Source organism: Streptomyces sp. NPDC002566, assembly GCF_042889585.1.
Taxonomy (GTDB): Bacteria; Actinomycetota; Actinomycetes; order Streptomycetales; family Streptomycetaceae; genus Streptomyces.
The window spans coordinates 57672-171815 of the sequence record NZ_JBIARD010000010.1 but is presented as its reverse complement, the minus strand read 5'-3'; the positions used below and the strand labels follow the sequence as shown (position 1 = coordinate 171815).

The window sequence follows — 114144 nt, the reverse complement described above, 5'->3', positions numbered from 1 at the left end:
GCTGGCCTCCACGGACCCCGCCGCGTACGTCCGCGCCCTCGCGAGCGCCGGCGAGGCGGCCGAACTCACCGCGGCGGGCGGCCTCGGCGGCTTCGCCTGGCTGCTCCAGCCGGTCGGGATCGCCGACCCGCTCGCCCCGTCCCGCTGACGCGCACGCCGGAGCGCTCGCCCCCGCCGCCGAGAGGGCCCGATTACTTGTCGATGTCCCCGACCACGAAGAACATCGAGCCCAGGATCGCCACCATGTCCGCGACCAGCGTGCCCGGCAGCAGCTCGGTCAGCGCCTGGATGTTGTTGTACGAGGCCGAGCGCAGCTTCAGCCGGTACGGGGTCTTCTCGCCCTTGCTGACGAGGTAGTAGCCGTTGACCCCGAGGGGGTTCTCGGTCCACGCGTACGTGTGTCCCTCGGGCGCCTTGAGGACCTTGGGGAGCCGCTGGTTGACCGGGCCGGGCGGCAGCTCGGCGAGGCGGTCCAGACAGGCGTCCGCGAGGTCCAGCGCGACGTGCGTCTGCTCCAGGAGGCACTCGAAGCGGGCCAGGCAGTCGCCCTCCGTCCGGGTCACCGCCCTCAGCGTGTCCTGGAGCTCCCCGTAGGCCAGGTAGGGCTCGTCGCGGCGCAGGTCGAAGTCGACGCCGGACGCGCGCGCGATGGGCCCGCTCACGCCGTACGCGTGCACGGCCCGTGAGGAGAGGACGCCCACGCCGCGCGTGCGGCCCCGGAAGATCTCGTTGCCGAGGACGAGGTCGTCGAAGACGTCCATGCGGGAGCGGACGGCGGCGACGGCCCCCCGCGCGCGGGAGGCCCACCCCGCCGGCAGGTCCTCCTTGAGGCCGCCGACCCGGTTGAACATGTAGTGCATGCGCCCGCCGGAGACCTCCTCCATCACGTTCTGGAGGACCTCGCGCTCGCGGAAGGCGTAGAAGACCGGCGTGATGCCGCCGAGCTCCAGGGGATAGGAGCCGAGGAACATCAGGTGGTTGAGCACCCGGTTCAGCTCCGCGAGGAGCGTGCGCGTCCACACCGCGCGCGGGGGCACCTCCATGCCGAGCATGCGCTCCACCGCGAGGACCACGCCCAGCTCGTTGGAGAACGCCGACAGCCAGTCGTGGCGGTTGGCCAGCATCACGATCTGGCGGTAGTCACGCGCCTCGAACAGCTTCTCCGCGCCCCGGTGCATGTAGCCGATCACCGGCTCCGCGTGCATGATGCGCTCGCCGTCCAGCACGAGCCGCAGCCGCAGGACGCCGTGCGTGGAGGGATGCTGCGGGCCGATGTTGAGCACCATGTCGGTGCTCTCCGCGGCGCCGCCGATCCCGACCGTGGTCTCCGTCGTAGGAGTCATGGCCCCAGTCTCCCCTACGTACGCTGGCCGCATGGAGACGGGGAGCCCGGCGGGCCCGGGGGGCGTGGAGACGGTGGGAGGCGGCGCGGCGTGGACCGGGCTGCCGCCCGGACTGCTGCGGATGCGGCGGCTGTTGCTGGTGGTGTGGCTGGGGCTCGCGGCGGCCGGCGTCGGGGTGCTGCTCGGTCTGCTCGCCGGGCCCGCCTGGGCGGCGTTCGCGCTGCTGCCCCTGGCGGGCATCGGCTGGGGGTGGGTCATGCTCGGCCGCAACTGGCGCTCCTGGCGCTACGCCGAGCGCGCCGACGACCTGCTGATCAGCCGGGGCGTGCTGTGGCGCGAGGAGACGGTCGTGCCGTACGGGCGGATGCAGCTCGTCGAGGTGACCTCCGGTCCCGTGGAGCGGTACTTCGGGCTGGCCGGCGTCCAGTTGCACACGGCGGCCGCCGCGACGGACGCGAGGATCCCGGGGCTGGACCCGGCCGAGGCGGAACGGCTGCGTGACCGGCTCACCCAGCTCGGCGAGGCCCGATCGGCGGGACTGTGACGGCCCCGGGCGTCGACGACGGCGTGACCGCCGCCACGCGGGCGCGGACCGTCGTCGAGCGCCGACTGCACCCCGTGACGCCGTTCCGGCGCGCGTGGGCGCCCATCGCGGTGGTCGCCGGCTGGGCGCTGCACGACCCGAACCAGGCCCAGCGGCAGCTGACGCGGCTCACCACGACGACCCTGCTGATCGCACTCGCCGTCGTCGTCCCCGCGGCTGCCCTCTACGGCTTCCTGAGCTGGTGGTTCACCCACTTCGCGGTGACGGACAGCGAACTGCGCATACGGACCGGCCTGGTGTTCCGGCGCACGGCGCACATCCGGCTGGAACGCATCCAGGCCGTCGACGTCACCCGGCCGCTGCTCGCGCGGATCGCCGGCGTCGCCAAACTGCGGCTCGACGTGGTCGGCGCCGACAAGAAGGACGAACTCGCCTTCCTCGGCGAGGACGAGGCGAGCGCGCTGCGGGCCGAACTGCTCGCGCGTGCGGCCGGCTTCGCCCCCGAGACGGCGCACGAGGTCGGCGAGGCCCCGGCGCGCGAGCTGTTGCGCGTGCCCGCGCGCGAGCTGGCGATCGCGCTGGCGCTGACCGGCGCGACCTGGGGCGCGCTGATCGCCGCGCTCGTGGTGCTGCCGGTGCTGTGGCTCGTCACCGAGAGCGTGTGGACGGTGCTGGCGACGGGTGTGCCGCTGCTCGGCGCGGCGGGCGCGCGCAGCGTGGGGCGGTTCGTCGCGGAGTTCGACTGGAGCGTCGGCGATTCACCGGACGGGCTGCGGATCGACCACGGTCTGCTGGACCGCGCGCACGAGACGGTGCCGCCCGGGCGGGTGCAGACGGTCCGGATCGTCGAGCCGCTGCTGTGGCGGCGCAGGGGGTGGGTGCGCGTCGAGCTGGACGTGGCCGGCTCGACCAACTCCGTGCTCGTCCCGGTCGCCCCGCGCGAGGCCGCGGAGGCCGTCATCGCGCGCGTGCTGCCCGGCGTCGCCGTCCCCGACGCCGCCGCCCTGGCACGGCCGCCCCGCCGGGCCGGACGGTGCGTCCCGGTGTGGTGGCGGGGCTACGGGACGGCGGTCACCGACACGGTCTTCACCTCCCGGCACGGGCTGCTGCGCCGGAGTCTGGCGCTCGTCCCGCACGCCAAGGTGCAGAGCGTGCGGCTCACGCAAGGGCCCTGGCAGCGGCTGTGGCACGTCGCCGACGTGCGGGTGGACTCGGGGGCCGGAACGACCGTCACGGCGCGTCTGCGGGACGCGCGGGAGGCCGCGGAGCTGCTGCGCGGCCAGGCCGAACGGTCCTGGACCGGACGCCGTGACGCCCGGCCCGACCGGTGGATGGCCTAGCAGCTGTCGCGCAAGGGTTGTTCAGGAGACGGCGCTGCGCAGGCGGTGCAGGTCGATCTGCTCGGTCTCGTCGTGCGCGGTCAGGTCGATCACCTGGCCGACGCGGCGCGAGTCGTCGTCGGCCGGCTTGAACTCCGCCTCGGTCTCCGCCTTGTGCAGCGCGAGCGCCTCCTGGCCGACGACGTCGGCGAGGTCCTCGTTCTGCACGGCCTCCAGGGCGTCGGACGCCGCCGACTCCTTCGTGCCGAAGAAGTCGAACCCGCCCTCGGCCGTGGGCCGGCGCACCGGCTGCGACTCGGGAGCGACGGCCACGGCGGTCGGCACCGTGAAGTGCCCGCCGGGGCGCCGCGCGGGAACGACTGCGTGAGGCGCTTCCGGGGTGTCCGTGGCGTCCGTGCCGTCTGTTCCGTCTGCCGAGTTCGCGTCTGTGGCCTGCGTCCGCTCGGCGGCCTCTTCCGGCGCGGCTGCGGCCGTCGTCTGTGCCGGGGCCTCGTTCTCTTCGGCTTCCAGGGGAGGGGCGGCCGCGCGCGTGTGCTCGTCGACCGCCTCGGGCTTCCCCTCCGCCTCGTCCTCCCGCGCGGCCTCCTTGTCGCCGCCGGCCTTGGAGAAGGCGACCGAAGCGGGCTTGGCGTCGGCGGGTTCGGTGGTGCTGGTGGTGTCGGTGGGCTCGGTCTTGGTGGCCTCGGCCTGCTTGCCGGGCTTGGCCGGCCCGACGGGCTCGGCCGGCTCGGCGGACTTCACCGGCTCGGACACCGCAGGCTGAACCGGCTCGGGCTTCGCCGACTCCGCGCGCTCGGGCCGGTCGGCGTCGAAGCGGGCGAGCGCGCTCAGCGCACGCAGGAACAGCTTGGAGCCGTCGGCGGAGAAGACCGCGGGAGCCTCGGACTCGCCCTCACCGGGCGCCCCGGAAGCGGATACGCCGGCCTTCGAAGCCCCAGCCGCCGAAGCCCCGTCGACCGCAGTCCCGTCGACCGATCCGCCGGCGAGCGCGGCCTCGTCGACCGAGACGTCCTCGACAGCGGCCTCGTCGGCCGAAGTCCCCTCGGTCCCCGCACCCTCGGCCGTCTCCGCAGCCCTCGCGGGCGGCAGGGCGTTCGACGGTGGCGCGGCCTCTATCTCCAGCAGGCGGCGGCCCTCCAGGGCGGTCGCCCGCTCCGTCTCGGCGGTGGCGTAGCGGCGCAGCAGCGCCGCGTGCTCGTTGCGCAGGCCGGCGAGTTCGGCGCGCTTGGCGCGCAGCCGCTGCTCCAGCTTGATCCGCAGCTCGCGCGACTCGTCGAGGTCGCTCTCCAACTCGGCGACACGCTCCTCGAAGCGCCACTCGTCGCCCGCACGCGCGCGCGTGAGGTCGGCGACCTGCTTGCCGGCCTGGATGTCCCAACGGCGCATGACGATCGCGCCGATGACCGCCGTCGCCGCGGCGGCGGCGGCCAGACCTCGGAGCGCGAAGGGCTCCGTGAACACCCAGGGACCGAGGGCGCAGACGATGGAGACGCCTGCGATCGCCGACGGAGGAAGCAGCCTGTGCAAGGGCGGTGAATGGCGGTGACGTCCACGTGGCATGGCCAGAAACTTACCGCGCGTAGAGGATTGTTGGCGCCCCGCCCCGTAAAAACCCAGCCGTTCCGAAGTCTTCACAGCGCATCGGCATTCAGCGCTGTCACGGAATTCGACGAACAAACAAGATCGTTTCCGTTGGGCGGCCGCCGCGGCCCCGGTGTCACGGGCTGCTCAGCCGTCCGCTGACCCACTCCAGGGTCGCCGGGATCTCCCTCCGCCAGGTGTTGAAGTTGTGTCCGCCGCTTTCGAGGATGATCGACGAGATCCTCGTCTTCTTCGTCGCCTTCACCATGTCGATGAACTTCATCGTGGGCTTGTAGTCGGATTCCCCGACCTTGCTGCTGGTGACGAGCAGCGAAGTGTCCGGCGCGGGCCGGTGCTTGATGTACCAGCGCAGGTCGGCCTCGGCGCGGCGGGTCTTGTCGCCGTGGAAGAGGTCGCCGGTCGTCGGGTCGGACGGCGCGGTGAAGTACGGCGACAGGCCGGCGCCCGCCGCGAAGACGTCGGGATGGTGCATCGCCAGCTTCAGGGCGCAGTAACCGCCCGTGGAGTTGCCTATGACGCCCCATCTGCTGCCGGGCTTCTTGTTCACCCGGTAGTGCGCCGCCACCGCCTCCGGCAGGTCCTTGGCGAAGAACGACTCGGTCTGCGGCCCGCCCGGGATGTCCACGCACTCGGTGTCCCTCGGCGGCGCCACCGTCGGCCGCAGCATCACCAGGATCGTCGGCTCCATACGGCCGGCCTTGGCGAGCTCCCGCGCGGTGCGCGGGTACTCCAGCTTGTCGACGAGCGCCTTGGCCGTGCCGGGGTAGCCCGTGAGGACGACGGCCGCGGGGAACGTACGCGTGCGCTGCTGCGGGTCGAAGTACTCCGGGGGCAGGTACACGAACGCGGGCGAGTTGATGCCCGTCGTCCGGCCCGCCACGGTGACCTGCTGGATCTGCCCGCTCGTGCTCGTCTGCCCCCCGCCCGCCAGGCGGCGCGTGTCGACGACGCGCAGCGGTCCCGTCGGACGGCCGTCCTCCGCGTGGTCGACGACGACGCCCTGGTCGTTCTCCTGCCCGAACAGGTCGGCCCAGCTGGCGTAGAAGCCGAACGCCTGGTTGGCGGCGAGGCCCACCGCCGCGAAGAGCGCCACCTGCGTGGCGAGCAGCAGACCGACGCGCCCGGTGACGGCCCGCCAGCCGCGCCCGGCCAGCCGCGGCCACTGCCACACCGTGCCGGTGAACAGCAGTAGAGCGGCGCCGGCCGTCGTCCACAGCGTTGCGTTGCTCGTGAGACCCATGAGGTGTTCCTGCCTGCGCTCTCCGCCGGGGTTCCCGTCCGCCTCCGCTCCTGCGCGAGGGCTTTTCCCGGACTTTCCTTGGCCTTTTCGGCGGCTTTGACGAGGCGAGTGAACCTCTCTCCCCGAGACACCGTCCTAGAGGGCGCAAAGTCGCCGGATGCCCGATCGGGCCCGGGTCTCCATGTCTCTCGCGGAACTACGGGATGCGATGTCTGTCAGGGAAGATGAGGAAATGTCGGGCGGGGTTCCGAGCAGGGTTCGCCGGCTGATCCGGGGCCCCCGCCCCGAGGCCGTGCCCGTCCTCGTCAGCAGGGCGTGCGCCCTCGTGGGTCTGCTGGACGTCGCCGCGGGCGTGTTCCCCCGGTTCCGGCACAGCAGGATGCACACCATCGCCGAGGTCCTGCCCGGCTCCTTCGGTCCGTTCGCGGCCGCCATGTCGCTCAGCGCGGGCGTCCTGCTGCTGCTGCTCGCGCACGGTCTCAAGCGCGGCAAGCGGCGCGCGTGGCGTGCGGCCGTCGTGCTCCTCCCCGCGGGCGCCGTCGCGCAGTTCACCTACCGGCACTCCGTCATCGGCGTGCTGATCTCCCTGGCGCTGCTGATACCGCTGCTCGTCCACCGCGACCAGTTCGCCGCGCTGCCCGACCCGCGCAGCCGCTGGCGCGCGCTCGCCAACTTCGTCCTCATGGGCGCAGGTTCGCTCATGCTGGGCATGGTCATCGTCAGCGCCCACCCCGGCCGTCTGATCGGCGACCCGAGCCTGGCCGACCGCATCACCCACGTGCTGTACGGCCTGTTCGGCTTCGAAGGCCCCGTCGACTACCAGGGCAACACCTCCTGGACGGTCGCCTTCTCCCTGGGCGCCCTCGGCTGGATCACCGCGGTCACCACCATCTACCTCGCCTTCCGGCCCGAGCACCCGGCGGCCCGCCTCACCGAGGAGGACGAGTCCCGGCTGCGCAGCCTGCTGGCCAAGCACGGCAGCCGCGACTCCCTCGGCCACTTCGCGCTGCGCCGCGACAAGGCCGTCGTGTTCTCCCCCAGCGGCAAGGCGGCCGTGACCTACCGCGTCGTCTCCGGCGTGATGCTCGCCAGCGGCGACCCCATCGGCGACGTCGAGGCCTGGCCCGGCGCCATCGAGCGCTTCATGGACGAGGCCAAGGCCCACTCATGGACCCCCGCCGTCATGGGCTGCTCGGAGACGGGCGGAGAGGTGTGGACCCGCGAGACCGGACTCGACGCCCTGGAGCTGGGCGACGAGGCGGTGGTGGACGTGGCGGATTTCTCGCTCGCCGGCCGCGCGATGCGCAACGTGCGCCAGATGGTCAAGCGCATCGAGCGCGCCGGTTACGAGACCCGGGTCCGTCGTGTCCGTGACCTCGGCGAAGCCGAACTGGAGCGCATCCGGCGCGCCGCCGAGGACTGGCGTGGCACCGACACCGAGCGCGGCTTCTCCATGGCCCTCGGCCGGATCGGCGACCCCTCCGACGGCGACTGCCTCATCGCCACCGCCCACAAGGCCGACGCCGAGCCGGGCGAGTACGGCGACCTGAAGGCGATCCTGCACTTCGTGCCCTGGGGCACGGACGGCGCCTCCCTCGACCTGATGCGCCGCGACCGCTCGGCCGACCCGGGCATGAACGAACTGCTGATCGTCGCCGCCCTCCAGGCCGCGCCGAAGTTCGCCATCGCGCGCGTGTCCCTCAACTTCGCCATGTTCCGCTCGGCGCTGGCACGCGGCGAGAAGATCGGCGCGGGCCCGGTGCTGCGCGCCTGGCGGGGACTGCTGGTGTTCCTCTCGCGCTGGTTCCAGATCGAGTCGCTGTACAAGTTCAACGCGAAGTTCCAGCCGCGCTGGGAGCCCCGCTTCGTGGTCTACCGGGCCTCCGCCGACCTGCCCCGCATCGGCTTCGCCGCCATGCAGGCCGAGGGCTTCGTCACCCTGGCCCTCCCCCTGCCGCGCTTCCTGCGCCGCCGCACCGCCACCCCGCGCGCGTGCGCGCACGTCGTGGCGGCGGACCGGGTGCGCGAACGGGACATGCGGGCCGCCTAGCCGCCCTGCCGCCCAGGACCCGGCCCGGCCCGGCCGGAGCGCCCCACCCGGGGCCTCCGACCGGGCCGCGCACCGTCCCGGCGCCCCGCTGGGCCTACGCTGAACGTATGAGCAAGCAGAGCGGACGCGGGCACGTCGACGGCCTTCCCGAGTGGGACCGCTGCGCGGTCATGGGCGTCGTCAACGTGACCCCCGACTCCTTCTCCGACGGCGGCCGCTTCTTCGACACGACGACCGCCGTCAAGCACGGCCTCCACCTGGTCGCCGAGGGCGCCGACCTCGTCGACGTGGGCGGCGAGTCCACCCGCCCCGGAGCGGCCCGTGTGGACGAGGCGGAGGAGCTGCGCCGTGTCGTCCCCGTAGTCCGCGGGCTCGCCTCCGAGGGAGTCGTCGTCTCCGTCGACACCATGCGCGCCTCCGTCGCCGCCCGGGCCCTCGCCGCCGGCGCCGCCCTGGTCAACGACGTCAGCGGCGGACTGGCCGACCCCGAGATGATCCCGGTCGTCGCCGACGCGGGCGCCCCCTTCGTCGTCATGCACTGGCGCGGCTTCCTGGAGGGCGGCAACGTCCGCGGCGTCTACGAGGACGTCGTCCGCGAAGTCGTCGACGAACTGCACGCGCGCGTGGACGCAGTCGTCGCCGGCGGCGTCTCCCCCGACCGCGTCGTCATCGACCCCGGCCTCGGCTTCTCCAAGGAGGCCGACCACGATCTGTCGCTGCTGGCCTGCCTGGACCGTCTGCACGCCTTCGGCCGCCCTCTGCTCGTCGCCGCCTCCCGCAAGCGCTTCCTCGGCCGTGTGCTGGCCGGCCCGCAGGGCGCTCCGCCCCCCGCCCGCGAACGCGACGCCGCGACCGCCGCCGTCTCCGCTCTCGCGGCGCACGCGGGCGCGTGGGCGGTCCGCGTGCACGAGGTACGCGCGACCGCGGACGCCGTACGGGTCGCGCGCGCCGTGGAGGGAGCGCGCACCGTGGAGGGAGCGCGCACGCACCACCGCGCGACCGGCCAGGACACCCCCCGCGACGGCGCAGAGGGAGCCCTGTGAGCGCCCCGCACACGGACGTCGAGCAGGTCGAGGCCGCCAACACCGCCTTCTACGAGGCGCTGGAGCGCGGCGATTTCGAGTCGGTGTCCTCGTTCTGGCTCACGCCCGCCGACCTCGGCGTCGACGAGGAGTACCACGACCCGGCGGACACCGGCGTGGTCTCCTGCGTGCACCCCGGCTGGCCCGTGCTCACCGGACGCGGCGAGGTGCTCCGGTCGTACGCGCTGATCATGGCGAACACCGACTACATCCAGTTCTTCCTCACCGACGTGCATGTGTCCGTGACCGGCGACACCGCCCTGGTGACCTGCACCGAGAACATCCTCAGCGGCGGTCCCGCACCGGAGGAGGGCGAGGAGCTGGGGCCGCTCGTGGGCCAGTTGGTGGTCGCCACGAACGTCTTCCGCCGCACGTCCGACGGCTGGAAGCTGTGGTCGCACCACGCCTCCCCGGTGCTGGCCGAAGCCGACGACGACGAGGGCCCGGACAACGGCGAGAACGACGAGGACGGCGAGAGCGGCAACGGCGGCGGCGAGACCCTCGCTTGAGCCGGCGGGCGGGCCTCCGCGACGCCGGCCGGGACGCCGAAGGGACCAAGAAGTGGTTGGAATCACGAACTCGCGGGTAGGGGCGGCTATCAGCCCGTGAGCCACCGGCCTCCCCAGGGGAAACGCCCGGTGAACCTCTGACGTCCGGTCCGGTGCCGAGGGTGCCCATGGCCCGGCGATGTCAGTGCTCGCGGGTAGATTCGTCCGAGGCCGGTGTGACGCCCGCACACGGACGAACCGGCCGTCACCGACGATTGCAGGAGGATTCGCGTGGATCGTGTCGCGCTGCGCGGCCTGAAGGCCCGCGGGTACCACGGCGTGTTCCCCAGGGAACGCGAAGAGGGCCAGACCTTCATCGTGGACCTCGCCCTCGGCCTGGACACCCGTCCGGCCGCGGCCGACGACGACCTGGCGAAGACCGTGCACTACGGCATCGTGGCGGAGGAAGTCGTCGCCGTCGTCGAGGGTGATCCCGTCGACCTCGTCGAGACGCTCGCCGAGCGCATCGCCCAGGCCTGCCTGAAGCACGAAGGGGTCCAGGAGGTCGAGGTCTGCGTCCACAAGCCGGACGCGCCGATCACGGTCCCCTTCGACGACGTGACCGTCACCATCACCCGGAGCCGAGCATGACCGCGTCCTTCACCGAGGGTCACAGCGACCCGACCGTACAGCCGGTACCGGCCTCCGTCGTCGAGAAGGTCGACGCCGCCGACACCACGCTCCACAACCCGAAACGGGCCGTCGTCGCCATCGGCTCCAACCTCGGCAACCGCCTGGAGACCCTCCAGGGCGCCATCGACGCCCTGGAGGACACCCCGGGCGTGCGGGTGAAGGCCGTCTCCCCCGTGTACGAGACGGAGCCGTGGGGCGTCGAGCCCGGCAGCCAGCCGGCCTACTTCAACGCCGTCGTCGTCCTGAAGACGACCCTGCCCCCGTCCTCGCTGCTGGAGCGGGCGCACGCGGTCGAGGAGGCCTTCCACCGCGTGCGCGACGAGCGCTGGGGCGCGCGCACGCTGGACGTCGACATCGTCGCGTACGCCGACGTCGTCTCCGACGACCCGCACCTGACGCTCCCGCACCCCCGCGCCCACGAACGGGCCTTCGTCCTCGCGCCGTGGCACGACGTGGACCCCGAGGCCCGCGTCCCCGGCCGGGGCGCGGTCGCCGACCTGCTCGACGCGGTCACCCGCGAGGGTGTGGAAGCGCGGGCGGACCTGGAACTCAGGCTGCCCGAGTAGTCGTTAAGGTCGACGAGGGCCGCGACGACCACAGCCCCTGGCATCCGGGGGAACCGAAGGGACACCGTGAGAGAGCTGCGCATCAGGACGCTGGTCGGCGTCTTCCTCGTCGCCGGCGTCCTGTCCTGGGCGGGCGCCCGCCTGTGGAACTCGCTCGGGACGCTCCCCAGCGTCCCGCTGGCGGCGCCCATCGCGCTCGCCGTGATCGCCGCGATCCTGCTGGCCACGGCCCTCTCCCTGCGCGCCCGCCTCAAGGCGCAGCGCGAGCGCCGCCCCGAGGCCAAGGGCGTCGACCCCCTGATGGCGGCGCGCGCCGTCGTCTTCGGCCACGCCAGCGCGCTGGTGGCCGCCCTCGTCGCCGGCATGTACGGCGGCACCGGCGTCTTCCTGCTGGAGTCGCTGGACATGCCCGCCCGCCGCGACCAGGCGGTCTACGCCGCCTTCTCCGTCGTGGCCGGCATCGCCGTCATAGCGGCGGCCATCTTCCTGGAACGGGTCTGCAAGCTCCCCGAGGACGACGACGACAACACGGGAGCCGCCTCCACGGCGTGACGGCCGCCAAGGCCGCCGTGGCCGCCGCGGGGCGCGTCGGCGTCAGCGCGCCATGATCAGGCTCATCGCCTCGTTACGGGTCGCGGGATCGCGCAGCTGACCGCGGACCGCCGACGTTATGGTCTTCGCCCCGGGCTTGCGCACCCCCCGCATCGACATGCACATGTGCTCGCACTCCATGACGACGATCACTCCCCGGGGCTCCAGGATCTCCATCAGGGAGTCGGCGACTTGCGTGGTGAGCCGTTCCTGCACCTGCGGACGCCGGGCGTAGACGTCCACGAGCCGGGCCAGCTTCGAGAGCCCGGTGATCTTGCCTTCGGCGGACGGGATGTAGCCGACATGGGCGAACCCGACGAAGGGGACCAGATGATGCTCACAGCTGCTCAGGACCTCGATGTCCTTCACGAGCACCATCTCGTCGTGCCCCAGGTCGAACGTGGTCGTCAGCACGTCCTCCGGCCGCTGCCACAGCCCCGCGAAGATCTCCTGGTAAGCCCGCGCGACCCGGGCCGGCGTCTCACGCAGGCCCTCCCGGTCCGGATCCTCGCCGACTGCGAGCAGCAGTTCTCGTACGGCGTTCTCGGCGCGCTTCGCGTCGAACGCGCCGATCGGGCCCTCGCCGGCCAGCGTCACGGGGTCGGTCATCTGCTGTCTCGTTCCTGTGCGGGTCGCGCGCGTGGGTCACGCGCCTGAGCTGCGGGCATGCGGAAACGCCGCGCCCCCCAAGGCTAGAACCTCGGGGGGCGCGGCATCCATTCCGGGCGGAGCGTCAGTTTTCGGGACGCTCCTCAGGGGCCGGCTCGGCCACCGTGGCCGGATCCGACGCGGTGGACTTGGCGGTGCTGATCGCCGGCGACGCGCCGTTCGCGCCGTTCGTCAGTGCGAGCTCCTTGGGGGAGAGCACCGGCGGACGGGTGGACGGCGTGCGCCGCGAGGAGCCCGTCCAGGCGGGCCGCGGCGGGCGCTTGACGATGGGGGCGAAGATCTCGGCGATCTCCTCCTTGCCCAGCGTCTCCCGCTCCAGCAGCTGGAGCACGAGGTTGTCGAGGACGTCGCGGTTCTCGACCAGGATCTCCCAGGCCTCGTTGTGCGCGTTCTCGATGAGCTTCTTGACTTCCTCGTCCACCAGCGCGGCGACCTCTTCCGAGTAGTCGCGCTGGTGAGCCATCTCACGGCCGAGGAAGGGCTCGGTGTTGTCGCCGCCGAACTTGATGGCGCCGAGCCGCTCCGTCATGCCGTACTGGGTGACCATCGCGCGGGCCGTGGCAGTGGCCTTCTCGATGTCGTTCGCGGCGCCCGTGGTCGGGTCGTGGAAGACCAGTTCCTCGGCCGCCCGGCCGCCCAGCATGTAGGCGAGCTGGTCGAGCATCTCGTTGCGGGTGGTCGAGTACTTGTCCTCGTCCGGGAGCACCATCGTGTAACCGAGGGCGCGGCCCCGGGACAGGATCGTGATCTTGTGGACGGGGTCGGAGTTGGGGGAAGCCGCCGCGACCAGGGCGTGTCCGCCCTCGTGGTACGCGGTGATCTTCTTCTCCTTGTCCGACATGATCCGGGTCCGCTTCTGCGGGCCCGCCACGACGCGGTCGATGGCCTCGTCCAGCATCTGGTTGTCGATCAGCTTCTTGTCGCTGCGCGCCGTGAGGAGCGCGGCTTCGTTCAGCACGTTCGACAGGTCGGCGCCCGTGAAGCCGGGCGTGCGGCGGGCGACGGCCGACAGGTCGACGTCGGGCGCGACCGGCTTGCCCTTCTGGTGGACCTTGAGGATCTCCAGACGGCCCTGCATGTCCGGGCGGTCGACCGCGATCTGACGGTCGAAACGGCCGGGGCGCAGGAGGGCCGGGTCGAGGATGTCGGGCCGGTTCGTCGCGGCGATGAGGATCACGCCGCCCTTGACGTCGAAGCCGTCCATCTCGACGAGCAGCTGGTTCAGCGTCTGCTCGCGCTCGTCGTGACCGCCGCCGAGGCCGGCGCCGCGGTGGCGGCCGACCGCGTCGATCTCATCGACGAAGACGATCGCCGGGGCGTTCGCCTTGGCCTGCTCGAAGAGGTCGCGCACCCGGGAGGCGCCGACGCCGACGAACATCTCGACGAAGTCGGAGCCGGAGATCGAGTAGAAGGGGACGCCCGCCTCGCCGGCGACGGCGCGCGCGAGCAGGGTCTTGCCGGTGCCGGGAGGCCCGTAGAGCAGAACGCCCTTGGGGATCTTGGCGCCGACGGCCTGGAACTTCGCAGGCTCCTGCAGGAACTCCTTGATCTCGTGCAGTTCCTCGACGGCCTCGTCCGAACCGGCGACGTCGGAGAACGTCGTCTTCGGAGTGTCCTTGGTGATGAGCTTGGCCTTGGACTTGCCGAAGTTCATGACCCGGGAGCCGCCGCCCTGCATCTGATTCATCAGGAACAGGAACACGACGACGATGAGGACGAAGGGGAGCAGCGTGAGCAGGATGCCCACGATCGGGTTCTGCTTGGACGGCGACACTGTGTAGCCGTCCGGGATCTGCTTGTCCTGGTACTTGGTCTGCAGCGTGTTGGCGATGGTCACGCCCTGGTCGCCGATGTAGCTGGCCTGGACCTTGGAGCTGCCCTCGACCTTCTCGCCGTCCTTGAGGGTGATCTTGACGATCTGATCGTCACCGGTGGTCAGCTTGGCCGACTCGACCTTGTTGTCGTTGATCGCTGCCACGACCTGGCCGGTGTCCACCGTCTTGTAGCCGCCGGACGAGCCGACGACCTGCATCAACACGACCACGGCAAGGACGGCCAGCACGATCCACATGACCGGCCCACGGAAGTATCGCTTCACGTCCATCCATACGGAGCGGAGCCGCCCCGTCCCTCCTGCCATAGTGAGTTTGATAAGACAGTTCTTCTGACGGTACCCCAGCATTGTCGCGCGAAGCCGCACTGGAAGGTCGGCGTACCCGTCTGCAAGCCTCAACGGTGCTGGACCCGCTGGGGTTCCCGGTCGTGCCGCGGGGCTTGGGCCGTCTGGTCACCGCACCCCGCCCGTACGGCTCAACCGCCGTAGACGTGGGGCGCGAGCGTACCGACGAACGGGAGGTTGCGGTACTTCTCGGCGTAGTCGAGGCCGTAGCCGACGACGAACTCGTTGGGGATGTCGAAGCCGACCCACTCGACGTCGATGGCGACCTTCGCGGCCTCGGGCTTGCGCAGCAGCGTGCACACCTTGAGGGAGGCGGGCTCGCGCGAGCCGAGGTTGGACAGCAGCCAGGACAGGGTCAGGCCGGAGTCGATGATGTCCTCGACGATCAGGACGTGCCGGCCCTTGATGTCGGTGTCGAGGTCCTTGAGGATCCGCACCACACCGGAGGACTGGGTGCCCGCGCCGTAGGAGGACACGGCCATCCAGTCCATGGTGACGGGGGTGGACAGCGCCCGGGCGAGGTCGGCCATGACCATCACCGCGCCCTTGAGGACGCCGACGATGAGCAGGTCCTTGCCCGCGTACTCCGCGTCGATCTTCGCCGCCAGCTCGGCGAGCTTGGCGTCGATCTCTTCCTTGGTGATGAGCACCTTCTTGAGGTCGGCACCCATGTCTTTCGCGTCCACCCGCATCACTTTCGGTCGTCCCACCGGCCGGCCGCCCCTCCACGCGGTGCCGGAGGGGTCCGGATTCAGCCTTGCCGAATCACCAGTCTGCCACCCTGACGCTGGGCCACGACTTTGCCGGGGAGATTGATGGCGCCCTGCCCGCGCCAGCCGGTGATCAGCCGGTCGATCTCCTCGATGTGCCGGGCGAAGAGCGAGCCGGCCGGCGCGCCCGCGTCGATGGCGGCGCGGCGCAGGATGCGCCGTCGTACGGCGGGCGGCAGGGCGTAGAGCTTGGCGCACTCCAGCAGGCCCGTCGCGTCCCGTACGGAGGTCTCGGCCTGGCCGGCCCACGCGTCGAGGGCGTCGGCGTCGTCGCGGGAGAGCTGGGCCGTCCGGGCGAGGGCTTCGACGACGCCCTTGCCGAGGGCCTTCTCCAGCGCGGGCAGGCCCTCGTGGCGCAGCCGGGAGCGGGTGTAGGCCGGGTCGGTGTTGTGCGGGTCGTCCCAGACCGGCAGGGACTGGGCCATGCAGGCCTTGCGGGCGGTCTGCCGGTCCAGGGCGAGGAAGGGGCGCCGGTAGCGGCCGCCGGCCCCCGAGACCGCGGCCATCCCGGACAGGGAGCGGATGCCGGAGCCGCGGGCGAGGCCGAGGAGGACGGTCTCCGCCTGGTCGTCGCGGGTGTGGCCGAGCAGGACCGCGGTGGCGCCGTGGCGTTCGGCGACGGCGTCCAGGGCGGCGTAGCGTGCGTCGCGGGCGGCCGCCTCGGGGCCGCCCTGCCGGCCGACGGTGACGGCCATGGCCTCGACGGGATCGAGGCCGAGTTCGCGAAGCCGCAGGACGACTTCGTCGGCGCGCTGGTCGGAGCCGGCCTGCAGACCGTGGTCGACGGTGACGCCGCCGGCACGGATGCCGAGCTTGGGTGCTTCGAAGGCGAGGGCGGACGCGAGCGCCATGGAGTCGGCGCCGCCGGAGCACGCGACGAGCACGAGCGGCGGGTGCGGGCGCTCGTGCGGTGGGGCGTCGGAGCCGCGAGGGGCCTCGGCGGGGGCCGGGGCTCCGGGGGCGCCGGTGTGGTCGTTGAGGATGTCGTGGAGGACGCGGCGGACCGCCAGGCGTATCGCCGCGACCGCTGGATGGGGACCCATGTCCGGTTCCCTTCAATGAAGTTGTCGGGGGTGAGCCCGAGTCCGGTCACGCAGAGTGTGTAGATGGTGACAGAATCGGGCCGCTCCCCGAGCATTGCACGCCTGCGAGAGGCTCACGGTCCCTCGGACGGGTGATTGCGAGGGCGTTCGCCTGCCGTTCGGCGTTCTCACGTCACGCCGGGTCGGCCTTGCGGTGCACCCGGGCGACCCAGTCCGCCGGTTTGGCGATCTCGGCCTTGGTGGGGAGCGTGTTGGGTGAGGTCCACACCCGGTTGAAGCCGTCCATGCCGACCTGGTCGACGACGGCCCGCACGAAGCGTTCGCCGTCCTTGTACTGCCGGAGCTTGGCGTCCAGGCCGAGGAGCTTGCGCAGGGCCATGTCCAGGCGGGAGGCGCCCTTGGCGCGGCGCTGCTGGAACTTCTCGCGGATCTCGGAGACGGTCGGCACGACGTCCGGTCCGACGCCGTCCATGACGAAGTCGGCGTGGCCCTCCAGCAGGGACATCACGGCGGTGAGGCGGGCGAGGATCTCGCGCTGGGCCGGGCTCTGGACGAGTTCGACGAGGGAGTGCCCGCCGTCGTCCTCCTCGCCCTCGGGGCGGCCGCCGGCGAGGGACTGGGCGGCCTCACGGACGCGTTCCAGGAAGGTCATGGGGTCGACGTCGGTCTCCGCCAGGAACGCCTGGATCTCGCCCTCGAGGTGGTCGCGCAGCCAGGGCACCGCGGAGAACTGGGTGCGGTGGGTCTCCTCGTGCAGGCACACCCAGAGGCGGAAGTCGTGCGGGTCGACGTCGAGTTCGCGCTCGACGTGCACGATGTTCGGCGCGACGAGGAGGAGCCGGCCCGCGCCGTTGCCGCCGGGGAGTTCACGGGCGGCGGGCGCGAAGGTCTCGTACTGGCCGAGGACGCGGGAGGCCAGGAACGACAGCAGCATGCCCAGTTCCACGCCGGTGACCTTGCCGCCGACGGCGCTGAGGACGGTGCCGCCGGCGCCGCCGCCGCGGCGTTCCTGCATCTTCTCCAGGAGGGGCTTGAGGATCTCGCGGAAGCCGGCGACGTTCGCCCGGATCCAGCCGGGGCGGTCGACGACGAGGACGGGGGTGTCGTGGGTCTCCTCGGTGCCCAGACCGGTGAAGCCGCGGACGTGTCCCTCCGAGGCCTTCGCGTGCCGGCGCAACTCGGCGACGACGGCCCGGGCCTCGTCCCGGCTCACGTCGGGCCCCGGCCGCACGAGCCGCGTCGCGGTCGCCACCGCGAGATCCCAGTCGACCATCCCGGAAGAGGCACCACCGATGCTCGTCATGTGTCAACCGTACGTGAGGCCCGCGACCTCGGGCAGAGCGCGAAGCCCCCTCGGCGGTCCCGGCGTGCTGTGATCCGGGCGGCGGCCCGGCGGGCGGTCGTCGCGAGCCCGCCCGAGCCGATCGGTCCGTCTCAGGTGCAGCCGCACGTCGCCAGGGCTGTCGCCGCACGGTCCAGGGCCGACTGGGCCGCCGCGGGGTCCGTCGTCTGCGAGGTGAGGACGGCGAAGGCCAGCAGGCGGCCGTTCTTGTCGACGGCCGTGCCGGCGAGGGTGTTGACGCCGGTGAGGGTGCCGGTCTTGGCGCGGACGATGCCGGCCGCGCCGTCGGCGTAGCGGGCGCTGAGGGTGCCGGTGAAGCCGGCGACGGGCAGGCCGGTCAGGGCCGGGCGGAGGTCGGGGCGTGCGGGGTCGCCGGCCTTGGCGAGGAGCGCGGTGAGGAGGTTCGCCGTGAGGCGGTCGCCGCGGTCGAGGCCGCTGCCGTCCCTGAACACGGCGCCTGACAGGGGCACTCCCAGTCCCTCGAGCTGCTTCTGGACGGCCTTTCCGGCGCCGGCGAAGTCGGGGCGGACGCCGGTCGCCACGGCGGTCTGGCGGGCGAGGGCTTCGGCGATGTCGTTGTCGCTGTTGGTCAGCATGCGTTCGACGAGGGCGGACAGGGGCGGCGAGGACACCGAGGCGAGGGTCACCGCGCGCGCGGTCGCCTTGGACGGGCCAGGGGACGTGGTGCCGATGCCGCGGGCGCGCAGGTCCTCGGCGAACGTGCGGGCGGCTTCGGCCGCGGGGTCGGGGACGCGGACCGCCGGGCCGCTCGTGGAGCCGTCGGTGCGCCCCTCGTCGACCGTGAGTGCGGTGACGCGGGCGAGGTTGTCGTTGACCCCGATGGGGTGAACTTCGGAGCCGGCGTACAGGGTGGTGTCGTAGGAGAGCGTCGCGCGGGTGATGCCACGTTTCTTCAGGGCGGCGGCGGTCGCGTCGGCGAGGGTCGTCAGGTCGGCCCAGCCCTCGGCGTTGCGGCGGCCGGCGAGGGTGGGATCGCCGCCGCCGACGAGGACCACCTCGCCGGTGCCGGGTTCGAGGGCGACGCGGGTGGTGAGGCGGTGGTCGGCGCCCATCGCGGAGAGCGCGGCGACCGCGGTGGCGATCTTCGTGGTGGAGGCCGGCGTGAACGGCCGGTCGGCGCCCGCGCCGTACAGCCGCCGCCCGGAGGCGACGTCGACGACGGCCGCCGCGCGGCTCGCGCCGAGCGCGGGGTCGGCCAGGAGCGGGTCCAGTACGCGCGCGAGGGCCGCGGAGGAGCCGGGTGCGGACCTGACGGGGGTCTGGCCGCCGCCGAGACCGGTGAGGACGGACGCGGCGCTCGGGGCGGGCCGCGGGGTGCCCGACGTTCCGGACGCATCGGATCCACCGGACGCCCGGGACGCATCGCCCCTGCGGCCGTGATCTGCGCCACCCGTCCGTTCGAGTGCGGCGGCCCGGTCCCGCTCGGCCGTACGCTGACCCGTGGAGTCCCAGGGGCCGGCGGCCGTCACCACGCCGGCGGCCAGGGCCAGCCCGGCGGTCGCCGCACCCGCGGAGTACTGCCAGGCCCGGCCGGCCTTCGGCCTCGTGATCCGCGCGAGCTGCGGTTTCGCCGCCTGTGCGAGCCGTACGACCTGCGGCTTCGCGGCAGCCGCTGCGCGTGCGAGACGCGGTCGTACGACCTCTGCGGCCTGTGCCAGACGCGGTCGTACGGCGTCCACGGCCCGCACCACGTGCGGTCTCGCGGCGCGCCACGGCCTCAGCTCGGGCACGATCACCAGCCCCTTTCGCGATCACACACCTGCGTGAGGGACACTTAACCACCAGAACTATGTGCTGATCATGGAGGAGCCACCGGTGGAGTTCGACGTCACGATCGAGATCCCGAAGGGTTCGCGGAACAAGTACGAGGTGGACCACGAGACCGGTCGGATCCGCCTGGACCGTCGACTCTTCACCTCGACCGCCTACCCGACCGACTACGGATTCGTCGAGAACACCCTCGGCGAGGACGGCGACCCGCTGGACGCGCTCGTCATCCTGGACGAGCCGACCTTCCCGGGCTGCCTCATCCGCTGCCGCGCCATCGGCATGTTCCGGATGACGGACGAGGCCGGCGGCGACGACAAGCTGCTGTGCGTCCCGGCGACCGACCCGCGCGTGGAGCACCTGCGTGACATCCACCACGTGTCGGAGTTCGACCGCCTGGAGATCCAGCACTTCTTCGAGGTCTACAAGGACCTGGAGCCGGGCAAGTCCGTCGAGGGCGCCGACTGGGTCGGCCGCACCGACGCCGAGGCCGAGATCGAGCGGTCGTACAAGCGATTCAAGGACCAGGGCGGTCACTGACCTCCCCCTGGGCCTGACGACGCCCTGAGCGCGAGGTCCCGCCGGACGGGACCCGGGGGCCGCACACGTGCGTGTGCGGCCCTTTCGTTTGCGCGTTTGCGACCCGCACGCATACGTGTGCGTCATCCGCGCATACTGAGGCCTACGGGATGTGTCGTTCAGGGAGCGTTGCTCAGTGTCGGAGGCGGAGGACCGCAAGCCGCAGTCGGACGAGGCGAGGAGCGCGTTCGACTCCGAGATCACTTCGGAGTTCGCGATCCCCCGGGGACTGGCCGTCTCCCGGGCGGGGGGCGAGTCGGAGACCACGTCGGAGTTCTCCGTGCCGCAGGGGCTGGACACCCCGCAGCCGGTCGCCGGCGAACCCGAGGGGTCGGCGTTCAGCCCCCCGAGAACGTACAGCTCCCGGCAGGCCCCGGCCGCGTTCACGCCCGCCGAGGGCTTTCCGGTGGTCAGCCTCACCAAGGACGTGCCCTGGCAGGACCGGATGCGCACGATGCTGCGCATGCCGGTGGCCGAGCGGCCCGCGCCGGAGCGGGCGCCCAAGACGGAGGAGGACGAGGGCCCGGCCGTCCCGCGCGTCCTCGACCTGACGCTGCGTATCGGGGAGCTGCTGCTGGCGGGCGGTGAGGGCGCCGAGGACGTGGAGGCCGCGATGTTCGCGGTGTGCCGCTCCTACGGGCTCGACCGCTGCGAGCCGAACGTCACCTTCACGCTCCTGTCGATCTCCTACCAGCCGTCGCTGGTGGAGGACCCGGTGACGGCCTCACGGACCGTGCGGCGCCGCGGCACCGACTACACGCGCCTGGCGGCCGTCTTCCAGCTCGTCGACGACCTCAGCGACCCCGAGACGCAGATCTCCCTGGAGGAGGCCTACCGCCGCCTCGCGGAGATACGGCGCAACCGGCACCCCTACCCCACCTGGGTGCTGACCTCGGCGAGCGGACTGCTCGCGGGCGCGGCCTCGGTGCTGGTCGGCGGCGACCTGATCGTGTTCGTGGCGGCGGCGCTCGGCGCGATGCTCGGCGACCGGCTGGCCTGGCTGTGCGCGGGGCGCGGGCTGCCGGAGTTCTACCAGTTCCTGGTCGCCGCGATGCCGCCCGCCGCGATCGGGGCCGCGCTGACGCTGACGCACGTCGACGTGGAGGCCTCCGCGGTCATCACCGGTGGACTGTTCGCGCTGCTGCCCGGGCGGGCGCTGGTGGCGGGCGTGCAGGACGGTCTGACCGGCTTCTACATCACCGCCGCCGCACGACTGCTGGAGGTCATGTACTTCTTCGTCGGCATCGTGCTCGGCGTGCTGGTGGTGCTGTACGTGGGCGTGCAGCTCGGCGCGCACCTCAACCCCGACGCCGCCCTGGGCATCAGCAAGCGTCCGCTGTGGTGTATCGCCGCGTCGATGCTGCTGTCGCTGACCTTCGCGGTGCTGCTCCAGCAGGAGCGGGCCACCGTGCTCGCCGTGACGCTGAACGGCGGCGTGGCCTGGTCGGTGTACGGCGCGATGCACTACGCCGGCGACATCTCCCCCGTCGCGTCCACGGCGGTCGCGGCCGGGGTGGTGGGCCTGTTCGGGCAGCTGCTGGCGCGGTACCGGTTCGCTTCGGCGCTGCCGTACACGACGGCGGCGATCGGTCCGCTGCTGCCCGGTTCGGCCACGTACTTCGGGCTGCTGGCGTTCGCTCAGAACAAGGTGGACGCCGGGCTGGTGTCCCTGACGAAGGCCGCGGCGCTGGCCATGGCCATCGCCATCGGGGTGAACCTGGGGTCGGAGATCTCGCGGATGTTCCTGCGGATCGGGTCGGCGGAGAAGCGGCGGGCCGCCAAGCGGACGCGAGGCTTCTGAGCCGGGGGCGCAGCCTTCCTGGAGGGCCGCGCCCCTCAGGGCGCGGACTCAGTAGCCGCCGTTGTACGGGTACTGGCCGTTCTGGTTCTGCGGGTTCTGGGTGTTCTGGGGGGCGCCGTAGGTCTGCTGCTGCGGCTGCCAGTCCTGCTGGGGGTACTGCTGCCCGCCGCCGTAGTAGTCGTCCTGCTGGTTGCCCGGCCGGCCGTACGGCTCGTTCTGGTCGATGCGGCGGAGCTGGGTGGTCGCGTCGTCCATGACGGGGGCCGCGGCCTGCTGCGGGGCGTGGGCCGGCTGCTGGGCCGCCGCGCGCTTCTTCTTGGACCGCTCCCGGAGGAACTCGATGATGATCGGGACGACGGAGACGAGCACGATGAGGATCAGGATCGCCTCGACGTTCGTCTTGATGAACTTGATCTGGCCGAGCCAGTACCCGGCGAGGGTGACGCCCGTGCCCCAGGCGACGCCGCCGATGACGTTGTAGGAGAGGAACGTGCGGTACTTCATGCTGCCGGCGCCGGCCACGATGGGCGCGAAGGTGCGCACGATCGGCACGAAGCGGGCGAGGACGATCGCCTTCGGGCCGTACTTCTCCATGAACTCGTGCGCCTTCTCCAGGTTCTCCTGTTTGAAGAGCTTCGAGTTCGGGCGGTTGAAGAGCTTGGGCCCCAGGAACTTGCCGATCATGTAACCCACTTGGTCACCGACGACCGCCGCGAGCACGATGAGCGTGCAGACCAGCCACAGGGGCTGGGAGATGTACTGGCCCTCGGCCACGAAGAGGCCCGCCGTGAACAGCAGGGAGTCACCGGGGAGGAAGGCGAACAGGCCGGACTCCGCGAAGACGATCAGCAGGATGCCGGGCAGGCTGAAGGTCTCGATCAGATAGTCCGGGCTGAGCCACTCGGGGCCTAGCGCAAGCGTGGTCACGGGGATGTGGCTCCTGCTGTGGGGTACGGGCTGGGGGCTACGGGCCGGGCTGGCTGCCCAAACGTACAACGCAACCGGCCCCGCCCAGGTTCCAAGGCGTTCCCAGGATGCACTGTGCCTCCGCTTGGGCAAACCTGTGGACATGGGCATCGAGGACTACGGCGGCGGCCAGGGGCCCCAGCCGGACGTACTGGTCGTCACCACCAACGACGTACCCGGGCACCGGGTCGAGCAGGTCATCGGCGAGGTCTTCGGGCTGACGGTGCGCTCGCGGCACCTGGGCAGCCAGATCGGCGCCGGCCTGAAGTCGATGATCGGCGGCGAGCTGAAGGGCCTCACCAAGACGCTCGTGGAGACCCGCAACCAGGCCATGGAGCGGCTCGTCGAGCAGGCACGCGTGCGTGGCGCCAACGCGGTGCTGGCGTTCCGCTTCGACGTGACGGAGGCCGCGGACGTGGGCACCGAGGTGTGCGCTTACGGGACGGCGGTGGTCGTGGCCCGGGAGTGACCCCGGGCCCCACCGGTGCGCGGCGCCTGTCGTGCGGTTCCTCGGAAGGACCCGTTACGCGCGTGTGTGCCGGGCCGCGTTGGCGTCGATCGCCTCCTTCAGGTGCTCGGCGAGCCCCGGGCGCATGGAGTCGTAGAACGCCTTGAAGCGCTCGTCCGCGACGTACATCTCGCCCAGGCCCCGGTGCATGTCGTACGGGCACTCGTAGAACCAGCCGCAGATGTGCTGCCGGTGCTCCTCGGCCATGTCCATGGCCGCCTCACCGGCTGGGGGCTCCCCGGCGGCCATCAGGGCGCCGTAGCGCTCGCCCCAGTCGGCCACCTCGGCCTGCATGCGCTTCCAGTCGTCCTTGGTGTAACGGGCGGCCCGGCGCTGCGACTCGGCGTAGGCCTCGGTGCCGCCCCAGCGCTGTTCGGCCTCCTCGGCGTACTGCTCGGGGTCCTTGTCCCCGAACACCTCGAACTTCTCCTCCGGCGTCAGGTCGATGCCCATCGTGCGTGCCTCCATGGCGTGTTGGACGGCCGCCGCCATCTTCCGCAGCTTCTCGATCCGGGCGGTCAGCAGCTCGTGCTGGCGGCGCAGGTGCGCCCGCGGGTCCGCGGCCGGGTCGTCGAGCAGGGCGGCGACCTCGTCGAGCGGGAAACCGAGCTCGCGGTAGAACAGGATCTGCTGCAGCCGGTCGAGGTCGGCGTCGCTGTAGCGCCGGTGGCCCGCGTGGCTGCGCTCGCTCGGGGTGAGCAGGCCGATGCCGTCGTAGTGGTGCAGCGTGCGCACCGTGACTCCGGCGAAGCCGGCCACCTGTCCCACGGAGTAACTCACGTCGTCCGCTCTCTGCTAGGGCGTGTTTCGAAAGTAGCGTCGTCCGCCCGAAGGGCGGGCCCGGCGGCGTCTGGTGCGTGCGATCGCAAGGCGGAGGGTCGTCCCGATACTGGATGTATCGGGGCGATCCCGACAACGCGGCGAGCGTGCGTGCCAGACGCCGCCGGGCAGGCGGGACTTTCGAAACACGCCCTAGGGGCCGCGGCAAGCTATGTCGCCCGGTCGCGGCACTCGGTACGCGCTCCACGATGCGACCTCACGCGGCGTGAGGTGCAAGCCGGTTTCCCCGCCGCGTCGGCTTCTCCGTGCGCCCCGGCCGGCCGACCGGCTGCCCTGCTCCGGATGTTGAGTCCGTTTCGTCCGCTTATGGTGAGCCCGTGGCTCAGGACACCGCGCGGCAGACGCCGCCCCCCGCCCCGGCGACCCCGGCTCGCGCGCTGCTGCCCTTGATCCTGCCCGCCCTGGTCGTCGGCGTGGTGGCGAGCCTGCTGTTCGTCGGCGTGAGCGGGCTGGCCGAACGCCTTCAGGACGTGCTGTGGGGCAACCTGCCGGACGCGCTGGGCATCGGCCGCTACTCCGTGCTGTGGATGATGGTCATGCTCACCGCGACCGGGATCGCGGTCGGCCTGGTGGTGTGGAAGGCGCCGGGCCACGCCGGTCCGGACCCCGCGACGACGGGCCTGAACGCGCCCGTGCTGCCGCCCGTCGTGTTGCCGGGGCTGCTGGTGGCGACTGTGCTGATGCTGGCGGGCGGTCCGAGCCTCGGCCCCGAGAACCCGCTCATCGCCGTGAACGTCGGCCTCGCCTACTGGCTGGGCCGGAGGCTGGTGCCCCGCATGCCGGGCCCGGTCTGGCCCCTGCTGGCCGAGGCGGCGACGATCGGCGCGCTGTTCGGCACGCCGGTGGCGGCGGCGCTGATGATCTCCGAGGCGATGGCGGGGCGGCAGGCGAAGGGCCCGCTGTGGGACAGCGTCTTCGCGCCCCTGGTCGCCGCGGCGGCCGGTTCCTTCACGACCAGCCTGGTGGCCCAGCCGACCTTCGATCTCGACCTTCCCCCGATCGGCCACCCGGACGGCGGGGACCTGCTGTCGGCGGTGGTGGTCGCGTCGGCGGGCGCGCTGCTCGCGCTGTGCGCCGTGCGCGCCTTCCCCTACGTCCACGCCGCGTTCGCACGGCTGCGGCACCCCATGCTGGCGCTGCCCGTCGGCGGGCTCGTATTGGGGCTCCTGGCGGCCGTGGGCGGCCATCTGACGCTCTTCAAGGGGCTGGAGGAGATCGGGGAGCTCGCGAGCGATCCCGAGGGCTGGACTGCCGGACAGTTCGCCACGATGACGGTGGTGAAGCTGGCGGCGCTGCTCGTCGCAGCGTCCTGCGGCTTCCGGGGCGGTCGGATCTTCCCCTCCGTCTTCGTCGGCACCGCCCTCGGTCTCACCGCCCACGCGCTCGTGCCCGCCGTGCATCCCGCGGTGGGGGTGTCCGCCGGCGTGCTGGGCGTGCTGCTCGCCATCACCCGGCAGGGCTGGGTGAGCCTCTTCGTCGCCGCCGTCCTGGTGGCCTCCCCCACGATCGTCACCCTGCTGTGCGTGGCCTCCCTGCCGGCCTGGCTGCTGGTCACGGGGCGGCCGCAGATGCAGTTGCGCGAGGACGGGACATCGGTCCGTTGAGCGCAGCCCCCTTCCCCGCCTCGTCCGTTCCGCGTCCCGAAAGTTCCGCCCGCTTCGTTCCGTCTGCCGAGGAGTGACGTCCATGCCCCTGCACAAGGGTTCCCGTCCCGACGAGCGCCAGCTCTCCGTCAACCCGTTCTACGGCGTCGCGGACCCCGTCGGCGGGATGACCGAGTCGCCGCCCAAGCACCGGCTTCCGGACGCCCCGACGCCGCCCTCGACGGCGTACCAGCTGGTCCACGACGAGCTGATGCTGGACGGCAACTCCCGGCTGAACCTGGCCACCTTCGTCACCACCTGGATGGAGCCGGAGGCCGGGAGGCTGATGGCGGAGTGCCGGGACAAGAACATGATCGACAAGGACGAGTACCCGCGCACCGCCGAACTGGAGCGGCGCTGTGTGGCGATCCTCGCCGACCTGTGGAACGCGCCCGACCCCTCGGGCGCCGTGGGCTGCTCGACGACCGGGTCGAGCGAGGCGTGCATGCTCGCCGGGATGGCCCTGAAACGGCGCTGGAGCGCGCGCGGCCAGAGGCCCGGCGCCATGCCGAACCTGGTCATGGGCGTCAACGTCCAGGTGTGCTGGGACAAGTTCTGCACCTTCTGGGAGGTGGAGCCCCGTCAGGTCCCCATGGAGGGCGACCGCTTCCACCTCGACCCGCAGGCCGCCGCCGAGCTGTGCGACGAGAACACCATCGGGGTGGTCGGCGTCCTCGGCTCGACCTTCGACGGCTCCTACGAGCCGATCGCGGACCTGTGCGCGGCGCTCGACGCCCTCCAGGAGCGCACCGGCCTCGACGTCCCGGTGCACGTCGACGGGGCGTCCGGGGCGATGGTCGCGCCCTTCCTCGACGAGGACCTGGTGTGGGACTTCCGCCTCCCGCGCGTGGCGTCGATCAACACCTCGGGGCACAAGTACGGGCTGGTCTACCCCGGGGTCGGCTGGGCGCTGTGGCGCGACGCCGCCGCCCTGCCCGAGGAACTCGTCTTCCGCGTCAACTACCTGGGCGGCGACATGCCGACCTTCGCGCTGAACTTCTCGCGCCCGGGGGCCCAGGTCGTCGCGCAGTACTACACCTTCCTGCGGCTCGGGCGGGAGGGCTTCCGGGCCGTGCAGCACTCCGCGCGCGAGGTGGCCCGGAGCATCGCCGACCGGGTGGCGGAGCTGGGCGACTTCCGGCTGCTGACCCGGGGCGACGAGCTGCCCGTCTTCGCCTTCACCACCACCGGGGAGGTGGAGTCGTACGACGTCTTCGACGTGTCCCGGCGACTGCGGGAGAGCGGCTGGCTGGTGCCCGCGTACACCTTCCCGCCGAAGCGGGAGGACCTCTCCGTCCTGCGCGTCGTGTGCCGCAACGGCTTCTCGACCGACCTCGCCGACCTGTTCGTGGACGACCTGTCCCGGCTCTTGCCGGAACTGCGCCGCCAGCCTCACCCGCTGACCCGGGACAAGGCGGCGGCGACGGGGTTCCATCACTAGGCGTGCCGGGGCGGGGCGGTCAGCGGCTCATGCGGGTGAACCTGCGGACCGCCAGCGGGAAGAAGACGGCCAGCAGGGCCAGGGGCCACAGCAGGGCGGGCCAGATGTGTCCGGGAGCGCCGCCGGGGGCGCCGAGGAGGTCCCGTACCGCCGTCGCCGTGTGGGACATGGGGTTCCACTCGACGAGGGCGCCCAGCCAGGCGGGCATGGATTCGGGGGTGGCGAAGGCGTTGGAGAGGAAGCCGACGGGCCAGACCAGGATCTGCACGGCCATGACCATCTCCGGCCTGCCCGCCACCAGCGCCAGGTGGATGCCGATCCACAGCATCGCGAACCGGAACAGGAGCAGGAGTCCCGCGGCGCCCAGGAAGGCCCCGAAGCCGCCGTGCGCGCGCCACCCGAGCGCGTACGCGACGGCGAGCAGCACGGCCAGGCCCACCGCCGACTGGAGCATGTCGGCCGCCGAACGGCCCACCAGGACCGCGCCGTCGGCCATGGGCATCGACCGGAAGCGGTCGACGACGCCCTTGTTCACGTCCTGGGTGACGGCGAGCATCGTGCTCTCCAGGCCGAAGGCCATGGTGAGCGCGAGCATGCCGGGCAGCAGGTAGTCGAGGTAGTCACCGCTCACCCCGCGGCCGCCGCCTACCAGGTAGCCGAACATCAGCAGCAGCATCACCGGGAAGACGAGCCCGACTGCCACCCGGCCGGGCTGCCGCGCCCAGTGGGCGAGTTCGCGCCGGGTCATGGTCCAGGAATCGGTCAGCGCGTACGTGTTCACACGGCCTCCTTCACACGCTTGCCAACGGGGGCGCCCGAACCGTCGCGGGCTCCGGTCAGGTGCAGGAACACCTCGTCGAGGGTGGGGCGGCGCAGGGCCACGTCCTCCGCCTCGATGCCGGCGTCCTCCAGCGCGCGCACGACTCCGGAGAGGGCCGCCATCCGGTCGGTGACGGGGGCGCTGAGCAGACGACGGTCGGCGTCGACCGAGACGGTGTCCTCGGGCACGGGCAGCAGGGCGAGCGCCGCGCCGAGATGGCCCTCGTCGCGCAGGACGACGTCGATGCGGTCGCCGCCCGTCAGCGACTTCAGCTCGTCCGGGGTGCCCTCGGCGATGACGTCGCCGTGGTCGAGGACGCTGATGCGGTCCGCGAGCCGGTCCGCCTCCTCCAGGTACTGGGTGGTCAGGACGACGGTGGTGCCGCCGCCGACCAGGGAGCGGACGGCGGACCACACCTCGGCGCGCCCGCGCGGGTCGAGGCCGGTCGTCGGCTCGTCCAGGAAGAGCACCTCCGGGTCCCTGATCAGCGAGGCCGCCAGGTCCAGCCGGCGCCGCATGCCGCCGCTGTAGGCGCGCACCGGCTTGCGGCCGGTGTCGGCGAGCTCGAAGCGCTCCAGGAGTTCGCGGGCCCGCACGCGCGCGGGGCGGGCGCCGAGGTGGTGCAGCCGGCCGAACATCTCCAGGTTCTGACGGCCGTCCAGTTCCTCGTCCAGCGCCGCGTGCTGGCCCAGCAGCCCGATGCGCAGCCGGACCTCCCGGGCCTGCCGGACCACGTCGTGACCGGCCACCTCGACGCGGCCGGAGTCCGGCCGCAGCAGGGTGGAGAGGATCCTGACCAGGGTCGTCTTGCCCGCGCCGTTCGGGCCGAGCACCCCGTGGACCGTGCCGCGGGCGGCCGTGAGGCCGAGCCCGTCCAGCGCCTGGGTGTCTCCGTACCTCTTGCGCACGTCCTCGACGATGATCGCCGCGTCGGCCATGCCGCTCCCCCAATCGTCGCCTTGCCGGTCGGCAAGCTAGTCAAACTTGACTAGAGTTCCAACGTAATACCCGGACCTCTGCTCGTCAAACTTGATTAGCGGACGTCCTCCGGATGCCGCTCCCCCGTGGCGTACGGGTTCTCCTGCCCGTCGGCGAGGACGCCGACGAATGGCTCGCCCTCGCCGGCGAAGGTGTACGCGCCGCCCTGGATGCGCGCGATCAGCCCGCGGGTCCACTCGGCCTCGGCGTCGGCCGTGTGGACCCAGAGGTTCATGATCTCGCCGATGTGCCCGAGCTGAGCCGGCCCCTGCTCGGGCACGTAGTGCTCGGTCACGGCGGAGCGCCACTCCTCGATGCGCCGGATCCGCTCCTGGAGCAGACCGACGGCCTCGGCGCGGGGCAGGTCCACGATGAAGCCGATGGCCGCCGACTTGACGTCCATCTTCTGGTCGTAGGCGGTCAGCGCCTCGCGGACCAGCCGGAGGTACTCCTCGACGCCTCGGTCGGTGATCTCGTACTCGGTGCGGGGCGGGCCGCCGGCGGTGGACGGCGCGACCTCGTGCTCGTGCAGCAGGCCCTGCTTCGCCATCTGCTTGAGGGCGTGGTAGATCGACCCGGGCTTGGCGGTGGACCACTCGTGCGCGCCCCAGTACTCCAGGTCGTTGCGCACCTGGTAGCCGTGGGCCCGCCCGTGCTGGCGGACGGCGCCGAGCACGAGGAGACGGATCGCTGACATGCCGTCCAGGGTAGGCGGCGCCGGGTGGGCCCCGGCGCCGCACCCCGGCGTCAGAAGGGGAAGCGGCTGCGGCCGTGCTGGACCGAGATCCACTTTGTGGTGGTGAAGGCCTCCACGGTGGTCTCGCCGTTGAGGCGGCCGACGCCGGAGTTCTTCTCGCCGCCGAAGGGGACGATCGGCTCGTCGGCGACCGTGGCGTCGTTGACGTGGAACATGCCGGTGACGATCCGCTTGGCGAAGGCGACGCCGCGCTCGATGTCGCCGGTGTGGACGGCGCCGCTCAGACCGTAGGGGGTGTCGTTGGCGATGCGCAGCGCCTCGTCCTCGCCGTCGAAGGTGTTGATGAAGGCGACCGGCCCGAACACCTCCTGCTGGAGCAGTGTGGAGTTCAGGGGCAGACCGGACAGGACGGACGGCTCGACGACGTTCTCCGCGGTCGTGCCGTGCAGCAGGGCGGTGGCGCCTTCGGCGAGGGCCTGCTCGACGGCGGCGGAAACCGCCTCCGCCTGCTGGGAGTTGATGAGCGGGCCGATCAGGGTCTGCGGGTCGCGCGGGTCGCCGGCCTTGAGGGTGCGCACCTTGGCGACGAACTTCTCGGTGAACTCGTCGGCGATCGAACGGTCGACCAGGATGCGGTTGGCGGCCATGCAGACCTGGCCCTGGTGGACGTAGCGGCTGAAGACGGCGGCGTCGACCGCGTAGTCGACGTCGGCGTCGTCGAGGACGACGAAGGCGCTGTTGCCGCCGAGTTCGATGATGGACCGCTTGAAGTGCGAGGCGGCGACCGTGGCGACATGGCGGCCGACCGTTTCGGAGCCGGTGAAGGAGATGACCCGCGGGACGGGGTGCTCCAGGAAGGCGTCGCCGATCTCGGCGATGTCGGTGACGACCACGTTCAGCAGGCCGGGCGGCAGGCCCGCGTCCTCGAACAGCTTGGCGATCACGGTGCCGCCGGCGATCGGGGTGTTCTGGTGCGGCTTGAGCACCACGCCGTTACCGAGGGCCAGCGCGGGGGCGACGGACTTCAGCGACAGCAGGAACGGCACGTTGAAGGGGCTGATCACACCGACGACGCCGACCGGTTCGCGGTAGACGCGGTTCTCCTTGCCGTCGACCGGCGAGGGGACGATCCGGCCCTCGGGGCGCAGCGCCAGATGGATCGACTCGCGCAGGAACTCCTTGGCGAGGTGCAGTTCGAAGGCCGCCTTGCCGAACGTGCCGCCGGCCTCGTCGACGAGGATCTCGCTGATCTCCGCCTCGCGCTCCTCGACCAGCCGCAGCACCTTCTCGAAGACCGCGCGGCGGGCGTAGGCGTTGGTGGCGGCCCACTCCTTCTGGGCGCGGGCGGCGGCCCGGTAGGCCTGATCCACCTCGTCGACGGTGGCTATGGTGATCGAGGCGAGCTTCTCGCCGTCGTAGGGGTTGAAGTCGATGATGTCCCAGGAGCCTGTGCCCGGACGCCACTCCCCGTCGATGTACTGCTGGGCCAGGTCGGTCAGATAGGACGCCATGTGATCCCTCAATCCCCTGATGTGATCGGTTCCGCTCGACTGCGTTCGGATATTCACGATCTGATCACACGTCATGGTACGTGTGAGACAAGGGAGTTGGGAGTGAAGTTGAGACAGGGGAGTTGGTGGTGACGCTCAGGACAGCTGCAACAGGCCGCGCAGCAGGTCCCGGCTCTCGGCCGGCCCCGGTCCGTCCTGCTGGAGTTCCTTCAGCGCCTGCTCGTACTGGGCGACGTCCTCCTGCTTGTCCAGATACAGGGCGCTGGTGAGCTGCTCCAGGTAGACCACGTCCGACAGGTCGGACTCCGGGAAGCTCAGGATCGTGAACGCCCCGCTCTCCCCCGCGTGGCCGCCGAAGCTGAACGGCATGATCTGCAGCCGTACGTTGGGCCGCTCGGAGATCTCGATCAGGTGCTGGAGCTGCCCGCGCATCACCTCGCGGTCGCCGTACGGCCGGCGCAGGGCCGCCTCGTCGAGGACGATGTGGACGTCGGGGGCGTTCTCCGCCACGAGGTACTTCTGCCGCTCCAGCCGCAGGGCCACGCGCCGGTCGACGTCGGCCGCGCTCGCGCCCTTCATGCCGCGCCGCACGACCGCGTGCGCGTACGCCTCCGTCTGCAGCAGCCCGTGCACGAACTGCACCTCGTAGGCGCGGATCAGCGCCGCCGCACCTTCCAGACCGACGTACGTGGGGAACCAGTTGGGCAGCACGTCGGAGTAACTGTGCCACCAGCCGGCCACGTTGGCCTCGCGGGCGAGTCCGACCAGCGCCTGGCGTTCCGCCTCGTCCGTGATCCCGTAGAGCGTCAACAGGTCTTCCACGTCCCGTGTCTTGAAGCTCACCCGGCCCAGTTCCATACGGCTGATCTTCGACTCCGAGGCACGGATGGAGTACCCGGCCGCCTCGCGTGTGATGCCGCGCGTCTCGCGCAGCCGCCGTAGTTGCGAACCGAGCAGCATGCGCCGCACCACCGATCCGGGCTCTCCCGCGCTCACTTTCGCCAGCCTCCCCAGCCGTTCCCAGGGCCCGCAGTCTGCCACTAAAACACTTCGAGCAGTACTCGTCCGGTTACAGAGATGAAAGAAGCCAAGGATACGCACGGAACGACGCGAGGGAAGAGTGAGGAGAAAGCAAGGGAAGTCCCTATGAACAGCGAGAGTATGGCGGAAAAAATGGCCAAGAAGCGGTACGGGCAGGTCCATTTCGGTCAGGTGCACGTGCATCTGCCCTTGCATCTGCTCTACGCATCCGAAACCATGGTCCCGCGCCACCGCTGCATCGCAACGACCGCGAATCCCGGGAGTGCCTCGCATGGGGACGAATGGATCGACCATGCTCGAGCCGTTACGGCAGGGCCTTCCGCCGCTTGATCCCGCGGCCGTGTCCGACGCGGCCTCCTGCGCACTGCCCGCCCGCTTGGAAGCGGTGCGCGAGGCAAGGCAGTTCACCCGCAGGACCCTGGGCCAGTGGGACATCGGCGAGTGTTTCGACGACGTCTGCCTCGTGGTCTCGGAACTGGTGACCAACGCGCTGCGGCACGGGCTGTCGCCCGAGGACTCCCCGCGCGTGCCCGCCCCCCGCGAGCCCGAGCAGAACCCGCCGGTGCGGCTGCATCTGATGCGCTGGACCGGGCGGCTGGTGTGCGCCGTGCGCGACCCCAGCCGCGAGAGCCCCGCACCCGGCGAGGCCGAGGACTTCTCGGCGGAGTCCGGGCGCGGCCTGCTCCTCGTCGAGTCCTTCACCGACGGCTGGGGCTGGCACCCGCTCTCCGGGAAACTGGGCGGCAAGGTCGTGTGGGCGCTGTTCCGGCTGCGCCCTCCCGCCGAGTGACGGACCGCGGCGCTTTCCGGCGTCGCGGTTCTACGCGCGTCGCCGGACGCCTGGTGTACCGGGTGCAGCCCTGTTCCCCCGGCCGCCGCCCGTTCGGCGTCGCGGGTGGGGGTGTCAGCCGGCGATCAGATGGTCGAACTCGCCGTCCTTGATGCCGAGCAGCATGGCCTCGATCTCGGCGCGGGTGTAGACGAGCGCGGGGCCGTCCGGGAAGCGCGAGTTGCGCACGGCCACGTCGCCGCCCGGCAGTCGCGCGAACTCCACGCAGGAACCCTGCGAGTTGCTGTGCCGGCTCTTCTGCCAGGCAACCCCGTACAACTGTGTCGCGGTCATGCCGTTGTGCACGTCGTACCCCCCGTCAACGTCGTGGTCCACAGGTCGCTCCCTGGTGCTGCACTGGCTCGTGTGTGGCTGTGGCGCTGTGTGGCGTGTGTGGCTCTGTGACTGATGTGGCGTTTGATGCCGTAGTCAACTGTCTCGGATCATAACCCTGTTCACGTGCCGATGCATGAGCAGATGCACGTGCACGTCGGGTGCTTGGGCGGTTACAGTGCCGGCGCCGCCGACCGCTGTGTCGACCCGGCCGGGCGGGCGTCCGGGCGAAGTAGTTCGGATCGAACCACTTGCACAGAAGAAGAGACGCGCCTGGTCGCCTTCCTGTTCCGTCGGCATGCCGCCGATTCGCCGGACGGGCGGACGTGCGGGGCCGCCGGCACCGGCCGGGACCCCTCCCGCCTGGGCGGACGCCGCCCGTCCGCTCGACACGGCCGACGGGATTCCGGTGGGTCCCCTTCCGCCGCCGCGACTTCCCGCGCCCCGGCACGAGCAGGCCGGGACGGGGCACCGGCAGCCCGGGAAGCGAAAAGCGCCCACCCCGTGGACGAGGGAGAGATCCTCCACAGGGGTGAGCGCGACACCCGCTCTCCGGCCGAGGCCAAGCCGACGCCCGACCGCAGATGCGACCGGAATCACCGTCCGGGACGGCGGGACGCACGGCGTACTTTTCGCTCGTACGCACGACGTAGGCGACGTACGTCGCCGAAGCACCCGCTCCTACGACGGTGGCCGAACTCTTGCGGTCCACCGGGGCGGACCGGCAGCCGGTCGGGCCGTGCCGTTCCCGGCGCCGTCAGCGGCTGCCGTACGGGAGCAGGGCCATCTCACGGGCGTTCTTGATCGCTCGGGACAGTCGGCGTTGCTGCTGGGCGGTGACCCGGGTGGCACGACGGCTGCGGATCTTGCCCCGGTGGGAGAGGAACTTCCGCAGCAGATCGGTGTCCTTGTAGTCGATGTACTCGATGCCGGCCCGGTCCAGCGGGTCGGGGCGGTTCTTGGCGGGGCTGCGGCCGGCCTTGCGGTCCGGTGTGCGGCCGGTCTTGGTGTCGGGCTTGCGCGGCATGGCGTGGTCAGACCTCCAGGAAGGCGTCGAAGGCGGGCGGCAGCCGCTTCCAGGCGTCGCGGCCCGCGGCGTACTCGGCGTCGGTGAGCAGGCAGGATTCCAGCAGGTGCGCGAGCCCGTCCCGGTCGAGGCCGGGGGAGGTGAAGACGAGGTGCTGGCAGCGGTCGCCGTGCTCGGACTGCCAGTCCAGCGCGGCGGCCGCCCGGCGGACCGGCGGGACCATGTCCCAGGCGGCGTCGGGCAGGGAGGCCAGCCAGGGCCCGGCCGACTCCACGCACAGCGCGCCCCCGGCGGCGTCCCAGTGGAGCAGGACGTCGGGCTTGTCCGCCAGCCAGAACCGGCCCCTGCTGCGGGCGGCGGCGCAGGTCAGGTCCTCCAGGGCCGCGTACAGCCGCTCCGGGTGGAACGGCCGGCGACGGTGCCAGACGAGGGTGCTGACGCCGTGGGCGTCGGCCTCGGCGGGCAGCAGCGCGCAGGCCGGGTGCTGGGCGGCCGCGGCCGCCTCGACGTCGAAGCCCGCCAGAACGGCGCTGACGAGCGGGGTGCCGGGACCGGGAGCCATGCCGGGTGCATTCGCACGTGCATGTGCCGACGGCGCGTCCGCCGGGTCTCCGGGACGGTCTCCGGAGACGGGGACCCGGCGGGCCGTCGGGTGCAGTTGGGCCAGCAGCTCGCCGTCCTCGTCGTCGGCCTCCGGGGAGTCGACGACGGCCAGGACCGGGGCGTACTCCAGTTGCCGCGCGAAGGTGTCCGCGACGGTCCGCCGGTCGGTGGCGGCGGCCGCGAGGCCGTGCTCGGCGAGATCGTCGCCGTTGCCGAGGAAGGGCAGGAGCAGCGCCGGGTCGACGGCGGTGACGACTCCGGTGACGGTCAGCCCGCCGGCGACGACGACCTCGGTCATCGCCTTGGGTTCGACCGAGTCCCACAGTTCGACGACGGCGAGCCGGGTCGTGCCGTCGTCGGCGAGGCGGCGCAGTTCCGGCACGAGGTCCTCGCGCAGGGCGCAGCACGCGCAGTCGTCGACGAGCGGGGTCTCGCCGACGTCGAGGAGGCCGCCGGCGTCGCGGACGGTTCGGATCACCGTGCAGGCCGCGGCGGTCGAGAGGTCGTGGTGGAGGGCGACGCTGCCGGGGACGTCGGCGAGCAGACGCGCGACGGTGTCCCGGCGGGCCTCGGCGTGCAGCCCGCCGACGATGACCACCGACAGGCTCACGCCCCGCCCCGCTTCCCGTAGCGGCGCTCGAAGCGCTCGACGCGGCCGGCCTGGTCCAGGACGCGGGCGGTGCCGGTGTAGAAGGGGTGGCTGACGTCCGAGATCTCGACGTCCACGACGGGGTACGTGTTGCCGTCCTCCCACTCGATCGTCCTGCCGCCGTCGGCGGCGGACAGCGTCGAGCGGGTGAGGAAGGCGTGGCCGGCGGCCCGGTCGCGGAAGACGACGGGGCCGTAGGCGGGGTGGATTGCCTTGCGCATGGCGGAGGTTCAGCGCTCCTCTCGGAAGTCGACGTGACGGCCGACGACGGGGTCGTACTTGCGCAGGGTCATGCGGTCGGGGTCGTTGCGGCGGTTCTTCCGGGTGACATAGGTGAAGCCGGTTCCCGCCGTGGAGCGGAGCTTGACCACCGGGCGCAGTTCGTTGCGTGCCATGCTGCTACCTTACTGAAAATGAATCCCATTAGCACTACGGCTTCGAGGAGAGGTACGTCACCGTGTCCGCCCACTGCATGCTGACCGGGGCCCGGCCGGGCTTCGGCAACCACGTCTCGCACTCCCACCGGCGCACCTCGCGCCGCTTCGACCCGAACGTCCAGTCCAAGCGCTACTGGCTGCCGAGCGAGAGCCGTTTCGTGCGGCTGCGGCTGAGCGCCAGGGGCATCCGCACCGTCGACACCATCGGCGTCGAGGCGGCCGTGGCCCGGATCCGGGCGCGGGGGGTGCGGGTCTGATGGCGAAGAAGAGCAAGATCGCGAAGAACGAGGAGCGGCGCAGGGTCGTCGCGCGGTACGCCGCACGCCGGGCCGAGCTGAAGGAGGTCATCCGCCGGCCTTCGTCGACGGAGGCGGAACGGCTGGCCGCCCAGCGGGAACTGGGCCGCCAGCCCCGGGACGCCAGCGCGACCCGCGTCCGCAACCGGGACCAGACCGACGGCCGCCCGCGCGGCTACTTCCGCACCTTCGGTCTGTCCCGCGTGAGCCTGCGGGGGCAGGCGCACGCGGGCCATCTGCCGGGCGTGCGAAAGGCCTCCTGGTAGGCGGTGACCGTCGAGGGCGGGGCCGCCCGAGGGGACGTCCCACCGGGAGGCCCCGTCAGACGGTCGCCGGCGGGCTGGTAGCTTGCGCCGACCAGTCGGCCGCTGATCCTCGGAGGAACCAGGTGACCATGGCGATCTTTTCGGGTTCCACGCCCGCTCCGTGCACCGCTGCCGCGCGTCCCGCGCGCGGGACGGTCCGTCGGCCGGTGCGCGCGGTGGCCGCGCTGGCGGCCCTGGCCGGCGCGTTCGTCCTGACCGCGTGCGGCGGAGGCGGCGGCGCGGACGGCGGCCCCTCCCCCACGCCTACCGCGACCGCCACGGCGGACGCGGGAGGCGGCACCGGAGGGTCGAGTTCCGCCTCGGCCGGCGGCCCGCTGGAGGGCAGTTGGCTCGCCACCACGGGCGGCCAGGCCGTCGCCCTCGTCATCACCGGCGACAAGGCGGCGCTCTTCGCGTCCGGCGGAACCATGTGCACCGGGACCGCCCGCGAGGAATCGGACATGCGCATGATTCGCCTCAAGTGCCCGGGCGGGAAGAGCGACCGCACGACCGGCATGGTCGACTCCGTCGGCAAGGCATCCCTCAAGGTCACCTGGGAGGGCGGAACCGGCGCGGAGACCTACACCAAAGCGGAAGACGGCCGACTGCCCTCAGGACTGCCGACGGCGGGCCTCGGAACGTAGGGGGCCGGGGAAGCGGAGGGTGGGGTTCATGCGTGATGATCCTTCGAGCACCGTCACGTCATCCGAAGGAACCCCACACATGCGCGCCGTTCCGATCACCGTCACCGCTCTCGCGACCGCCCTGCTCCTCACCGCCTGCGGCGGCGGGGACGACAGTTCCTCGGACGACGCGAAGAGCAAGGCCCCGACGAGTTCCGCCGGTGCCCCGGCCGGCTCCGCCTGCGACCTGGCCGCGCAGGTCGGCCCGGTCAACGCCGCCCCCGCCGCCGGTGACAGCGGCAACGTCACCGTCACCCTCACCAACAAGGGCTCCGACTGCACCCTGGACGGCTTCCCCACCGTCGAGCTGGAGGCCGACGGCACCAAGGCCGCCGTCCCCGCGGACGCGGCCGCCGCGCCCCAGAAGCTGACGCTGCCCGCACAGGGCACCACCTCCTTCACCATCACCTACGTCCGCGGCGAGGACGGCGGCGACAAGAGCCTCGCCGCCAAGACGGCGAAGTACGGCCTGCCCGGCGCCTCGGCCACGGAGAGCTTCGAGTGGTCCTACGGCGCGGTGGCCCTGAAGGACGGCAAGACGCCGGACGCCTCGGTCAGCGGCTTCCAGCAGGCCGGGGACTGAGGACGGCGTACGTCAGGGCAGGTGCGGACGCTCGTGCACGCGCGCGTGGTCCGCTGCCTGGGCGCCCTGCGTCCAGCCCGCCTCGTCGGTGACGCCGCGCAGACGGGTGGTGGTGGTCTCCGGGAACATCCGGTCCGCCGCCGCCGTCACCGCGACCTCGCGGGAGGCCAGGACGGGCAGCAGGTCGTCGGTGACCTGCGTCTCGGCGGCGGCCGTCAGACGGGTGCCTATGCGGTGGGCGTAGGCGGCGAGGAAGGACTGCCGGAAGGTCTTCGTGCGCTTGCGGCCTGACGCCCGCTGCGCCGCCTCCGCCTTCGTCATCGCGGTCTGCGCCTGCACCAGGAGCGAGGTGTAGAGCAGTTCCACGGCGTCCAGGTCGGCTTCGAAGCCGACGACCGTGGAGAAGCAGAACGGTTCGTTCCACACCGCCCGGCAGTGGTTCGCCTCGGCCACCGCGTCCAGCAGCACCGCCTTGGCCTGCTCGTACGGCGGCTCGACGCCGATACGGCAGGCTCCGGGCGCGTCCGGTGCCGGCGCCCGGGCGTCGAGCAGCGCCTCGTCGACGCTGTGCCGGGCCATCAGCTCCTGCGCCTTCGCGGTGAGCGCCTCCGCCTCCTCCGGGTAGCCCGTCGCCTCCGCCTTGGCGAGCAGCGCGCGGATGCGGGTGAGCATGCGGAAGTGGGCGTCGGAACGGGGCTGCCGCTGCGGCGCCTGCTCGTCCAGGGGTTCGAGGGCCGGCAGGCGCAGCAGCAGACGGTAGAGCTCCAGGACAGCGGCGGCGTGCGAGAAGCGATCCGTGCGGGGCGGGGCGCCGCCTTCGATCTCCTCCAGCTGGGCCGCCCAGCGCCGCCCGCGGGGGCGGTCGTCGCCGGCCTGGGCGCGGATCAGCGCCGACACCAGGCGTACGTGCACGTCGTCCAGGTCCCGCCCGACGATCCGCACCACGTCCGCCGGCTGCCAGCCCCGCCGCCAGGCTGTCGCCACGAACTCCTGGCCGCGCCGGTCGAGTTCGCCGTCCGCCGCAGGATCGGCGGCGAGGAGGGAGGCGCCGGCGTCCAGGGCCGAGTCGCCGGCTTCGTACAGGGCGGTCCGGAAGGCCCGGTCGACGGTGGTGGGCGTACTGCTGGTCATCCGGTGATGGTGTCACGCGCGCGGGAGACCGACTCCCAGGCGTTCCCTTTCGACTGTCAACGCGAGGTTGACGCCGGACGGGTGTCAACCTACGGTTGACACATGACTCCGCCACAGGACCCCACGTCATCCATCCGTCTCGACGACCTCATCGGCGCCATCAAGAAGGTCCACCCCGAGCCCCTCGACCAGCTCCAGGACGCCGTCATCGCGGCCGAACACCTCGGCGACGTCGCCGACCACCTGATCGGCCACTTCGTGGACCAGGCCCGCCGTTCCGGGGCCTCCTGGACGGACATCGGCAAGAGCATGGGAGTGACCCGGCAGGCGGCCCAGAAGAGGTTCGTGCCGAAGGAGTCGGCGGACCTCGACCCCAGCCAGGGCTTCAGCCGCTACACCCCCCGCGCGCGGAGCGTCGTCATGGCGGCGCACAACGAGGCCAAGGCGGCCCGCAACGCCGAGGGGCTGCCCGCCCACCTGATCCTCGGTCTGTTCGCCGAGCCCGAGGCCCTCGCGGCCAAGGCGCTGAACGAGCAGGGCGTCTCCGCCGACGCCGCGCGCGAGGCGGCGACCGCCGCCCTGCCGCCGGCCGTGGAGGAGGCGCCGGACCTGGTGCCCTACGGCTCGGACGCCAAGAAGGTCCTGGAACTCACCTTCCGCGAGGCCCTCCGCCTCGGCCACAACTACATCGGCACCGAGCACATCCTGCTGGCCCTGCTGGAGTTCGAGAACGGCCAGGGCGTCCTCAGCGGCCTGGGCGTCGAGAAGACCGCCACCGAGCGGTACATCGCCCAAGCGCTGGAGAAGATCGCGGCGTTCCCGCGGAACGGCGACTGAGCGACCGAAGAACACCGGCCGGGTTGCCCGAGCCGCCGTCGGGCGGCGGTCGGGGGCCGTTGTCAGAGGCGCCTGTCACACTCGCGGCATGACCGACCGGTGGGCTCTCGCTCCGGCCGGGGACGGCGGCGCCGAGCTCGCCCTCCTCGGCCCGGACGGGCTGCCCGCCGGCCCGGTGCTGCGGGAGCCGGACCTCGTGGCGGCCGTACGGGCGCGGCCCGAGGTCGGGCGATGGGTGTGGCGGTCCACGGCCGAGGTGTATCCGCGTCTGCTCGCCGCGGGGGTGCGAGCAGAGCGGTGCTACGACGTCGAGGACGCCGAGACGCTCCTGCTGGGCCACGAGGGGCGGTCGGGCGAGCCCCGTTCGGCCGCCGCCGCGCTGGCCCGGCTGCGCGGCGGACCCGTGCCGCCGGATCCGCCGCAGCGCTCCGCCGAACCCGGGGCGCAGTCCCCGCTGTTCGAACCGGAGGGCTCGTCGCTCCCGCTCGCCGACCTCCTCGCCGTCTACGCCAAGCAGCAGCGGCGGCACGACCGGGCGGAGCACCCGGACCGGATGCGGCTGCTGACGGCCGCCGAGTCGGCGGGGATGCTGGTCGCCGCCGAGATGAACCGGTCGGGGCTGCCGTGGAGCGCCGAGGTGCACCGCGCGGTGCTGCACGACCTGCTGGGCGAGCGGTACGCGGGCGGGGGCGAGCCCCGGCGGCTCGCCGAGCTGGCCGACGAGGTGTCCGCCGCGTTCGGCCGGCGGGTGCGGCCCGACCTGCCCGCCGACGTCGTCAAGGCCTTCGCGGGGGCCGGCATCCGGGTGACGTCCACACGGCGCTGGGAGATCGAGTCCATCGACCATCCGGCCGTGAAGCCGCTGATCGAGTACAAGAAGCTCTACCGCATCTGGGTCGCCCACGGCTGGTCCTGGCTGCACGACTGGGTCCGCGACGGCCGGTTCCGGCCCGAGTTCCTCGCGGGCGGGACCGTGACCGGGCGCTGGGTGACCAACGGCGGGGGCGCGTTGCAGATCCCGAAGGTCATCCGGCGGGCCGTCGTCGCCGACCCCGGCTGGCGGCTCGTCGTCGCGGACGTCGACCAGATGGAGCCGCGCGTGCTCGCCGCGATCTCCCGGGACCCCGGGCTGATGGAGGTGGCGGGCCGGGAGAGCGACCTGTACCAGTCGGTCTCCGACCGCGCCTTCTCCGGCGACCGCGGCCAGGCCAAGCTGGCGGTGCTCGGCGCGGTCTACGGCCAGACCTCCGGCGACGGTCTGAAGAACCTCGCCGCGCTCCGCCGCCGCTTCCCGCGCGCGGTGGCCTACGTCGACGACGCGGCCCGGGCCGGCGAGGAAGGCCGGCTCGTGCGCACCTGGCTGGGGCGGACCTGCCCACCGGCGGCCGGAGCGGGCGACGACGCCTCGGAGGAGGCCGGCATCCCCGTGGGCGGCGAGGACGAGTCCGACGGCCGGCAGCGGACGCCAGGGCAGACCTCCTCGGGCGCCCGCGCGCGTGGCCGCTTCGCCCGCAACTTCGTCGTCCAGGGAAGCGCCGCCGACTGGGCCCTGCTGCTGCTCGCCGCGTTGCGGCGCGCCTGCGCGGACATGGCGGCCGAGCTGGTCTTCTTCCAGCACGACGAGGTGATCGTGCACTGTCCCGAGGAGGAGGCGGAGGCGGTCGTCGCCGCGATCCGCGAGGCGGCCGACCTGGCCGGACGGCTGACGTTCGGCGAGACGCCGGTGCGGTTCCCGTTCACGACGGCGGTGGTGGAGTGCTATGCCGACGCGAAGTGAGCGCGAGCGGTTTCCGCAGCGCCCCGGAGGGAGGTCGGTCGGCGGTCGTCCCGCGCGGGGCCCGGCTGGGCGATGACGGCTGGGCCGTGTCCGGTCACGGTGGCGTACCGGTGCGGCGCGGGGGCGGTCAGGTCGGTGACGCCTCCGCGAGTTCGCGGGCGAAGTCCCGTACGAGGACGTGCGGGACGTACCGGCCGTACGCCGTCTCCTCCAGCAGGGCCACGTCGACGAGCCGGTCGAGGGCGGCCTCCGCGCGCCGCTCGTCGATGCCGGCGAGACGGGCCAGCAGCGGCACACCGTACGTGGGCAGGTCGAGGCCGCCGATGCGGCGCAGGACGAGGGCGGCGTCCTGGTCCGCCTCGCGGTCGGAGGCGGCGAGGGCGTCGTGGGCGACGGCGAGGGAGCGGCGGACGCTGAGGTCGTCGTACTCCAGGTGAGGCAGCCTGCTCCCGGGGGCGGCGAGTCGGCGGGCCAGCGTGTCAGGGGTGAGGTGGCTGCGGGCGGCCAGGCGAGCGGCGACCACGCGCAGGGCGAGGGGCAGCCGTCCGGTGAGCTCGACGAGGGGGTGGGAGGCGTGAGGCGCGCGGCCCGAGGCCTTACGGAGCAGCTCCGCGCTCTCCTCCGCCGACAGCGGGGTGAGGGGGAAGCGGTGCGCCCCGTCGAGAGCGGTGAGCGGGGAACGGCTGGTGACGATGACCGCGCAGCCCGGGCCGGCGGGGAGCAGGGGGCGTACCTGAGCGGCGTGCGCGACGTCGTCCAGGACGAGCAGCGTGCGGGTCGGCGCGAGCAAGGTGCGCAGCAACGCGGCTGCCGCGTGCGGCGGTTCGGGGATGTGGCGGGGATCGACGCCGAGATGGCGCAGGAGGGCGGCGAGGGCCTGGGACGGGGTGAGCGGGGTCGTGCCGGGGGTCGCGCCGTGCAGGTCGAGGTAGAGCTGACCGTCGGAGAAACGTTCCTTCATCTGGTGGGCGACCTGCAGCGCGGTAGCGCTCTTGCCCACGCCGGCCATCCCGCTGATGACGAGGGGGTCCGCCGTGGGCTCGGAGGCGACAGCCTCGCGGAGACGGCGGAGGAGGTCTGCGCGGCCGGTGAAATGTGCCGCTGGGGGCGGGAGTTGGGCGGGGCGGGGCGCAGGCGAGGGGCCGAAGCCCGTCTCGGTGTCGCCCTCGACCGGCCCCTCGGGGGCCGCCTCGGCGTGCCTTACGGCTTCGGCGTCGGCACGCCTCACGGGGGCGACCTCGGGATGCCTCGCGGCGTCGGCCCCGCCGCGCCTCACCGCGTCGACCTCGCCGTGCCTCCCGGCATCGCCCCCTGTACCGCCCGCGAAGCCGCCCGCCGCGCCCTCCGCGACACCGCTCACCGCCCCCTCCCCCGCGTCCCGCAGCACCTCCACATGGGCCTCGCGCACCGTCGGGCCCGGCTCGACACCGAGTTCCTCGACCAAGCGCGTGCGCAGGTCTCGGTGGACCGCGAGGGCCTCGGCGCGGCGGCCCGCGCGGTGCAGGGCGAGCATGAGCTGCCGGTGGTAGGACTCGCGCAGCGGATGCTCGGCGGCGAGCTCCGTCAGCTCCGGGACGAGACGGTCCAGTTCGCCGTCACCCAGAGCGAGTTCGGCGTCGTAGCGCCACTCCAGCAACAGCAGCCGGGCCTCCTTCAGACGCTGGACGAGTGCGTAGCCGCCGAGTTCGGCGGGAAGTCCGGCGAGCGGTGTGCCGCGCCACAGCGTGAGCGCGGCCTCGCACTCGCGGACGACCCGCTCCCAGTTCCGGGCGGCGAACGCGCCGCGCGCCGCCGCGAGATGGCGTTCGAAGACGTGGACGTCGAGCTCGCCCTGGTCGACCCGGAGCCGGTACCCCGGCGGGGCCGCCCGCAGCCGGTCCGGGTCGTCGAGCAGCCGGCGCAGCCGGGACACGTGGTTGTGCAGCGAGGCCTGGGCGGACGGCGGCGGCGCGCCGCCCCACAGCGCCTCCTTGAGCGAGTCGACGGGGACGATCCGACCGGCGTCGAGCAGCAGGGCGGCCAGCAGGACACGCGCCTTGGGGCTGCGGACGGCCCTCGCCGCGGGGAGGGGGACGCCGTGCGGGCCGTCATCGCCGTGGGCGCTGCTGAAGAGGGGGGAGCCCGTGTCGTAGAGGACCGGCGCTCCCAGCAGTCCGAACCGCAGCTCGTACCGCATCACGCCGATCTTCGCCCTTTCACGCGCCGTGTACCGGCCTGCCGTGCCCCCACGCATCAACTGCCGTTCTGTTGGCGGGATTTGATCCCTGAGCCGGCGGTGTCACGCCATCCTGTCCCTGGCGGTTCCCGGAGTAATCCGGCTGCCGTCGCGGCCGGCCCCCTTGCCCGTCCGGCTGCTCAGGCCGGACGACCAGCAGTGATACGCAGAACGGTTGGCAACATGTTAGCGATTCGTTGGTGTGGCCTGATGTGATCACAACATCGGCTCCGGCCCGACGGCGCGCGCGTAGAACGCGTTGCTCGGGGGAGTGTCGCCGCCGCGGCTGGAGTTGGGGGCGCGTCCGGGCCCGGTCGGCAGAGGTGAACGACCGGGGCCCGCGCCCCGTTTTCACGTGCCGCGCGCCCCGCTGTGAGCGGGTGCCGGGGTGTCAGATGACAGGCGGACGGCCCAGCTTGGTCAGCCGCCACACCGTCCGCCACCGCATGGGCCGCCGCGCGCCGGCCGGTTCGCGCACGCCCTCCGCGAAGCCGCCGAACCAGGCCTTCAGCCCGCCGAGCGAACGGGTGCGCAGGAGGGTGACGGCGATCCACACTCCCAGGTGAACCGGGATGAGCGGCAGCGGCAGGTTGCGCCGGACCAGCCAGACGCGGTTGCGGGCGGTGACGCGGTGGTAGATGGCGTGCCGGGCGGGCGAGGTCTTGGGATGCTGCAGGAGCAGCTCGGGGGCGTAGAGGATCTTCCAGCCGGCGTCGGTGGCGCGCCAGGCCAGGTCGGTCTCCTCATGGGCGAAGAAGAACTCGGCGGGCCAGTCGCCGGTCTGGTCGAGCATGGCCATGCTCAGGGCGTGGCCGCCGCCGAGGAAACCGGTGACGTAGCCGCCCACCATGGGGTCGGAGGCGCCGACGCGCGGCACGTGCCGGCGCTGCGTCTCGCCGTTCTCGTCGGCGATGCGGAAGCCGACGATGCCCAGGCGCGGGTCGGCGGCGTACAGGTCGCGGACCCTGCGCAGGACGTCCGCGTCCACGAGCAGCCCGTCGTCGTCCAGTTCGACGACGACGTCGACGTCGCCGTGCTCGCGCAGGCGGGCCAGGGCGACGTTGCGGCCGCCGGGGCAGCCCAGGTTGTCCTCGACCTCGATGACGGTCACCTCGCCGGGCAGCGAGAGGCGGCGGGCGAAGTCGGGGAGCCGGCAGCCGTTGCCGACGATCACGATGCGGGCGGGCGGGAGGTCCTGCTTGGCCACGGACTCCAGCAGGGCGTCGACCTCGGCGGGCCGGTTGCCCATCGTCACCACGGCAACGGCGATCCTCGGCTCCACCACGTCCCACTCTCCGTCCGGCTCTGCGAGGGCGACCGTGCCTGTGCGCGCGACGCCCGTCGTCCACCTAGATGGTGCCTCAGCCGCCGACGTTGCCCGGACCGCGGCCCGTTTTGCCTGCCCTTTCCACCCCGCCCCCCGCACGACGGGCGATGATCACGAGCAGTGGCCACGCCACACGCCGTACCGACCTCCGGAGAAACCGACATGCCCTTCCGCTGTGCCGTTCTCGACGACTTCCAGAGCGTCGCCGCCACGGTCGCCGACTGGTCCCCGCTGGACGGCCGGGTGGAGGTGGTCTCCTTCACCGAGCACTTCACCGACGAGGGGGAACTCGCGGACTCTCTCACCGAGTTCGACTGTGTGGTCACCCTGCGCGAACGCGTTCCCTTCCCCGCCTCCCTCCTGGACCGCCTCCCCCGGCTGAAGCTGCTGATCGCCTCCGGCATGCGTAACACGGTGATCGACTACGCGGCGGCGCGGGCCAACGGCGTGACCGTGTGCGGCACGGAGAGCTCCTCCACCCCGCCGGTCGAACTCACCTGGGCGCTCCTGCTGGGCCTCGCGCGCGGTCTCGTCGAGGAGAGCAACGCCCTGCGCGGGGGCGGCCCCTGGCAGTCGACCCTCGGCGCCGACCTGCACGGACGCCGGCTCGGTCTGCTGGGCCTGGGAAAGATCGGAAGCCGGGTCGCCCAGGTCGGCCTGGCCTTCGGCATGGAGGTCTGCGCCTGGAGCCAGAACCTCGGCAAGGAGCGCGCGGACGAGGTCGGCGTAAGCCTGGCCGGCTCCAAGGAGGAACTGCTGGCCGGGAGCGACTTCGTCTCCGTCCACCTCGCCCTGAGCGACCGCACCCGCGGGCTACTCGGCCCGGCCGAACTCGCCCTCCTCAAGCCGACCGCCTACCTGGTCAACACCTCGCGCGCCGCGATCGTGGACCAGGACGCGCTGCTCAGCGCCCTGCACCGGGGCCGCATCGCCGGCGCGGCCGTCGACGTCCACGACAGCGAACCGCTCCCCGCCGACCACCCGTTCCGCACGGCGCCGCGCCTCCTGGCCACCCCGCACCTCGGTTACGTCACCCGGGCGAACTACGAGCGGTACTACGGTCAGGCGGTGGAGAACATCGAGGCGTTCCTCAAGGGCTCCCCGCTCCGGGAACTGGGCACGAAGCGGGACGGCAGCTGACAGCCTCCCGGGGAGGGGGGCCGCCGGCTCCGCGCTGACGGCTCCCACCTCGGGTGCTTCAGGGGCGGCCCAGGGCCCGGTACTCCCAGCCGGCGGCGCGCCACTTCGCGGGGTCGAGGGCGTGGCGGCCGTCGACGATCCGGCGGTGGGCGACGACCGCGCCCATCGCGTCGGGCTCGATCTCCCGGAACTCGGCCCACTCGGTGAGCAGCACCACCACGTCCGCCTCGCGGGCCGCCGTGAGGACGTCCGTGCCGTAGTTCAGGTCCGGGTAGGCCCGCCGGGCGTTCTCCGTGGCCGCCGGGTCGATGACGGTCACCACGGCGCCGGCCTGGTGCAGCGTCCGGGCCACGTCCAGGGCGGGCGCGTCCCGGATGTCGTCGGAGTTGGGCTTGAAGGCCGCGCCCAGCGCGGTCACCCGCACCCCGGCCAGCTCACCGCCGGCCAGCTCACGGACCAGGTCCACCGTGCGGGCCCGGCGGCGCTGGTTGATGGCGTCGACCTCGCGCAGGAAGGACACGGCCTGCCCGACGCCCAGCTCCTCGGCGCGGTGGCTGAAGGCCCTGATGTCCTTGGGCAGGCAGCCGCCGCCGAAGCCGAGGCCCGGCTTGAGGAACCGGCCGCCGATCCGGTCGTCGTAGGCCAGCGCCTCGGCGAGCCCCGTGACGTCCGCGCCGGTCGCCTCGCACACCTCCGCCATGGCGTTGATGTACGAGATCTTGGTGGCGAGGAAGGAGTTGGCGGCGACCTTCACCAGTTCCGCCGTGGGCAGGTCGGTGACGACCACCGGCGTGCCCTGCGCGATCACCGGCGCGAACGCGGCACGCAGCCGCTCCTCGGCCCACTCCGACTCCGTGCCGAAGACCAGCCGGTCGGGCCGCAGGGTGTCGTCGACGGCGTACCCCTCACGCAGGAACTCCGGGTTCCAGGCGAGTTCGACGTCCGCCCCGGCCGGCGCCGTCCGCCGGACGACCTCCGCCAGCCGGGCGGCGGTGCCCACCGGCACCGTGGACTTGCCGACCACCAGCGCCCGCCGGTGCAGATGCCGGGCGAGCTCCTCCACCGCGCTGTCGACGTAGCGCATGTCGGCCGCGTACGAGCCCTGCTGCTGCGGCGTGCCCACGCAGATGAAGTGCACGTCGCCGAACTCGCCGGCCTCGGCGAAGCTCGTGGAGAACCGCAGCCGCCCGCTGTCGAGGGCCTTGGCGAGCAGCTCCGGCAGGCCGGGCTCGAAGAAGGGCACCTCGCCCGAGTTCAGCCGCTCGATCTTGGCCGGGTCGACGTCGACGCCCAGGACGTCGAAGCCGAGGACGGCCATGCAGATGGCGTGGGTGGCGCCGAGGTAGCCGGTGCCTATGACGGTGAGACGGGGTGCGTCGGTGTGCGCGTCGTCCTTCAGGGTCACGGTGGTCTCCAGGGGGTGTGTCAGGGCACGTCGGCCCGCCGCACGAGCCGGTCACGGTTGGCGGTCTGCGGAGCGATGGTGAGGAGGGAGAGGGAAGAGGGGAGGGTGGTCGGGACGGGAAGCGGAGGTCTGCGGGCGGTGAGGTGCGGGCGCGGCGGGGCCGTAGGCGTCAGGAACCGCAGTCGACGTTGGTGAGGCCCTCGTCCGCGCCGTTCGCCTTGTTGTCGCAGGCGACCTTGTTGCCCTCGGACGTGAGGTGGAAGCCGTAGCCCGGCCCGTCCACGTTGGCGGTGTTGCCCCGGAAGGTGTTGCCGGTGCCCCAGCCGCTGACGATCTGGTGGGTCTGGAAGCCGTCCATCGGCGTGTGGCTGCCGGTGTTGCCCTCCAGGAGCCAGCCGTTGCCCTTCACGTCGACCCAGGAGTCGTTGTTGTGCGAGCCGCTGAGCTTCGATCCGTCGAACGTGTTGTCGATGACCTTGCCGTCGCTCGTGCCTTCCTTGATGTCGATGGACTCCGCGGTGGTGTCGCTGATGTGGTTGCCCATCACCACGTTGCGGTCGCTGGTGTCCGTCTTGCAGTCGGTCACCGTGCACCAGTTGGACTCGGCCGTGCCGATGTAGATGCCCTCGCCGAACTTCTCGCGGCGCAGCCCGGTCGTACGGATCGTGTTGTCCCTGACCATGTTGTCCGAGCTGAAGTCCCGCAGATGGATGGCCTCGTCGCCGATCTGCTCGACGGTCAGGCCCTGGAGGACGCTGCCCACGACGCCGTCCGCCATCACGCCCTTCTGGGCGTTGCGCACGGTGAAGCCGACCAGTCGCCAGTAGCTGGCGTTCTTCAGGTGGAAGGCGTAGCCGTCGTCGGTGTCGCCGCCGTCGATGACCGCTCCGGAGCCGCCGCACAGGAAGATCGGCTTGGCCTCGGTGCCGGAGACCTCGGCGACGAAGTTGCCCGCGTACGTGCCCGCGGCGAGCGCGATGCTGTCCCCGGGCTGGGCCTGGGCGAGGGCCTGTTCGAGCGTCTCGGCGTTGCTCACCTTGACGGTGGCCGCCGGGCAGCTGACGGCCTCCGACGGCACCGAGCCGCGGGTGGGCCGGGCCGTCGACGGCGCCTTCGGGGCGACCGACCGGCTGGGCAGCGCCGAGGGGGTCTCCTCGGCCGGCAGCAGCCCGGGCGGCGACACGCTGGGCCCGGCGGTGGAGGCGCCGGCCGTCACCTTCGGCTCCGCGTCGCCGTCCCGTGCCACCACGACGATGAGCGCGGTGAGGGCGAGCAGGAAGGCGCCCCCGGCCAGCCAGACGGCCGGCTGCCGGGAGGCCGACGAGCCTCCGCCGTCCCCGGCGGCCGACGGCGCGTACGACGGCATGGGGGGCCCGGAGGCCTCCGCCGGTTCAGCCTGGCCGGCGGCCTCCGCCGGCTCGGGCAGCACGGGGGGCGCCTCGCCGTCCTTCCGGGGAGCCGGAGCCTCCTCGGACGCCGGGTCCGTTTCCGCGGCCGCCGGGCCGTCCGAAGAAGACGCGGGCGTCCCCGAGGACACAGGCGCCCCGGAGGCGGGCGTCTTCGAGGCCGCGGAAGGCTCCCCTGAGGACGCTCCCCCCTCCTCGGAAGGCACAGCGGGCTCGGACGGCACGGACGACTCGGGATTCACAGACTGCTCAGTCGGCTCATTCGGCTCGGTCGGCTTATTCGGCTCGCTCGGCTCGGTCGGCTCACTCGGCTCGGGAGAGACAGAGGACGGATCGGAAGGCATAGGCGGCAAACTCCGGCTGCTGGGCGGTCAGATCGTCATCGGGGCGCGTGGGCGGCCGACGCCGGCTGCGCGGACTGCGCCGACTGCGCGGCCGGGACGGACTGCGCGGACTGGGAGGCCCACACGCGCAGGCCGGTGGTCCGCTGGTCCTCCTCGGTGAACCACTCCCGCTTGGGCGTCACCTGACGGACCGGCACCTCGATGACGGGCGTGCCGTTCAGCGGCAGCTTGTCCTCGTACGGGTGCGCGCCCAGGCGCCGGCGGCCGTTGCGGCGGCCCCCGCGCTCACGGCCGCCCATGACCGCCGAGATCAGGATGAGCAGCAGGATGAACGTCCACAGCAGCGTCATCGGGCTGGCGTAGTGCCGGAACTTGATCCAGAAGGAACTGGTGTCGTGCCAGGCGAACAGCTGGTTCGAGCGGACGGTGATGTCGCCGTGCGCGCGGGTGGTGTCGACGGCGCTCGGGCCGACGCCGGAGATGACGTTGTACGTGATCATCGAGTCGTCGACGCCGCCGACCATGGAGATGCCGTGGTTGCGGCCGTCCTGGACGGTGTTGCCGCGGATCTCGGCCACGCTGTCGCGGACGTAGATGCCGGTGTCGGTGCCCTCGACGATGTTGCCGGTGATCGTGGCGGCGGTCACTCCGTCGCGCACCGAAATGCCCTGCCGCGACTGGCCCTTGAGGTGGTTGCCGGTGATGGCCACGTCGGTGGCGTCCTTGCGGGCCACGATGCCCATGTCGCCGCCCTCGACGCGGTTGTTCTGGACGCCGACGTCCGTGCCGCCGAAGATCTCGATGCCGTAGCGGCCGTTGTCCGTGGCGACGCTGTTGGACACGGAGTTGGAGCCGTAGCTGCTGATGGACTCGCCGGACGCGGAAGGCCCGCTGGCCAGCGGACGGCCGCTGATGGTGAAGCCGTTGCCGCCGTTGCCCTTGGCCGTGGAGCCGCTGACGCGGACCTGCTCGGTGGCGCGGGCCATGACGAACCCGTCGCCGCCGTTGTTGCGGGAGACGGTCCGCTCGACGACGGCGTTGGTGACGAACCGGTGCAGCACGACGCCGTGTTCCAGGCTCCCCTGCACCGTGGTGTCGCTGATGCTGACCCCGGTGGCGCCGGAGATGAACAGGCCGTAGGCGTTGCCGGTGACCGTCGAGTGCCCGATCTCCGCCGAGACGTACGACAGGCTGGGCACCGAGAAGCGGGTGTCCGGCGTCGTCAGCGAACCGGAGGGCTGGGCGATGACGCCGCTGCTGCCGGCCTTGGTGCCCGACCTCGCCGGGGAGTCGTCGATGTTGCCGGTGTCGGGCCGGTCGGTGCCGGTGAGGCTCAGCCCGCCGGTGCGGCCGCTCCAGAAGCCCAGGTCGGTGACGCTGGCGTAGGTCATCGAGTACTGGCCGCCGATCGCGCGGATGTAGGCGCGGCCGTCCCGTACGTCGGTGTCGGGCTTGTTCTTCTTGTCGTCCCAGCTGGTGATCCGCATGGGCGCCTGCGGGGTGCCCTCCAGGGTCAGCCGGCCGCCGAAGGAGACGATGCTGACGAAGCCCTTGTTGCTGCTCGCCATCCGCAGCGTCAGCCCGCCGGGGTTGGACAGCTTCAGCTTGGCCCCGGCGTTCAGGTAGATGTTCTCGGTCAGCAGGTAGGAGCCGTCCTGCATCCGGACGAACGTCTGCGGCGCCAGTTCGAGCAGGTCGGAGATGGTGTAGGCGTTGCTGCGCTGGGTGAGCACGAGGGTGTACCCGCTGCCGGTGTCCAGGCGGTACGGCGCCTTCCACTGGCCGCCCTTCAGCGGGGCGACGGCGGCGACCGCGCGGACCTGGTCCAGCCGGTGGTCCTCGGCGGCGACGAGCGCGGTCTCGTTCTCCGCGTCGGCGGCGTTCACCTTCGGCTTGTCGTCCGTGTCGGCGGCCGCGGCGGTCGCGGACGCGGCGAGCAGACCGGCGGCGAGCGGGACGACCAGCGCGGCGCGCAGCACCGGCACGACGGCCGACAGACGCGGCGCCCGCAGGACGGCCGGGAGGGTACGGGCGCGCAGGGCGGACGGCAGGGCACGGGTCCGCGGGGCGGACGGAAGTCGACGCTGTGTCATGACTGCTGGGCCTCCGCCCACGAGGGTGCGGTGTGGGCGGTGGACGCGGCGGCGGCCGTCGGCGCGGTGGACGCGCCGGCACGGGTGCCCGTTCCGCCGCCGAGGGACGCCGAGTTCTGTCCCTCGCCGCCGATGCGGTTGCTGGCGCGGGTCAGCCAGCCCTGCTTGTTCATGGTGATGAAGGCGAACAGCTTGATCGGCAGCGAGATCATGATGACGACGACGGCGAGCAGGGGGAGCAGCAGGATCTCCTGCGGGTGCCTGCGCAGGTGGGAGTAGCCGCGGATGCCGCGACCCACGAGCAGCCAGATCAGCACCAGGATCACGCCCCGGCCGGTCAACTCCAGTCGGCTGAACAGCAGATAGGCGAGCGCCATGCCCATCGTGACCGGCGTCAGCAGGATCTGGAACACGGTGATCTTGGTGACGAGGGGGACCCGCCAGAGCCAACCCTTGTAGAGGGCGGTGAGGTAGCACCGGTAGGAGTTGCGGCTCCAGCGCACCCGCTGCTTGACGAAGGCGCGGAAGGAGGAGGGGAACATCGACATCGCCCGCGCGGAACTCTGGTGCACGGTCTTGTAACCGGAGGCCAGCACCAGCCAGGTCAGCCGTCCGTCGTCGCCGGCGACGCAACGCCGGCCCAGGAAGAACTCGTTCTCCAGGTTCTCCAGCACCGGCGTGATCGCCGACCGGCGGTAGGCCGCCGTACGGCCGGAGAGGCAGGCCACGGCGCCCGCGCGGCCCATGGCCGGGACGTAGTCGTAGTAGCGCAGGTTGACCAGCCAGTCGGCGATCCGCCGCCAGACGCTGGTCCGGCGCTGGTAGACGTTCTGCTGGGTGCCGACGCCGCCGACCTCGGGGTCGACGAAGGGCATCTGCACGGCGGCGAGCAGCCCCGGCTCCCAGCGGGTGTCGGAGTCGACCAGCACGACGAGTTCGCTCTTCGCGGCGCGGATGCCGACGCCGAGCGCCGACCGCTTGCCGCGGTGTTCGAAGGCCAGCACGCGGACCCGCGGGTCCTGCACCTGCGCCAGCCGCTCCAGGACTTCCTTGTCCTCGACGTCCGGGACGATGATCACCTCGGTGGGATCCTGCGCCAGCCAGGTGTCCAGGCAGTCCACCAGAATGCTCGCGTCCTCGCGGTACGCCGGGACGACCACGGACACCGTCGTCCGGTAGTCGTTCACCACGGGCTTGGCGAACCGGGACAGCACCGCCCGGTAGAGCCACAGACCCCAGACGAACACGCCGGCGAGGCCGAGCGGCATCAGCTCACGCCATGACGTCTCGGCAGTCGCCGTGACAATCCATGACCAGAAATCGTCGAAGAAACCCGACACGAACTCAGAACCCCCCAGCCGGAGCGCAGCCCACCGCATGGGCCATATGTGCGACGTTCGCGGTCTACGCCGGGAAATCTAGAGCCGAAACGAGCTCTTCCGACACACGATCAACACAAAATTCACCTGAGGTGGGCACCAAACATTCACAGGACGAGCAATCTCTCAGCGAACGGTGAACGATTCGAGCACCGACTTTCGGCCACCGACCGCCGATCTGACATGTCGTCATCCCGCCTGCGCGGGAGGCGACTTGAGATGAACGCGACACGCAAGCGTACATCCCTTCCGCACCTCGAACGCGCTTGCTTCACATCATTCACACAAGCAAACGGAATGTGATATACCTCACATGCTCCGCTTCCATCGCGCGGACAGCCGTGACACGCCCGTCACATCGGCGTCACCCATTCCGTCGGCGCGGCCCCGGAGAGGGCCGCCGAGAGCGACACCACGCCCGCTACATCGAGGCGCGATCCGCATTCAACGGGGCCGGCAGCACTCCCCGCCATCGCCACGAACGCCGGCTTGAGTTCGTCGGGACGCTGATGGCGCCTTAGGCAGTCGACGAGATGCCGCGCCACCGCCGCGGCTTCCGACGGGCCCCCGCCGAGGGCCTGTTGCAGCGCGGCATCATCGTCGTCGGCGTCCCGCTCGGTGAGGATCCTGACCCCCGCGCAGCCCGGCGGCGGAAGGCGAGTTCGCGGTGCCCGGACTCGGCGCGAAGCGTCAGTACGCCCTCTGCCGCTCCGTCATGCCGCTCTCCTCGCGAACTGTTTCTGGACGCCGGACAGGGGGTGAGCGGTCATGGCCGACGGCACGGCGACCGCGAGAGCCGCGGCGAGAAGTACTCCGACGGTCCACGGCACGTCGAAGCCCGGCATCGCGCCGGCCCCGAGCACGAGGGACAGAGGGACCAGGCAGGTCACGGCCGTGACGGCGGCCAGCGCCACGCCGACCACGGTGGCGCCGGCCGCCTCGTACAGGACGCAGCGCAGCAACTGGAGTCTGCCCAGCCCCATCGCCCGAAGTTGGGAGCGCTGGGCGCGGCGGTCGCGCTGGGCGAGCGAGCAGGTGTTCGCGGCGGACAGCAGCGCATAGCCCGCGACGACGGCCACGATCAGGCGGGAGGCCAGGTCGTCGGCGGGGTTGCGGGGGGTGAGGTCGGCCAGATACCCGGCCCGTGAGGCGACCTTCTGGCCCGGCTCCTTCGGCCAGGACCGGATCTGGCCCGTGAGCAGGATGCGGTCGGCGTACGGAGACGGGGTGTGGGCGAGCGCGGTGGAACGTGGGATCACGAACTCCGGAAAGGCGAGGTCGCGTTCGTAGACGGCGACCAGGGTCAGCGTCCGGTGCGAGCCGTCGGCCAGGGTGAGCCGTGCCCTGTGGCCGACGCGCCAGTGGTGGCCGTCGGCCTGCATGACTCCGGCCGCGAAGGTCCCGTCGCGGAGGTCCGCGAGACGCCCCTCCCTCACGTCGAGGTCCACGACCCGGGCCAGCGCGGCCCCGTCCACTCCCCAAGCACCGGTGGCCGCGGGCTGGTCGTCGAAGGAGGTGGGAGGGGCGGTGACCTCGGACGCCACCAGAGGTGTGGCCGTTCCTCCCGCGTACGGCCGGGCTGTGACGGGGAGGCGGCTGCCCGACTCGGCGGTGACCACTGCGTCGGCGCGCAGTCCTTCCCCGGTCTGCCGCTCGACGGCCCGCCCGATGGTGGCACCCGCTCCGAGCAGGGACACGGCGACGCCGACCGCCAGCAGCACCGGGACCGCCATCGCCGTCGTACGCGCGGGTGTGGCCCGCAGTCCGGCGGCGGCGATACGGCCCACACGGCGGTCCAGGATCCGCAGGGCCCAGCAGACGGGGACGACCAGCACGGGCACGATCCACGGAGCGAGCACGGCCAGTGTGGGGATCACCATCAGGGCCAGCCCCGGCGCCATGGCGCCCCGCACGGTCGCGGGGAGATCCATGAACGCCATGACCACCAGCAGGGGGGCACACAGCAGCAGGGTCATGGCGATGCCGATGACCAGCCGCATCCGGCTCCGGGACGACGCCAGGGACAGCTCCGCGTCCTTGAGCAGGGCACCCGGGCTGACCCGGCCCGCGGCCAGCACACTGGCCATGGCGGCGAGCAGCCCCACCCCCGCCGTGGTGAGGCAGACGGCGATCGCCGTCCACCACGTCTGGTCGGCCGGCGGCAGTGGCACCCCCTCGGGGAACAGATCGCGGTCCACCAGCAGGTCCTTGCCGAGGTGAGCCAGGGGCACCATGCCCGCGGCCGCACCGATCGCGCCCGCGACGAGGGCGAGGCTCACCACATCCACGGCGACCGTGCGGCGCAGTTCACCGGCGGTCACTCCCAGGGCGCGCAACACCGCGAACTGGGCCAGGCGTTGCCCCGTCCACAGCGAGACGGTGGAGCCGACCACCACGACCGCGCACATCAGCAGCATGGACAGCAGAAGCGACAGAAGGTTCTTCGCGTCCATGGCGGCGTCGGCCGCGACGGAGTTCTCCGGGAAGTCCGGCAAGGCGGCCGCGGTGAACAGCAACGCGCACGCACCCACTCCGGCCGCCGTCGTCGCGCAGGCCAGCGCCGCACCGGCGACCCTGCCGGGGTACATCCGCACTTCAGAGACGAACAGGCGACGCATGCTCGTCGTGCCGACAAGGGGGTATGGGGTCCGGGACGCCGCAGGCACGGTTGACTCGCTTCTCGGGACGGGTGGATCCGGTCGCTGTCGTGGATCGATCACTTCCTTACTGGCGCCTGGCGGCAGGAACTCCCACACACCCGGGTGTTCACGGCGCCACCCCTCCGGAATTCGCCGCACGCACGATCCAAAACTTCGCACCACATGGAATCGAGTCCAGGCTTGCCATGGCACTTCGGAAGGGCAACGGACATTCATGCATGCCGTCCGAAACCGAATGATCAATGGCTGGAATCGTCCAGCCGCGCGGTTTCTTCTTGCCGACGATCAAGCCGGCGTAGTCATGAGGTTCCGACGGATTCTCGAAGCCGAGAAACGACTCACAGGTGGTCGGGGAGGCGGACAACGGAGTCGCGGCGCTGGTGGCGCCTCGCTCCCCGGAGCGAGGGAGCATGTGGGTTCCACCTCAAGCGCTCACGTTCGGCAGCGCGGCGGAAGGGGTTTCCCTAATCCTCGGCCACTGATTCACGCGAGATCCTCTGGAGCGCGCCACAAAAGAGCCACCTTGGCAGGTTCCCCGAAAAGCGGAATATCTCTCATACCTACTGAGCGGCACTCCACCACCCTGCCCCGCAGCGGGCACCACGCGTCACGCATTCCCGCCAATTTGGCCGGATTCAGAGACCGACAGGCGCTGGGTAGTTGGCCCGGGCTCGGATAACGGCGGGCGGTCGTGCAGTGTGGTCCGGGGGCGGGGGGCTTCCCCGAGCAACGGAAAACCCCAGGTCACGTGCTATGTGACCTGGGGTTCACGATGGAGCCGCCTTCGGGATTCGAACCCGAGACCTACGCATTACGAGACCATGAGCGACCGTGTTGCGTAGTGCCTAGTCGTGCTGTCCAGTGACGTTTTTCCTGATCAGAACAGGTGTAACAGGTTGACCCGTGCCACCTTGTGATGCACCGTCCAAAGGCGTCTGTCCACCGGCTGTCCACCGCTGGAGTCCTCACCGGCCCGCCAGTGAGACTGCCGCCCGTCGATCAGCGCTGCTGTCGAGCGATCGGAGGGCCGAGCGGAAGTCACTGTGAGGCCTCTACAAGCACCCCTCTGGTGGGTTCGGGCAGCGCGCAGCTCCACACACCGTCCAACCCTACCGGCCACCCGGCTCTCAGCCCGTTTCGCTCCGTCCAGCGACGCCTGGCACCAGGGACGGCCTGCGGCAGCCGCGGGGCCAGGGCCAGCATGCCGGGGTTACCGAGGCCGCACCCGACAGAGCTGACCGGTACCGTGCGACCCGATCGCCGCAGAGACGGAGCCGCCGCCTGGAAGCGCACAGGGCCACGTGTATGTCGCCCCGACCCGGCTCCCGCCCGTGCGCCTGCCCTGGCCCGCCCGTCGAGACCGGCTGCCAGCTTGCCCCGGTGTGCTGAACAGGGAGTAACCAAAGGGGCATTTTGCAGCAGCTCACGCTCGGAATCATGTCGCAGACCCGCAAGGAAAACGAGCATCGTCTGCCCGTTCACCCCGCTCATTTCGACCGCATCGACGCCGGTCTCCGCAAGCGCATCTACCTCCAGGAGAACTACGGAGAGCATTTCGGCGTCCCGGACAGCCGACTCGCCCCGCTCATCGCGGGCTTCCGCACGCGCGAGGAACTCATCGCCGACTGCGATGTCATCCTGCTGGCCAAACCGCTCCACGAAGACCTGGCGGAACTACGCGAGGGTCAGGTCCTTTGGGGCTGGCCACACTGCGTACAGGACGAGAGGCTCACCCAGACCGCCATCGACCGGCGGCTGACTTTGATCGCCTTCGAAGCGATGAACCACTGGACCCGCAGCGGCGCCTTCAACTTGCACGTCTTCCACAAGAACAACGAGCTGGCCGGGTACTCCTCGGTCCTGCACGCCATGCAGCTGACCGGCGTGACAGGCGACTACGGGCGGCGGCAGCGTGCCGTGGTCATCGGCTTCGGCGCGACCGCCCGCGGCGCGGTGACCGCGCTCAGCGCTCTGGGCGTGCACGACGTCGACGTGCTCACCGCGCGTGGCGTCACCGCTGTCAGCTCCCCCATCCACTCCGCGCGGATCGTCCACTTCGACCACGACAAGGCCGACGACACCCCCGACCCGCGACGCAGTGTCGCCTTCACCGAGGACGGCCCGCTTCCGCTGGCCGAGTTCCTCGCCGGTCACGACATCATCGTCAACTGCGTGCTGCAGGACACCGACGCGCCGCTGATGTTCCTGATAGACGAGGACCTGCCCAAGCTGGCCCCCGGCACCCTGGTCATCGACGTCTCCTGCGACGAGGGCATGGGCTTCGACTGGGCCCGACCCACCACCTTCACCGACCCGATGTTCACCGTCGGCGGCCACGTCAGGTACTACGCGGTGGACCACAGCCCCTCCTACCTGTGGAACTCCGCGACCTGGGAGAACAGCGAGGCCCTCCTGCCGTATCTGGACGTCGTGCTCCAGGGCCCCGACGGCTGGGACGCCGACGACACGATCCGGCATGCCATCGAGATCCGCCGTGGCGTCGTCCAGAACCCCAAGGTGCTCGCCTTCCAGCACCGCACCGCAAAGTACCCGCACGCCCACGAGGAGACCCGGGTGGCGTCGCGGCCGTAGCGGCAGGGCAGCCGGCGCTCAGCCGTCCTGCCACTACTGTCCCGAGCCGCCGCGTGGCGAGCGCCTTGCGGAGTAGTTCGAATCCGGTTCGTCCGTAGAGCTCCGAGACACTCGGCGATCCTGTCCCGCTCGTCCGACGGAAACAGCGGTCCCGGATCCGGGGCGCGGCGTCCCGTGGCGCCGCGGGACTGGTCCGCCGGCTGTGGGGCGCGCGTCTGCTCGTTCATCATCTAGGGCGTGTTTCGAAAGTCCCGCCTGCCCGGCGACGCCTGGCACGCCCGCTCGCCGCGTTGTCGGGATCACCCCGATACATCCAGTATCGGGGCGACCCTCCGCCTTGCGATCGCGCGCTCCCCCACGCTCGAACGAACTCGCGCGGGAGGTGCCCCCATCGCCGCCGCCGGGCCCGCCCTTCGGGCGGACGACGCTATTTTCGAAACACGCCCTAGTGCCACTTTCCTGCGCGTCGTGCTGGATGTGCGCAGCGGCATGGCCGTCAGCCGGTCGACGGCCAGTGCCGGCCCGCGTCACCGCGATGCCGCTTCCGAACAGAGGTGGTTGTGACACGGGCCGGAGTACGGTGGAAAGGACGAGGACTTTCCGTATGCCGGAACTGGGACCGGCTCGCCCGGACCGTCGCCTCGTGTTCGGGTCCACCAGCCCACCCTCCTTCCGTACCACGCCACCCGTCCTCACAGGGCAGCCCGTGAGCCCGGCCGTCCGCATCCAGGCCGCGGAACGGCAATCTCCATATCTTCGAACGCCTCGGCTGCGTGCACGACGTGAGCCGGCGAAGTCCGGCCCGCGTCGCCGCCCGCCGCGCCCGACATCAACCATTCGTCCCATCCTTGTACGGCAGTTGGCAGGAGCCATCATGACCACCGCACTGCAGCCCCCGCTTCCCTCCCATCCCCTCCTGCGCCTGCGTCTGACACCGCGCGGCAGCATGCCACGCCCCATCGATGGAGCGTGGTGGCCTCGTTCGTACGACCTGCTTGCCGAACTCCCCCGGCTGCTCGCCGGGTTGCCGCGCGCGTGGGGCCATATCACCAGCGTCACGGTCAACGGGGCGACCTGGTCCGCGGTGCCCGGCCGGATGCTCGTCTCCAACCAGGTCGTAAGGCTGCACCGGACCCTCACGGCATCCGCCGCGCACACCATCGTCCTTCTGGCGCCCGGCCAGGGGCGCTGGGACCTGATGGTCGTGCCACCGAATACGACCGAGGACGCCGCGGAAGCGCTCATGGCGGCCGGGGCGGACGGCCAGGCGCGAGAAGCTGTGGAGAATCCTCGAAGTTGATCTCGTGGGTCGGGCGCGCGTCAAGCGCGTGCGGCGAGCGGTCCGGTGCCGACTGCGCTGCCCAGCGCGGACCGAGAGGCCGATGCCGTACGGACCACTTTGTCCACGGGCGGGTGCACCAGCCCCAAGACTGTTTGCAGGTGCCGGTTCGCGGAACCCGGACTGTGGGCCTCACGGTTGGCTGAACTGTGAATCGCCTCCTTCAATCGTGGGGCCGGGTGGCACCCGGTCCCACGAGCACGTCACGGACGCGAATCCCGCGGGGCCGCACTCGGGGAGTACCTACTCACCTTCAGCGCAGGACTGGTCGGTGCCAAATAAATCCCCTGGGAGCCGGTCCGGATCGGGACCGGCCGGGGCGCTGGCTCCGGCGCCGAGACTGTCGGTCTTCCAGCCCACCACCTTCTTCGCGAGCTCGCCGGTCCACTGCCGCACCTCGGCGCCTTTCGACAGCACGGTCATCCCGGTGCCAGCACCGGAGTGGCATGACGGCCGCCTCGGCTGACCGGCGTCACGTCTTCGGCGCTGCCCGGTCGGTACCGGTGTTGATGAGGATCTGTTCGGCTTGCGTGATGTTGTCGGCGCGGATGGCTTCGGCCATCGCGGTGCGTGCCGCCTCGGGCGTCGCGTGCGGCGGGATGACGAGGAGGGAGAAGTGGTCCTGATCGCCCCTGGTGACGAGGACGGTGTCGTCGCCGACCGGGAAGGAGTCGATATGGACGACGCGGTTGTCGACGAGCAGTCGCGTTGGCAGCGCGTCCCAGGCTCCGGCATCCAGGCCGACGCGCGTGAGCGGCCCGAGGTACTCGGTCAGTGCGGAGATCAGGGCGGGAAGCTCGGCTGCGACATCACGGGAGCACGGCCACCACGCCCCGTCGAGAACGCCCCGCCGATCATGCGTGGTCTGCAGCCGTACGACAGCTGTCCCTGGCTTCACCGCCTGGTGGACGGCGTCCGGCAGGAGCCTGGTCACACGCGGGGAACCGGAGTCGGACATGACACTCGCCTGTCTGCGAGGAATATGGGTCACTTCCTCGTGTCACGGTACTCCGCGGCCCGCAGCAGTCGGAAAGCTCGCTGGTCACACGTGCCGGAGTAGGGTGAAAGATCCAGTCCACGGATCCACGCCCAAGAGGGAACGGTCGTCATGCAGCCCCAGGAAACTCCCCCCGACGGACACGCCGACGTACGTATCGTCGCCGCCTCCCCCGAGGTCGCCCGCCGGGTCGCGGAGGTTCTCCGTCACTGCTTCGCCACGACCGAACAGCGCAGCTATCCCGCGGACGCCGACGGAGGGACCCGACTGGAGCTCATTGTGGACACCACCAGCGCGGCAGAACCGGCGCGGTCCTGGCTGGAGACCAGCCGCTCCCCGGGCCAGGACGGCCGCCGGAAGTGAGGGGATCTCCGGGAGCGGTCCGTTCGGCCTCTTCGGGGAGTAGCGTGAACCCATCGGGAGCACTTCGCGCACCGGCCCCGATACCGGTGTCGTTCCTGGTGAGCAACGGCACCGGACAACTGCGCACGCGCAGCGGTTCGGAGACGGGTTCGCACGATGTCCGCGATCACCGACCATCCCGCGCCGCGCGCCGTGCCCTTCAGGGCCCCGACCGCACGCCTCGCCCTCAAACCCGTGAGCCTCTCCCCGGGACAGGTCGAGCTGGACGGCGCATGGTGGCCCCGCTCCCGTGATTTGAGCGACGAACTGCCCGCGCTGGCCGACGTCCTGGACCCGCTGTGGGGGCGGATCACCCGTATCGCCGTCAACCCCCGTTACTGGCCCGTCATCCCGTAACGGATTTTCGTCAACGGCCATGTGGTCAAGGTTGGTTGGTTCACCACGGAGCTGGACCCGCATAAGATCCTGCTGTTGTCCGGAACGTCGGGCCGCTGGGACCTCCTGGTGATACCTCCGGAGGTCAGCGCCCCGTCGGCCGCCCGGCTGATGGCCGCCGCGAGCGCGAGCACCACCCCGCAGTCGACCGCGACCGCTCTCCTGACGGCAGAACTGGTCGACGCCCCCTCCACATCAGCCGACGCCGACACCGCCGGGCCCGACGGGCTGGCGGCGGAGATGCGGCCATGTACGCCGCCGCCCCGGCCGTAACGCGGCGGCCCGGACGCGTGGCCACGGCGTTGACACGGACCGTCACCGGACGCGGAAAGGCCGCGGGGTGGCGGGCCATGCACCTCCGGAACACACGGCGAAGCATTCCGCCTCGCCCGGTCCCGGCGACAGCCCACCCACCGGACAACAGCGAGGCCGGCCATGACCGTTGCACGGAGCATCAGGAACCAGGCGCAGACGGTGAAGGGCAGGATCACGCAAGAGCTCGGCCGGGTCACCCGCAACAGGCGACTGCAGCGCCGAGGCAGCAACGACCGCGTCTCCGGAAGCCTGCAACAGGCTGTGGAGAAGACCAAGGACGCCTTCAGGCGGAACGGAAGTGGCCCCCGATGATGTACGACCAGACACGCGCCCGGCAATCCGCCGGCCAGACTCCGGGCCCGGCCGGACGCCGCAGCCCGAGCCCGGAGCCGCTGCTCCCGTCGGGCGAACAGGACAAGATCGTCCAGCGCCTCCGGCACGCCCTCAACACCTTCGCCGACACCCCGCTCGAGGCGCTGGAAGAGGCCGAGAGCGCCTACGACGAGGTCACCGCACAGCTCGTGAACGCCCTCGCGGAACGACGGCGTCTCCTGCGCGCCGGCTGGCAGGACCAGACCCCCGACGCACAGTCCGAAGAACTTCGGCACGCACTGAGGCAGTACCGGGAGATCACCCAGAGACTGCTCCACATCTAGGCGGCCACTCCTCCGCGTCGCGGCCGAGCGCGGAGTAGTGTCGACAGTACCGAGGGCATTTCGCACACCGGCTTCCACGCCGGGTCGTTCTCGGCGAAAGATGAAACCCGGGCCGCCGCAGAGGCGGCCCGGAGACGGGTCCGCATCATGCCGGCGACCTTGCACCCAACCCTGCCGCACCCCGAGCCCGTCGCAACCCCGGCCGCGCGTCTCGCCCCGAAGAGGGAGGGCGCCTCCCGTGGACTCCTGGACGGTGCCTGGTGGCCCCGCTCCCGGGATCTGCTGAGTGAACTGCCCGCGCTGACCGACGTGTTGGACCCCTTGTGGGGCCGCATCACGCGCATCGCCGTCAACCCGAAGTACTGGCCGGTCATCCCGCGCCAGGTTCCCGTGGACGGCCACATCGTCAAGGTCGGCTGGTTCACCCCGGAGATCGACCCGCACAAGCTGCTGCTGCTCTCCTACGGCACCGGCCGCTGGGACCTGCTGATCATCCCGCCCGAAACGGGAGCGGAGTCGGCGGCCCGGCTGATGGCTGCCGCGTCCGACTACGACGGCCCGCCCCTGACCGCGAGCGCGCTCATCGCCGCGGACGAGGCCCGGCACGGCGTCGGCGCGACCAACGAGCAACTGGACCCGGACGAGGCTTGGGAATACGAGGGCGGCGCCTGCGCGGTGTCCGCGGCCGTCCCGCACCAGCCCGGTCCGCCCAGTCGGCCCAGTCGCCTGATCGTCGGTATGTGAGGTGGCCGCCATGAACCCCTTCCTGACGGCCGCCGCCTTCATCGTCCTCATCGCAGCGGCGGCATACGTGATCCACCGGCTCAACATTGAGCACGCCGACAGAATCGCCGTGCACCGCTACAGCGCCCCCCTGCCCGGCCGTCGCGGACGCGGCACCCCGCTACCCCCGGTGGAACCCGGTCGGCCCCAGTCGCCGACCTCCGGCGAGCAACGGGACCACCGCGACGGGGGCCGTGGCCGCTTCCCGCCGCGCCGCCGACGCAGCCCTACCACTCACCACAGGTGACCGGACGGTTTCCGTCACCAGGCCATCGAATCTGCAAGTGGCGGCCGAGGCCGTGAACCGAGGCATCATGACTCTTCCGCAGCTGAACATCTACCGGCACGACCGGGGCACGCGAGCACTGATCACCCTGGCCGGCGAGATCGACCCGGTCACCGCGCCCCAGGTGCGGATCGCCCTGGAGCGGTGCCTGTATGACGGCATCACCGCCATCGACGTCGACCTGACCACCGTCGACCTCTGCGACACCAGCGGCCTGCGCGTCTTTCTCGACGCGTCGCGGCACGCCGCCGAGACCCACACGTCCCTGCGACTGCACTACCCGTCCCCGCAAACCGCACGACTCCTCGCGGACACCGGCTCCGATCGAGCGCTCCTCTGATGAACCAGACCAGCCGGAACAACGGTGCGGAGATGCCGCTTTGACGCGGCGGATAGTCCGGCACCCGTAGTAGAACACCGCCGACCAGGCTGGCAGGTCGTGGGGCAGGTAACGCCACTGGCAGCCCGTCCGGTTCTGGTAGAAGATCGCGTTCACGACCTCCCGCAGATCGCAGGATCCGCGATCTCCGGTCGCTGACCGTGCCACCCGGCCCTGCTTCCAGGCCGTGATCATCGGCTCGATCAACGCCCACTGCTCGTCCGCTAAGTCGCTGGGGTACGGCTCTCGCTCCATGCCCGCATCTCAGCATGCACATGACCATCAGACGCTCCTGCCCGACGATCAATACCTCGATCGAGCGATCACGAACCGAGAAAGATCGGACTTAACGTCCACTTAGGGGTCCTTTCAGAATGCTGGATGCTTGCGGGCGAGGGTCATGCAGTGGGCGAGCTGGAGGAAGGCGTCGTGCATGTCGTCTCGGGCTTCCCAGCGAGTGCGTAAGCGGCGAGGGCCGTGGAGCCAGGCAATGGCGGACTCGGCAACCCACCGCACACGGACCAGGCCCGAGCCGTGCGCCTGACCACGCCTGGCGATCTTCGGAACGATGCCGCGCTCACGCAGTCGGCGACGGTAGACGTCGTGGTCGTAGCCACGATCGGCATACAAGGTGCGGGGCTTGCGCCGGGGCCGGCCCCGCTTGCCCCGCACCGGCGGCAGGCCGTCGACCAGCGGCAAGAGCTGCGTGACGTCGTTTCGGTGCCCGCCCGTCAACGACACCCGCAACGGGGTGCCGTGCGCGTCGGTCAGCACGTGGTGCTTCGAGCCCGGCCGTGCACGGTCAACCGGACTCGGACCGACTTTTGGGCTGCTTCGCCCCCGCTTGGCCTGCGCATGCGAGGCGTCAACGGTGACCCGGGAGAAGTCCAGGCGGTCTGCCGCCCGCAGCCGGTCCAGCAGCACCCGCTGGAGTTCCTCCCACACCCCGGCCTCCTGCCATTCGGCCAGCCGCCGCCAGCAGGTGGAACCGGAACCGAACCCCAACTCCTGCGGCAGGTAATCCATTGGATTCCGGTGTAGAGGACGAACAGCACCCCTGCAGCGTCTTGCGGTCATCGATCCGCTTACGTCCCGGGTACCGGAACCGCCGTTCATGCTCCGGCAGCAGCGGCTCGATCACCGCCCACAGCTCGTCACTGACCTCCCACGGCTTCCGCCGTGCCATGGCCACCCCCAAGCAGCACGGGATCACATATTCCTCCACCGTGCCACAAGAAGATCATTCTCAAGGACCCCTTAGAGGGTGACGGTGCTGCCGGGCAGGCTGCCGTCGCACAGAGCTGCCCACATGACACGGCGCCGGGGCTTGCCGCTGGAGGTGACGGCGATGCCGCCACGGGTAACGGCGAGGGCTGTCAGTTCCGTGTCCGGCAGCGACTCGCGCAGGACGGTGCCCGCAAGGACGTACCACTCGGGCTTGGCGGCCTCCAGGACCACGGTCGCCGTCGGTACGCCGTCGCGGTGGCCGAGGAGAACCGCCACCCGTCGCTCGGGAATGCCCCGCTCGACGAGCTGTGCCTCCAGGCTCTCGGCGAAGACCATCCGGCCGTGCACCTTCAGCCCGTCTCCGAGGCGGCCGACAACGAAGAGCTGTCCGTCGTGGAGGAAGCCCGCGTCGCCCGTCCGCAGGGTGCCGTCGCCGATGCTCGTGCCCGAGGCAGAGCCGGGGTCGCCGACATAGCTGGTCGCGACCGAGGCGCCGGTGACGACGATCTCGCCGACGGTGCCGTCCGGTACAGGCCGCTCGTCGTCGTCCGTGATGGTGACCGACACGCCCTCCAGCGGACGCCCGCAGCCCACGATCCGCCCGCCCGCCGTAGCCGCCGCACCACCGTGCTCCGGAGACAGGGCCGTCCAACCCTCGCCGAGGGGAAGCCCGGTGACGGCCAGGGTCGCCTCCGCGCCGCCGTACGCGGGCAGCAGGGCCCGGCGGTCGAATCCGTACGGGGAGAGCAGTTCGTCGAACTTCTCCAGGACCGTCGGGTCGATGCGCTCGGCGCCCAGAATGATCGACCGCAGCGAGTCGAAGCGCAGCCCTTCGAGGTCCTGCGGCTTGATCCTGCGCAGGATGTACGCGAGACCGAAGTTCGGCATCGCGGCCAGGCCCACGCGCTGGTCGCTGATGCAGCGCAGATAGCGCTGCGGGGAGCGGATGAAGTCCTCCGGCTGAAGCATCCAGCCGTCGCACCCGGTCGTGACGATGTTGATGAGGCAACCGATGAGGCCCATGTCGTGGTGGACCGGGAGCCACGCGATGCCCGGCAGGTCGGGCGACCAGTCGAGCCAGCGCCGCATGGCCGTCACATTGGCGCGCAGGGCGGCGTTGGTGACCTGAACGCCGCGAGAGAAGCCGCTGGAGCCCGATGTGAACTGGAGAAGCGCGAACTCCGCGGCGGGGAACGGCTCTTCAGTCGGTTCGACGTCCGCGACGAACTCGTCGAAGAGCACCGGCTCGGGGAGCCCGAGGTCCGCCGTGATCTTGCGTACCTTCTCGATGGAGTCCTCGTCGCACAGCGTCACGGCCGGCTGAGCCGTCTCGAACAGGTGCGTGGCGTGCTTCTCGTAGTCGTCGGCGCGCTGGAAGGCGAACGGCGGGGCGATCGAGCAGGCAGTGCCGCCCGCGGCGATCGCGCCGAACCAGCCGGCCGCGAAGCCGGGGCTCGACCGCTGGACCACCGCGACCACGTCACCGTGCCGCAGACCGTGCGCGTGCAGGGCGGCGGCGGCTCGCAGCGTCAGATCGGCGAGGGCTGCGTACGACCAAAAGTCCCAACTGTCGCCGGCGGCGGCGAAGTGCAGCCCCCGGTCGGCGGACGGCTGCTCCAGCCACTCCAGAAGGGCCTTGTCCGGGGCGTTCAACGTGATCTCTCCTCGCGTACGGTCGCGGGTTCTTGGCCTGTCCGGCAGAGGTCGGGCGCAGGCACCGGGCCGGTACGACCGGTATGCGTCGAGCCGGTCCGATGAGCGGATCGCGCTCATCGGACCGGTCTTCGCGGGCGGCGCCGTTGACGTGGGCCCAGTGGCACCGCCGGGCATCTCGACGGCCTCGATCATGCCGAGGACCCCGGTGCCTGATCCAGGCAAGGACCCGGCAATCCGGCGGTCGGCATCGATCCGACCAGCAACCCCGATTGCCGGTCCCCTTCCTGGTCTGCGCCGGTACCCGCCCCACAGCATCGATACAACGCAGACGCAAGTGAGTTGGCCGGAAGGTGGTCGGAGTCGGATGAGTTCGCATGGCGCGGAGGGCACGGAGCTCCCGCTGACCACAGCCCAGCACGGAGTGTGGCTCGCGCAGCAACTGCCGGGCCGCGGCACCCGCGAGGCCGACCCGATGCCGGCCCGGTTCGACGACCTGGTGGACGCCCTGTACAAGGGGCTCCTGCCCGAACTGGACGTGCCCTACGTCCTGTTCGGTCACAGCTTCGGCGGCGCCCTCGCCTACGAGCTCACGCTCCGCATCGAGGAACGGGGCGCGCCGGTGCCCCTCGCAACCCTGGTCTCCGCCTCGCGCGCTCCGCAGACGCCCCCCACGGGCACCATCTCGGACGCCCCCGACAAGGAGCTGCTGGCGTGGCTGGTGAACAGCGACGGGCTGCCCCGTGAACTGCTGAAGTACCCGGACTATGTGGCCTACTTGCTGCGCACGATACGCACCGACATAGCTTTCGCCGAACGGTATCTTGTAAGCGATCCGAGACCGGTGCGCACCCCGTTGCACGCGCTCTGCGGTGAGGAGGACCATGTCGTCACCGCCGAGCAGGTCCGGCACTGGAAGGAGTGCGCGGCGGGCGACCATTCCTTCACGGTCATGCCGGGCGGTCACTCCTATCACCAGACACACGCCCCCCAACTGATGGAATTCGTGCGGGAGATCCTGCCGGCCGGCGGCACCCCCGAGGAGGAACGACCGTGACCGACCCCCACACCCTGTACGCCGGGCTGACTCTGGCGGGCGAGCTCGCCGCAAAGGACGACGGCAGCAACTTCACCGCCTACTTCAACACCCTCCTCATCGTCGGCATCACGACGATCATCGTCATACGCCAGTTCACCGCCCAGCAGGTCACGAACCGCATGTTCTTCTGGGTAGCCGTGCTCATCGTTCGCGGCTGCGTTCCGCCGGGACCCGCGGAGATGAAGCCGGCGAGCATCGCCTTGCTCGTCCTCTCCCTGTTCGCCTCGGTCGCCTTCGGGCTCTGGCGGGGAGCGGCCTTCCCCATGTGGCGGGACGCCGAAGGACGCGTCTTCCGCAAGGGCGACCGGCGGATCCTCTTCCTGTGGCTCCTGACCGTGGCCGCGCGGCTGGTCTTCGGCGGCATCGGAGCCGTCGCCTTCCACGAACCCTTCAACGCCGACGCGCTCTGGCTCGGCATGGGCGTCACGCTCGCCGTGCAGCACCTGGTCATGACGCGCCGCAAGGCGGGCGCACCGCTGCGCGTCGCGGACGGCGGAGCGGTACCAGCGGCCCGATGAGCGACGGCGCGAGGAACCGAGCGAGGGGCGGGAACCGGACGCGATGAAGGTGTACGAGCAGCACGGAATGTACGTGGCCGGAGCGTGGCGGCCGGCGGCCACGGACGAGTCGACCGACGTGGTGAACCCGGCCGACGAGCGTGTCATCGCCACGGTGCCGGCCGGCACCGCGCACGACGTCGACGCCGCCGTGGCCGCCGCGCGGACGGCGTTCCCCGGCTGGGCCACGACAGCCCCGGCCGAGCGAGCGGCGGCCCTGACCGCCCTGGGGTGCGAACTGCGGGCGCGTGTCAGAGAGTTCGCCGAGACGATCACAGCGGAGCTGGGGTCCCCGCTGGCGCTGAGCCGGCTGGCGCACGTCCGCACCCCGCTCGCCGTCCTCGACTCCTACGCGGAACTGGCCGGCCGGCACCCCTTCGAGGAGCGGATCGGCCGTTCCACGGTCCTGCTGGAGCCGGTCGGCGTGGTCGGCGCGATCACGCCGTGGAACTATCCGCTGCACCAGATGGTGTCCAAGGTGGCGCCCGCCCTCGCCGCAGGCTGCACGATCGTCGTCAAGCCGGCGGAGGAGACCCCGCTCACCGCCCGGCTGCTGGCCGAGTGCGTGGCCGCCGCGGGACTACCGCCCGGCGTCTTCAACCTGGTCACGGGGGTGGGCGAGGTGGCGGGCCGGGCCCTGGCCGAACATCCGGACGTGGACATGGTGTCCTTCACGGGCTCCACCGCCGTCGGCAAGGAGGTCGCCGCGCACGCCGCCCGCACGATCAGGCGCGTCGCTCTGGAACTCGGGGGCAAGTCCCCGAACGTGATCCTGCCGAGTGCGGACCACACCACGGCCGTCCGCACCGGCGTCACCAACGTCTTCACCAACTCCGGCCAGACGTGCAGCGCCTGGACCCGCATGCTGGTCCACCGCAGCCGGTACGAGGAAGCCGTCACGCTGGCCGCCGACGCCGCCGCCGCGTACGCCCCGGGCGACCCTCTGGACCCCGCGACCCGCATGGGCCCGCTGGTCAGCGCCCGTCAACGCGCCCGCGTACGCGACTGCATACGACGCGGAATCAAGGAGGGCGCACGCCTGGTCACCGGCGGACCCGAGGCGCCCGATGGCCTGCCACGGGGCTACTTCGCACGCCCCACGATCTTTGCCGACGTCACCCCGGACATGTCCGTCGCCCAGGAGGAGATCTTCGGCCCTGTCCTCTCGATCATGAAGTACGAGGACAAGGACGACGCCGTACGTATGGCAAACCACTCCGTGTACGGGCTCTCCGGCGCAGTGTGGTCAGCCGAAACGCCCGAAGCGGTGGCCTTCGCCCGCCGCCTGAACACAGGGCAGGTGGACATCAACGGCGCTCGCTTCAATCCCCTGGCCCCCTTCGGCGGCTGGAAGCAGTCCGGCATCGGCCGCGAACTGGGCCGGCACGGCCTGATGGAGTACCTCCAGACGAAATCACTGCAAGTGTGAGGCGGAGGCGCCGGGCCCGTGGTGAGTGTCAGATCCCGTCCGCGTACGCCACGACTTCTCGGTGCTCAGTGCCTCGGAATGGTGCGGTCATCGTGCCGATCTCCTTCGCGCCTCGACATCTCGAAGATCATCCGGTGGCCGTTCATCTATGCGGGCATCAGCCAGAAGCCGGAGCAAACCCACTGACCGAACAGCCCGAATTCCAAGGTCACCCAAAGGAAGAAACCCCAGGTCAAAGGCTCGACCTGGGGTTCACCACGGAGCCGCCTTCGGGATTCGAACCCGAGACCTACGCATTACGAGTGCGTTGCTCTGGCCATCTGAGCTAAGGCGGCGCGCTGTCCGCACCATGGTGCGATCAGCAACGTCGGTAAGTCTACACAGTTTCCGGGGGTGGTCCGCACCACCCCCGGAGGGGGTGGTCGCAGGGGCTATGAGCAGCTCTTTCCCTTCGGGGGGACCGTGCCGCGGAGCAGATACGCATTGATCGTGGAGTCGACGCAGGCGCTGCCCCTCCCGTATGCCGTGTGGCCGTCGCCGTCGTAGGTGAGGAGGCGGGCCGAGGAGAGCTGGCCGGCCAGGGCGCGGGCCCAGCGGTAGGGGGTCGCCGGGTCGCGGGTGGTGCCGACGACCACGATCGGGGCCGCGCCCTTCGCCTCGATGCGGCGCGGCTCGCCCGTCGGCGCGACGGGCCAGTACGCGCAGTTCAGAGAGGCCCAGGCGAGGCCCTCGCCGAAGACGGGGGACGCCTTGCGGAACGCGGGCAGCGCCTTGCGCACCTGGTCGGGTCCGTCGAACGCGGACGGCAGGTCCAGGCAGTTCACCGCCGCGTTGGCGGCCATCAGGTTGGCGTACCGGCCGTCGCCGTCCCGCTCGTAGTAGCTGTCCGCGAGGGCGAGGAGACCCGCGCCGTCGCTGTCGTCGATCGCCGTGGTCAACGCGTCCCGCAGCCGCTCCCATGTGCTCTCGTCGTACATCGCGGCGATCACGCCGATGGTCGCCAGCGACTCACCGAGCCGGCGGCCGCCCGGGTCCCCCGTGGGCATGGGCCGCGCGTCGAGCTTCTTGAAGAAGGCCCCGAGGTTCGGCCCGACCTCGTCCGCACGGGCGCCCAGCGGACAGCGCGGCCGGCGCACGCAGTCCTTCGCGAACGAGCGGAACGCCGTCTCGAAGCCGGCCGTCTGATCAAGGTTCAGCCGGCGGGCGGGCAGCGACGGGTCCATCGCCCCGTCCAGGACGAGCCGCCCGACCCGGTCCGGGAACAGCCCCGCGTACGTCGCCCCGAGGAACGTGCCGTACGACGCCCCCACGTACGTCAGCCTCCTGTCCCCCAGGGCCGCGCGCAGGATGTCCATGTCGCGGGCCGTCTCCACGGTGGAGACGTGCCTGAGCAGCCGGGCCGACCGAGAGCCGCATCCCTCGGCGAACTTCTTGTAGGCGCCGACGAGTCGGTCCGTCTCCGGCTGGTCGTCGGGCGTGACGTCCGTCTGCGTGTACGCGTCCATGTCGCGTCCGTCGAGGCAGCGCACCGGCTCGCTGCGGGCCACGCCCCTGGGGTCGACGGCGACCATGTCGTAGCGGGCGCGGACGCCGGCCGGGTAGGCGATCCCCGCGTACTGCTGGAGGTAGCCGACCGCCGAGCCGCCCGGTCCGCCCGGGTTCACGAGCAGCGAACCGAGTCGCTTCCCGGGGCCCGTCGCCTTCTTGCGGGCGACGGCGAGACGGATGTCGCCCTCGCCGGGGCGGGCGTAGTCGAGGGGCGCTTTCAGGGTGGTGCACTGGAAGCCGGGGACGCCGCAGTCCCGCCAGCCGAGCCTCTGCCCGTAGTACGGCGCGAGCGCCGACGGCGTGGCCCGCGGCAGCGCGGCCAGTGCCGCCTGCGCCACGGCCGGGCTCGCCGAACCCGCCGCCCTTCCTGACGAGCAGGCGGGGACGAGCAGCGCGGCGAGGGAGACGAGCGCGACGCCGATACGGGACCTTCGAGGGGAGCGGGAGCGCCTGGTGTGCATCCAGCGAGAGTAACCGTGTGCGATCGTCCGACGTCATACCGTGCACGAAGCGCCACGGACGAGTGACGGCGTCAACCGGCGTTCCGTCTGGCCGTCCTCGAGCAGCGTCCCCGCACCGGCAGGTCTCAACCCGCTCTCAGCGCCATCGTCATCGCCTCCACCGCCAGCAGCGGAGCCACATTGCGGTCGAGGGCGTCCCTGCACGCGGCGATGGCCTCGATACGGCGGAGTGTGGACTCGGGGGCGCTGCCGCGGGCGAGCCGTTCGAGGGCGTCCTCGGCGTCCACGTTGGCGAGGGCGATGCGCGAGCCGAGCTGGAGCGCGAGGACGTCACGGTAGAAGGAAGTGAGATCGGTCAGCGCGAGGTCGAGGCTGTCTCGCTGCGTCCGCGTTCTGCGGCGCTTCTGCTTGTCCTCCAGGTCCTTCATCACCCCCGCCGTGCCGCGTGGCATCCTGCCGCCCTGGACCGCGCCCAGCGCCGCCTTCAGCTCCTCCGTCTCCTTGGCGTCCCGCTCCTCGGCGAGTTGTCTGGCGTCCTCGGTGGCCGCGTCGACGAGTTCCTGCGCGGCCCTGAGGCAGCCGCCGACGTCCTCGACGCGCAACGGCAGCTTGAGCACGGCGGCGCGGCGTTCACGGGCGGCCGGGTCGGTGGCCAGGCGGCGGGCCCGGTCCACGTGCCCCTGTGTGGCACGGGCGGCCGAGGCGGCCACGGCGGGATCGATGCCCTCGCGCCGTACGAGCATGTCGGCCACGGCGTCGACCGAGGGCGTGCGCAGGTTCAGGTGCCGGCAGCGGGAGCGGATGGTGGGCAGCACGTCCTCGAGGGAGGGGGCGCAGAGCAGCCACACCGTGCGGGGCGCGGGTTCCTCGACCGCCTTGAGAACGGCGTTCGCGGACTTCTCGTTGAGCCGCTCGGCGTCCTCGACGAGGATCACCTGCCACCGGCCGTTCGCCGGCGAGGTGAACGACTTGCGGACCGTGTCGCGCATGTCCTCGGCGAGGATCTGCGAGCCCACGGCGGCGACGGTCGTGACGTCCGCGTGCGTGCCGATGAGCGCCGTATGGCATCCGTCGCAGAAGCCGCAGCCCGGCACCCCGCCGAGCGCCCGGTCGGGGCTCACGCACTGCAGCGCTGCGGCGAACGCATGGGCCGTCTGGGTCCGGCCCGCTCCGGGCGGTCCGGTGAACAGCCAGGCGTGCGTCATCTTGGACGCCTCGGGCGGCGGCGCGTCGGTGGCGGCCGCGGTGACGAACGCGTCGGCGTCCCGGGCGGCGGCGGCGAGCTGTTCGCTCACCTTCTCCTGCCCGACGAGGTCGTCCCACACGGCCATGGCTCCCGCCGCCCTTTCGTCCAGGCCCGCATCGCCGGTGCGCCGCGGGCTGCCTCACGCGCCGCGGACCACGTCCCACGTCGCGGCTTCCATTGTGCGGGGAGCCACTGACATCGGACGCCAGAGCGACATCGGGGCCACTGACATCCGGGGCCGGACCGGCAATCGGGGCCACTGACATCGCGACCACTCACACCGCGTGCCGCTGACGACGGGGTGCTGCCGCGGACGCGGCCCGAGCGGTGCCGGGCCCCCGCCGCGCAGTCCCCTACCCGAGCCGGACCGACCTGGGCCGGGCAGAGCCACCGGGCCGCCTGACCGCCGCCAGGCCGCCGGGCTCCCCGGCAACCCGGCCACGGGGACCTCGGGTCCAGCCCCGCCTCACCTCATCCTCCGCGCCCGCAGCCCCCTACCGGCGAAGCCTCACCGTCGACGACCGCGCCCGCGGCCACCGCCCCGGCCGCCGCCGGAGCCGTCTCCCCGCTCGTCGCCTGAGTCGTCGTCCTGGTGCGGGCCCAGCAGCTCGTCCGCCAGCGACGGCAGGTCGTCCAGCGGGGTCTCCTCGGCCCAGTCGGACCGCTGACGCCGGCGCGGTGCGCCCTGTTCGTCGAGCTGCGGCAGCTCGCGCGTGCGGTCGTCGGAGCCGTCCGGCTCTGTGCCCGGACGCTCGTCGCGGAAGTATCCCGGCGGCACCCGGTCCGCGGGGCCCTCCCCGCGCACGGGCGGGAGTACGGCCGTCTCGGCCGCGTCCGCGTCCCGCACCGGAGGCAGCTTGGCCGTCTCGTCGGACGCGCCCGCGGCCCGCGACGGCTGAGGCAGCTCGGTCGTCACCTCGGCGTCGGACGTCGCCTCAGCGGTCCGCCGCGACTGCGGAGACCGCCCGGACCTTCCCGAAGACGCCCCGGACGGCTTCCCGGCGGGAGCCGCATCGGCGCCCGGCTCGGGATCCTTGTCCATCCGCACCCGAGGCAGCACCGCCGTCTCGTCCACCGGCCCGCCCGACGCGTTCGTCGGCGTGACCACCGGCGTCGGAACGGTCGCCGCCTCCGGACCGACCCCGCCGGCCCCGAACGAGGAGGTGGCGGAAGGGGCCGTCGCCGGGGGCGCGGCCGGCTTCTTCGGGCCGGCCTGCGCCGCCGCGGCGGCCTGCTCGGCGGCCCGCCGGGCCTGCTCCGCCCGCAGCAGCGCTTCCTCGGCCTTGCGCTGCTTCTCCAGGCGCAGTGCCTCGGCCTCGGCGCGCAGCCGGGCCTCTTCCTCGGCCTCCCTGCGGCGGCGCTCCTCCTCCGCCTTGCGGCGGGCCTCCTCCTCGACGCGCGCCTTCTCCTCGGCGAGCAGCCGCACGCGCTCCTCCTCCGCGCGCCGGGCCGCCTCCTCGGCCCGCTGCCGGGCCTCCTCGGCCTGCCGCTCGGCCTCGCGCCGCTGAGCCTCTTCCAGCTCGCGCCGCTTGCGCTCCTCCTCCTCGGCACGCAGCCGGGCCAGCTGCTCCTGGCGCTCACGCTCCAGGCGCTCCTCCTCGGCCTTGCGGGCGGCCTCTTCCTCGGCCTTCCTGCGCGCCTCCTCCTCGGCCTTCTTCCGCGCCTCCTCCTGGGCCTTGATCTCGGCCTCGGACAGCGGCAGCATCCGGTCCAGCCGGGCCCGGACGACGGAGGTGACGGCGTCCGGTTCCTGACCGGCGTCGACGACGAGGTAGCGGCCCGGGTCGGCGGCGGCCAGCGTGAGGAAACCGGAGCGCACACGCGTGTGGAACTCCGCGGGCTCCGACTCCAGCCGGTCCGGGGCCTCTGTGAAACGCTCGCGGGCGGTCTCCGGCGAGACGTCCAGCAGGACCGTCAGATGCGGCACCAGCCCGTCGGTCGCCCACCGGGAGATCCGGGCGATCTCGGTCGGGGAGAGGTCACGGCCGGCGCCCTGGTAGGCGACGGACGAGTCGATGTACCGGTCGGTGATCACCACAGCGCCGCGCTCCAGGGCGGGCCGTACGACGGTGTCGACGTGCTCCGCGCGGTCGGCCGCGTACAGCAGCGCCTCCGCGCGGTGGGAAAGGCCCGCGCTCGACACGTCGAGCAGGATCGACCGCAGCCGCTTGCCGACGGGCGTGGCCCCCGGCTCGCGCGTGAGGACGACCTCGTGGCCCTTGCCCCTGATCCATTCGGCGAGCGCCTCGGCCTGCGTGGACTTGCCCGCGCCGTCGCCGCCCTCCAGGGCGATGAAGAAACCGTTCGCGGCCGGCGCCTGCACCGGGTCGTCGCCGCCGAGCAGCGCGTCCCGCAGGTCGTGCCGCAAGGGAACACCGGAGCGATCGTCGATCTTGGCCAGGACGAGCGCGGCCACCGGCAGCAGCAGCGCGCCCACCAGCATCAACGTGAACGCGGCCCCGCCGTGCGCGAAGACGAACCTGCCGTTCTCCAAGCGGTGCGGCCCGATCAGCGCGGCCACCACGGGGGCGATCAGCGCGCCCAGCGCGACGACGACCCGTACGACGGCGTGCAGGTGTTCCGTCGTGCGCGTGCGCCGGTGCTCCTCGGTCTCCTGGTCGAGCAGCGCGTGCCCGATGTTGGCCGCGACGCCCGCGCCGACGCCGGCCAGGACGTCGATCAGCAGCACGCTGGTGACGTCCGGGACCAGGCCTGCCGCGAGCAGCGCCACGCCGGTGAAGGCGATCGCCAGGGCGAGCAGCCGCCGCCGCGACAGCGACACCAGCACCTTCTGCGCCGTACGGACGCCGAGGGCGACGCCGCCGGTCAGTGCGAGGACGAACAGGCCGTAGAGCACCGGGCCGCCGCCCAGGTCCTTGGCGTGCAGGACCGCCACGGCGACGGCGGCCGCGATCGCCCCGGCCACGGCCGCGCAGGCGAGGATCAGCAGCGGGATGGAGCCGGTGCGGCCGGCGTCGGCGCCGGTGGCCGTCCGCGGACGGCGCAGCCCTTCGAGGGGCGACCGCGCGCGCGGTGTGCGCGTGCCGGGCAGCTCCAGGAAGACCACGACGGACAGGGAGCCCGCGAACAGGCCGCCCGCGACATACGAGGCGAGGGCCGCCTGGTGCTGGTCGAACCAGTCGATCCCGGCGCCCAGCAGGTTGTTGACCAGGGACGCCACCAGCAGGGCGACCGCGCCCAGCGGCACCGCCACGAAGCTGGTCCGCAGCGACAGCCGGCGCAGCGCGTCCATGTGGTCCGGCAACGGCCGTACCGCCGCGCCCTCCAGGGGCGGGGCGGGCAGCAGCGCGGGCGCGGCGCTCTCGCGGGCGACCGTCCAGAACCGCTCGGCGACGCCGGTCAGGAAGACGGTGACGAGCAGCAGCGCCAGGGCGTCGTCCGGCACCCAGTCGATCCACAGGGGCGCCACCAGCAGCAGGACGGCACGCAGGCCGTCCGCGCCGACCATGGTCCAGCGGCGGTCGAGCGGGCCGTCCGGTGAGGTCAGGGAGGTCAGCGGGCCCAGCAGGACCGCGCCGAAGAGGAGGGTGGCGAGGATGCGCACCCCGAAGACCGTCGCCACCGCGAACGCCACTCCGCGGTAGCCGCCTCCGAAGGAGCCCTCGGCGACGGCCGCCTGGAGGGCGAGGAGGACGAGGACCAGCAGGGCGAGGGCGTCACCGACGCCGCTCACCAACTGCGCGCTCCACAAGCGCTTCAACTGGGGCTGGCGCAACAGAGCGCGGACGGCGCGCTCGCGGGAATCCGCCACCAGGGCCTCGTCCTGCGCCGGGTGGTGGGCCGTTGGCTGCTCGGCTCGCGTCATGCGTTCAGCCTATCGGGAGCGACTGACAGGCCGGTGGAGCCATCCTCACGTACGCACACCCCGACACCGATGTGATGCCGGGGTGTGCATCCCGTGAAGCCGGGTGTGCGTCAGGCGTTTCGGGGAAGGGCGGATCAGTCCTCCGAGGCCGCCTTGGCCGCCGTCGTCTTCTTGGCGGCCGTCGCGGTCTTCTTCGCCGTCGTCTTCTTCGCGGTGGTCGTCTTGGCCGCGGTCTTCTTGGCGGCCGTCTTCTTGGCCGGTGCGGCCTTCTTGGCGGTCGTCTTCTTGGCCGTGGCCTTCTTCGCCGTCTTCTTGGCGGGCCCCTTGGCACGCTTCTCGGCGAGCAGCTCGAAGCCGCGCTCCGGGGTGATCGTCTCGACGCTGTCGCCGGAGCGCAGGGTCGCGTTGGTCTCCCCGTCGGTGACGTACGGCCCGAAGCGACCGTCCTTGACGACGACCGGCTTCCCGCTCACCGGGTCCTCGCCGAGCTCCTTCAGCGGCGGCTTGGCGGCTGCCCGCCCCCGCTGCTTGGGCTGGGAGTAGATCTCCAGCGCCTCTTCGAGGGTGATCGTGAAGAGCTGCTCCTCGGACTGCAGCGAACGCGAGTCCGTCCCCTTCTTCAGGTAGGGGCCGTAGCGGCCGTTCTGCGCGGTGATCTCCTGGCCCTCGGCGTCGGTGCCGACGACGCGCGGCAGGGACATCAGCTTGAGCGCGTCCTCCAGCGTGACCGTGTCCAGGGACATCGTCTTGAACAGGGACGCCGTGCGCGGCTTGACGGCGTTCTTCCCGGTCTTCGGGGTGCCCTCGGGGAGCACCTCGGTGACGTACGGGCCGTAGCGGCCGTCCTTGGCGATGATCTGATGGCCGGTCTGCGGATCGGCGCCCAGCTCGAAGTCGCCGCTCGGCTTGGCGAGCAGTTCCTCCGCCAGCTCGACGGACAGTTCGTCGGGCGCCAGGTCCTCGGGGACGTCCGCCCGCTGGTGGTTCTCCGAGTCGCGTTCGCCGCGCTCGATGTAGGGGCCGTAGCGGCCGACCCGCAGCACGATGTCGTTGCCCACGGGGAACGACGACACCTCGCGCGCGTCGATCGCGCCCAGGTCGGTCACCAGCTCCTTGAGGCCGCCGAGGTGGTCCCCGTCGCCGTTGCCGGCGTCGGCGGCCACGCCCTCGACGGTGCCCTCGCCGAAGTAGAACCGCTTCAGCCACGGCACGGCACGCGCCTCACCGCGCGCGATGCGGTCGAGGTCGTCCTCCATCTTGGCGGTGAAGTCGTAGTCGACGAGCCGCCCGAAGTGCTTCTCCAGGAGGTTGACCACCGCGAAGGACAGGAAGGACGGCACGAGGGCCGTGCCCTTCTTGAACACGTATCCGCGGTCGAGGATCGTGCCGATGATCGACGCGTACGTCGACGGGCGGCCGATCTCCCGCTCTTCGAGCTCCTTGACCAGGCTGGCCTCGGTGTAGCGGGCCGGGGGCTTGGTGGCGTGCCCGTCGACCGTGATCTCCTCGGCGCTGAGGGCGTCGCCCTCGCCGACCTGGGGCAGCCGGCGCTCGCGGTCGTCCAGCTCCGCGTTCGGGTCGTCGGCGCCCTCGACGTACGCCTTCAGGAAGCCGTGGAACGTGATCGTCTTGCCGGAGGCGCTGAACTCGACGTCCCGGCCGTCGGCCGCCGTGCCGCCGATCTTCACGGTGACGCTGTTGCCGGTGGCGTCCTTCATCTGGGAGGCGACGGTCCGCTTCCAGATCAGCTCGTAGAGCTTGAACTGGTCGCCGGTCAGGCCCGTCTCGGCGGGGGTGCGGAAGCGGTCGCCCGACGGGCGGATCGCCTCGTGCGCCTCCTGCGCGTTCTTGACCTTGCCGGCGTACGTCCGGGGCTGCGCCGGGAGGTAGTCGGCGCCGTACAGCTGCGTGACCTGGGCGCGGGCGGCCGCCACGGCGGTGTCGCTCAGCGTCGTGGAGTCCGTACGCATGTACGTGATGTAGCCGTTCTCGTACAGCTTCTGCGCGACCTGCATGGTGGCCTTCGCGCCGAAGCCGAGCTTGCGGCTCGCCTCCTGCTGCAGCGTCGTCGTACGGAAGGGGGCGTACGGCGAGCGGCGGTAGGGCTTGGACTCGACGGACCGCACGGAGAAGCTGGTGCTCTCCAGGGCGGCGGCGAGCGCGCGGGCGTTCGCCTCGTCGAGGTGGAGGGTGTTGGCGCTCTTGAGTTGTCCCAGGGAGTCGAAGTCGCGGCCCTGCGCGACCCGCCTGCCGTCGACGGTCTGCAGGCGGGCGACCAGCGACGACGGGTCCGAGGGATCGCCCGCGCGGCCGGTCGCGAAGGTGCCCGTCAGGTCCCAGTACTCAGCGGAACGAAAGGCGATGCGATCGCGTTCCCGCTCGACGACGAGTCGTGTGGCGACCGACTGGACGCGGCCGGCCGACAGGCGCGGCATGACCTTCTTCCACAGGACCGGCGAGACCTCGTAGCCGTAGAGGCGGTCGAGGATGCGGCGGGTCTCCTGGGCGTCGACGAGCTTCTGGTTGAGGGCGCGCGGGTTGGCGACGGCCTCGCGGATGGCGTCCTTGGTGATCTCGTGGAAGACCATCCGCTTGACGGGGATCGTCGGCTTGAGGACCTCTTGCAGGTGCCAGGCGATGGCCTCGCCCTCGCGGTCCTCATCGGTGGCGAGGAAGAGCTCGTCGGATTCCTTCAGCAGGTCCTTGAGCTTCTTGACCTGTGCTCTCTTGTCGGCGTTGATCACATAGATCGGCTGGAAGTCGTGTTCGACGTCCACACCGAGGCGGCGGACCTCGCCGGTGTACTTCTCCGGCACCTCCGCGGCGCCGTTGGGGAGGTCGCGGATGTGCCCGACGCTCGCCTCGACAACGTATCCAGGGCCGAGGTAGCCCTTGATCGTCTTCGCCTTGGCAGGCGACTCGACGATGACGAGTCGGCGGCCGCCCTTCGCGGTCTCGCTGGTCGGGGACAACTTGGCTCTTCTCTCCGGTCGACGCTGGGCCTCCCCAGGCCTTGCTCCCGGGGTCGGGGCCACCCTTTCGTGGCTAGCTCGCCTCCGGACGCTACAGCCGGCGTCGAGGCGGCGAGCGCGAGCGGCCCTCGGGCCCTCTCCGCGTTCGCCGTCCGGACACCGCCGCGTCTCTTCGGCTCGCTTCGCTGGTGACGCTGCGGAGTGTGACGGTACATCCCGCCCCCGTGTCAAACGGGAAAAGCCCGCAACGGCCACTCGAACGGTAACCCGACTACCGCCATTCCTGCCGCCCGGAGTGCCGACCGGCACTTTTCCGCCGGACCGGAGGGCGATCTCTCAATTGTCCGTGGAGCCGCTCTCGCGCGATGCCCGCACCGGCTTCCACAGGACCTTCCATGGTGCGTCAAAGACGACTGAAGCACCATGCCCCGGCGGTCAGCGCGATCACCGCGACGGTGGTGGCGAGGGCGGCCGATGCGACCGGGTTCACACCCTGCGCCACGGGCTGCCGCTGCCGTACGCGGACCGCCGTCCAGGCCAGCAGACAGCCGCCGAACAGGGCGAACACCGCCCCCGTGAAGATCGCCGGTCCGCTCTCCGTCATCGTCAGCGCCCCCTCTTCTCCCACCCGCGCGTGGCCCCTTGCCGGGAGACTGACACGCGCGGGCGGCGCCGGAGCGAACCCGAGGTGAACACCGGGCCGACGGGCGGGGGCGGCGGGCCGTCCGGGTCGCGGGGCGGGCGCGTGATCTCCGCGATCGACGGCTCCGCCGTGTGTCGGAACCGACTCGAAATTGTCGCCGCCGCCCTTGATCGGCTGTTCGGTGCCGTTCCGGCAGCCGATTTCGGGCGGGCGCCTGAGCGAATCCGATCGCCTCGCGCGTGGGCGGCGTCCGGCGATCACGCGTGAGGCGGAGGCGTCAGGCGGGCTCCAGGAATCCCTGTTCCACCAGCAGCCGGATCTGCGCGGGGGTGCGGTCGCGCAGCAGCACCGGGTCCTCGCCGACCAGCTGGGCGATCGCGTCCAGGATGCGGCCCGCGCTGAGCGAGCCGTCGCACACGCCCGCGAAGCCCGCGCCGACGGTGTCCACCTTGGTGGCCCGGCGCATCCCCCGGTTCTGCCGCAGCACGACGTGCTCCGGATCCTCCGCACCGGGCAGTCCGACCTGCTCCTGCATGACCTCCGGGGCCAGCTTGAAGTGCCCGGCGAGCAGCGAGGCGTCGTCGTGCTCGCGCAGGTAGTCGACGCGGTCGAAGTGGGCCCGGACGGTGTCGCCGAGGGGCTGCTCGACCGGGTGCGGCCACTCCTCGACGGTGATGACGGGCTCGGCGGACGCCGTCCTGCGCAGGGTGATCCAGCCGAAGCCGACGGCCTTCACCTTGCGCGCCTCGAACTCGTCCAGCCAGGCGTCGTAGCGGGCCTGGTACTCCTGCGGGTCGCCCCGGTGGTCTCCGGCGTCCCTGAGCCACAGCTCGGCGTACTGCGTGACGTCCTGCACCTCGCGCTGCACGATCCACGCGTCGCAGCCGCGCGGCACCCACGACCTGATCCTGTCCTGCCAGTCCTCCCCTTCCTCGTGCTGCCAGTTGGCGAGGAACTGCGCGAACCCGCCCACGTTCAGCCGTTCCCCCGCCTGCTGAACGAGCGAGCGGCACAGATCGTCCCCGCCCATCCCGCCGTCGCGGTACGTCAGCCGTGCGCCCGGCGAGATGACGAAGGGCGGGTTGGACACGATGAGGTCGAACGTCTCGTCGTCCCGGACCGGCTCGAACAGCGAGCCCTCCCGCAGGTCGGCCGCCGGCACGCCGGACAGGGCGAGGGTGAGCGCGGTGATGTGCAGCGCGCGCGGGTTGAGGTCGGTCGCCGTCACGCGCGTGGCGTGCTGGGCGGCGTGCAGTGCCTGGATGCCGGAGCCGGTGCCGAGGTCGAGGGCGGAGGCGACGGGCGTGCGGACGGTGATCCCGGCGAGGGTCGTGGACGCCCCGCCGACGCCGAGGACGACGCCCTCGTCGCGGTTGCCGATGCCGCCGGCCCCGCCGACCGCGCACCCGAGGTCGGACACGATGAACCAGTCCTCGCCGTCGGACCCGCCGTAGGGCCGTACGTCCACGGTCGCGGCGACATCGCCGTCGGCCCCGCCCGCCCGCGTCAGCCAGCCGCTCTCCACGCACGCGTGGACGGGCAGGACGTCCTCCACGCGCGCGTGGGGCACGGGCTGCTGCAGCAGGAACAGGCGGACGAGCGTTTCCAGGGGCGTGTCGCCGCGGGTCGCGCGCAGCGCGGGCACCGTCTCGCTGCGGGCCAGTGCCGCGTACGCGGGGGCGCCGAGCAGTTCGAGCAGCCCGTCGGCGGTGAAAGAGGCCGCGAGCAGGGCCTCACGCAGCCGGGCGGCGACGTCGGGGCGCTCGGCGGAGGGCAGCGGGGGCAGGGTGGCTTCACTCACGCCCCCATTGTGTCCCGCCCGCCGTCCGTACGGCGGTGCGGCCCACGCGACCCGCACCGCGTCGTCAGGCCCCCTCGGGCGGGCGAGGGGGCGGCGGGTCAGCTGGTCGTGGCGCGGGACGCGGAGGACGCCACCTTCTGGCAGCTCGGCTGCTGGGCCATGGCGCTCTTCACGTCGCCCTGCTCGAGGTTCTTCAGCGCGGCGTTCCCGCTCTGGCTGAGCTTGCCGAGCCGGGTGGCTATGTCCTGAAGGCCGTCGGCGAACTTCGCCTGGTCCTTGGTGTCGAGGCCGTCGACCTGCTTCTTGAGGCCGGCGTACGAGGTGGACAGGCCGTTGAGGGCCGTCACGGCGTCCTGCTGCTTCTTCTGACCGCCGTCGACGCCGGGCGGCGGACCCGCCTGCTGGACCGTCTGCCCGAGTGCCTTGTAGGCGTCGGACATGTCCTGGAAGGCCTTGGAGTCGGTCTTCTGGACGTTCGCCGGGGGGTTGTCGTCGGTGGCGGCCTTCTTGATCGCGTCGTTGGCCGCGTCGACCTTGGCGTCCTGGGCGGGCAGCGCGTCGCAGACCTGCTTGGCCCAGGCGTCGAGCTCCTTGTTGCCGTCGTCGCCGCCGCTGCTGCACGCGGACAGCGCCAGTACCAGTACCGCACCGCCGGACAGTGCGGCCCCGAGCTTCTTGTTCACCGGTTCGGCCCCTTCCATGACTCTCGGCCCCGGAACATACACGCCAACCGGGTGCCAACCCCAGAACGAATGTCCGTTATATGGACCGATGGATCCATTCACCCCGGGCGAGAGAAGGCTCACCAGTCGTGCACAGGCACGACGAAACGGGCAGACGGCGCGTCAACACGCGCCGTCTGCCCGCCTCTTGAGCCGGGAAACGTGACGGTTGCTAGGAAACCACCGCCGGGTCGGCCGACTTGGACGAGCGCTCGGCGTTGTCTTCGTCACCCACGGCGATGCCGCGCCGCTTGGAGACGTACACGGCGCCGACGATCACGAGGAGCGCGAGGAGCGCGACCGTGATCCGCACGCCGACGTTCGCGTCGTCGCCGTAGCTGAACTTGATCACCGCGGGCGCGATGAGCAGCGCCACCAGGTTCATGACCTTCAGCAGCGGGTTGATCGCGGGGCCGGCGGTGTCCTTGAAGGGGTCGCCGACGGTGTCGCCGATCACGGTCGCCGAGTGCGCCTCGCTGCCCTTGCCGCCGTGATGCCCGTCCTCGACGAGCTTCTTGGCGTTGTCCCAGGCGCCGCCGGAGTTGGCGAGGAAGACCGCCATCAGCGTGCCCGCGCCGATCGCGCCCGCCAGATAGGCGCCGAGCGCGCCGACGCCGAGCGTGAACCCGATGAAGATCGGCGCCATCACGGCGAGCAGACCGGGCGTGGCGAGCTCGCGCAGGGCGTCCTTGGTGCAGATGTCGACGACCCTGCCGTACTCCGGTGTCTCGGTGTAATCCATGATCCCGGGCTTCTCGCGGAACTGCCGCCGCACCTCGTAGACCACGGAGCCCGCCGAACGCGAGACCGCGTTGATGGCCAGTCCGGAGAAGAGGAAGACGACGGCCGCGCCCGCGATCAGGCCGACCAGGTTGTTCGGCTGCGAGATGTCCATCATCAGGCTCATCGGCGCGCCGTCCCCGCTGAGCTTCTCGCCCACGTCCTGCGCGCCGGTCGTGATCGCGTCACGGTACGACCCGAAGAGCGCGGCGGCCGCGAGGACGGCCGTGGCGATGGCGATGCCCTTGGTGATGGCCTTGGTGGTGTTGCCGACGGCGTCGAGGTTGGTGAGCACCTGCGCGCCCGCGCCCTCGACGTCGCCGGACATCTCGGCGATGCCCTGCGCGTTGTCGGAGACGGGGCCGAAGGTGTCCATCGCCACGATCACGCCGACCGTGGTGAGCAGTCCGGTGCCCGCCAGCGCCACCGCGAACAGCGCCAGCATGATCGACGTGCCGCCGAGCAGGAACGCGCCGTACACGCCGAGACCGATGAGCAGAGCGGTGTAGACGGCCGACTCCAGGCCGACGGAGATGCCGGCGAGGACGACCGTGGCGGGACCGGTCAGCGACGTCTTGCCGATGTCGCGGACCGGGCGGCGGGTGGTCTCGGTGAAGTAGCCGGTCAGCTGCTGGATGACGGCGGCCAGGAGGATGCCGATGGCCACCGCGACGAGGGCGAGGATCCGCGGGTCGCCGTCCTTGCCGAGGATCGCGGGGTCGGTGACTCCGTCGAGCTCCCCGTAGGAGCCCGGGAGGTAGACGAAGACGGCCACCGCGACCAGCGCGAGCGAGATCACCGCGGAGATGAAGAAACCGCGGTTGATCGCTGACATGCCGCTGCGGTCCGCGCGGCGCGGGGCCACGGCGAAGATGCCGATCATCGCGGTGATCACGCCGATCGCGGGCACGAGCAGCGGGAAGGCGAGGCCGGCGTCGCCGAAGGCCGCGGTGCCGAGGATGAGCGCGGCGACCAGGGTCACGGCGTACGACTCGAACAGGTCGGCCGCCATGCCGGCGCAGTCGCCGACGTTGTCGCCCACGTTGTCGGCGATGGTGGCGGCGTTGCGCGGATCGTCCTCCGGGATGCCCTGTTCGACCTTGCCGACCAGGTCGGCGCCGACGTCGGCGGCTTTGGTGAAGATGCCGCCGCCGACCCTCATGAACATCGCGATGAGTGCCGCGCCGAGGCCGAAGCCCTCCAGGACCTTCGGCGCGTCGGCCGTGTACACCAGGACCACGCAGGAGGCGCCGAGCAGTCCGAGTCCGACCGTGAACATGCCGACGACGCCGCCGGTACGGAAAGCGATCTTCATCGCCTTGTGGGAGACGGCGGTGAGATCCTTTTCCGGCTCTCCCGCAGCCGGGGTCGCTTCCCGGGCCGCCGCGGCGACGCGCACATTGCTGCGCACGGCAAGCCACATGCCGATATAGCCGGTGGCCGCCGAGAACGCCGCGCCGATCAAGAAGAACACAGATCGCCCGGCGCGCTGATTCCAGTCGTCCGCGGGCAGCAGGAAGAGCAGGAAGAACACCACGACGGCGAATACGCCGAGGGTGCGCAGCTGCCGGGCCAGATAGGCGTTGGCGCCTTCCTGGACCGCCGCCGCGATCTTCTTCATGCTGTCGGTGCCCTCGCCGGCCGCGAGCACCTGGCGCAGCAGCACGCCCGCGACCACGAGAGCGGCCAGCGCGACGATCCCGATGACCACCACGAGCAGGCGGTTGCCGTCGGTCAGCACTGCGGCTGCGAGGGTTGGGTGGTCCAACCGATGAGGGGTAGAAAGCCCCGCCATTCGTCCTCCTTGACGCTTGGGCTGAGCTCAAGATGTGGACGGATTGTAGGTACCGAGACCTGATCAAAACAGTGCGCGGCAAACGGAATTCACGCGCGAATACAGTCGTCCACGGTCGCCGATGATCGTGAATTGCTTCACGAATTTCAGGGCATGATTCATTGCGCAAGATTCACTTCCATCGAAATGAATCTTGGGTCCACTGTAAGCGCCGGTGACAGGGTGCGCACATGCCGAAGGGCCCTACGAGGTAGGGCCCTTCGATCAGGGGTGCTTCAGGTCGCTCAGGGCAGCGGCGTGGCGGGCAGTGCGGCCGGCCATGTCATGCGGATCAGCCCGCCGTGCTCGCCGGCGGAGACCTCCACGTCGTCCACGAGGCCGCTGATGACCGCGAGGCCCATCTCGTCCTCCTCGGCCTCGGCTTCGGCCTCCGCGCCCGCCGCCTGGTCGCCGGGGACCGCGTGCGGGGCCTCGTCGCCCACCTCGATGGAGAACTGCTTCTCGTCCTCGATGAGGGACACCTTCACCGGCGCGCTGATGCCGCCGCTCTGATGCAGTCCGACGGCACGGGAACAGGCCTCGCCCACGGCGAGCCTGACCTCGTCCAGAGCGGCCTCGTCCACTCCGGCCCTGCGCGCCACCGCCGCCGCCACCAGTCGGGCGGTCCTGACGTGCTCGGGCAGCGCACTGAAGCGGAGTTCAACGGTGGCCATGCATCCCCCTCGGAACTACGGGCGTGCTGTCGGGGGGCCGGGCTGCCAGGCCCGGTCCCCCGGTGTTCAACTGTGCCGACCGGGGCCGCCTGCCGGCATGCCCCGGACCGGCTGGTCAGTCGGTGGCCGCCACCGCTTCATCGACCGAGGTGTGGATCGGGAACACCTTGGTGAGACCGGTGATGCGGAAGATCTTCAGAATGCGCTCCTGGTTGCACACCAGGCGCAACGAGCCCTCATGGGCACGCACACGCTTCAGACCGCCGACCAGCACGCCGAGCCCGGTGGAGTCGAGGAAGTCCACGCCCTCCATGTCGACGACGAGGTGGAAATTCCCGTCGTTCACCAGCTCGACCAGCTGCTCGCGCAGCTTGGGCGCGGTATATACGTCGATTTCGCCACCGACCTCGACGACCGTACGATCGCCGACGGTACGGGTCGACAGGGACAGGTCCACGGATCCTCCAGCACCTTGCTATCGAGCGGTCGCCCCTCGGGACACCTCGGCAGGAGCCCCCGGGACGGTTCGCCAGCCGCGATGGCATTCAATCACTTACCGGCAGGCGTGCACGACGCCTTGGCTCCATTGTCCGTCACGCCAGTGACACACTCGGTGCCGATGGCCAAGAATCACCGATCCGATCGACCCCCGGCACAGCCCGCGCCCCGCCTGTCGCCGGGCACGGTCCTGGACCGGCTCGCCCCGGGACCGAGCCGGGCGTCGCGCATCACTCATACGGAGCACTTGCCCCCGCGCGAGGGTCGTCATGCCGTCTGGCCTGACCGTATTCGCTCGGAAGTGATCGCGACGCTTCAGGCGTGCGGCATCGAACACCCCTGGGCCCACCAGGCCCAGGCCGCCGAACACGCCCTGGACGGCGAGTCGGTGGTCGTCGCGACGGGCACCGCTTCCGGCAAGTCCCTGGCCTACCTGGTGCCGGTCCTCTCGGCGCTCCTGGATGGCGCCGAGGCCCCCAACGGGCGCGGCGCCACCGCCCTGTACCTGGCCCCGACGAAGGCCCTCGCGGCCGATCAGTGCCGTTCGGTGAAAAAACTTTCACAACCACTCGGCAACGCGGTTCGCCCGGCCGTGTACGACGGCGATACTCCGTTCGAGGAACGCGAATGGATCCGCCAGTACGCCAACTACGTCCTCACCAACCCGGACATGCTGCACCGCGGCATCCTCCCGTCCCACCCCCGCTGGTCCTCCTTCCTGAAGTCGCTCAAGTACGTCGTCATCGACGAGTGCCACACCTACCGCGGCGTGTTCGGCTCCCACGTCGCCCAGGTGCTGCGCCGGCTGCGCCGGCTGTGCGCGCGGTACGGCGCCTCCCCCGTCTTCCTGCTGGCCTCCGCCACGGCCGCCGAACCCGCGGTCGCCGCCGGCCGCCTGACCGGCCTCCCGGTGGTCGAGGTGGCCGACGACGCCTCACCCCGCGGTGAACTGGTGTTCGCCCTGTGGGAGCCCCCGCTCACCGAAATGCGGGGCGAGAAGGGCGCGCCCGTCCGCCGCACCGCCACCGCCGAGACCGCGGACCTCCTCACCGACCTCGCCGTCCAGGGCGTCCGCACGGTCGCCTTCGTCCGCTCCCGTCGCGGCGCGGAGCTGATCTCCGTGATCGCCCAGGAGCGGCTCGCCGAGGTCGACCGCTCCCTCGCCCGGCGTGTCGCGGCCTACCGCGGCGGCTACCTCCCCGAGGAACGCCGCGCCCTGGAACAAGCCCTGCACTCCGGCGAACTCCTCGGACTGGCCGCCACCACCGCCCTGGAGCTCGGCATCGACGTCTCCGGCCTGGACGCCGTCCTCATCGCCGGCTACCCGGGCACCCGCGCCTCCCTGTGGCAGCAGGCAGGCCGCGCGGGCCGGGCCGGACAGGGCGCGCTGGCCGTGCTCGTCGCCCGCGACGACCCGCTGGACACGTTCCTGGTCCACCACCCGGAGGCGCTGTTCGACCGCCCGGTGGAGTCCACCGTCCTCGATCCCGACAACCCCTATGTGCTCGCCCCCCACCTGTGCGCCGCCGCCGCGGAGATCCCCCTGACGGAGGACGACCTTGAGCTGTTCGGCCCAGAGACCGAGGCGCTGCTGCCGCAGCTGGAGGCCGCGAAACTGCTGCGCCGCCGGACGAAGGCCTGGCACTGGACCCGCCGGGAGCGGGCCGCCGACCTCACCGACATCCGCGGCGAGGGCGGCCGGCCGGTGCAGATCGTCGAGGAGGGCACGGGCCGTCTGCTCGGCACGGTCGACGAGGGCGCCGCCCACTCCACCGTCCACGAGGGCGCCGTCCACCTGCACCAGGGCCGTACGTATCTGGTGCGGTCACTGGACCTGGAGGACTCGGTGGCCCTCGTCGAGGAGGCCGCCCCGCCGTATGCGACGGTCGCCCGCGACACGACGGCGATCTCCGTCCTGGAGACGGACGTCGAGATCCCCTGGGGCGACGGCCGCCTGTGCTACGGCTCCGTCGAGGTCACCAACCAAGTGGTCTCCTTCCTGCGCCGGCGTGTCATCACCGGTGAGGTGCTGGGCGAGTCGAAGCTCGACCTCCCTCCCCGTACGCTGCGCACTCGCGCGGTGTGGTGGACGGTCACCGAGGACCAGCTGGACGCCGCCCGGATCAACCCGGAGATCCTCGGCGGGGCCCTGCACGCCGCCGAGCACGCGTCCATCGGCATGCTGCCCCTCTTCGCGACGTGCGACCGCTGGGACATCGGCGGCGTGTCGATCCCGCTCCACCCCGACACCCTCCTCCCCACGGTCTTCGTCTACGACGGCCATCCCGGCGGCGCGGGCTTCGCCGAGCGCGCTTTCCACACGGCCCGCGCCTGGCTGACCGCCACCCGCCAGGCCATCGCCTCCTGCGAGTGCGAGGCCGGCTGCCCGTCCTGCATCCAGTCCCCCAAGTGCGGCAACGGCAACGACCCACTGCACAAGGCGGGCGCAGTACGCCTGCTCACGGAACTGCTGCGGGGGGCGCCGGAGGAGAAGGGGGCGGCGCAGGCAGGGGAGTAGGGGTGTTGTGCGGCTGGGCGAGCCCCGGGGTGGTCGGCGTGGGCGGCTGGCCCGGAGTGAGGGGGGCTGTGTGACCGTGGCCCTGGAGAACTCAGGCGAGCGGGCCTGCTCGGGGCTGTGGGCGAACCGGGCGGCTGGTGCGAGGCCCGGTCGGAGGAGCCGGCCATGCCGCTGGGCGTGTCAGGGGCCTCGGAATCCCTGGGCGATGGTTCCGGGGCCACTGTCTGTGCGCTGGGTGGGCCTGCCCTCGCTCTGACCTCTGCCGTGAACGGCCCCCGTCCGGACGCCGCCGTCACGTCGGACACCTCGCCCACGATCACGCACCGCACCAACCGCGCGCCCTGTGCCCGAGCCACCCGCTCCGCCCGGGCGCAGGCCGCCGCAGCACCGTCCATCCAGTGGTCCGCTGCGGCGACCGCCGCCAAATCCGCACCGCCGGCGGCGCGGTGCCGGACGACGACGGCCTGGCCCAGGGCGAGCACGACGCCGAACACCACACACAACACCGTGATCGCACCGAGGCTCCACAGGGTCGCGGAGCCACGGTCACCCTCGATGCGGCGGCGCCCGCACCTGCCGACGCCGAGCCCTCGCCCCACCCGCACTCGACGACATCTCACGGCTCCCCCTCCCCGTCCGCCCCCGACTCCGACTCGGTCCCTGACCTCACACCTGGCCCCGCCTCCTGTGGTCCCGCGCCCTGTCCTGTCTCCGCCTTCTCCCACTCCGCACCCGATCCCGCCGCCACCGCCTGCGTCTCCGTGACCGCCCCCGTTCCCACGTCCTCGGCCGCCGCCACCGCCTCCTCTCTCACCTCGAACGGCAGCCCCCGTAGCACCGGCGGCTCCGCCGCGACCGTCACCCGGACCCGATCGCCCTCCCTGATGACCGTCACCCGCGCCCCTCTCGGCGCGATCTCGCGGGCCATCGCGACGACCGCGCCCTCGGGATCCTGCCGGGCTGCCGCCCGGGCGCCGGCCCTGGCCGCGTCCACGCACTGGATCTGAGCCGCCATGACGAGCAGCCCCCACACCAGCGCCATCGCGAACGCCACCAGAACCGGCAACACCACCGCGGACTCCGCCGTCACGAACCCCCGGTCCGTACCGCGCGCCCACGCGCACTCACGTCTGCGCACTGAGCGCCCGCTTCACGATCGCCTGCAACTCCTCGGTGACGGTCCCGCTCGTGATCACCTGGTAGAGGATCACCGCGAAGGCCACCGCCGCGACGATGCCCATCGCGTATTCGGACGTCACCATCCCTTCGTCCCGCCGCGCCGCCCGCATCCTGCGCACCAGGGCACGAAACCGCGCCCGTACCGCCTTGCTCATCTCAACCCCCGTGAGGCTCGTTCCCGTTGTCCGCTTGCTGTGTCGCTCTGTTGTTGAGCTGTCGTTGAGTCGTGTCGCGTGGCTCTGCTCGCCGCCGTGTGCGGCCGGGCTGCCGTGCCGTTGACGGTCGTCCGTCACCCGCTTGTCATGGCCCACCTCCTCCCAGCGCCTCGCCCGCCAGGCCGATCACGACGGGCGCGATGCCCACGGCGATGAAGGCGGGCAGAAAGCACAGCCCCACCGGCGCCGAGACCATGACGGCCGCCCTCCGGGCCCGTGCGGTGCCGGCACGAGCCCAGTCGGCGCGGGCGTCGGCTGCGATGCGGGCGACCGGCACTGCCGCCGGGAGGCCCGACTCGTCGGCCCGCTCCAAGAGCCGGGCCAGGGCGACCGCGCCCGGAGCGGAGGCCAACCTCCGCCAGGCGGTGGCGGGTTCGCCGCCGAGTCTCACCTCGGCAGCACCGCGCGCCAGCCCTTCGCCCACCGGGCCGCCCAGCGCCTCCCCCACCGCCTGAGCCGCGATCACCGGCCCCGCGCCGGCGGCGATACAGGCGGCCAACAGGTCTGCAGCAAGGGGGAGTTGCCTGGCGGCGACCCGCGCCTCCGCCTCACTCACGGAACCGGTCGCCTGTTGCCGACGCCGCCAATGCCACAGTCCGACCGCGGCAGTCAGCCCGAGGAGCAGCCCGCCGACGCCTCCGACCACCACCCACCCGGCCCCCACCACCGCGGCCAGGGGGAGTCGGCGCCGCACGGCTTCCCCCACGCCACGGCGTGAGGGCGTCCGCGCCGCCGGCAGGGCGAGCAGGACGGCCAGCCGCTGCCGCGCCCTCCGCTCCCGCCGCACGGTGTCGAGCCATCGCGCCAGCCACGCCAGCACGAGCGCGAGACACGAGACGACCCACACCGCCACCCCCAGCCTGTGGACAACTTGCTCACCCATCGCTTGCCTTCCTCCCGTCGCCCCCGCCCGACTCACCCCAACGCCCAGCCGCTACTGCCACTCCTGCTCTCACACCGCCTCCGCGTCCGGCCCTCTTCCCCGCCTCGCACTCCCGCAGAGACCGGCCACCGGCCCCGCCTGGCACCTCCTCCGAGCCCGGCATCCACCCCTCGCCTCACACTTCCTCCGCGCCCCGCACGATCCGCATCGCCCACCACATCCCCACCCCCTCCAGCACCCCGCCGACGAGCAGGCACCCCAGCCCCGCCCCCGTGTGCAGCAGGACGCGTAACGGGTCGGCGCCGAGCGCGGTGCCCAGCAGGAGGCCCAGTACCGGCAGGCCGGCCAGCATCACCGCCGTCGAGCGGGCGCCCGCCAACTGCGCTCGCAGATCCGCCCGTTGATCTCGCTCCGCACGCAGCGCCGCTTCGAGCCGGTCCAGTCCGGACGCGAGGCCCGCTCCCTGGTCCACGGCCACCCGCCAGCACGCCGCGAGCCCCAGCAAGCCGTCGGCCCCCGCTTGCCGCGCTGCGACGGAGAGCGCGTCGGGCACGTCGCCGCCGAAGCGTGCCGCCGCCACCACCGCCGCCTGTGCCTCGCCCAGCCCGCCCGAGTCGCGGGCGGCCCGCTGCAACGCCTCGCCCGGCTGCCGTCCCGACCTCACCTCCCCCGCGAGCGCCGCACACAGCGCGATCACGGCGTCCGCCCGCCCCTCCCCCGCCCGCCGCACCTCGCGGGCCCGGCACAGCCGGCGCAGGAGAGGCACTCCCGCCGCCCCCGCGACGACCGGAAGGACCGAACCGCCCAGCACGGCCACCACCGCGGCGACGACCAGCGCCCACCACTGCGGCCGCCACCGGCCGCGCAACCGGCGCAGCTCACCGGCGAGTTCACGCCAGGGCTTCGGCCCACCACCGACCACCCCACCCCCGGCCAGCATCAACTGCGCCCTCCTGGCCGCCGGATACGGCCCTCCCCACAGGCAGATCGCCGCTCCGACACAGGCCAGCGCCGCGGCCACCGGCGTCTCACGCACCACGCTCACCAGCCCGTCCTCCTGCCTCGCCCGGCCTTTCCCATTCGCCCCGCAACAGCTCCCGCAGCCGCTCCCAGCCCCGTTCGTACGCGAAGGCCTCCGCCCGCCAGCGCAGCGCGGGCACGGTCCGCACCAGCCCCGAGGAGTCCCGTTCCAGCACGTGCACCTCGGCGATCCGCCGCCGCCCGGCCGGGTCCCGCACGAGATGCAGGACCACGGACAGCGCGGCCGCCACCTGGCTGTGCAGCGCGGCCCGGTCGAGTCCGGCCGCCGTGCCGAGCGCTTCCAGCCGGGCCGGCACATCCGCGGCGGCGTTGGCGTGAACCGTCCCGCAGCCGCCCTCGTGCCCCGTGTTGAGGGCGGCCAGCAGATCGACGACCTCTCGTCCCCGGACCTCGCCCACCACCAGCCGGTCGGGCCGCATCCGCAGGGCCTGTCGGACGAGATCCTCGAGCGTGACGAGCCCGGCTCCCTCCTGGTTGGCGGGCCTGGTCTCGAGCCGGACCACGTGCGGGTGATCCGGTCGCAGCTCCGCAGAGTCCTCCGCGAGCACGATCCGCTCCTTCGGGCCGACCAGCCCGAGCAGGGAGCTGAGCAGGGTCGTCTTGCCGCTGCCGGTGCCCCCGCTGATGAGGAACGACAGCCGTGCCCGCAGCACGGCCCGCAGCACCTCGTCCCCGCCCGGCGGCACCGTGCCGGCGGCCACCAGTTCGTCGAGCGTGAACGCCCGGGGCCGCACCACCCGCAGTGAGAGGCAGGTGCAGGAGACGGCGACCGGGGGCAGCACCGCGTGCAGCCGGGTCCCGTCGGGCAGCCGTGCGTCCACCCACGGCCGGGCGTCGTCCAGGCGCCGTCCGGCCACCGCCGCCAGCCGCTGCGCGAGGCGTCGTACGGCCGCCGCGTCCGGGAAGGAGACGTTGCTGAGCTCCAGGCCGCCTCCGCGGTCCACCCAGACCCGGTCCGGGGCCGACACCAGGACGTCCGTCACCGACGGATCGGTCAGCAGGGGCTCCAGCGGTCCGCTGCCCACCAGCTCTGACCGCAGCCGCTCGGCCGTGCCGAGGATCTCGGCGTCTCCGAGGACCCGCCCCTGTTCCCGCAGGGCCTGCGCGACGCGCGCGGGCGTCGGTTCGGCGCCGCTCTCCGCGAGCCACTGCCGTACGCCGTCGAGCAGCGTTCCGGTGCCCTTCGGCCGTTCGAGTCCGGGAGCTGTGCTCATACGCCACCCGCTTCGGCCAGCGCCCGCTCCCAGAACTCCTTGCAGAAGCGGGCGAGGGGCCCGCGCGCGGCCGCTCCAGGCGGTGCTTTCCCGCCGTCCGGACGCAACAGGGTCGACTCGACGGGCACCTCGCCGGCCAGCGGCAGGTTCAGCAGCCGGGCCACCTCGCGGTCGTCGAGTCCGGGGGCGTAGGGGCCGCGCACCGCCACCCTCAGGTCGCGCAGGACCATGCCGACGGCGGAGGCCACCCGGCCGGCCGCCGCGACGGCTCGCAGTTCCGCGGGGACCACGAGGAGCCCGACGTCGAGCTGGGCGAGGACCTCCGCGACGCCGTCGTCCACACGGCGCGGCAGGTCGACCACGACCGTGCCGCCCCGGCGGCGGGCCGCCGCGAGCACCGCGCGCACGGCCTGGGGCGGGATGGCGACGCAGTCGCCGCGATCCCAGCTGAGCACCCGCAGGTGGTGCAGCCTGGGGAGCGACTCCTCCAGGGCTCCGCCGCCGACGCGCCCGCGTGAGGCGGCGAACGCCGGCCACCGCAGGCCCTCGGCGGTCTCGCCGCCGAGGAGTACGTCGATTCCGCCGCCCAGCGGATCGGCGTCCACGAGGAGGGTGCGCACGCCCTCACGTGCGGAGGTCACGGCGAGAGCGCAGGCGAGCGTGGACGCTCCGGCCCCGCCGCGGCCGCCGACGACACCGACGGTGAGGGCGGGCCGGCCGACGCCCTCGGCGACGTCGGCGATCCGGTCGACCAGCCACTGCTCACCGTCGGGCAGCACCAAGACGTGGTCGGCGCCGATCTCGACGGCCCTGCGCCACACCCCGGAGTCGTCCTGATCACGGCCGACGAGGACTACCCCGCGCCTGCGGGCGGCCCCGCTCACCCGCCGCGCGGCGTCGTCGCCGACGAGGACGAGCGGCGCGGACTCCCAGCCACCCCGTTGCCTGGGCACCGACGGGTGCACCTCGGGTGTGGCGCCGGCAGCGGCGCACAGCCGCAGCAGGTCGTCCAGGAGCACCGCGTCCTCGGTGACGATGAGCGGCCTGCCCTGCCGTCCTCCGGCGGTGGGCGTCGACTCGTGCGTGACGGCTCCGGTCATGCTGCGTCCCCCTTCACTGCGGGGCGCGCAGTCCCAGCGGCCCCTCGATTCCCCTGCGTTGGCGGAGAACCGGCATCCGGTCCCCCTTTGAACGGCCGACGGAAACCGGCCTATGCGTGCGGCAAACGGAACCGGTCGTGAACTCGGCCCGAGCGAACGCGTGGGAATCACGGTGTAGCGAAGCGGGAAATCGTGTGGATCTTGGTGGAAAACTGTGGACGTGCGGGGCGTTGTGAATATCGCCGTCACTCATACCGGTGACCAGTGCCTCAGCCCCTGTACGACTTCCGCAGAGGAGTCCCATACTTACGCACGGTGACGGAGGTCGCGCATGCGAAAGGGGCGGCCGCAGCCGCCCCGGTACGGCACGTCGGCCGCGAGAAGAACGAGAAAACCCACCCGGACATGCGACGACCCCCGCCGGGGGGGAGAGCGGGGGTCGTCTCCACGGCCGACTCGGGGGGGGAGGAGCCGGACCGGGTTAGCACGGTCGCGAACGATCCGTGACTTCCATGGTGTACCCGAGAGCCTTCTCAGGCAAACCCACACGCCCACCTTACGCCGAATGGGCTGCCCCTATGCTCTGGGGTGTGGAAAACCACTCCTTGCCCCGCGCAGCGGCCTTCTTTGACCTGGACAAGACGGTCATTGCGAAGTCGAGCACGCTCACCTTCAGCAAGTCCTTCTACCAAGGCGGACTGATCAACCGCAGGGCGGCCTTGCGTACCGCATACGCCCAGTTCGTCTTCCTCGTGGGCGGTATGGACCACGACCAGATGGAACGGACGCGCGAGTACCTGTCGGCGCTCGTGCGCGGTTGGAACGTCCAGCACGTGAAGGAGATCGTGGCCGAGACCCTCCACGATCTGATCGACCCGCTCATCTACGACGAGGCGGCCTCCCTCATCGAGGAGCACCACACCTCCGGCCACGATGTCGTGATCGTGTCCACGTCGGGCGCCGAGGTGGTCGAGCCGATCGGCGAGCTGCTCGGCGCCGACCGCGTGGTGGCCACCCGCATGGTCGTGGGCGAGGACGGCTGCTTCACCGGCGAGGTGGAGTACTACGCGTACGGCCCGACCAAGGCGGAGGCGGTCAAGGAACTGGCCGAGTCCGAGGGCTACGACCTCTCCCGCTGCTACGCCTACAGCGACTCGGCGACCGATCTGCCGATGCTGGAGGCGGTGGGGCACCCGCACGCCGTGAACCCGGACCGGGCCCTGCGCCGCGAGGCCGTCGCGCGCGGGTGGCCGATCCTCGACTTCCACCGTCCGGTGCGGCTCAAGCAGCGCATCCCCTCGCTCTCGGTCCCGCCGCGCCCGGTACTGGTCGCCGCGGCGGCCATAGGGGCGGCGGCCGCCACCGCCGGCCTCGTCTGGTACGCCAGCCGGCGCCGGGCCGCGATCGTCTGAGGCATTCACACACTCGAAGACGCCGACCGGAGCGAGCCGTCGGCGGACTCCGCGAAGCGCCCGTTTGCCGCCTGTTTGAGAGTAAAAGTAAAGAACTGCAGCTGGGGGTTCCGCTTACCGGGGTCCTGGAGTACAAAGGACTCAACGGCCCGCGAGACCAAGGACATCCGAAAGGATCACCTTAAATAACGCATTTGGCCCCACGGACCGGAAGCATGAGCACTGGGCACCCACGCGACGTCGACCCGTCGATTACGGGCCAGCCGCACCAGGTGACGGGCAAAGTTCCCGGCCTGATGGGCGACATATCGAGGACGCCTGGTAACCCGGTGAGCATGCCAGCGGCGGTACGAATCCTCGTACCGCCGCAACCCTTTTCAGGCCCCTCGCACGGGGCCCTTTTCCATTCCGCCACGCGCCTGCGCTACGCCGCCCCGCGCTGGAGCGCCTCGCACACCGCGGTCGACTCGCGAGCGCCGAGCTCGATCGCGCGCCCACAGTGGGTGATCCAGGCCGCCATGCCCTCCGGAGTCCCCGAGACGTAGCCCTCGAGGGCCGCCAGGTACGCGGCCCGACCGAGTTCGGCGTGCCCCACCTCGGCGGGGCAGACCGACTTGGGGTCGAGGCCGCTGCCGATGAGGACGACGCGTTCCGCCGCGCGCGCGACGAGACCGTTGCGGGAGACGAAGGGGCGCAGCGCCAGCAGCTCGCCGTGGACCACTGCGGCCATCACCAGGGCGGGCGCGGAGCTCCCCGCCACGATCAACTGCGCCAGCCCGTCCAGACGTCCTGCGACCTCGTCCGAGGTCGGCAGCTCCAGCTCGATCAACGGCTCGTCGACCGACTCACCCGCCTGCCGCGGCCGGCCGACCTCGTCCCCCTCGTCCGCCGCGGCCACCAGGTGCAGCCGCGCGAGCACGCGCAGGGGTGACTGCCGCCAGATGGACAGCAGCTGCCCGGCCTCGGCGGTCAACCGCAGAGCCGCTCCCACGGCGAGCGCCTGGTCGTCGGCGCCGAAGTCGCTGCGCCTGCGGACCTCCTCCAGGGCCCAGTCCGCACCGGACAACGCCGCCGAGCCGCGGGCCCCGCGCAGAGCGGCCTCGGAGGTGACCGCTGTGCTGCGGCGGCGCATGACACGGTGCCCGTAGACCCGGTCCACGGCCTTGCGCACGGATTCCACGGACTCCGCCACCCCGGGAAGCGAACCCAGGGCCGCGAGCGGATCGGCGGTCGCGCCTGTCGTACTCATGGGTACGACCCTACGCAACCGTGGTGCGCATCCCACGATGGAGTGGTCTTCTTCACGCCTCTCTGCCACTTACAGCTATCGCAGCACTACTCTTGGTGAACATGAAAATTGCTTTCGTCGGGAAGGGTGGCAGCGGCAAGACCACCCTGTCGTCCCTGTTCATCCGGTCCCTCGCGGCGACGGGCGCCCCCGCACTCGCCTTCGACGCGGACATCAACCAGCACCTCGGGACCGCTCTCGGCCTGGATGACGCGGAGGCCGCCGCACTGCCCGCGATGGGCGACCGGCTCCCGCTGATCAAGGATTACCTGCGCGGCTCCAATCCCCGCATCGCCTCCGCCGAGACGATGATCAAGACGACGCCGCCCGGCGAGGGCTCCCGGTTGCTGCGGGTCCGCGAGAGCAATCCGGTCTACGACGCCTGCGCCAAGACGGTGGAACTCGACGGCGGCGCCGTCCGTTTGATGGTCACGGGCCGCTTCTCGGACGCCGACCTGGGAGTCGCCTGCTACCACTCCAAGACGGGAGCGGTGGAGCTGTGCCTGAACCACCTCGTGGACGGCCCCGACGAGTACGTCGTGGTCGACATGACGGCGGGCTCGGACTCCTTCGCCTCCGGCCTGTTCACCCGTTTCGACATCACGTTCCTCGTCGCCGAGCCGACCCGGAGGGGAGTCTCCGTCTACCGCCAGTACAAGGACTACGCCCGTGACTTCGGCGTCGAGCTGAGAGTCGTCGGCAACAAGGTCCAGGGGCAGGACGACCTGGACTTCCTCCGCGCCGAAGTCGGGGACGACCTGCTGGTGACGGTCGGGCACTCGGACTGGGTGCGCGCCATGGAGAAGGGCCGGCCGCCCCGGTTCGACCTCCTGGAGGACGCCAACCGCCACGCGCTGGACCTGATGCGGACCGTCGTCGACTCGGCGTATGGGCAGCGGGACATGGAGCGTTACATGCGCCAGATGGTGCACTTCCACGTGAAGAACGCCGAGTCGTGGGGGAACGAGCGCACCGGGGTCGACCTGGCCGCGCAGGTCGACCCCGGCTTCGTCCTCGGCGAGAGCGTCACCGCGCCCGCGTGACGACCTGACACCGCGTCGGCTGGAGGCACGGTCGCCCCCGTCACCCGCGCCCCGCCTGCCGCGGCACCAGGGCGTGTTTCGAAACACGCCCTAGCCTTCCCGACCCCCACCGGAGGACTGCCGGTCGGCTGCGGGGACGCCGGGCGCGCCCTTCGGAGCCGGGACGGGCGCGTCGGAGAGGAAGGAGGCCCATCCCTGCTTCGGGGCCTCGCCGACGTCCAGGGTGCGCAGTCTGGCCAGGACCTGCGGGTCCTGGGCGTCCAGCCAGTCCGCGAGCTGCCGGAAGGACACGCAGCGCACCTCCTCCTTGGTGCAGACGCTTTCCACGACCTCCTCGACGGCGCGCATGTAGACGCCGCCGTTCCAGGACTCGAAGTGGTTGCCGATGATCAACGGCGCCCGGTTGCCGTCGTAGGCGCGCCGGAAGCCCCCGAGCAGGCCGTCCCGCATCTGGTTTCCCCAGAACTCGTGCTTGCCGGGGTCTCCCTGGGTCGTGGCGCCGGACTGGTTCACCATGAAGTTGTAGTCCATGGTGAGCTGTTCGTAGGAGTGGCCCGGGAAGGGCACGAGCTGCATGGACAGGTCCCACAGGCCCTCCTTCCTCCCGGGCCAGACCTGGTTGTTGACGCCGCTGGTGTCGTAGCGGAAGCCCAGGTCACGGGCCGCCGCCATGAAGTTCTCCCGGCCTTCGAGACAGGGGGTGCGGGCGCCGACGAGTTCTTTGTCGTAGTCGAAGGGCAGCGGCTCCGCCTCCGTCAGCCCGGTGTTGGTCTTCCACGACTTCACGAACTGCTTGGCCTGGGCGATCTCGGCCTTCCACTCCTTGACCGACCACTCGCCGACGCCGCCGCCCTTGCCGCAGAAGTGGCCGTTGAAGTGGGTGCCGATCTCATTGCCCTCGAGCCACGCCAGGCGCAGTTGCTCCACGGTGTCGGCGACGCCCTGCTCGTCGTTGAAGCCGATGTCGGAGCGGCCCGGGGAGTGCTGAGGCGGTTTGTAGAGGTCCCGCCGGTCCTCGGGCAGCAGGTACACGCCGCTGAGGAAGTACGTCATGGTGGCGTTGTTGGCCTTGGACACCTTGCGGAAGTGGGAGAACAGCCGCTGGCTGTCCTCACCGGCGCCGTCCCAGGAGAAGACGACGAACTGCGGGGGTCTCTGCCCCGGCTTCAGGCGTTCCGGGCGAGACTGGTGCGGCTGGTCCCCCGTGTACGCGGTCGAGCCGTCGCCGATCAGGCGGAACGCGCTCTGGGGGGCCGGCGCCGGCTTCGCCCGCTGCGGGCCCGGGGCACCCTCGCCGGAACCGTGCGCGGTGCGGGTTCCCGTTGTGCAACCGGCGAGCGACGCGGCTGCGGCCGCGGCGGCCAAGGCGCCCGCGGCGATCCTCCGGGTGGCGGCGATCCTCTGGGTGGCGGCCATTTCCGCCCACCTTCTTCCTTCTCTCGGGCAACGCCGGGGAGGGCGTTCTCGGGTGGCGTGCCGGGACGAGCCGACAGCGCCGCCAAGGTCGCACGAGGCCGAGAAGGAGTTAGTACGACAAGCCGATAAAAGGCTCACGTCACTCTCAGGAGTGATCTATTGACCTATTTGCCTGGAAAATCCATGCTTGGCCTTTACTCTGCATTACGATCTGTTTACCGAGCGTTGATTTCATCCCGCCGCTGCACGCCGTGACCCACGGCCGCGACCGCTCCCGTCGTCGACGGGGGCACACCTTGTTCCGCGACCGCGCTGCCCCGGAGGAGACGGGAACCATGTCAGCCTGCGTCCCCACCCGCACACCCGACTCGACGCACACCGAACGCGTCCACCCACCCCACAGCCCGCCGCCCCGGCGCCGGCGCTTCCGCATCGAGGGCGCCGACGTGTCCTCCGCGATCGCCGTCTTCCTGATCGCCCTGCCGTTGTCCCTCGGCATCGCCCTCGCCACCGGCGCGCCCCTGCAGGCCGGCCTCGTCGCCGCCGCCGTCGGCGGAATCGTGGCCGGGCGGCTCGGCGGCTCCCCACTCCAGGTCAGCGGCCCCGCAGCCGGACTGACCGTGGTCACCGCCGACCTCATCCACCGCTACGGCTGGCGGACGACCTGCGCCATCACGGTTCTCGCCGGGCTGGCCCAACTCGGCCTCGGCTGCCTGCGGGTGGCACGCAGTGCGCTCGCCGTCAGCCCCGCCATCGTGCACGGCATGCTCGCCGGCATCGGCGTCACCATCGCCGTCGCCCAACTGCACATCGTCCTCGGCGGCAACCCGCAGAGCTCCGTCCTCGACAACCTCCGGGCGCTGCCCGCCCAGTTGACCGACCTACGGCCGGCCGCCGTCACCGTGAGCCTGCTGACCCTGGCTCTGCTGATGCTCTGGCCCCGCCTGCCCGGCAGAGCAGGGCGGGTGCTGCGAACCGTCCCCGCGGCGCTCGTCGCCGTCGCCGGCGCCACCGCGACCGCCGCGCTCGCCGGACTGACCCAGCCCAGAGTCGAGCTGCCCTCCTGGCACAGCCACGCGCTGGCCGGCCTGCCCGAGGGACCTGTACTCGGGCTCGCCGCCGCCGTGCTCACCACCACGCTGGTGTGCAGTGTGCAGTCACTGCTCGGCGCGGTCGCCGTGGACAAGCTGATCGCCTCCCGCCCCGGGCTGCCGGCCCGCGTCGGCCGCTCCGACCTGGACCGGGAACTCCTCGGGCAGGGCACCGCCAACATCGTCTCCGGCTCGCTCGGCGGACTGCCCATCGCGGGCGTGGCCGTGCGGAGTTCGGCGAATGTGCACTCCGGCGCCGTCAGCCGGAACTCCACGATGCTGCACGGCGTTCTCGTAGTAGTCGCCGCGCTGCTGATGGTCCCGCTCCTGGAGCTCATCCCGCTCGCCTCGCTCGCCGCCCTGGTGATGGCCGTCGGCATCCAGATGGTGTCCCTGAACCACATTCGCACGGTGACGCGCCACCGAGAGGTGCTCGTGTACGCCGTCACCACCCTCGGCGTGGTGGTCATGGGCGTGTTGGAGGGTGTGGCGCTCGGCATCGCCGTAGCCGTCGCCGTCTCCCTGCACCGCCTCACCCGCACCCGCATCACGCACGACGAAAAGGAAGGAGCGCATCACGTACACGTTCGCGGACAGTTGACGTTCCTGGCGGTCCCGCGGCTCAGCCGCGTCCTGCACCAGGTGCCCCATGGCACGCATGTCGTGGTCGAGTTGGACGGCTCCTTCATGGACCACGCGGCATACGAGTCACTGCAGGACTGGCAGAAGACGCACACCGCGCAAGGCGGCACCGTCGAACTGACCGGCCGCCGCGCCGGCACCGGTACCGACACCCCGCACACCGACTCCACATCCACCGAGCCCTCGCCCCCCACTTCTACGTGCGACCCGACCTCGTCCCCGACATCAGCCCTCACCCCTACGACCACCTCCCACCCCGGCACCGCACCCAGCACGATCGCCGACTGCCGCTGCCGCCCCTGGACCCCTTGGCGCAACCACCAGTGCGAGGGCCCGGCAGCCGCGCCGATGCCGGACAGCTCCTCCACTCCTTCCGCCGAGCCGGCGGGAACCAGCGGCACGGATGGCGCACCCACCCTGGCCTCCGGGCACCCCACGCCCGCGTCACTTCTCGAACCTTCCGAACCCACCGAACCGGTCACCTCACCCGATCCCACAGGGTCCACCGGCCCCGCCACCCCCACTCACCACACCGAGCCCATCAGCCCCACCGAGACCCCAGAACCCGCCCTCGCCCTCGCTCTGCCCGCCCACCCCGTCGCCCCCTTCGGCTCCACGTCCCTCGGGGGCGAGCCCAGCGCTCAGCAACTGGTCCGTGGAATCAGCGCGTTCCAGCGCAACACCGCGCCGCTGGTGCGGGGCGAGCTGGCGCGGCTGGCCAGGGAGGGACAGCGGCCGTCGCAGCTGTTCCTCACCTGCGCCGACTCACGGGTGGTCACCTCGATGATCACTTCCAGTGGTCCCGGTGACCTGTTCGTGGTGCGCAACGTGGGCAATCTCGTACCGCTGCCCGGTGAGGAGAGCGGGGACGACTCGGTGGCGGCCGCCATCGAGTACGCGGTGGACGTGCTGGAGGTGGGGTCCATCACGGTGTGCGGGCACTCGGGGTGCGGCGCGATGCAGGCGCTGCTGAACGCCGAGCCCGGCGGGGTCAGGACCCCGCTGAAGCGGTGGCTGCGGCACGGTCTGCCGAGCCTGGAGCGGCTGGCCGACGACGGCCGCCCCTGGGCGCGGCTGGCCGGGCGGGCGCCCGCCGACGCGGTCGAGCAGCTCTGCCTGAACAACGTGGTGCAGCAGTTGGAGCACCTGCGCGCCCATGAGTCGGTGGCCAGAGCCCTGCGGGACGGGGCGCTGGAGTTGCACGGGATGTACTTCCACGTGGGCGAGGCCCAGGCGTATCTACTCACCGGGACCGGAGGGACCGGAGAGGAGAGAGGCGGGGTGTTCGCGCACGTAGGGGTGCCGAACGCGTCGGCCTGAGCAGGGCACCGGTGCGCGACCTCGAGTCGAGCGAGGTCGCGCACCGGCGTCGTCACCACGGGTCGCGCACCGGCGTCGTCACCACGGGTCGTGCACCGGCGTCGTCACCGCAGGTCAGGCAAGGGGCGGCGCACTCGATGGGGCAGGGGCCGGCCAGGCACTGAACCCCGCCCCGTCGGCGTCCGTGGAAAGAAGTGACGCAGGGCGGCAGCGGTGAGCCGAGAGGGTGCTCAACAGGTCTATACCAATTCTTCGGCAGCTCTTGTCACCGGGCCCCCGGGTCTGATGAGGTGTGGCCTGGGACACAACGGACACCCTTCGAAAGGGAGATGTCGTGAGCAACGAAAGCCTGGCCAACCTGCTCCGGGAAGAGCGCCGGTTCGCGCCCCCCGCCGAGCTGGCCGCGAACGCCAACGTCACGGCGGAGGCGTACGAACAGGCCAAGGCTGACAGGCTCGGCTTCTGGGCCGAGCAGGCACGCCGGCTGACCTGGGCCAAGGAGCCGACGGAGACGCTGGACTGGTCGAACCCGCCGTTCGCGAAGTGGTTCAAGGACGGCGAACTCAACGTCGCGTACAACTGCGTCGACCGGCATGTGGAGGCCGGCCACGGCGACCGGGTCGCCATCCACTTCGAGGGTGAGCCCGGCGACAGCCGCGCCCTCACCTACGCCGAGCTGAAGGACGAGGTCTCCAAGGCCGCGAACGCCCTGCTGGAGCTGGGCGTCCGCAAGGGCGACCGGGTCGCGATCTACATGCCGATGATCCCGGAGACGGCGATCGCGATGCTGGCGTCGGCCCGTATCGGCGCGGCGCACTCCGTCGTGTTCGGCGGCTTCTCCGCGGACGCGCTGGCCACCCGTATCAAGGACGCCGACGCGAAGATCGTCATCACGTCCGACGGCGGTTACCGGCGCGGCAAGCCGTCCGCGCTGAAGCCGGCCGTGGACGAGGCGGTCGCCAAGGTCGACAACGTGGAGCATGTGCTCGTCGTCCGCCGGACCGGCCAGGACGTAGCGTGGACGGACAGCCGTGACGTGTGGTGGCACGAGGTCGTGGAACGGCAGTCGGCCGACCACACGCCCGAGGCGTTCGAGGCCGAGCACCCGCTGTTCATCCTCTACACCTCCGGCACGACGGGGAAGCCGAAGGGCATCCTGCACACGTCCGGCGGCTACCTCACCCAGACCGCCTACACCCACCACGCCGTCTTCGACCTCAAGCCGGAGACCGACGTGTACTGGTGCACCGCCGACGTCGGCTGGGTCACCGGACACTCGTACATCGTCTACGGGCCGCTGGCGAACGGCGCGACGCAGGTCATGTACGAAGGCACGCCCGACACCCCGCACCAGGGCAGGTTCTGGGAGATCGTGCAGAAGTACGGCGTGACGATCCTCTACACGGCGCCGACCGCGATCCGCACGTTCATGAAGTGGGGCGACGACATCCCCGCGAAGTTCGACCTGTCCAGCCTGCGCGTTCTGGGCTCCGTCGGGGAGCCGATCAACCCCGAGGCCTGGATCTGGTACCGCAAGCACATCGGCGGGGACCGGACGCCGGTCGTCGACACCTGGTGGCAGACCGAGACCGGCGCGATGATGATCTCGCCGCTGCCGGGGGTGACGGCGACCAAGCCCGGTTCCGCGCAGACGCCGCTGCCCGGCATCTCGGCGACCGTCGTCGACGACGAGGCGAACGAGGTGCCCGACGGCGGGGGCGGCTACCTGGTGCTCACCGAGCCGTGGCCGTCGATGCTGCGCACCATCTGGGGCGACGACCAGCGCTTCCTCGACACGTACTGGTCGCGCTTCGAGAACAGGTACTTCGCCGGCGACGGCGCGAAGAAGGACGACGACGGCGACATCTGGCTGCTGGGCCGGGTCGACGACGTGATGCTCGTGTCCGGTCACAACATCTCCACCACGGAGGTCGAGTCGGCGCTCGTGTCGCACCCGTCGGTCGCCGAGGCGGCCGTGGTCGGCGCCGCGGACGACACGACCGGGCAGGCGATCGTCGCCTTCGTCATCCTGCGCGGTTCCGCCTCGGAGACGGAGAGCCTCGTAGACGAGCTGCGCAACCACGTGGGCGCCACACTCGGGCCGATCGCCAAGCCGAAGCGGGTCCTGCCGGTGGCGGAGCTGCCGAAGACGCGCTCCGGCAAGATCATGCGCCGACTGCTGCGGGACGTCGCCGAGAACCGCCAGCTGGGCGATGTCACGACGCTGACGGACTCGACGGTCATGGATCTCATCCAGGCCAAGCTGCCGGCGGCGCCGAGCGAGGACTGAGCACCGCGGTCCCGGCACCGCAGGGGCGCCCGGCGGAGCAAGCGCGCCGAGCGCCCCTTTCGCGCCTAACGTGGAGATCGCCGGAATCCTCCCCGCGCACCTTGGCTAAGCTGAACAACCAGGTGCGCCGGGAAGTCTGGTCGGCAAGCGTTCCGTCCTGCCCACCGACCGGAGGTCTCCCCCGTGGCCGCGCCCCGCACCACCCCCCGCAAGGTCCTCGGACGCCTGTCGCTGCCCGAGCGGACCTTCGTCGCGGACGCGCTGCGCACCGAGACCGTCGGCGGAGTCCTGCTGCTCCTCGCCACCGTCGCGGCCCTGGTCTGGGCGAACGTCCCGGCGCTGCGCGACAGCTATCAGAGCGTCAGCGACTTCCACCTCGGCCCGAAGGCGCTCGGCCTGGACCTCTCGGTCGCCCACTGGGCCGCCGACGGACTCCTCGCGATCTTCTTCTTCGTCGCCGGGATCGAGCTCAAGCGCGAACTCGTCGCCGGTGATCTCAGGGACCCCCGGGCCGCCGCGCTGCCCGTCGTCGCCGCCCTGTGCGGCATGGCCGTCCCGGCGCTCGTCTACACGCTCACCAGCCTCACCGGCGGCGGCTCCACGGACGGCTGGGCCGTGCCGACCGCCACCGACATCGCCTTCGCGCTCGCCGTGCTCGCCGTCATCGGCACCTCCCTGCCGAGCGCGCTGCGCGCCTTCCTCCTCACCCTCGCCGTCGTCGACGACCTGTTCGCGATCCTGATCATCGCCGTGTTCTTCACGAACACCCTCGACTTCGCCGCCCTCGGCGGCGCGGTGGCCGGCCTCGTGGTCTTCCACCTCCTGCTGCGCGCCGGCGTCCGCGGCTGGTACGTGTACGTGCCGCTCGGGGTCGTGATCTGGGCGCTGATGTACAACAGCGGCGTCCATGCCACCATCGCCGGCGTCGCCATGGGGCTCATGCTGCGCTGCACCACCCGTGAGGGCGAGGAGCACTCACCCGGCGAGCGCGTCGAACATCTCGTGCGCCCCCTGTCCGCCGGCCTCGCCGTGCCGATGTTCGCCCTGTTCAGCGCCGGGGTCGCGGTGTCGGGCGGGGCGCTGGCGGCGGTGTTCGGCCATCCGGAGACCCTGGGCGTCGTCCTCGGGCTCGTCGTCGGCAAGACGATCGGCATCTTCGGCGGGACCTGGCTGACGGCCCGCTTCACGCGCGCCTCGCTGAGCGACGACCTCGCCTGGGCGGACGTCTTCGCCGTCGCCTCGCTCGCCGGCATCGGCTTCACCGTCTCGCTGCTCATCGGCGAGCTGGCCTTCGCGGGCGACGTGGCCCTCACGGACGAGGTCAAGGCGGCCGTCCTGACGGGCTCGGTGATCGCGGCGACCTTCGCGACCGTCCTGCTGAAGCTGCGCAACGCCAAGTACCGCAGGCTGTGGGAGGCCGAGGAGCGCGACGAGGACCTCGACGGCATCCCCGACGTCTACGAGGAGGACGACCCGGCGTACCACCTGCGCATGGCCGCCATCCACGAGGCCAAGGCCGCCGAGCACCGCCGGATCGCCGAGGAGAAGGCCGCCGAGCGCAACGGGCTTGCGGAAGTGCCGGGCGGGGCAGGCGAGGAAGGCGACCGTCCGGCATGATCTGACGGGACGGTACAAAAGACGGGACCGTACGCAGTCGGGCAGAAGCCGGTCAGGCGGAAGCCGGTCATGCTCAGGACGACGGAACCGTACAAGACGAGGGAGACCGCGATGAGCGCACCCGACGGCAGCCCGGTCGGCGCCGAACGCAGCATCGGCCAGCTGTTCGCCTCGGCGACGACCGAGATGTCCGCGCTGGTGCACGACGAGATCGCGCTGGCGAAGGCGCAGCTCAAGCAGGACGTCAAGCGCGGCGCGACGAGCGGCGGCGCGTTCTCGCTGGCCGGTGCGGTCCTGCTGTTCTCGCTGCCGATGCTGAACTTCGCGCTGGCCTACGCCATCCGCACGTGGAGCGACTGGAACCTCGCGGTCTGCTTCCTGCTGTCCTTCGCGGCGAACGTGCTGGTCGCCGCGGTGCTCGCGCTGGTCGGCGTGGTCTTCGCGAAGAAGGCCAAGAAGAGCAAGGGCCCGCAGAAGGTCGCCGCGTCGGTGAAGGAGACGGCGGTCGTGCTGCAGAAGGCCAAGCCGCACCCGCGGCCGGAGGTGGCGCAAGGCCGTGCGCCGGAGGCCATCGAGGCTGTGGCACGCTCGTCGTCATGACGGACCCCGCCACTCCTTCGGCGCAGCCTTCCTCGGTCGTACGACCGGACACCGTGCTCGGCCGGGCGGTGACCCATCGCGAGGTCGCCGCCAACGGCGCCCGCTTCCACATCGCGGAACTGGGCGACGGGCCGCTGGTCATGCTGGTGCACGGCTTCCCCCAGTTCTGGTGGACGTGGCGGCACCAGCTGACCGCGCTGGCCGACGCGGGCTTCCGGGCCGTCGCGATGGACCTGCGGGGCGTCGGCGGCAGCGACCGCACGCCCCGCGGCTACGACCCGGCCAACCTCGCCCTCGACATCACCGGTGTGATCCGCTCGCTCGGTGAGTCGGACGCCGCGCTGGTAGGCCACGACCTGGGCGGCTATCTGGCCTGGACGGCGGCCGTGATGCGCCCGAAGCTGGTCAGGCGGCTCGCCGTGGCCTCCATGCCGCATCCCCGGCGCTGGCGCTCGGCGATGCTCGCCGACGTGCGGCAGTCCGCCGCGAGCTCGCACATCTGGGGGTTCCAGCGGCCCTGGATCCCGGAGCGGCAGCTCACGGCCGACGACGGGGAGCTGGTGGGCCGGCTGATCCGGGAGTGGTCGGGGCCGCGGCCGGCGGAGGACGAGGCGCTGGAGACGTACCGGCGCGCGATGTGCATCCCGTCCACCGCCCACTGCTCGGTCGAGCCGTACCGGTGGCTGGTGCGGTCGATGGCCAGACCCGACGGCATCCAGTTCTACCGGCGGATGAAGCGGCCGGTACGGGTGCCGACCCTGCATCTGCACGGCTCCCTCGATCCGGTGATGCGTACGCGCAGTGCGGCCGGCTCCGGGGAGTACGTCGAAGCTCCGTACCGCTGGCGGCTGTTCGACGGGCTGGGACACTTCCCGCACGAAGAGGATCCGGTCGGATTCTCCACAGAACTGGTCAATTGGCTGAAAGACCCGGAACCAGATCGGTGATGAGGCGATCGCGCCCGGTATCCGGTACGGAACACCTGTACTGCGAACGGCCAATTGCCGCGCGCATAGGCCAATTGGCGGTCCCTCAGGCGGTTATCGACCTTGGGGCAGGGGCAGAGGTCCCGGTATGGGCTGGACGCACGACTACAGTGACGCAGCACGCACCCGCCGCTCGGCCTCCGGCCTGAGCTCCCACCGGCGAGGTGCCGCCCCGCAAGAGGGCAGCGAACTCCGGGTGGGCATTCCGCGCATCCTGCGCCGCCGGGCCCGCTGGGTCTCGGTACGCCTGCGTCATCCTCGCGGCTGACGAGGCGCGCACCCCCGGCATTCGTCGGCCGCTGGGGCGCTTCCCCAAGGTCCTGGACACCGGGCACCCCCGGGCCGCGCCGTCACGTCCGCGTCACAGCGCGCAGTTGTCGCTGTCCACTTCCTGGCTGGCGGTGCGCCCCCGGGTGATGTCCTGCCGGATCTCGTCCGCGGTGAGCGCGTAACCGGTGCGGGCGTCGTCGAGGGACTTCGCGAAGACCACGCCGTACACCTCGCCCTGCGGGGTGAGCAGCGGGCCGCCGGAGTTGCCCTGGCGGACCGTCGCGTACAGCGAGTACACCTCTCGGCGGACCGTGCCGCGGTGGTAGATGTCCGGGCCGCTGGGCGTTATGCGCCCGCGTACGCGCGCGGCGCGCACGTCGTACGCGCCGTTCTCGGGGAACCCGGCGACGATCGCCCCGTCACCGGTCGCCGCGTCCTCGGCGGCGAACTTCAGGACGGGCGCGTCGAGGTCGGGCACGTCGAGGACGGCGATGTCGCGCTTCCAGTCATACAGCACGATCTTCGCGTCGTACTTGCGGCCCACACCGCCTATCTGGACGGTGGGCTCGTCCACGCCGCCCACCACGTGCGCGTTGGTCATCACCCGGCGCTCGCCGAAGACGAAGCCGGTGCCCTCCAGCACCTTGCCGCAACTCTCCGCGGTGCCCATCACCTTGACGATGGAGCGCTGCGCGCGGGTGGCCACGGCGCTGCCCGCGAGGGCCGGGTCGGGCGGCCGGACGTCGGTGATCGGCTCGTTGGCGAACGGGCTGAAGACCTGCGGGAAGCCGTTCTGCGCGAGGACCGAGGAGAAGTCCGCGAACCAGGTGTCGGCCTGGTCGGGCAGCGCCTCGGAGACCCCTTGCAGCACCGTGGAGCTGCGGACCTCCTTGCCCAGTGTGGGCAGGGTCGTCCCGGCCAGGGCGGACCCGATCAGCCACGCCACGAGGAGCATGGCGACGACGTTGACGAGGGCGCCGCCGGTCGCGTCCAGCGCGCGGGCCGGGGACCAGGTGATGTACCGGCGCAGCTTGCTGCCGAGGTGCGTGGTCACGGCCTGGCCGACGGAGGCGCAGACGATCACCACGATGACCGCGACGACGGCGGCCGCGGTGCTCACCTCGGAGTTCTCGGTCAGGGTGTCCCAGATCACGGGCAGCAGGTAGACGGCGACGAGGCCGCCGCCCAGGAAGCCGATCACCGAGAGGATGCCGACGACGAAGCCTTGGCGGTAGCCGACGACCGCGAACCAGACGGCCGCGATCAGCAGCAGGATGTCGAGCACGTTCACCGTTTCAGGCCTCGCCTCTTTCTTCCCGGCCGCGGCGGGCCGGCCGGGCTCCGGGGGCCGGCTCCTCGGGTGGACACAGCACGGGACACCCTGTCACGACCGCCAGTCGAGCGGCACCAGCTTGTCGCGGTCCCAGGGCCGCTCCCAGCCCGCGTAGTGCAGGAGGCGGTCGATGAGGCCGGCGGTGAAGCCCCACACCAGGGCCGATTCGACGAGGAACGCGGGGCCCCGGTGGCCGCTGGGGTGGTGAGTGGTGGCGCGGTGCGCGGGGTCCGTGAGATCGGCCACGGGGACCGTGAAGACGCGGGCGGTCTCGTTGGGGTCGACCACGCCGACCGGGCTGGGCTCGCGCCACCAGCCGAGGACGGGCGTGACGACGAAGCCGCTGACCGGGATGTACAGCTTGGGCAGCACGCCGAAGAGCTGGACGCCCGACGGGTCGAGCCCGGTCTCCTCCTCGGCCTCGCGCAGGGCGGCTCTGAGCGGTCCGTCGCCGTGCGGGTCGCCGTCCTCCGGATCCAGGGCGCCGCCCGGGAACGAGGGCTGCCCCGCGTGGGAGCGCAGGGAGGTGGCGCGCTCCATGAGCAGCAGCTCCGGCCCGCGCTCCCCCTCCCCGAAGAGGATCAGGACGGCCGACTGGCGTCCCGCCCCGTCCTCCGGGGGCAGGAAGCGGCTCAGCTGGAGCGGCTGGACCGTCTCCACCGCGTGCACGACCGGGTCCAGCCAGGCGGGCAGCCCGGCCCTGCTGAGCGTCACGCTGCCGCCCTGTGTGTCGCTCGCGTGTGCCATCGCCGCACCACCCCCCGTTCTTCCGAGTCCAACGCCCGAGCGGCCGTGAATCGTTCCAGGGGGCGGGCGGACCTCGGAGCGCGGGCGACCCGGGTGACCCCGGCGGCCGCTCCCCACGCCTCCGGGGAGGTTCCCTTCGGCCCCGCCGTCACCCGGCCCCCAGCGGCGGAGCCGGCTTGCCGCCCGCGTCCAGATAGGACTGCGGCGGGTCGAGGCGCTGGCCGGGGAAGCCGCCCTTCTCGTACTTCAGCAGCTTCCTGGCCTTCTCCGGGTCCGTCTCGCCCTCGCCGTACGCCGGGCACAGCGGGGCGATGGGGCAGGCACCGCAGGCGGGCTTTCGGGCATGGCAGATCCGGCGGCCGTGGAAGATCACGCGGTGCGAGAGCATCGTCCAGTCGCTCTTGGGGAAGAGCGCGCCGACGGCGGCCTCGATCTTGTCCGGCTCGCTCTCCTCGGTCCACCGCCAGCGCCTCACCAGCCGCTGGAAGTGCGTGTCCACGGTGATCCCGGGGCGGCCGAACGCGTTGCCGAGCACCACGAAGGCGGTCTTGCGGCCGACGCCGGGCAGCTTGACGAGGTCCTCCAGGCGGCCCGGAACCTCCCCGTCGAACTCCTCCACCAGTGCCTTGGAGAGCCCTATGACCGACCTGGTCTTGGCGCGGAAGAAGCCGCACGGACGGAGGATCTCCTCGACCGCCTCGGGATCGGCCGCGGCCAGGTCCTCGGGGGTGGGGTACTTCGCGAACAGGCCGGGCGTCGTCTGGTTCACGCGCAGGTCGGTGGTCTGGGCGGACAGGACCGTGGCGACCAGCAGCTGGAAGGGGTTCCGGAAGTCCAGTTCGGGATGGGCGTAGGGGTAGACCTCGGCCAGTTCGCGGTTGATACGGCGGGCCCGGCGGACGAGAGCGGTCCGGGACTCGGGTTTCCTGTCGGCGGCGGTCTTCTTCACAGGCACCTTCTTCGTCGCCTTCGCGGCCTTCTCACCTCCGCCGGAGGCCTGTTCGCCCACGGCGGAATCGCGATGTACAACCACCCGTCCAGCTCCCTTGGCCTGTGCTCTCACCGGCGATTTGGACACCCGGCCAGCCTAAAGCCCCCCACCGACATCCGCCCCGGACCCTGAAGATCGGCCCCCAATTGGACCCCTGCCGCTTACCCCAGCACATGTGTGCGGCATCCTTGTGACAGATCACACTGTTTGGACCGTCCGGCAAACTGGGGAACACGGTCCCCTGGCACACGGGGGATCAAGGTCCCCTGAGCAGGTCGACAAAGGGAGAACTCGTGGACGACGTCCTCCGGCGTAACCCGCTCTTCGCGGCTCTCGACGACGAGCAGGCCGCGGAGCTCCGCGCCTCCATGAGCGAGGTGACGCTCGCCCGTGGCGACTCCCTGTTCCACGAGGGAGACCCAGGCGACCGGCTCTACGTCGTCACCGAGGGCAAGGTCAAGCTCCACCGCACGTCTCCGGACGGCCGAGAGAACATGCTCGCGGTGGTCGGTCCCGGCGAGCTGATCGGCGAACTGTCGCTGTTCGACCCGGGGCCGCGTACGGCGACCGCCACCGCGCTCACCGAGGTCAAGCTGCTCGGTCTGGGCCACGGCGACCTCCAGCCCTGGCTGAACGCCCGCCCCGAGGTGGCCACCGCGCTCCTGCGCGCCGTCGCCCGGCGCCTGCGCAAGACCAACGACGCCATGTCCGACCTGGTCTTCTCGGACGTCCCCGGCCGTGTGGCCCGGGCCCTGCTGGACCTCTCCCGCCGCTTCGGCGTGCAGTCGGAGGAGGGCATCCACGTCGTCCACGACCTCACGCAGGAGGAGCTGGCCCAGCTGGTCGGCGCGTCCCGCGAGACCGTCAACAAGGCACTGGCGGACTTCGCGCAGCGCGGCTGGCTGCGCCTGGAAGCGCGCGCGGTCATCCTGCTGGACGTGGAGCGGCTCGCCAAGCGCTCCCGGTGACCGCCGCCGGGTGAGGCCGGCGGCGTACGGAAACGCCGCGCCCTCGCCCGTGACGCCCGGCGAAGGTCGCGGCGTATGAAAATGCCGCGCCCGTCCGGCCCGCGCGCGTGCACAGTGGCCCCATGACGGCAGCGGTTCACCGAGGTCTCGATCCACAGGGGTACATCGCGCGCGAAGGGTCCCTCGCACGCGTGCCGGACGCGTTCCGTCCCGTCGTGGCCGCGGCGCGCGACCGCCTGCCGGGCGTCTTCGGGGCGCGGCTGCACAGCGCGTACCTCTACGGGTCGATCCCGCGCGGCACCGCGCGCGTGGGGCGCAGCGACCTCGACCTGCTGGTCGCCCTGCACGAGGAGCCGGACGACGCCGACCGGGCCGCGGCCGGCGCGCTGGGCGACGCGCTCGACGCCGAGTTCCCGCAGATCGACGGCGTCGGCACGCTCCTCCACGGCCGGGCACGGCTGCTCAGCGACCTGGAACGGCACGACATGGGCTGGTTCGTGGCCTGCCTGTGCACTCCGCTGCTCGGGGAGGACCTCGGGGCCCGCATGCCCCGCTACCGGCCCGACTCCGTCCTCGCCCGGGAGACCAACGGCGACCTGGCGCTGCTGCTCCCCCGCTGGCGCGCGCGGATCGCCGCGGCGGCCGACTCGGAGGAGGCCCGGCGCCCGCTCGTGCGCTTCATGTCCCGGCATCTGGTGCGCACCGGGTTCACCCTGGTCATGCCCCGTTGGAACGGCTGGACCAGCGATCTGCACGAGATGGCCGAGGCGTTCGCCGCATACCACCCCACGCGCGCGGAGCAGCTGAGGGCGGCGGCCGTCCTCGGCTGCGACCCGACGGGCGACTGGGACGTCCTGAGCCACTACACCGGCGACCTCGGGCCCTGGCTCGCGACGGAGTACGCGCGCGTGCACGGCGTGAAGGCCCCCAGGCCGGAGGACGGGGCCTAGGGCAGCGACCCGCCCTGGATCAACCCGTGCTCCGTCAGGTACTCCAGTTGCGCCCGCACCGACAGCTCGGCCGCCGGCCACAGGGAGCGGTCCACGTCGGCGTACACGTGTGCGACGACGTCGGCGGCGGCGCTGTGGCCGTCCTCCACGGCCGTCTCGACCTGGGCGAGGCGGTGCGCGCGGTGGGCGAGGTAGAACTCGACGGCGCCCTGGGCGTCCTCCAGGACGGGCCCGTGGCCCGGGAGGACCGTGTGGACGCCGTCGTCGACGGTGAGGGACCTCAGACGGCGCAGGGAGTCCA

At 71.7% G+C, this 114144-nt stretch carries 97 protein-coding genes, 1 tRNA gene and 4 pseudogenes (2 of these 102 running past the window's edge); 44 read left to right on the top strand and 58 right to left on the bottom strand.

Annotated features, from left to right (window positions below; translation table 11 throughout):
- On the top strand, positions 1-148 hold the end of the coding sequence (locus ACFYXA_RS32280; RefSeq protein WP_352244891.1) for an SAM-dependent methyltransferase. It extends 881 nt beyond the left edge of the window; the window shows 148 of its 1029 coding nt (coding positions 882-1029); its start codon lies off the left edge, out of view; its stop codon occupies positions 146-148.
- 43 nt (positions 149-191) lie between these two features.
- On the opposite strand, the gene ACFYXA_RS32275 is transcribed toward ACFYXA_RS32280, so the two are convergent.
- Positions 192-1343: an NADH-quinone oxidoreductase subunit D gene (locus tag ACFYXA_RS32275; RefSeq protein ID WP_130438400.1), complete on the bottom strand. Its 1152-nt coding sequence runs from the start codon at positions 1341-1343 to the stop codon at positions 192-194.
- A 31-nt stretch (positions 1344-1374) separates the two neighbouring features.
- Between ACFYXA_RS32275 and ACFYXA_RS32270 the strand changes: the two genes are divergently transcribed.
- Together ACFYXA_RS32270 and ACFYXA_RS32265 are read left to right on the top strand one after the other, a co-directional pair.
- A complete protein-coding gene (locus ACFYXA_RS32270) occupies positions 1375-1887 on the top strand; it encodes a PH domain-containing protein (RefSeq protein ID WP_389039603.1) in 513 nt (170 codons plus the stop codon).
- Positions 1884-3227, top strand: coding sequence for a PH domain-containing protein (locus tag ACFYXA_RS32265; RefSeq protein ID WP_389039600.1), 1344 nt, complete (start codon positions 1884-1886; stop codon positions 3225-3227). Before ACFYXA_RS32270 ends, ACFYXA_RS32265 begins: the two co-directional genes overlap by 4 nt.
- Positions 3228-3248: 21 nt before the next feature.
- Here ACFYXA_RS32265 and ACFYXA_RS32260 read toward each other — a convergent pair whose 3' ends face one another.
- Positions 3249-4787: a hypothetical protein gene (locus ACFYXA_RS32260; RefSeq protein ID WP_389039597.1), complete on the bottom strand. Its 1539-nt coding sequence runs from the start codon at positions 4785-4787 to the stop codon at positions 3249-3251.
- 157 nt (positions 4788-4944) lie between these two features.
- Entirely contained in the window at positions 4945-6069 is a 1125-nt protein-coding gene (locus ACFYXA_RS32255) for an alpha/beta hydrolase-fold protein (RefSeq protein ID WP_352244885.1), read from the bottom strand.
- Positions 6070-6301: 232 nt separating this feature from the next.
- Here ACFYXA_RS32255 and ACFYXA_RS32250 point away from each other — a divergent pair, with 232 nt between their 5' ends.
- The 6 genes from ACFYXA_RS32250 to ACFYXA_RS32225 all read left to right on the top strand — a co-directional run bounded on the left by ACFYXA_RS32250 (position 6302) and on the right by ACFYXA_RS32225 (position 11500).
- A complete protein-coding gene (locus ACFYXA_RS32250; protein ID WP_352244884.1) occupies positions 6302-8119 on the top strand; it encodes a phosphatidylglycerol lysyltransferase domain-containing protein in 1818 nt (605 codons plus the stop codon).
- A 107-nt stretch (positions 8120-8226) separates the two neighbouring features.
- Positions 8227-9162, top strand: coding sequence for a dihydropteroate synthase (folP, locus tag ACFYXA_RS32245; RefSeq protein WP_352244883.1), 936 nt, complete (start codon positions 8227-8229; stop codon positions 9160-9162).
- The gene (locus ACFYXA_RS32240; RefSeq protein WP_130438414.1) at positions 9159-9710 is read left to right on the top strand and encodes a nuclear transport factor 2 family protein; all 552 of its coding nucleotides are present in this window, start codon (positions 9159-9161) and stop codon (positions 9708-9710) included. Before folP ends, ACFYXA_RS32240 begins: the two co-directional genes overlap by 4 nt.
- A gap of 270 nt (positions 9711-9980) precedes the next feature.
- The gene (folB, locus tag ACFYXA_RS32235) at positions 9981-10340 is read left to right on the top strand and encodes a dihydroneopterin aldolase (protein ID WP_130438416.1); all 360 of its coding nucleotides are present in this window, start codon (positions 9981-9983) and stop codon (positions 10338-10340) included.
- Positions 10337-10948 (top strand): 2-amino-4-hydroxy-6-hydroxymethyldihydropteridine diphosphokinase, encoded by a 612-nt coding sequence (gene folK / locus ACFYXA_RS32230; RefSeq protein WP_352244882.1) that lies wholly within the window; start codon positions 10337-10339, stop codon positions 10946-10948. Before folB ends, folK begins: the two co-directional genes overlap by 4 nt.
- Positions 10949-11014: 66 nt before the next feature.
- Entirely contained in the window at positions 11015-11500 is a 486-nt protein-coding gene (locus ACFYXA_RS32225; protein WP_351090559.1) for a DUF3180 domain-containing protein, read from the top strand.
- 42 nt (positions 11501-11542) lie between these two features.
- Here ACFYXA_RS32225 and folE read toward each other — a convergent pair whose 3' ends face one another.
- The 6 genes from folE to dacB form a co-directional block, all read right to left on the bottom strand.
- Positions 11543-12148 carry a GTP cyclohydrolase I FolE gene (gene folE, locus ACFYXA_RS32220; RefSeq protein WP_351090557.1) on the bottom strand — a complete coding sequence of 202 codons (606 nt, stop codon included), beginning with the start codon at positions 12146-12148 and terminating at the stop codon, positions 11543-11545.
- 124 nt (positions 12149-12272) lie between these two features.
- On the bottom strand, positions 12273-14312 hold the full coding sequence (ftsH, locus tag ACFYXA_RS32215) for an ATP-dependent zinc metalloprotease FtsH (RefSeq protein ID WP_130438424.1): 2040 nt from the start codon (positions 14310-14312) through the stop codon (positions 12273-12275).
- A 206-nt stretch (positions 14313-14518) separates the two neighbouring features.
- Entirely contained in the window at positions 14519-15079 is a 561-nt protein-coding gene (hpt, locus tag ACFYXA_RS32210; RefSeq protein WP_130439488.1) for a hypoxanthine phosphoribosyltransferase, read from the bottom strand.
- A gap of 59 nt (positions 15080-15138) precedes the next feature.
- Positions 15139-16200: a tRNA lysidine(34) synthetase TilS gene (gene tilS, locus ACFYXA_RS32205; protein WP_389039588.1), complete on the bottom strand. Its 1062-nt coding sequence runs from the start codon at positions 16198-16200 to the stop codon at positions 15139-15141.
- 172 nt (positions 16201-16372) lie between these two features.
- The gene (locus ACFYXA_RS32200) at positions 16373-17503 is read right to left on the bottom strand and encodes a zinc-dependent metalloprotease (protein ID WP_352244879.1); all 1131 of its coding nucleotides are present in this window, start codon (positions 17501-17503) and stop codon (positions 16373-16375) included.
- A gap of 131 nt (positions 17504-17634) precedes the next feature.
- A complete protein-coding gene (gene dacB / locus ACFYXA_RS32195; RefSeq protein WP_389039585.1) occupies positions 17635-19299 on the bottom strand; it encodes a D-alanyl-D-alanine carboxypeptidase/D-alanyl-D-alanine-endopeptidase in 1665 nt (554 codons plus the stop codon).
- 79 nt (positions 19300-19378) lie between these two features.
- Here dacB and ACFYXA_RS32190 point away from each other — a divergent pair, with 79 nt between their 5' ends.
- Positions 19379-19870 (top strand): inorganic diphosphatase, encoded by a 492-nt coding sequence (locus tag ACFYXA_RS32190; RefSeq protein ID WP_055637912.1) that lies wholly within the window; start codon positions 19379-19381, stop codon positions 19868-19870.
- 175 nt (positions 19871-20045) lie between these two features.
- Positions 20046-21710 carry a threonine/serine exporter family protein gene (locus ACFYXA_RS32185; RefSeq protein WP_352244877.1) on the top strand — a complete coding sequence of 555 codons (1665 nt, stop codon included), beginning with the start codon at positions 20046-20048 and terminating at the stop codon, positions 21708-21710.
- Between the two features lie 48 nt (positions 21711-21758).
- Here the strand turns inward: ACFYXA_RS32185 and ACFYXA_RS32180 are convergent, their stop codons facing one another.
- Positions 21759-22637: a VTT domain-containing protein gene (locus tag ACFYXA_RS32180; RefSeq protein WP_352244876.1), complete on the bottom strand. Its 879-nt coding sequence runs from the start codon at positions 22635-22637 to the stop codon at positions 21759-21761.
- A gap of 142 nt (positions 22638-22779) precedes the next feature.
- On the opposite strand from ACFYXA_RS32180, the gene ACFYXA_RS32175 reads away from it, so the two are divergent.
- Positions 22780-23145 (top strand): YbjQ family protein, encoded by a 366-nt coding sequence (locus ACFYXA_RS32175; protein ID WP_130438436.1) that lies wholly within the window; start codon positions 22780-22782, stop codon positions 23143-23145.
- Between the two features lie 54 nt (positions 23146-23199).
- Here the strand turns inward: ACFYXA_RS32175 and ACFYXA_RS32170 are convergent, their stop codons facing one another.
- Entirely contained in the window at positions 23200-23964 is a 765-nt protein-coding gene (locus tag ACFYXA_RS32170) for a MerR family transcriptional regulator (protein ID WP_389039580.1), read from the bottom strand.
- Between the two features lie 377 nt (positions 23965-24341).
- On the opposite strand from ACFYXA_RS32170, the gene ACFYXA_RS32165 reads away from it, so the two are divergent.
- Complete coding sequence (locus tag ACFYXA_RS32165) at positions 24342-25628, top strand: ion channel protein (protein WP_352244874.1); 1287 nt, start codon at positions 24342-24344, stop codon at positions 25626-25628.
- Between the two features lie 82 nt (positions 25629-25710).
- Complete coding sequence (locus ACFYXA_RS32160) at positions 25711-27108, top strand: glutamate decarboxylase (RefSeq protein WP_389039576.1); 1398 nt, start codon at positions 25711-25713, stop codon at positions 27106-27108.
- 19 nt (positions 27109-27127) lie between these two features.
- Here ACFYXA_RS32160 and ACFYXA_RS32155 read toward each other — a convergent pair whose 3' ends face one another.
- From ACFYXA_RS32155 to ACFYXA_RS32135, 5 genes are all read right to left on the bottom strand, one after another.
- Positions 27128-27889: an ABC transporter permease gene (locus tag ACFYXA_RS32155; protein ID WP_389039573.1), complete on the bottom strand. Its 762-nt coding sequence runs from the start codon at positions 27887-27889 to the stop codon at positions 27128-27130.
- Complete coding sequence (locus ACFYXA_RS32150; protein WP_352244869.1) at positions 27886-28866, bottom strand: ATP-binding cassette domain-containing protein; 981 nt, start codon at positions 28864-28866, stop codon at positions 27886-27888. Before ACFYXA_RS32150 ends, ACFYXA_RS32155 begins: the two co-directional genes overlap by 4 nt.
- Positions 28867-28961: 95 nt before the next feature.
- Entirely contained in the window at positions 28962-29603 is a 642-nt protein-coding gene (locus ACFYXA_RS32145; RefSeq protein WP_389039569.1) for a PadR family transcriptional regulator, read from the bottom strand.
- Positions 29604-29653: 50 nt separating this feature from the next.
- A complete protein-coding gene (locus tag ACFYXA_RS32140) occupies positions 29654-31114 on the bottom strand; it encodes an aldehyde dehydrogenase family protein (protein ID WP_389039566.1) in 1461 nt (486 codons plus the stop codon).
- A gap of 135 nt (positions 31115-31249) precedes the next feature.
- On the bottom strand, positions 31250-32074 hold the full coding sequence (locus ACFYXA_RS32135) for a helix-turn-helix transcriptional regulator (protein WP_352244942.1): 825 nt from the start codon (positions 32072-32074) through the stop codon (positions 31250-31252).
- A 352-nt stretch (positions 32075-32426) separates the two neighbouring features.
- Here ACFYXA_RS32135 and ACFYXA_RS32130 point away from each other — a divergent pair, with 352 nt between their 5' ends.
- Positions 32427-32945, top strand: coding sequence for an ATP-binding protein (locus ACFYXA_RS32130; protein ID WP_352244866.1), 519 nt, complete (start codon positions 32427-32429; stop codon positions 32943-32945).
- A 114-nt stretch (positions 32946-33059) separates the two neighbouring features.
- Here ACFYXA_RS32130 and ACFYXA_RS32125 read toward each other — a convergent pair whose 3' ends face one another.
- From ACFYXA_RS32125 to rpmG, 5 genes are all read right to left on the bottom strand, one after another.
- Complete coding sequence (locus ACFYXA_RS32125) at positions 33060-33320, bottom strand: DUF397 domain-containing protein (protein WP_207228730.1); 261 nt, start codon at positions 33318-33320, stop codon at positions 33060-33062.
- A 754-nt stretch (positions 33321-34074) separates the two neighbouring features.
- Positions 34075-34344 (bottom strand): 30S ribosomal protein S18, encoded by a 270-nt coding sequence (rpsR, locus tag ACFYXA_RS32120; RefSeq protein WP_389039563.1) that lies wholly within the window; start codon positions 34342-34344, stop codon positions 34075-34077.
- Positions 34345-34351: 7 nt separating this feature from the next.
- Entirely contained in the window at positions 34352-35557 is a 1206-nt protein-coding gene (locus ACFYXA_RS32115; RefSeq protein WP_389039560.1) for a CobW family GTP-binding protein, read from the bottom strand.
- A complete protein-coding gene (locus tag ACFYXA_RS32110; protein ID WP_352244863.1) occupies positions 35554-35817 on the bottom strand; it encodes a type B 50S ribosomal protein L31 in 264 nt (87 codons plus the stop codon). The genes ACFYXA_RS32115 and ACFYXA_RS32110 overlap by 4 nt, the downstream gene beginning before the upstream one ends.
- A gap of 9 nt (positions 35818-35826) precedes the next feature.
- On the bottom strand, positions 35827-35991 hold the full coding sequence (rpmG, locus tag ACFYXA_RS32105) for a 50S ribosomal protein L33 (protein ID WP_130438460.1): 165 nt from the start codon (positions 35989-35991) through the stop codon (positions 35827-35829).
- Positions 35992-36053: 62 nt separating this feature from the next.
- On the opposite strand from rpmG, the gene rpmB reads away from it, so the two are divergent.
- The 4 genes from rpmB to ACFYXA_RS32085 all read left to right on the top strand — a co-directional run bounded on the left by rpmB (position 36054) and on the right by ACFYXA_RS32085 (position 37900).
- Positions 36054-36290: a 50S ribosomal protein L28 gene (gene rpmB / locus ACFYXA_RS32100; RefSeq protein WP_352244861.1), complete on the top strand. Its 237-nt coding sequence runs from the start codon at positions 36054-36056 to the stop codon at positions 36288-36290.
- A complete protein-coding gene (gene rpsN, locus ACFYXA_RS32095) occupies positions 36290-36595 on the top strand; it encodes a 30S ribosomal protein S14 (RefSeq protein ID WP_389039555.1) in 306 nt (101 codons plus the stop codon). The genes rpmB and rpsN overlap by 1 nt, the downstream gene beginning before the upstream one ends.
- A gap of 128 nt (positions 36596-36723) precedes the next feature.
- The gene (locus ACFYXA_RS32090; protein WP_389039552.1) at positions 36724-37278 is read left to right on the top strand and encodes a hypothetical protein; all 555 of its coding nucleotides are present in this window, start codon (positions 36724-36726) and stop codon (positions 37276-37278) included.
- Between the two features lie 79 nt (positions 37279-37357).
- The gene (locus ACFYXA_RS32085) at positions 37358-37900 is read left to right on the top strand and encodes a DUF4232 domain-containing protein (protein WP_351339451.1); all 543 of its coding nucleotides are present in this window, start codon (positions 37358-37360) and stop codon (positions 37898-37900) included.
- Positions 37901-37912: 12 nt separating this feature from the next.
- Here the strand turns inward: ACFYXA_RS32085 and ACFYXA_RS32080 are convergent, their stop codons facing one another.
- A complete protein-coding gene (locus ACFYXA_RS32080) occupies positions 37913-39031 on the bottom strand; it encodes a DUF2786 domain-containing protein (RefSeq protein ID WP_352244857.1) in 1119 nt (372 codons plus the stop codon).
- A gap of 102 nt (positions 39032-39133) precedes the next feature.
- Here ACFYXA_RS32080 and ACFYXA_RS32075 point away from each other — a divergent pair, with 102 nt between their 5' ends.
- Both ACFYXA_RS32075 and ACFYXA_RS32070 read left to right on the top strand, forming a co-directional pair.
- Complete coding sequence (locus tag ACFYXA_RS32075; RefSeq protein WP_352244856.1) at positions 39134-39868, top strand: Clp protease N-terminal domain-containing protein; 735 nt, start codon at positions 39134-39136, stop codon at positions 39866-39868.
- An 88-nt stretch (positions 39869-39956) separates the two neighbouring features.
- Positions 39957-41645 (top strand): bifunctional 3'-5' exonuclease/DNA polymerase, encoded by a 1689-nt coding sequence (locus tag ACFYXA_RS32070; RefSeq protein ID WP_389039547.1) that lies wholly within the window; start codon positions 39957-39959, stop codon positions 41643-41645.
- 127 nt (positions 41646-41772) lie between these two features.
- Here the strand turns inward: ACFYXA_RS32070 and ACFYXA_RS32065 are convergent, their stop codons facing one another.
- Together ACFYXA_RS32065 and ACFYXA_RS32060 are read right to left on the bottom strand one after the other, a co-directional pair.
- The gene (locus ACFYXA_RS32065; protein WP_389039543.1) at positions 41773-43821 is read right to left on the bottom strand and encodes a BTAD domain-containing putative transcriptional regulator; all 2049 of its coding nucleotides are present in this window, start codon (positions 43819-43821) and stop codon (positions 41773-41775) included.
- A gap of 430 nt (positions 43822-44251) precedes the next feature.
- The gene (locus ACFYXA_RS32060; protein WP_352244852.1) at positions 44252-45145 is read right to left on the bottom strand and encodes a glycosyltransferase; all 894 of its coding nucleotides are present in this window, start codon (positions 45143-45145) and stop codon (positions 44252-44254) included.
- A 204-nt stretch (positions 45146-45349) separates the two neighbouring features.
- Between ACFYXA_RS32060 and ACFYXA_RS32055 the strand changes: the two genes are divergently transcribed.
- Complete coding sequence (locus ACFYXA_RS32055) at positions 45350-46327, top strand: D-2-hydroxyacid dehydrogenase family protein (RefSeq protein ID WP_389039538.1); 978 nt, start codon at positions 45350-45352, stop codon at positions 46325-46327.
- Between the two features lie 58 nt (positions 46328-46385).
- On the opposite strand, the gene ACFYXA_RS32050 is transcribed toward ACFYXA_RS32055, so the two are convergent.
- From ACFYXA_RS32050 to ACFYXA_RS32030, 5 genes are all read right to left on the bottom strand, one after another.
- A complete protein-coding gene (locus ACFYXA_RS32050) occupies positions 46386-47645 on the bottom strand; it encodes a UDP-glucose/GDP-mannose dehydrogenase family protein (RefSeq protein WP_352244941.1) in 1260 nt (419 codons plus the stop codon).
- A 256-nt stretch (positions 47646-47901) separates the two neighbouring features.
- Entirely contained in the window at positions 47902-49161 is a 1260-nt protein-coding gene (locus ACFYXA_RS32045; RefSeq protein WP_389039535.1) for a hypothetical protein, read from the bottom strand.
- Between the two features lie 356 nt (positions 49162-49517).
- On the bottom strand, positions 49518-51575 hold the full coding sequence (locus ACFYXA_RS32040; protein ID WP_389039532.1) for a right-handed parallel beta-helix repeat-containing protein: 2058 nt from the start codon (positions 51573-51575) through the stop codon (positions 49518-49520).
- Positions 51572-52843: a glycosyltransferase family 2 protein gene (locus ACFYXA_RS32035; protein WP_389039529.1), complete on the bottom strand. Its 1272-nt coding sequence runs from the start codon at positions 52841-52843 to the stop codon at positions 51572-51574. Before ACFYXA_RS32035 ends, ACFYXA_RS32040 begins: the two co-directional genes overlap by 4 nt.
- A gap of 824 nt (positions 52844-53667) precedes the next feature.
- Positions 53668-55542 (bottom strand): FtsX-like permease family protein, encoded by a 1875-nt coding sequence (locus ACFYXA_RS32030; RefSeq protein ID WP_389039526.1) that lies wholly within the window; start codon positions 55540-55542, stop codon positions 53668-53670.
- Positions 55543-57027: 1485 nt separating this feature from the next.
- Here ACFYXA_RS32030 and ACFYXA_RS32025 point away from each other — a divergent pair.
- Positions 57028-58206 (top strand): N(5)-(carboxyethyl)ornithine synthase, encoded by a 1179-nt coding sequence (locus ACFYXA_RS32025; RefSeq protein ID WP_389039523.1) that lies wholly within the window; start codon positions 57028-57030, stop codon positions 58204-58206.
- Between the two features lie 874 nt (positions 58207-59080).
- A complete protein-coding gene (locus ACFYXA_RS32020) occupies positions 59081-59506 on the top strand; it encodes a DUF5994 family protein (protein ID WP_319367138.1) in 426 nt (141 codons plus the stop codon).
- Between the two features lie 282 nt (positions 59507-59788).
- Here the strand turns inward: ACFYXA_RS32020 and ACFYXA_RS32015 are convergent, their stop codons facing one another.
- Complete coding sequence (locus tag ACFYXA_RS32015) at positions 59789-59968, bottom strand: hypothetical protein (protein WP_389039520.1); 180 nt, start codon at positions 59966-59968, stop codon at positions 59789-59791.
- Positions 59969-60017: 49 nt separating this feature from the next.
- The gene (locus ACFYXA_RS32010) at positions 60018-60503 is read right to left on the bottom strand and encodes a DUF5994 family protein (protein WP_389039517.1); all 486 of its coding nucleotides are present in this window, start codon (positions 60501-60503) and stop codon (positions 60018-60020) included.
- A 150-nt stretch (positions 60504-60653) separates the two neighbouring features.
- On the opposite strand from ACFYXA_RS32010, the gene ACFYXA_RS32005 reads away from it, so the two are divergent.
- From ACFYXA_RS32005 to ACFYXA_RS31980, 6 genes and pseudogenes are all read left to right on the top strand, one after another.
- Positions 60654-60905 carry a hypothetical protein gene (locus ACFYXA_RS32005; RefSeq protein ID WP_319367136.1) on the top strand — a complete coding sequence of 84 codons (252 nt, stop codon included), beginning with the start codon at positions 60654-60656 and terminating at the stop codon, positions 60903-60905.
- Between the two features lie 156 nt (positions 60906-61061).
- Positions 61062-61613: pseudogene (locus ACFYXA_RS32000) on the top strand (DUF5994 family protein).
- Between the two features lie 162 nt (positions 61614-61775).
- Positions 61776-61967 (top strand): CsbD family protein, encoded by a 192-nt coding sequence (locus tag ACFYXA_RS31995; RefSeq protein ID WP_389039514.1) that lies wholly within the window; start codon positions 61776-61778, stop codon positions 61965-61967.
- Complete coding sequence (locus ACFYXA_RS31990) at positions 61964-62311, top strand: hypothetical protein (protein WP_358609204.1); 348 nt, start codon at positions 61964-61966, stop codon at positions 62309-62311. Before ACFYXA_RS31995 ends, ACFYXA_RS31990 begins: the two co-directional genes overlap by 4 nt.
- A 147-nt stretch (positions 62312-62458) precedes the next feature.
- The gene (locus ACFYXA_RS31985; protein ID WP_389039510.1) at positions 62459-63055 is read left to right on the top strand and encodes a DUF5994 family protein; all 597 of its coding nucleotides are present in this window, start codon (positions 62459-62461) and stop codon (positions 63053-63055) included.
- Between the two features lie 353 nt (positions 63056-63408).
- Positions 63409-63720 (top strand): STAS domain-containing protein, encoded by a 312-nt coding sequence (locus ACFYXA_RS31980; protein WP_389039507.1) that lies wholly within the window; start codon positions 63409-63411, stop codon positions 63718-63720.
- A 66-nt stretch (positions 63721-63786) separates the two neighbouring features.
- Here the strand turns inward: ACFYXA_RS31980 and ACFYXA_RS31975 are convergent.
- The 3 genes and pseudogenes from ACFYXA_RS31975 to ACFYXA_RS31965 all read right to left on the bottom strand — a co-directional run.
- Positions 63787-64014: pseudogene (locus ACFYXA_RS31975) on the bottom strand (transposase); the annotation flags it as partial.
- A 114-nt stretch (positions 64015-64128) separates the two neighbouring features.
- A pseudogene (locus ACFYXA_RS31970) lies at positions 64129-64945 on the bottom strand (IS5 family transposase).
- 71 nt (positions 64946-65016) lie between these two features.
- On the bottom strand, positions 65017-66639 hold the full coding sequence (locus ACFYXA_RS31965; protein WP_389039504.1) for an AMP-binding protein: 1623 nt from the start codon (positions 66637-66639) through the stop codon (positions 65017-65019).
- A gap of 367 nt (positions 66640-67006) precedes the next feature.
- Here ACFYXA_RS31965 and ACFYXA_RS31960 point away from each other — a divergent pair, with 367 nt between their 5' ends.
- The 3 genes from ACFYXA_RS31960 to ACFYXA_RS31950 are packed head-to-tail and all read left to right on the top strand — an operon-like array spanning position 67007 to position 69724.
- A complete protein-coding gene (locus ACFYXA_RS31960; RefSeq protein WP_389039501.1) occupies positions 67007-67696 on the top strand; it encodes a thioesterase II family protein in 690 nt (229 codons plus the stop codon).
- Positions 67693-68256 carry a hypothetical protein gene (locus ACFYXA_RS31955; protein WP_389039498.1) on the top strand — a complete coding sequence of 188 codons (564 nt, stop codon included), beginning with the start codon at positions 67693-67695 and terminating at the stop codon, positions 68254-68256. Before ACFYXA_RS31960 ends, ACFYXA_RS31955 begins: the two co-directional genes overlap by 4 nt.
- Positions 68257-68299: 43 nt before the next feature.
- Positions 68300-69724, top strand: a complete 1425-nt coding sequence (locus ACFYXA_RS31950; RefSeq protein WP_389039495.1) for an aldehyde dehydrogenase family protein — start codon at positions 68300-68302, stop codon at positions 69722-69724.
- A gap of 261 nt (positions 69725-69985) precedes the next feature.
- On the opposite strand, the gene ACFYXA_RS31945 is transcribed toward ACFYXA_RS31950, so the two are convergent.
- From ACFYXA_RS31945 to bldG, 11 genes are all read right to left on the bottom strand, one after another.
- Positions 69986-70059: transfer RNA gene (locus ACFYXA_RS31945), tRNA-Thr, on the bottom strand.
- A gap of 96 nt (positions 70060-70155) precedes the next feature.
- Complete coding sequence (locus ACFYXA_RS31940) at positions 70156-71733, bottom strand: alpha/beta hydrolase (protein ID WP_389039492.1); 1578 nt, start codon at positions 71731-71733, stop codon at positions 70156-70158.
- 125 nt (positions 71734-71858) lie between these two features.
- Complete coding sequence (locus tag ACFYXA_RS31935; protein WP_351090496.1) at positions 71859-73064, bottom strand: DNA polymerase III subunit delta'; 1206 nt, start codon at positions 73062-73064, stop codon at positions 71859-71861.
- Positions 73065-73487: 423 nt separating this feature from the next.
- Positions 73488-76805: a dTMP kinase gene (gene tmk, locus ACFYXA_RS31930; RefSeq protein WP_389039488.1), complete on the bottom strand. Its 3318-nt coding sequence runs from the start codon at positions 76803-76805 to the stop codon at positions 73488-73490.
- 134 nt (positions 76806-76939) lie between these two features.
- Positions 76940-79777, bottom strand: a complete 2838-nt coding sequence (topA, locus tag ACFYXA_RS31925) for a type I DNA topoisomerase (protein ID WP_352244843.1) — start codon at positions 79775-79777, stop codon at positions 76940-76942.
- A gap of 403 nt (positions 79778-80180) precedes the next feature.
- The gene (locus ACFYXA_RS31920) at positions 80181-80381 is read right to left on the bottom strand and encodes a hypothetical protein (RefSeq protein ID WP_130438494.1); all 201 of its coding nucleotides are present in this window, start codon (positions 80379-80381) and stop codon (positions 80181-80183) included.
- 316 nt (positions 80382-80697) lie between these two features.
- Positions 80698-82221, bottom strand: coding sequence for a class I SAM-dependent methyltransferase (locus ACFYXA_RS31915; protein ID WP_130438496.1), 1524 nt, complete (start codon positions 82219-82221; stop codon positions 80698-80700).
- Between the two features lie 98 nt (positions 82222-82319).
- Positions 82320-82922, bottom strand: coding sequence for a small secreted protein (locus ACFYXA_RS31910; RefSeq protein WP_352244841.1), 603 nt, complete (start codon positions 82920-82922; stop codon positions 82320-82322).
- Positions 82923-83115: 193 nt separating this feature from the next.
- A complete protein-coding gene (locus ACFYXA_RS31905; protein WP_352244839.1) occupies positions 83116-85518 on the bottom strand; it encodes a sodium-translocating pyrophosphatase in 2403 nt (800 codons plus the stop codon).
- Positions 85519-85802: 284 nt separating this feature from the next.
- Positions 85803-86231: an ATP-binding protein gene (locus tag ACFYXA_RS31900; RefSeq protein ID WP_351090485.1), complete on the bottom strand. Its 429-nt coding sequence runs from the start codon at positions 86229-86231 to the stop codon at positions 85803-85805.
- 115 nt (positions 86232-86346) lie between these two features.
- A complete protein-coding gene (gene bldG / locus ACFYXA_RS31895; protein WP_009189842.1) occupies positions 86347-86688 on the bottom strand; it encodes an anti-sigma factor antagonist BldG in 342 nt (113 codons plus the stop codon).
- 81 nt (positions 86689-86769) lie between these two features.
- Between bldG and ACFYXA_RS31890 the strand changes: the two genes are divergently transcribed.
- A complete protein-coding gene (locus ACFYXA_RS31890) occupies positions 86770-89247 on the top strand; it encodes a DEAD/DEAH box helicase (RefSeq protein WP_389039480.1) in 2478 nt (825 codons plus the stop codon).
- Between the two features lie 226 nt (positions 89248-89473).
- Here ACFYXA_RS31890 and ACFYXA_RS31885 read toward each other — a convergent pair.
- From ACFYXA_RS31885 to ssd, 7 genes and pseudogenes are all read right to left on the bottom strand, one after another.
- Positions 89474-89846 (bottom strand): annotated as a pseudogene (locus tag ACFYXA_RS31885) (Rv3654c family TadE-like protein); the annotation flags it as partial.
- 17 nt (positions 89847-89863) lie between these two features.
- Positions 89864-90337, bottom strand: a complete 474-nt coding sequence (locus tag ACFYXA_RS31880; protein WP_389039477.1) for a TadE family type IV pilus minor pilin — start codon at positions 90335-90337, stop codon at positions 89864-89866.
- A 34-nt stretch (positions 90338-90371) separates the two neighbouring features.
- Positions 90372-90581: a DUF4244 domain-containing protein gene (locus tag ACFYXA_RS31875; protein WP_352244939.1), complete on the bottom strand. Its 210-nt coding sequence runs from the start codon at positions 90579-90581 to the stop codon at positions 90372-90374.
- A 145-nt stretch (positions 90582-90726) separates the two neighbouring features.
- Entirely contained in the window at positions 90727-91524 is a 798-nt protein-coding gene (locus ACFYXA_RS31870; protein WP_389039474.1) for a type II secretion system F family protein, read from the bottom strand.
- Between the two features lie 175 nt (positions 91525-91699).
- Positions 91700-92560 (bottom strand): type II secretion system F family protein, encoded by an 861-nt coding sequence (locus tag ACFYXA_RS31865; RefSeq protein ID WP_389039686.1) that lies wholly within the window; start codon positions 92558-92560, stop codon positions 91700-91702.
- Positions 92553-93779, bottom strand: a complete 1227-nt coding sequence (locus tag ACFYXA_RS31860) for a TadA family conjugal transfer-associated ATPase (RefSeq protein ID WP_389039471.1) — start codon at positions 93777-93779, stop codon at positions 92553-92555. The genes ACFYXA_RS31865 and ACFYXA_RS31860 overlap by 8 nt, the downstream gene beginning before the upstream one ends.
- Positions 93776-94879, bottom strand: a complete 1104-nt coding sequence (gene ssd, locus ACFYXA_RS31855) for a septum site-determining protein Ssd (RefSeq protein ID WP_130438514.1) — start codon at positions 94877-94879, stop codon at positions 93776-93778. Before ssd ends, ACFYXA_RS31860 begins: the two co-directional genes overlap by 4 nt.
- Before the next feature lie 578 nt (positions 94880-95457).
- Between ssd and ACFYXA_RS31850 the strand changes: the two genes are divergently transcribed.
- Complete coding sequence (locus tag ACFYXA_RS31850) at positions 95458-96291, top strand: HAD family hydrolase (protein WP_389039466.1); 834 nt, start codon at positions 95458-95460, stop codon at positions 96289-96291.
- Between the two features lie 424 nt (positions 96292-96715).
- Here ACFYXA_RS31850 and ACFYXA_RS31845 read toward each other — a convergent pair whose 3' ends face one another.
- Positions 96716-97540, bottom strand: a complete 825-nt coding sequence (locus ACFYXA_RS31845) for an oxidoreductase (protein ID WP_352244833.1) — start codon at positions 97538-97540, stop codon at positions 96716-96718.
- A 101-nt stretch (positions 97541-97641) separates the two neighbouring features.
- On the opposite strand from ACFYXA_RS31845, the gene ACFYXA_RS31840 reads away from it, so the two are divergent.
- On the top strand, positions 97642-98622 hold the full coding sequence (locus tag ACFYXA_RS31840; RefSeq protein WP_389039463.1) for an ATP-binding protein: 981 nt from the start codon (positions 97642-97644) through the stop codon (positions 98620-98622).
- A gap of 90 nt (positions 98623-98712) precedes the next feature.
- Here ACFYXA_RS31840 and ACFYXA_RS31835 read toward each other — a convergent pair whose 3' ends face one another.
- Positions 98713-100038: a hypothetical protein gene (locus tag ACFYXA_RS31835; RefSeq protein ID WP_389039460.1), complete on the bottom strand. Its 1326-nt coding sequence runs from the start codon at positions 100036-100038 to the stop codon at positions 98713-98715.
- A 335-nt stretch (positions 100039-100373) separates the two neighbouring features.
- Here ACFYXA_RS31835 and ACFYXA_RS31830 point away from each other — a divergent pair, with 335 nt between their 5' ends.
- From ACFYXA_RS31830 to ACFYXA_RS31805, 6 genes are all read left to right on the top strand, one after another.
- Positions 100374-103091, top strand: a complete 2718-nt coding sequence (locus ACFYXA_RS31830) for a SulP family inorganic anion transporter (RefSeq protein ID WP_389039457.1) — start codon at positions 100374-100376, stop codon at positions 103089-103091.
- Positions 103092-103425: 334 nt separating this feature from the next.
- A complete protein-coding gene (gene acs / locus ACFYXA_RS31825) occupies positions 103426-105381 on the top strand; it encodes an acetate--CoA ligase (protein WP_389039454.1) in 1956 nt (651 codons plus the stop codon).
- Between the two features lie 183 nt (positions 105382-105564).
- Positions 105565-106998: a Na+/H+ antiporter NhaA gene (gene nhaA / locus ACFYXA_RS31820; protein ID WP_389039451.1), complete on the top strand. Its 1434-nt coding sequence runs from the start codon at positions 105565-105567 to the stop codon at positions 106996-106998.
- A gap of 111 nt (positions 106999-107109) precedes the next feature.
- Positions 107110-107598, top strand: coding sequence for a phage holin family protein (locus ACFYXA_RS31815; protein ID WP_352244827.1), 489 nt, complete (start codon positions 107110-107112; stop codon positions 107596-107598).
- The gene (locus ACFYXA_RS31810; RefSeq protein ID WP_352244826.1) at positions 107595-108545 is read left to right on the top strand and encodes an alpha/beta hydrolase; all 951 of its coding nucleotides are present in this window, start codon (positions 107595-107597) and stop codon (positions 108543-108545) included. The genes ACFYXA_RS31815 and ACFYXA_RS31810 overlap by 4 nt, the downstream gene beginning before the upstream one ends.
- A gap of 127 nt (positions 108546-108672) precedes the next feature.
- The gene (locus ACFYXA_RS31805) at positions 108673-108852 is read left to right on the top strand and encodes a hypothetical protein (RefSeq protein ID WP_351090455.1); all 180 of its coding nucleotides are present in this window, start codon (positions 108673-108675) and stop codon (positions 108850-108852) included.
- 93 nt (positions 108853-108945) lie between these two features.
- Here the strand turns inward: ACFYXA_RS31805 and ACFYXA_RS31800 are convergent, their stop codons facing one another.
- The 3 genes from ACFYXA_RS31800 to nth all read right to left on the bottom strand — a co-directional run bounded on the left by ACFYXA_RS31800 (position 108946) and on the right by nth (position 111889).
- A complete protein-coding gene (locus tag ACFYXA_RS31800; RefSeq protein ID WP_389039446.1) occupies positions 108946-110145 on the bottom strand; it encodes a MarP family serine protease in 1200 nt (399 codons plus the stop codon).
- 93 nt (positions 110146-110238) lie between these two features.
- Entirely contained in the window at positions 110239-110934 is a 696-nt protein-coding gene (locus tag ACFYXA_RS31795; RefSeq protein WP_389039443.1) for an NUDIX hydrolase, read from the bottom strand.
- A 148-nt stretch (positions 110935-111082) separates the two neighbouring features.
- The gene (nth, locus tag ACFYXA_RS31790) at positions 111083-111889 is read right to left on the bottom strand and encodes an endonuclease III (RefSeq protein WP_352244937.1); all 807 of its coding nucleotides are present in this window, start codon (positions 111887-111889) and stop codon (positions 111083-111085) included.
- 329 nt (positions 111890-112218) lie between these two features.
- Here nth and ACFYXA_RS31785 point away from each other — a divergent pair, with 329 nt between their 5' ends.
- Together ACFYXA_RS31785 and ACFYXA_RS31780 are read left to right on the top strand one after the other, a co-directional pair.
- Entirely contained in the window at positions 112219-112893 is a 675-nt protein-coding gene (locus ACFYXA_RS31785; RefSeq protein ID WP_010031945.1) for a Crp/Fnr family transcriptional regulator, read from the top strand.
- A 122-nt stretch (positions 112894-113015) separates the two neighbouring features.
- A complete protein-coding gene (locus ACFYXA_RS31780; RefSeq protein ID WP_389039440.1) occupies positions 113016-113843 on the top strand; it encodes a nucleotidyltransferase in 828 nt (275 codons plus the stop codon).
- Here the strand turns inward: ACFYXA_RS31780 and ACFYXA_RS31775 are convergent.
- A protein-coding gene (locus ACFYXA_RS31775) for an MBL fold metallo-hydrolase (RefSeq protein ID WP_389039437.1) crosses the window boundary here: on the bottom strand, positions 113840-114144 show its end. 544 nt of this gene lie beyond the right edge of the window; 305 of the gene's 849 nt are visible here — the last part of the coding sequence; the start codon falls outside the window, past its right edge; its stop codon occupies positions 113840-113842. The two genes, ACFYXA_RS31780 and ACFYXA_RS31775, sit on opposite strands and share 4 nt — an antisense overlap.

Excerpts from the sequence above, each read along its gene's own strand:
- ACFYXA_RS32275 (WP_130438400.1), bottom strand. The coding sequence starts at position 1,343 with ATGACTCCTACGACGGAGACCACGGTCGGGATCGGCGGCGCCGCGGAG.
- ACFYXA_RS32270 (WP_389039603.1), top strand. The coding sequence starts at position 1,375 with ATGGAGACGGGGAGCCCGGCGGGCCCGGGGGGCGTGGAGACGGTGGGA.
- ACFYXA_RS32260 (WP_389039597.1), bottom strand. The coding sequence starts at position 4,787 with ATGCCACGTGGACGTCACCGCCATTCACCGCCCTTGCACAGGCTGCTT.
- ACFYXA_RS32255 (WP_352244885.1), bottom strand. The coding sequence starts at position 6,069 with ATGGGTCTCACGAGCAACGCAACGCTGTGGACGACGGCCGGCGCCGCT.
- ACFYXA_RS32250 (WP_352244884.1), top strand. The coding sequence starts at position 6,302 with ATGTCGGGCGGGGTTCCGAGCAGGGTTCGCCGGCTGATCCGGGGCCCC.
- folP (WP_352244883.1), top strand. The coding sequence starts at position 8,227 with ATGAGCAAGCAGAGCGGACGCGGGCACGTCGACGGCCTTCCCGAGTGG.
- folK (WP_352244882.1), top strand. The coding sequence starts at position 10,337 with ATGACCGCGTCCTTCACCGAGGGTCACAGCGACCCGACCGTACAGCCG.
- folE (WP_351090557.1), bottom strand. The coding sequence starts at position 12,148 with ATGACCGACCCCGTGACGCTGGCCGGCGAGGGCCCGATCGGCGCGTTC.
- ftsH (WP_130438424.1), bottom strand. The coding sequence starts at position 14,312 with ATGGACGTGAAGCGATACTTCCGTGGGCCGGTCATGTGGATCGTGCTG.
- hpt (WP_130439488.1), bottom strand. The coding sequence starts at position 15,079 with ATGCGGGTGGACGCGAAAGACATGGGTGCCGACCTCAAGAAGGTGCTC.
- tilS (WP_389039588.1), bottom strand. The coding sequence starts at position 16,200 with ATGGGTCCCCATCCAGCGGTCGCGGCGATACGCCTGGCGGTCCGCCGC.
- ACFYXA_RS32200 (WP_352244879.1), bottom strand. The coding sequence starts at position 17,503 with ATGACGAGCATCGGTGGTGCCTCTTCCGGGATGGTCGACTGGGATCTC.
- ACFYXA_RS32175 (WP_130438436.1), top strand. The coding sequence starts at position 22,780 with ATGGGCATCGAGGACTACGGCGGCGGCCAGGGGCCCCAGCCGGACGTA.
- ACFYXA_RS32160 (WP_389039576.1), top strand. The coding sequence starts at position 25,711 with ATGCCCCTGCACAAGGGTTCCCGTCCCGACGAGCGCCAGCTCTCCGTC.
- ACFYXA_RS32150 (WP_352244869.1), bottom strand. The coding sequence starts at position 28,866 with ATGGCCGACGCGGCGATCATCGTCGAGGACGTGCGCAAGAGGTACGGA.
- ACFYXA_RS32145 (WP_389039569.1), bottom strand. The coding sequence starts at position 29,603 with ATGTCAGCGATCCGTCTCCTCGTGCTCGGCGCCGTCCGCCAGCACGGG.
- ACFYXA_RS32140 (WP_389039566.1), bottom strand. The coding sequence starts at position 31,114 with ATGGCGTCCTATCTGACCGACCTGGCCCAGCAGTACATCGACGGGGAG.
- ACFYXA_RS32135 (WP_352244942.1), bottom strand. The coding sequence starts at position 32,074 with ATGCTGCTCGGTTCGCAACTACGGCGGCTGCGCGAGACGCGCGGCATC.
- ACFYXA_RS32130 (WP_352244866.1), top strand. The coding sequence starts at position 32,427 with ATGGGGACGAATGGATCGACCATGCTCGAGCCGTTACGGCAGGGCCTT.
- rpsR (WP_389039563.1), bottom strand. The coding sequence starts at position 34,344 with ATGCCGCGCAAGCCCGACACCAAGACCGGCCGCACACCGGACCGCAAG.
- ACFYXA_RS32110 (WP_352244863.1), bottom strand. The coding sequence starts at position 35,817 with ATGCGCAAGGCAATCCACCCCGCCTACGGCCCCGTCGTCTTCCGCGAC.
- rpmG (WP_130438460.1), bottom strand. The coding sequence starts at position 35,991 with ATGGCACGCAACGAACTGCGCCCGGTGGTCAAGCTCCGCTCCACGGCG.
- rpsN (WP_389039555.1), top strand. The coding sequence starts at position 36,290 with ATGGCGAAGAAGAGCAAGATCGCGAAGAACGAGGAGCGGCGCAGGGTC.
- ACFYXA_RS32090 (WP_389039552.1), top strand. The coding sequence starts at position 36,724 with ATGGCGATCTTTTCGGGTTCCACGCCCGCTCCGTGCACCGCTGCCGCG.
- ACFYXA_RS32085 (WP_351339451.1), top strand. The coding sequence starts at position 37,358 with ATGCGCGCCGTTCCGATCACCGTCACCGCTCTCGCGACCGCCCTGCTC.
- ACFYXA_RS32080 (WP_352244857.1), bottom strand. The coding sequence starts at position 39,031 with ATGACCAGCAGTACGCCCACCACCGTCGACCGGGCCTTCCGGACCGCC.
- ACFYXA_RS32075 (WP_352244856.1), top strand. The coding sequence starts at position 39,134 with ATGACTCCGCCACAGGACCCCACGTCATCCATCCGTCTCGACGACCTC.
- ACFYXA_RS32070 (WP_389039547.1), top strand. The coding sequence starts at position 39,957 with ATGACCGACCGGTGGGCTCTCGCTCCGGCCGGGGACGGCGGCGCCGAG.
- ACFYXA_RS32065 (WP_389039543.1), bottom strand. The coding sequence starts at position 43,821 with ATGCGGTACGAGCTGCGGTTCGGACTGCTGGGAGCGCCGGTCCTCTAC.
- ACFYXA_RS32055 (WP_389039538.1), top strand. The coding sequence starts at position 45,350 with ATGCCCTTCCGCTGTGCCGTTCTCGACGACTTCCAGAGCGTCGCCGCC.
- ACFYXA_RS32050 (WP_352244941.1), bottom strand. The coding sequence starts at position 47,645 with ATGGCCGTCCTCGGCTTCGACGTCCTGGGCGTCGACGTCGACCCGGCC.
- ACFYXA_RS32040 (WP_389039532.1), bottom strand. The coding sequence starts at position 51,575 with ATGACACAGCGTCGACTTCCGTCCGCCCCGCGGACCCGTGCCCTGCCG.
- ACFYXA_RS32035 (WP_389039529.1), bottom strand. The coding sequence starts at position 52,843 with ATGCCGCTCGGCCTCGCCGGCGTGTTCGTCTGGGGTCTGTGGCTCTAC.
- ACFYXA_RS32030 (WP_389039526.1), bottom strand. The coding sequence starts at position 55,542 with ATGTACCCCGGCAGGGTCGCCGGTGCGGCGCTGGCCTGCGCGACGACG.
- ACFYXA_RS32020 (WP_319367138.1), top strand. The coding sequence starts at position 59,081 with ATGACCACCGCACTGCAGCCCCCGCTTCCCTCCCATCCCCTCCTGCGC.
- ACFYXA_RS32015 (WP_389039520.1), bottom strand. The coding sequence starts at position 59,968 with ATGACCGTGCTGTCGAAAGGCGCCGAGGTGCGGCAGTGGACCGGCGAG.
- ACFYXA_RS32010 (WP_389039517.1), bottom strand. The coding sequence starts at position 60,503 with ATGTCCGACTCCGGTTCCCCGCGTGTGACCAGGCTCCTGCCGGACGCC.
- ACFYXA_RS32005 (WP_319367136.1), top strand. The coding sequence starts at position 60,654 with ATGCAGCCCCAGGAAACTCCCCCCGACGGACACGCCGACGTACGTATC.
- ACFYXA_RS31995 (WP_389039514.1), top strand. The coding sequence starts at position 61,776 with ATGACCGTTGCACGGAGCATCAGGAACCAGGCGCAGACGGTGAAGGGC.
- ACFYXA_RS31990 (WP_358609204.1), top strand. The coding sequence starts at position 61,964 with ATGATGTACGACCAGACACGCGCCCGGCAATCCGCCGGCCAGACTCCG.
- ACFYXA_RS31985 (WP_389039510.1), top strand. The coding sequence starts at position 62,459 with ATGCCGGCGACCTTGCACCCAACCCTGCCGCACCCCGAGCCCGTCGCA.
- ACFYXA_RS31980 (WP_389039507.1), top strand. The coding sequence starts at position 63,409 with ATGACTCTTCCGCAGCTGAACATCTACCGGCACGACCGGGGCACGCGA.
- ACFYXA_RS31960 (WP_389039501.1), top strand. The coding sequence starts at position 67,007 with ATGAGTTCGCATGGCGCGGAGGGCACGGAGCTCCCGCTGACCACAGCC.
- ACFYXA_RS31950 (WP_389039495.1), top strand. The coding sequence starts at position 68,300 with ATGAAGGTGTACGAGCAGCACGGAATGTACGTGGCCGGAGCGTGGCGG.
- ACFYXA_RS31940 (WP_389039492.1), bottom strand. The coding sequence starts at position 71,733 with ATGCACACCAGGCGCTCCCGCTCCCCTCGAAGGTCCCGTATCGGCGTC.
- ACFYXA_RS31935 (WP_351090496.1), bottom strand. The coding sequence starts at position 73,064 with ATGGCCGTGTGGGACGACCTCGTCGGGCAGGAGAAGGTGAGCGAACAG.
- tmk (WP_389039488.1), bottom strand. The coding sequence starts at position 76,805 with ATGACGCGAGCCGAGCAGCCAACGGCCCACCACCCGGCGCAGGACGAG.
- ACFYXA_RS31920 (WP_130438494.1), bottom strand. The coding sequence starts at position 80,381 with ATGACGGAGAGCGGACCGGCGATCTTCACGGGGGCGGTGTTCGCCCTG.
- ACFYXA_RS31910 (WP_352244841.1), bottom strand. The coding sequence starts at position 82,922 with ATGGAAGGGGCCGAACCGGTGAACAAGAAGCTCGGGGCCGCACTGTCC.
- ACFYXA_RS31905 (WP_352244839.1), bottom strand. The coding sequence starts at position 85,518 with ATGGCGGGGCTTTCTACCCCTCATCGGTTGGACCACCCAACCCTCGCA.
- ACFYXA_RS31900 (WP_351090485.1), bottom strand. The coding sequence starts at position 86,231 with ATGGCCACCGTTGAACTCCGCTTCAGTGCGCTGCCCGAGCACGTCAGG.
- ACFYXA_RS31890 (WP_389039480.1), top strand. The coding sequence starts at position 86,770 with ATGGCATTCAATCACTTACCGGCAGGCGTGCACGACGCCTTGGCTCCA.
- ACFYXA_RS31875 (WP_352244939.1), bottom strand. The coding sequence starts at position 90,581 with ATGAGCAAGGCGGTACGGGCGCGGTTTCGTGCCCTGGTGCGCAGGATG.
- ACFYXA_RS31870 (WP_389039474.1), bottom strand. The coding sequence starts at position 91,524 with ATGGGTGAGCAAGTTGTCCACAGGCTGGGGGTGGCGGTGTGGGTCGTC.
- ACFYXA_RS31860 (WP_389039471.1), bottom strand. The coding sequence starts at position 93,779 with ATGAGCACAGCTCCCGGACTCGAACGGCCGAAGGGCACCGGAACGCTG.
- ssd (WP_130438514.1), bottom strand. The coding sequence starts at position 94,879 with ATGACCGGAGCCGTCACGCACGAGTCGACGCCCACCGCCGGAGGACGG.
- ACFYXA_RS31850 (WP_389039466.1), top strand. The coding sequence starts at position 95,458 with ATGCTCTGGGGTGTGGAAAACCACTCCTTGCCCCGCGCAGCGGCCTTC.
- ACFYXA_RS31845 (WP_352244833.1), bottom strand. The coding sequence starts at position 97,540 with ATGAGTACGACAGGCGCGACCGCCGATCCGCTCGCGGCCCTGGGTTCG.
- ACFYXA_RS31840 (WP_389039463.1), top strand. The coding sequence starts at position 97,642 with ATGAAAATTGCTTTCGTCGGGAAGGGTGGCAGCGGCAAGACCACCCTG.
- ACFYXA_RS31835 (WP_389039460.1), bottom strand. The coding sequence starts at position 100,038 with ATGGCCGCCACCCAGAGGATCGCCGCCACCCGGAGGATCGCCGCGGGC.
- ACFYXA_RS31830 (WP_389039457.1), top strand. The coding sequence starts at position 100,374 with ATGTCAGCCTGCGTCCCCACCCGCACACCCGACTCGACGCACACCGAA.
- ACFYXA_RS31815 (WP_352244827.1), top strand. The coding sequence starts at position 107,110 with ATGAGCGCACCCGACGGCAGCCCGGTCGGCGCCGAACGCAGCATCGGC.
- ACFYXA_RS31810 (WP_352244826.1), top strand. The coding sequence starts at position 107,595 with ATGACGGACCCCGCCACTCCTTCGGCGCAGCCTTCCTCGGTCGTACGA.
- ACFYXA_RS31805 (WP_351090455.1), top strand. The coding sequence starts at position 108,673 with ATGGGCTGGACGCACGACTACAGTGACGCAGCACGCACCCGCCGCTCG.
- ACFYXA_RS31795 (WP_389039443.1), bottom strand. The coding sequence starts at position 110,934 with ATGGCACACGCGAGCGACACACAGGGCGGCAGCGTGACGCTCAGCAGG.
- ACFYXA_RS31780 (WP_389039440.1), top strand. The coding sequence starts at position 113,016 with ATGACGGCAGCGGTTCACCGAGGTCTCGATCCACAGGGGTACATCGCG.